Consider the following 111401-nt stretch of genomic DNA (forward strand, 5'->3'; position numbering starts at 1 on the left):
GGTTGGGGTCGCGCCGGTTGAAGTAGCCGCTCAACAGGCAGCGCCCGGAGTAGGCGATGCACAGGGCGCCGTGCACAAAAACTTCGAGTTCGATCTCGGGGCATTCGTTGCGGATGGCCTCCACTTCGTCGAGACTGAGCTCGCGCGACAAGATGATGCGCCGCACCCCGACGCGGTGCCAGAACTTGACCGCCGCCCAGTTGGTGGTGTTGGCCTGCACCGAGAGGTGGATCGGCACCTCGGGCCACTTCTCGCGCACCTGCATGATCAGGCCGGCGTCGGCCATGATGAGCGCATCCGGCTTGAGCTCGATGATCGGCTCGATGTCGCGCAGGTAGGTGCGCACCTTGTCGTTGTGGGCGATCAGGTTGCTGGTGACGAACAATTTTTTGCCGCGCGCACGCGCCTCGGCCATGCCCTGGGCGAGTTGTTCGAGGCGGAATTCGTTGTTGCGCGCGCGCAGCGAGTAGCGCGGCTGGCCGGCATAGACGGCGTCGGCGCCGAAGTCGTAGGCGGCGCGCAGCTTGTCGAGCGAGCCAGCCGGCAGCAGCAGTTCAGGGGCTTTGAGGGTCATGGGGCGTATTTTCGGCGTTTTTGCTATTCCCTGGTGCGCGCCCGGCCCCGGCCCCTGCCCCGCCCTACCCGGCCCCCTCAAGCTGCAAGGCCGCCAGTTCCTCGTCCGTGAACACGCGCGAGCGGGTGTGAAAGGCGCGCCCCAGCGGCCCTTCGAGCGAGAAGGTGCCGCCAGTGCCCTCGATCACGTCAATGATCAGTTGCGTGTGCTTCCAAGTCTGGTACTGTGCCGTGCCGATGTAGAACGGGCAGCCGCCGATCTGACCCAGATAGACGTCGCCGCCGCCGATCGTCAGCTCGCCCAGCAGGTAGCAGTTGGCGGCGCTGTTGTCGCAGCAGCCGCCAGACTGGTGAAACATCAGCCCCGGCCCGTGCAGGCCTTTTAGCTGCTCGATCAGTTCCAGCGCCGCCGGGGTGGCGACGACTTTCTCGACCGTGGCGGCTTGGCGCATCAGAAAAACCCCAGCTTGTTTTCGCTGTAGCTCACCAGCAGGTTCTTGGTCTGCTGGTAGTGGCCCAGCATGGCTTTGTGGTTTTCGCGCCCGATACCGGACTCTTTGTAGCCGCCAAAGGCTGCGTGCGCCGGGTAGGCGTGGTAGCAGTTGGTCCAGACCCGGCCGGCCTTGATGGCGCGGCCCATGCGGTAGGCCACGTTGCCGTTGCGGCTCCAGACCCCGGCCCCAAGGCCGTACAGGGTGTCGTTGGCAATGGCCAGCGCCTCGGCTTCGTCTTTGAAGGTGGTCACGGCCAGCACCGGGCCAAAAATTTCTTCCTGGAAAATGCGCATCTTGTTGTGGCCCTTGAACAGCGTGGGCTGCACGTAGTAGCCGCCGGCCAGATCGCCGCTCATTTGCGCCTGCGCGCCGCCGATCAGCACCTGCGCGCCCTCTTGCCGCCCCAGATCGAGGTAGCTGGTGATCTTGGTCAGTTGCTCTTTGGAGGCTTGCGCGCCCAGCATGGTCTCGGTATCGAGCGGGTTGCCCTGCTTGATCGCCGCCACACGCGCCAGGCAGCGCGCCATAAAGGCGTCGTAGATCGATTCGTGGATCAGCGCGCGCGAGGGGCAGGTGCAAACCTCGCCCTGGTTGAAGGCAAACAGCACCAGCCCTTCGATCGCCTTGTCGAGAAACGCATCGTCCTTGTCCATCACGTCGGCAAAGAAGATGTTGGGCGATTTGCCCCCGAGTTCGAGCGTGGCCGGAATCAGGTTGTTGGCCGCCGCCTGCGCGATCACGCGCCCGGTGCTGGTCGATCCGGTGAAGGCGATTTTGGCGATGCGCTTGCTCTGCGCCAGCGGCAGGCCGGCCTCGCGCCCATAGCCGTTGACGATGTTGAGCACGCCCGGCGGCAGCAGGTCGGCGATCAGCTCGATCAAAATCAGCAGGCTGATGGGGGTGGACTCGGCCGGCTTCAAGACGATGCAGTTGCCAGCGCCCAAGGCCGGCGGAATTTTCCAAGCGGCCATGAGGATGGGGAAGTTCCAGGGAATGATCTGCCCCACCACGCCCAGCGGCTCGTGGATGTGGTAGGCGACCGTGTTCTCGTCAATCTCGCTGATGCCGCCTTCTTGCGCCCGGATGCAGCCGGCGAAATAGCGAAAGTGGTCGATCGCCAGCGGGATGTCGGCGTTGAGCGTTTCGCGGATCGGCTTGCCGTTATCCACCGTTTCGGCGTAGGCCAACAGCTCCAGGTTTTGCTCGATGCGGTCGGCGATTTTGAGCAACACGTTGGAGCGCTCCGTTGCCGACGTGCGGCCCCAGGCGTCGGCGGCGGCGTGGGCGGCGTCTAGTGCCAATTCCACGTCTTCGGCGGTGGAGCGGGCGGCTCGTGTATAGACCTTGCCATTGATGGGCGAAATCACGTCGAAGTACTGGCCCTTGACCGGGGCGACCCATTGGCCGCCGATGAAGTTGTGGTACTGCGGCTTGTAAACAATCTTGGCACCTGCGGTGCCGGGGGCTGTGTAGATCATGCTGTCTTCCTCTGATTGGTGGTTGCAAACAATGCCGATGCGGCACCTATCTCTTAACAAGTTCCGTGCCAACCCAGTTGATAATCTCAAGCCATTGATTAAATTGCATATCAACGCCTACACCCAAGTCCAGAATGCGTCCGACAGCAGTTGAAAAACGCGACACTTGTCACAAAATTGGACAGTTGCAAGGGGGCAGTTGGATAAGCCTTGCGCCCACATGGGCTTGTGCCTATACTGGCTCCAGAGCCCGCTCAAGGGCCTAGGAGACAGACCCCATGCCCGCATCCCAGCCCGACTGGCCCCTGCGCAAAATCCGGCAACATTTGCTCGATCACGGTTGCTGCCCTCCCGGCGCCCTGAAAGAGGGCTTGGCGCGCTCGTGGCAACGCAGTCTGGCCGCAGGTCTCACGCCGCTGGCTTCATGCAAGCGCACCGATCATTTGGGCGAGGTGCAGTTGCGCCACCTGCGCGCCAGCCAGCACGCGCTGCTGGCGCACTCGCTGCCGGTGATGGAATACCTGTTCGAGCAAGTGCGCCCCGTGCCCAGCATGGTGATCTTGGCCGACTCGGGCGGCACCTTGCTGCACACCTTGGGCGAGGGGCAGTTTTTGGGCAAGGCCGAGCGCGTGGCGCTCTCAGCCGGGGCCACCTGGCACGAAGCACAGCGCGGCACCAACGCCATCGGCACCGCCTTGGCCGAAGCGGCCGCGGTCGAAATCAACGGCGCCGAACACTACCTGGATCGCAACAGCTTTTTGACCTGCGCGGCGGCGCCGATTTTTTCTGGCACCGGGCAGTTGCTGGGGGTGCTCGACATGTCGGCCGAGCGCGGGCATTGGAACCCCTACAGCCTGGGGCTGGTCAACACCGCCGCCCGCAGCATAGAAAACCGCCTGCTCTGCGCCCAGCACAAGGAGCGGACGCGGCTGCACCTGCACCCACGCGCCGAGGGCATCGGCTCCTTGGGCGAGGGCATCGTGATCGTCTCCGACGACGGCTGGCTGATCGCCGCCAACCGCAGCGCCCGCGAGTGGCTGCGTCAAGGCAACGCACCCTTGGGCGCCCTGCGGCTGGAGCAGTTTGTGCCCCACAGCCTAGAGCAACTGCACGCCCTGCAACGCCGCCACCCGCAGCAGCCGCTGGCGCTCACTTTGCACGATGGCCGCAGCCTGTTTGCCCAATTGCACTCCGAGCCGGCCGTTGTGCACCTGTTGCCTGCGTCTGCGCAGCCTGCCCCAAGCGCAGCGCCTGGCCCTGCCACGGCCCTGCCCGCAGCGCCCCTGCCCGCCACCGCCCACGACGCGCTGGCCCGGCTCGACAGCGGCGATGCGCGCTGGCGCTTGGCTTGCGCCAAGGTGCGCCGCATCCTCGACAAACCGATCGCCCTGCTCATCCAAGGCGAATCCGGCGTCGGCAAAGAGTGGCTGGCGCGCGCCGCCCACGCCAGCGGGCCCCGGCGCACGCAGCCGTTCGTGGCCCTCAACTGCGCCGCCCTGCCCGAAGGCTTGATTGAAGCCGAACTGTTTGGCCACGCCCCCGGCGCTTTCACTGGTGCCAAGCGCGAGGGACGCACCGGCCTGCTGCGCCAAGCCCACGGCGGCACCCTGCTGCTGGATGAAATCGGCGACATGCCGCTTGCCGCCCAAACCCGGCTGCTGCGCGTGCTGCAAGAGCGCGAAGTCACGCCACTGGGCACTCACAAGGCCGAGCCGCTGGATTTTTTCCTGATCTGCGCCAGCCACCGCCCGCTGCGCCAGGAGGTTGAGGCCGGGCGCTTTCGCGCCGATCTGTACTGGCGCATCAATGGCCTCACGGTCGAGCTGCCGCCACTGCGCCAGCGCAGCGATTTCGAGGCCCTCACCGCCAGCCTGCTGCAAAGCATCGAGCCCGGGCGCGGCTTGGCGATTAGCCCCGACCTGCTGCACAGCCTCAAGCGCTACCACTGGCCCGGCAACCTGCGCCAGTGCGCCAGCGTGCTGCGCACCGCCTGCGCCATGCTGGAGCCGCACGAGCGCGTGCTCGACTGGCCGCACTTGGCCGATGACATCCGCGCCGAACTGCAAGCAACCAGCCCCGGCAGTGCCGCAACCGGAACCACCGCCCCTGCGGCAGCTTCGACCCAAGCCACCCCATCTGCCCCGCAGCCCCCGGCTTCACTGGCCACGGCCATGCCCCACAGCCTGATCCAGATCGAACAAGCTGCCGTGCAACAAGCCCTGCTCGGCAGCCGGGGCAACGTCTCGCAAGCGGCGCGCACCCTGGGCATCAGCCGCCAGACCTTGTATCGCAAGTTGCAGGGGCTGGGGGGCTAGGCGGTCACCCGGCGCTGGGCTGGGCCTCAAGCCGTTGGGCCTGCTGGCGAACGCCCTCGAAGATGGCCTCGGCCACGTCTGGCGGGAAGTTGACGGGCAGCTGTTGCATCACGGCGGCCAGGGCCGGCTCCACCTTGGCGAGCAGCTCGCCAATGATGTCCTCGGCGTTCTGTCCCCAGCCGCACTTGGCCGCCGTGGCGTTGAAGTGGCGCCGCATGATGGTCGCCAGCTCGTAGTGCCGGTTCTTGCCAATCACCGCCATGGCCATCTTGGCGCTGCGCCACGCCAGCCGGTTCTTTCCGGTGCCGATGATGGGCCAAGCCGAGAGCACGTCGTACAGAGGAGTCAAGGCATAGGTGCCGCCCGCCAGCAGCCGGATACTGAAATTTTTGGCGTGGCCGTCCGTGGCGGCCAGCAAGCAGAAGGCCACTTGGCTGGCCAAGAGCGTGCGCAGATCGGCGCGCGCGTTTTGGGAGCCGGCCAGCACCCGGGCCAATGGCTCGATGCCCGGGCCACCGTCGGCCTCGTATTTTTTGGCTGGGCTCACGCCCAGGGCCTGGCAGAAGTCCTCTTGGGGCAGGCGAAGAATCCACGTGCCCGAGGGGTGCCGTCGGCGGTCGAAGCGTTCGACCACCAGCACCGGCGTGTGGTCGGCGAAAGTCACGATGTCGGCCTGCGCCACCTCCAAGCCCAATTCGCCCATGAACTTCAGACACAGCCACTCGTTGTAAACAGAGGTGCGCATATCTGCCTGCATATTGCCCACAAGGCCCAAAGGCAGCTTGATGATGTGCGTGGTAGGCGTGGCACCCAGCGGCCGCAGCCACTTGCCGTCGTGGTGCAGCAAGGCGGTTTTTTCCTGGGCACCGGCAATCGAGATGCGAAAATCCTGCTCCTTGCCCGAACCGGCAAACGGGCCGCTGGCAACGGCGCTGCGCAGCAAGGCGGCCACGGCCTCATCGTCCAAGGCTTCGCCTTCGATGCGGTCGAAGCCGACCGGTGCCTCATCGAGAGGCAGGAGCTGAACTGCCCCCACGCAATCGCGGCCTATGGCAGCCAGCAGGTCAAAGGTGTTTTCAGATCCCGCTGCATAGCGTTGCGCCAAGCGCCTGCGGATGGTGCCACTGTCGGGCAGCAGGTTGGCAAAGTAGTGCTCGACCCGGTCACCCCGCAGGGGCTCCTTGCCCACCAAGGGCAGCGGCAAGGACAAGGACAGTGGCCGCGCAGAGCGCGAGGCCAGCCAGCGGGGCTCGTAGCTCAACTCCATCGGGCGTCGAGTGGCCGGTGTCCAGCGGCCCACCAACTCCCCGTTAGCCCAGATAGACAGCGGCCGGGCGCTCAAGCGGCGACCCATGGCTCACCACTCCCCGGCCTGAACCTCAGGGGCCTCGCACGCCCTCGCGTGCGGCTGCACGCTCAGCTGCAGGCCCAACTGGGCGCACAGCGCCATGAGCTGGTCCACGCTCAATGTGCCTGGAGCCCGCTCCAGCTCAGACACGCGCCTTTGGCTCAACCCAAGGCGCTCGCCGAGCTGGGCCTGTGTGAGCTTGAGGCTTTTGCGCGCGCCTTGCAAGACCGCACCCAACTGAGTGGGCGTGACCAGCGGCTGGATTCGATGGGACATGGTTTACTGCCTATTTCAGTAAACGCATTTTAGCTGCGTGACAGCTAAAAGTCAAATGGCGGCGGCATGATTCACGCGACAACTATCTTGACATGCGCCGGACAGCTACCAAGCAAGCCTGTGTTTTTTGTAGCGGGCTCATTGCTGACGCGGTTTTCTATAGAGATGCGTGATTTTCTATAGATTGGGGCCTTGACGCAACTTTTTTTATAGCGCAGCAGCCGCCAAGGTTAGCCCATCCCTAGCCAAACCAAAAAAAACGGCCCCGCAGGGCCGTCGCAAACATTTTTACCTCTGCGCCGCAGCGCAGCAGGCGCGGGCCAGGCGCGCCTCCAAGCGCGCCGCTGGCCTCTAGTCTCGCCTCAGGCCGCCACCTCCTTGGCGGTTTCGGCGTATTCGGCGATCTGGTCGAAGTTGAGGTATTTGTAGATCGCCGCGCCGTCTTGGTTCACCACGCCCATGGCTGCGTGGTATTCGGCCACGGTGGGGATGCGGCCCAGCTTGGAGGCGATGGCCGCCAGCTCGGCCGAGGCCAGGAACACGTTGGTGTTCTTGCCGAGGCGGTTCGGGAAGTTGCGCGTGCTGGTCGAGATCACGGTCGCGCCTTCGCGCACCTGCGCCTGGTTGCCCATGCACAGGCTGCAACCGGGCATTTCGGTGCGGGCACCGGCGGCGCCGAAGTTGGCGTAGTGGCCCTCTTTCATCAGCTCGCTGGCGTCCATCTTGGTCGGCGGCGCCACCCAGAGCTTGACCGGGATGTCGCGCTGGCCACCGAGCAGCTTGGCGGCGGCGCGGAAGTGCCCGATGTTGGTCATGCACGAGCCGATGAAGGCTTCGTCGATGTGGGTGCCGGCCACGTCGGAGAGCACTTTGGCGTCGTCCGGGTCGTTCGGGCAGCACAGGATGGGCTCTTTGATTTCGGCCAGGTCGATCTCGATCACGGCGGCGTATTCGGCGTTGGCGTCGGCCTGCAGCAGCTTGGGCTGCTCCAGCCACTGCTGCACTTTCTCGATGCGGCGCGCCAGCGTTTTCGCGTCTTGGTAGCCGTCGGCGATCATGTTCTTCATCAGCACGACGTTGCTGTTGAGGTATTCGATCACCGGCTCGGGGTTGAGCTGGATGGTGCAGCCCGCCGCCGAGCGCTCGGCCGAGGCGTCGGAGAGCTCAAAGGCTTGCTCCACTTTGAGGTCGGGCAAGCCTTCGATCTCCAAAATGCGGCCCGAGAAGATGTTTTTCTTGCCCGACTTGGCCACCGTGAGCAGGCCGGCCTTGATGGCGTACAGCGGAATGGCGTGCACCAAGTCGCGCAGCGTCACGCCCGGTTGCATCTGGCCTTTGAAGCGCACCAGCACCGATTCGGGCATGTCCAGCGGCATCACGCCGGTGGCGGCCCCGAAGGCCACCAAGCCGGAGCCGGCCGGAAAGCTGATGCCGATCGGAAAGCGCGTGTGCGAGTCGCCGCCGGTGCCCACGGTGTCGGGCAGCAGCAGGCGGTTCAGCCACGAGTGGATCACGCCGTCGCCGGGGCGCAGCGCCACGCCGCCGCGGCTGCTGATGAAGGGCGGCAGCTCGCGGTGCATCTTGGCATCGACCGGTTTCGGGTAGGCCGCGGTGTGGCAAAAGCTCTGCATCACCAAGTCGGCCGAGAAGCCCAGGCAGGCCAGGTCTTTGAGCTCGTCGCGCGTCATGGGGCCGGTGGTGTCTTGGCTGCCGACGGTCGTCATGCGCGGCTCGCAGTAGGTGCCGGGGCGCACGCCTTGTCCTTCGGGCAGGCCCACGGCACGGCCCACCATTTTTTGCGCCAGCGTAAAGCCCGCTTGGGTGGCCCTGGGGGCGGCGGGCAGGCGGAACTGCGTGGAGGCCGGCAGGCCTAGGAAGTCGCGCGCCTTGGCGGTGAGCGAGCGCCCGATGATCAGGTTGATGCGCCCGCCGGCGCGCACTTCGTCGAGCAGCACCTCGCTCTTGAGCTCAAAGGTGGTGACGGTGGCGCCGCCCTTGAGGATCTTGCCCTCGTAGGGCAGGATGTCGATCACGTCGCCCATTTCGAGCGCGTTCACATCGACTTCGATCGGCAGCGAGCCCGAATCTTCTTGGGTGTTGAAGAAGATCGGGGCGATCTTGCCACCCAGCGTCACGCCGCCAAAGCGCTTGTTGGGCACGAAGGGAATGTCTTGCCCGGTGGCCCAGACCACCGAGTTGGTGGCCGATTTGCGGCTGGAGCCGGTGCCCACCACATCGCCCACGTAGGCCACCAAGTGGCCCTTCTTCTTCAGGTCTTCGATGAACTGCATCGGGCCGCGCTTGCCGTCTTCCTCGGGCCTGAAGGCCGCATCGGGGCGGGTGTTTTTGAGCATCGCCAGGTAGTGCAGCGGGATGTCGGGGCGGCTCCAGGCGTCGGGCGCGGGCGAGAGGTCGTCGGTGTTGGTCTCGCCGGGCACCTTGAACACGGTCACGGTGATCTGCTGCGGCACTTCGGGGCGGCTGGTGAACCACTCGGCTGCGGCCCAGCTTTGCATCACCTCTTGCGCCTGGGGGTTGCCGGCCTTGGCCTTGGTGGCGACGTCGTTGAAGAAGTCGAACATCAGCAGGGTTTTCTTCAGCGCGGCGGCGGCCACGCCCGCCACTTCGGGGTCGTCGAGCAGGTCGATCAGGGGGTGCACGTTGTAGCCGCCGACCATGGTGCCCAGCAGCTCGGTGGCGCGGGCCTTGGAGAGCAGCCCGACGGCGATGTCGCCATGCGCCACGGCAGCCAGGAAGCTGGCCTTGACCTTGGCCGCGTCGTCAACACCGGGGGGCACGCGGTGCGTGAGCAGGTCGAGCAAAAAATCGGCTTCGCCGGCGGGCGGGTTTTTGATGAGCTCGATCAGCTCGGACACCTGCTTGGCATCCAGCGGCAGCGGCGGAATGCCGAGTGCGGCGCGCTCGGCGGCGTGTTGGCGGTAGGCTTGCAACATGATTATCACTCCAGAAAAAAAGGTTTAGTTAGCGGGTGGCCGCTGGGCCACATCGAACAGGCTGGGGCCGGGGTTGCGCTGCATGGCGGCGGCCACGGCCTGCTGCACCGCGTTGGCGCAGTCGTCGAGCAGGCGCCGGCCTTGGCGCTGATTCAGCAAAATGGATTTGTTGGCGAGCTGCAGCCAAACCACGCCCTGGGCCCGGTCTTCGAGCCGGATGGCACCGGTGCTGGTTTCCACCGGGCGCAGGCGGTAGCGCTGCCGCTCGGTGCTGAGGTGGAAAAACCCCGGCTCTTGCGCGTCGGCCTCGATGCGCACGCTGCGCCCCATGGCGCAGGTCTTGCTGCCCACGTGCACCAGCGCGGCGGTGGCCTGCTCGCGCTCGCTCATGGGCGTGTCGGCAGGGGTGCCGGCCTGCACCGTGGGCACCTGGCGGTTGCTGGCTGGTGTTTGTGCGGCTGCCTGGGCCAAAGCCGGGCTGGCGAACAAAGCCGCAGCCAGCCCCAGCCCGAGCACAGACCCGTGCCACGCAAGCCAGCAGGCGCGTTGGCGGCTGCGCACAGCCAGAGGGGGGATTTGAAAGGCGTTTGTGGGCATGGCGGGCTCCTGCTGAACAAGGGTGGGCGGTAGGCGGTGCGGACGGCTCATGGGCGCGAGCCCCCAGGCGCAGGAACAAAAAAACGCGCCAGCGCCGCATCGAGCGCGGCCCCGGTTTGCTGCGCGCGCTCCAGCACCTGCCAATGGTAGCGGTAGCTGGCGCGGTCGTGCAGATGCCCATGATGCGAAATGGGTGCCCAATCGGCTTGCACCGCGGCCAGAATGATCGCGGTGGCGAGCTCGACCTCGTCGGCGGGCGGAGCAAAGGCTTGCAAGATGGGCTCGATCTGCTGCGGGTGGATGCTCCACATGCGGCGGTAGCCAAACTCGTGCGCCGCCTTGTGCGCCGCTTGGCGCAGTGCGGGCAGGTCGTGGATTTCGGTGACCACACAGTGCGCGGGCACCTTGCCGTGGGCATGGCAGGCGCTGGCGATTTCGAGCTTGGCGCGCCGCACCAGCGGGTGGCTGAACTGGCCCTGCACCCCCATGGCCGAGACCGGAATGGCCCCGCCGTGCGCCGACACAAAGTCCATCAGGCCAAAGCTGATCGACTCCACGCGCCCATGCGCCGCCAGCTCAAAAGCCTGGTGCAGCGCCTGCGGCGATTCGATCAGCACATGCAAGGGCAGTGCTGCGCCCCCTACGGCATCGACTGCTTGCACGGCGCGCTGCAAATCGGCCAAGCCCTCGACCTTGGGCAGCATCAGATACGCCAGCCGCGCCCCGGCCTGCCCGACGATGGTCTGCACATCAGCCTCGAATGCCGGATGATCAACGGCGTGCACCCTCACCCCGACGCGTGGCGGCACCGCAGCGGCCCAGTCCAGCCCCTGCAGCAGCTCATTCACCAGCGCCGCGTGTTCGGCCTCGCCGCCCACGGGGGCGCCGTCTTCGCAGTCGAGCGTGACATCGAACACGCAGCGGCCGTGGCGCTGGCTGTACTCGGCTTGCAGCGCCAGGCTTTTGCGCATGCGCGCCGGCACGCCGCTGTAATGGTCGCACAGCGGCAGCAAGCGCTGGCCGGACTGGGGGCCCAACAACAGGTCGCGCGGGTGCATGGTGCAGCTGCCTTGATGCAATTACAGCAGGTGCCGCACCCCGTCTTGCTCGCCCTGCAACTCGGCCAGGGTTTTGTTGATGCACTCTTGGCTGAAGGCGTCAATCGGCAGCCCTTCGACGATCTGGTAGTCGCCGCCCGAGCAGGTCACGGGGTAGCCAAACATCACCTCTTTGGGGATGCCGTATGCGCCGTTCGAGGGCACGCCCATCGTCACCCACGCGCCGCCGGTACCCAAGGCCCAGTCGCGCATGTGGTCGATGGCGGCGTTGGCCGCCGACGCCGCCGACGACAGGCCGCGTGCTTCGATGATGGCCGCGCCGCGCTTGCCCACGGTGGGCAGGAACACGTCTTTGTTCCATGCGTGGTCGTTGAACATGTCTTTGACCGAGGCGCCGTCTATGGTGGCAAAGCGGTAGTCGGCGTACATGGTCGGGCTGTGGTTGCCCCAGACCGCCAGGTTTTTGATCGAAGCCACCGGCTGGCCGGTTTTGGCCGCCAGCTGGCTCAGCGCGCGGTTGTGGTCCAGCCGCAGCATGGCGGTGAAGTTGCGCGCCGGCAGGTCGGGGGCAGATTTCATGGCGATGTAGGCGTTGGTGTTGGCCGGGTTGCCCACCACCAGCACCTTCACGTTGCGGCTGGCGACGGCGTTGAGTGCCTTGCCCTGGGCGGTGAAGATCGCGCCGTTGATGGCCAGCAACTCGGCCCGCTCCATGCCGGGGCCGCGCGGACGCGAGCCGACCAACAAGGCGTAGTCGGTGTCTTTGAAGGCGGTCATCGGGTCGCTGTGGGCTTCCATGCCAGCCAGCAGCGGGAAGGCGCAGTCGTCGAGCTCCATCATCACGCCCTTGAGCGCTTTCTGGGCTTTTTCGTCGGGGATTTCGAGCAGTTGCAGGATCACGGGCTGATCCTTGCCCAGCATTTCACCGGAAGCGATGCGAAACAGCAGGGCATAACCAATCTGGCCAGCGGCACCGGTGACGGCCACGCGAACGGGCTTCTTGCTCATGAATACACTCCAAATAAACAGCGGTTGAAGAAAAACGGGTCTACTTGGAACGCGAGTGTAACCCGAGCCGACGCTTTGGTCAATTTGTCTTATGTCTTATATAAGATATGATCGGGGCTCGAGACCATGAGCACCTCCTTGCCCGCCCCCGCCCCCGCCAACAGCCCCGAACCAGGCACCGGGCTGCCGCTCGCGCCCGCCTTCAGCCCCTTGTACCAGCAAATCAAGGCGCTGTTGTTGCACAGCCTGCAAAACGGAGAATGGAAACCGGGCGAACCGATTCCGAGCGAGGTCGAACTGGCGGCGCGCTTTCGTGTCAGCCAGGGCACGGTGCGCAAAGCCATCGACGAACTGGCTGCCGACAACCTGCTGCTGCGCCGCCAAGGCAAGGGCACCTTCGTGGCCACGCACGCCGAGCAGCACGTCTCGTACCGCTTTCTGCGCCTGCACCCCGACCACGGCAACCCGGACGCCGACGGCCCGGCCGAGCGCCAGATCCTGTCGTGCCAGCGCCTGCGCGCCCCGGCCGACGTCGCCACGGCGCTGGGCTTGCGCTCGGGCGACACAGCGGTGCAGGTGCTGCGCGTGCTGGCCTTTCAGGGCCGGCCCACCATACTGGAGCAAATCTGGCTGCCCGGCACCCCTTTCAAGGGGCTCACGCTGGAGCTGTTGACGCAAGACCAAGGCCCGATGTACGCGCTGTTCGAGCGCCAGTTTGGCCTGAGCATGGTGCGCGCCGAAGAAAAGATCAAGGCCGTGGCCGCCGACCCCGATGCCGCCGAGCGCCTGGCCGTGGCAACCGGCACGCCGCTGCTCAGCGTGGAGCGCCTGGCCTACACCTACCAAGACACCCCCATGGAGCTGCGCCGCGGCCTGTACCGCACCGAGCACCACCACTACCGCAACCAGCTCAGCTAAAGCCAAACATAACCATAGAGTGACGTTGCACATGTTGCCTTGCAATAGAATCCGACAGGTAAGCGTCAGGGTTTTCATACATATTCAGAAACTGCCCCGAGCACCCTTACCGCTTCGCCCGCTTCGCCCGCTCCCTCCGCACCACACCCGAACCACAGGTCCATACCATGGCTGAATCGCGCACCACACCGCGGCCCGAGTTTCGCAACATCAACGCCCTCCGTGATCTGCCCAGCTACCGCCTACCGGCTGCGGGCTGGGTTTCGATCCTGCACCGCATCAGCGGCCTGCTGCTGTTTTTGCTGCTGCCCTTCATCGTCTGGATGTTCGACGCCTCGCTCTCGTCCGAGCTCTCTTTTGGCGTCTTTGCCTCGGCCTTCACGGCCGGCATTGGCTTCGTGCCGGCTTGGTTCGTCAAGCTGGTCGTGCTGGCCCTAATCTGGGCCTTTTTGCACCACCTGATCGCTGGCTTGCGCCATGTGTACATGGACGCCACCCACAGCGTAGGCAAAGCCTTTGGCAAATCTTCCGCCGTCGTCACCCTGGTGCTCAGCTTGGGGCTCACGGCTGCGCTGGGTGCCAAGCTATTTGGCTTGTATTAAAAACCACTCCACATCCTAGGAGCACCTCACCATGGCAGTCAACTACGGTTCCCGGCGCGTCGTCAGCGGCGCCCACTACGGCTTGCGCGACTGGCTGATGCAGCGCATCAGCGCCGCGCTCATGGCTTTGTTCACCCTGCTGCTGCTGGCGCAACTGCTGCTGGTCAGCGGCCCCATCGACTACGAAGTCTGGTCCGGCATCTTTGCCCAAACGTGGATGAAGTTCCTGACCTACGCCCTGATCGTCGCCCTCATCTGGCACGCCTGGGTGGGCATGCGCGACATCTGGATGGATTACGTCAAACCGGCTGGCTTGCGGCTGGCCCTGCATGTGTTCACACTCGTCTGGCTGGTAGGCTGCGCCGGCTGGGCCTTCCAAGTGCTCTGGAGACTTTGATTCATGACTGCCCTCACATCCTCTTTGCCCAAGCGCCGCTTTGACGTCATCATCATCGGCGCCGGCGGCTCGGGCATGCGCGCCTCGCTCCAACTGGCGCGCGCCGGCTTCAACGTGGCGGTGCTGAGCAAGGTGTTCCCCACGCGCTCGCACACCGTGGCCGCACAAGGCGGCATCGGCGCCTCGCTGGGCAATATGAGCGAAGACAACTGGCACTACCACTTCTACGACACCGTCAAGGGTTCCGACTGGCTGGGCGACCAAGACGCGATCGAGTTCATGTGCCGCGAAGCGCCCAAAGTGGTCTATGAGCTCGAGCACTTCGGCATGCCCTTCGACCGCAACCCCGACGGCACCATCTACCAGCGCCCCTTTGGCGGCCACACCGCCAACTACGGCGAAAAACCGGTGCAGCGCGCCTGCGCCGCCGCCGACCGCACCGGCCACGCCATGCTGCACACCCTGTACCAGCAAAACGTGGCCGCGCGCACCACCTTCTTCGTCGAGTGGATGGCGCTCGACTTGGTGCGCAACGCCGACGGCGACGTGCTGGGCGTGACCGCGCTCGAGATGGAAACCGGCGACACCTACCTGCTGCAAGCCAAGACCACGCTGCTGGCCACCGGCGGCGCCGGCCGCATTTTTGCCGCCTCCACCAACGCCTTCATCAACACCGGCGACGGGTTGGGCATGGCGGCGCGCGCCGGCATCCCGCTGCAAGACATGGAGTTCTGGCAGTTCCACCCCACCGGCGTGGCCGGCGCCGGCGTGCTGCTCACCGAAGGCTGCCGTGGCGAAGGCGCGATTTTGCGCAATGCCCAAGGCGAGCGCTTCATGGAGCGCTACGCGCCCACGCTCAAAGACTTGGCCCCGCGCGACTTCGTCAGCCGTTGCATGGACCAAGAAATCAAAGAAGGCCGGGGCTGCGGCCCGAACAAAGACTACATCAACCTCGACATGACGCACTTGGGTGGCGACACCATCCTCAAGCGCCTGCCCTCGGTGTTCGAGATCGGCCACAACTTTGCCAACGTGGACATCACCAAAGAGCCCATTCCCGTGGTGCCCACGATCCACTACCAGATGGGCGGCATCCCGACCAACATCCACGGCCAAGTGGTGGTGCCCGACGCCGCTGCCGGCGGCCAAAAAGTGGTGCAAGGGCTGTACGCCGTGGGCGAATGCGCCTGCGTCTCGGTGCACGGCGCCAACCGGCTGGGCACCAACTCGCTGCTGGACCTGCTGGTGTTTGGCCGCGCCGCTGGCAACCACATCGTTGACACCCTCGCCCGCAAAGCCGAATTCCCGGATCTGCCGCGCGACGCCGCCGACCGGTCGCTGGCCCGCTTGGCCCGGCTCGACGCCTGCACCGAGGGCGAATACGCCCAAGTGGTGGCCGACGACCTGCGCGCCACCATGCAACAGCACGCCGGGGTGTTCCGCACCCAAGCCAGCATGAACGAGGGCGTGGGCAAAGTCGCCGCCTTGCGCCAGCGCGTGCAAGCCATCGGCCTCAAAGACCAGTCCAAGGTCTTCAACACCGCGCGCATCGAGGCGCTGGAAGTCGAAAACCTGATCGAAGCCGCGCAAGCCACCATGACTTCGGCCGCCGCGCGCACCGAGTGCCGTGGCGCCCACACCGTGAACGACTACGAGCGCGCCGCCGACGACGCCGAGCACCCGCTGGGCCGCAACGACCGCGACTGGATGAAGCACACCCTGTGGCACAGCGCCGACAACTCGCTCAGCTACAAGCCGGTCAACCTCAAGCCACTCACGGTGGCTTCGGTTCCGCCCAAAGTCCGCACCTTCTAAAGCCGACGACGCACGCCCCACCCGGAGCACCTGAACATGGCCCTACGCACCTTCAAAATCTACCGCTACGACCCCGAGCGCGATGCCAAGCCCTACATGCAGACCCTGCAAGTGGAACTGACCGGGCACGAGCGCATGCTGCTCGACGCGCTAATGAAGCTCAAGGTGGTCGATCCCACGCTCTCGTTTCGGCGCTCCTGCCGCGAGGGCGTGTGCGGCTCCGACGGCATGAACATCAACGGCAAGAACGGCCTGGCCTGCCTGACCAACATGAACACGCTCAAGGGCGAGATCGTGCTCAAGCCGCTGCCCGGACTGCCGGTGGTGCGCGACCTGATCGTCGATATGACGCAGTTTTTCCAGCAGTACCACAGCATCAAGCCGTATCTGATCAACACCAGCCAGCCGCCGGAAACCGAGCGCCTGCAGTCGCCCGAGGAGCGCGAAGAGCTCAACGGCCTGTACGAGTGCATTTTGTGTGCGAGCTGCTCCACGGCCTGCCCGAGCTTTTGGTGGAACCCGGACAAATTCGTCGGCCCGGCCGGGCTGCTGCAAGCCTACCGCTTCTTGGCCGATAGCCGCGACCAGGCCACCGCCGAGCGGCTCGACAACCTCGAAGACCCGTACCGGCTGTTTCGCTGCCATACCATCATGAACTGCGTCGATGTCTGCCCCAAGAGCCTGAACCCGACCCAAGCCATCGGCAAGATCAAGGAGATGATGGTGCGGCGCGCCATCTGAAAACCATGCCAGCCCCCACGCTTGCCGACGCCAACCCGATAGACGAGCGTGCGCTCAGCAAGCTGCGCTGGCGTTGCAGGCGCGGCTTGCTGGAAAACGATCTGCTGCTGGAGCGTTTTTTTCTGCGCATGGGCATCTCCATCAGCGAGCGCCAAGCGCGCGCCATGCACACCCTGATGGACTTGTCCGACCCCGACCTGCTCGATTTGCTGCTTTCGCGCAAAGCTCCCGGCCCCGAGCAAAGCAGCGCCGAGGTGCTCGAACTGCTGCAGCAGTTGCGCCCCGTGGTGCAGCAGCCCACCCCAGCCGATCTGCCCAAGTTTTAGCCCCCTTAGCCCCTTTTTCCCCTCACCCCCTCAAGGATGTCGCATGAAACTCGCTGACCACAAAGCCACCCTGTCCTTCAGCAACGGGGCTCCGAGCATGGAGCTGCCGGTCTATGCCGGCACCATCGGCCCAGACGTGATCGACATCCGCAAGCTCTATGGCCAGACCGGGATGTTCACCTACGACCCCGGCTTTCTCTCGACCGCCTCGTGCCAGTCGGCCATCACCTACATCGACGGCGACAAGGGCGAGCTGCTCTACCGCGGCTACCCGATCGAGCAAATCGCCACCCAGTGCGACTACCTCGACACCTGCTACCTGCTGCTCAACGGCGATCTGCCCAACGAAGGCGAGCGCAACGACTTTCACAAGCTCATCCTGAACCACACCATGGTCAATGAGCAGATGCAGTTCTTCCTGCGCGGCTTTAGGCGCGACGCGCACCCGATGGCCGTGCTCACCGGCCTGATCGGCGCCCTGTCGGCCTTCTACCACGACAGCACCGACATCAACAACCCCGAACACCGCCGCATCGCCGCCATCCGCCTGATCGCCAAAATGCCGACGCTGGTCTCCATGGCCTACAAATACGGCGTCGGGCAGCCCTATATGTACCCGCGCAACGAGCTCTCCTACGCCGGCAACTTCCTGCGCATGATGTTTGGCACCCCGTGCGAAGACTACGTGGTCAACCCGGTGCTCGAGCGCGCCCTAGATCGCATCTTCATCCTGCACGCCGACCACGAGCAAAACGCCTCCACCTCCACCGTGCGCCTGTGCGGCAGCTCGGGCACCAACCCCTTTGCCGCCATCGCCGCCGGTGTGGCCTGTTTGTGGGGCCCGGCCCACGGCGGTGCCAACGAGGCCTGCCTGAACATGCTCGAAGACATCCAAGCCAGCGGCGGCATTGCCAAAGTGGGCGAGTTCATGAACCAGGTCAAGGACAAAAACTCGGGCGTCAAGCTGATGGGTTTTGGCCACCGCGTTTACAAAAACTACGACCCGCGCGCCAAAATGATGCAAGAAACCTGCAACGAGGTGCTCAGCGAGCTCGGGCTGGAAAACGACCCACTGTTCAAGCTGGCCAAAGAGCTGGAAAAAATCGCCCTCGAAGACGACTACTTCGTGCAGCGCAAGCTCTACCCCAACGTTGATTTCTACTCCGGCATCGTGCAGCGCGCCATCGGCATTCCGGTCAATCTGTTCACCGGCATCTTCGCGCTGGCGCGCACCGTGGGCTGGATTGCCCAGCTCAACGAGATGATCGGCGACCCGGAGTATAAAATCGGCCGTCCGCGTCAGTTGTTCACCGGTTCACCCCGGCGCGACGTGCCGACGCTGATCAAGCGCTGATCAAGCGCTGATTCTCGCCCTAGGCAACCCCGGCCCCCACCCGGCCCCGCCCCCCTTGGTGTGGGTGGGGCTTTGTCACCACCTGAAGGCACCGCCCACACATGGGACGCACGCTCTACGACAAAATCTGGGACGAGCACGTCGTCCACACCGAGCCCGACGGCACCGCCGTGCTCTACATCGACCGGCACCTGGTGCACGAAGTCACCAGCCCGCAGGCCTACGAGGGGCTGCGCGTGGCCGGGCGCAAGGTCTGGCGCGTGAGCTCAGTCGTGGCCACCGCCGACCACAACACCCCCACCACCGGCTGGGAACTGGGCTACGAGGGCATTGCCGACCCGATCAGCAAAGAGCAGATCACCACGCTCAACACCAACATCGCCGAATTCGGCGCGGCGGCGTTCTTCCCCTTCATGCACCCACGCCAGGGCATCGTGCACGTGGTGGGGCCAGAAAACGGCGCCACCCTGCCCGGCATGACCGTGGTCTGTGGCGACTCGCACACCTCCACCCACGGTGCCTTTGGCGCGCTGGCGCACGGCATCGGCACCAGCGAAGTCGAGCACGTGCTGGCCACGCAGACGCTGCTGGCCAAAAAGGCCAAGAACCTGCTCATCCGCGTCGAGGGCCAACTGCCCCGGGGCTGCGGCGCCAAAGACATCGTGCTGGCCATCATCGGCCGCATCGGCACTGCGGGTGGCACCGGCTGCACGATCGAGTTTGGCGGCAGCGCCATCCGCGCCCTGTCGATCGAAGGGCGCATGACGGTCTGCAACATGGCGATCGAGGCCGGGGCGCGCGCCGGCCTGGTGGCGGTGGATGAGAAAACCCTCGCCTACCTAAAAGGGCGCCCGCTGGCCCCCAGCGGCTTGGAGTGGGAGCAGGCCGCGGCCTACTGGCGCACCCTGCAGTCCGACCCGGACGCCGTTTTCGACTCCGTGGTCGAGCTCGACGCGGCCCAGATCGCGCCCCAAGTCACCTGGGGCACCTCGCCCGAAATGGTGCTGCCCATCACCGGCAGCGTGCCCGACCCAGACCAGATCAAAGACCCCGGCCAGCGCGACGCCGTGGAACGCGCGCTCAGCTACATGGGCTTGCAACCAGGCCAGCGCTTGGTCGACCTGAGTGTGGACAAGGTGTTCATCGGCTCATGCACCAACAGCCGCATCGAAGACCTGCGCGAAGCCGCCGCACTGGTGCAAAAGCTCGGCCAGAAGGTGGCGCGCAACGTGCGCCTGGCGCTGGTGGTGCCCGGCTCCGGCCAAGTCAAGGCGCAAGCCGAGCGCGAGGGGCTGCACGAGATTTTTCGCGCGGCGGGCTTCGAGTGGCGCGAGCCCGGCTGCAGCATGTGCCTGGCCATGAACGCCGACCGCCTAGAGCCCGGCGAGCGCTGCGCCAGCACCAGCAACCGCAACTTTGAAGGCCGCCAAGGGGCCGGAGGCCGCACCCACCTGCTCAGCCCGGCCATGGCGGCGGCGGCGGCCATCGCTGGGCACTTCGTCGATGTGCGCCCCTACGCCTAACTTTCCAAGGAGTCTCATCATGAAACCCATTCTCACTTTGTTGCTGCTGGCCGCCGGCCTGGCCTTGAGCGGCTGCGGGACCATCGCCGGCATCGGCCAAGACGTGCAACGCGGCGGCCAGATCATCCAAGACGCCGCCCGCTGAGCGGCGCCCACACCCCTTACGCCCCCGATGCAAGCCCTCACCATACACCAGGGCCTGGTGGCCCCGATCGACCGCGAAAACGTCGATACCGACGCCATCATCCCCAAGCAGTTCCTCAAATCCATCCGCAAGACCGGCTTTGGCCCGAATCTGTTCGACGAGTGGCGCTACCTCGACGTCGGCCAGCCGGGGCAAGACCCGGCCAGCCGGCGCCCCAACCCCGACTTCGTGCTGAACCAGCCGCGCTACGCCGGGGCGTCGATTTTGCTGGCGCGCAAAAACTTTGGCTGTGGCTCCAGCCGCGAGCACGCGCCCTGGGCGATCGAGCAGTACGGTTTTCGGGCCCTGATCGCGCCCAGCTTTGCCGACATCTTCTTCAACAACTGCTTCAAAAACGGTCTGCTGCCGATCGTGCTGCCCGAAGCCACCGTGGCCAGTTTGTTCGACGCCGTGCACGCCTTTGCCGGCTACCGCCTGACCATCGACCTGCCGCGCCAGTGCATCGTGCTGCCGCAAGGCGAAGAGATCGCCTTCGAGGTCAACCCCTTTCGCAAGCACTGTCTGCTCAACGGCCTAGACGACATCGGCCTGACGCTGCGCCACGCCGACACCATCCGCACCTTCGAGGTCCAGCGCTTGGCGGCCAAACCGTGGCTGGCGCGCACTTGGCTGGGCTGAGGCCAGCACCTGCAACCCGATCGGCTGACCCGCGCCGCCGCCCTTTGGCCCCGACCGCCTTACTCGACCCACCCAGCGCCCACGCCCGGGCCTCACGCCTTCCAGCTCACACCCCATGAAAATCGCAGTCCTCCCCGGTGACGGCATCGGCACCGAAATCGTCGCCCAAGCGCTCAGCGTGTTGCAGGCTCTGGGTTTGCCGTTCGAGTTCGAGCACGCCGCGGTGGGCGGTGCCGCCTACGAGGCGCACGGCCACCCGCTGCCCGAGGCCACGCTCAAGCTGGCGCAGCAGGCCGACGCGGTGCTGTTCGGCGCCGTGGGCGACTGGAAATACGACCGGCTCGAGCGCCACCTGCGGCCCGAGCAAGCCATTTTGGGGCTGCGCAAGCACCTGGGGCTGTTTGCCAACTTCCGCCCCGCCATCTGCTACCCGCAGCTGGTCGACTCCTCCAGCCTCAAACCCGAGCTGGTGGCCGGGCTCGACATCCTGATCATCCGCGAGCTCACCGGCGACATCTACTTCGGCCAACCGCGCGGCCGCCGCAGCGCCCCAGACGGCCCCTTTGCCGGCAGCGAAGAAGCCTTCGACACCATGCGCTACAGCCGGCCCGAGATCGAGCGCATTGCCCACGTGGCCTTCAAGGCCGCGCGCCAGCGCAACAACAAGGTCACCAGCGTGGACAAGGCCAACGTGCTCGAGACCTTCCAGTTCTGGAAAGACGTGGTGAGCGCAGTGCACGCCCAGTACCCCGACGTGGCGCTGGAGCACATGTATGTCGATAACGCCGCGATGCAGTTGGTCAAGCGCCCCAAGGCTTTTGACGTGATCGTCACCGGAAATATGTTTGGCGACATTTTGTCCGACGAGGCCTCGATGCTCACCGGCTCGATCGGCATGCTGCCCTCGGCAAGCCTGAACGAGCACGGCCAGGGCCTGTACGAGCCCAGCCACGGCAGCGCGCCCGACATCGCCGGGCAAGGCGTGGCCAACCCGCTGGCCACGATTTTGAGCGCGGCCATGATGCTGCGCTTCTCGCTCGGCCAGCCCGAGGCGGCGGCGCGCATCGAGGCCGCAGTGAAAACCGTGCTCGAGCAAGGCCTGCGCACGCCCGACATCATGGCCCCCGGCTGCACCCGCGTCGGTACGGCGCAGATGGGCGCGGCGGTGCGGGCGGCGCTGGGCTGATCCAAGCTCCCTAATTCCAGCCAGCTCCACCGGTGTTAGTCTCTATGCAAATGCTGCCGCAGTGGCTGTACCCTTGGGTGTCCAGCATCGTGCTCGGTGCGCAGATCACCCTGCTCATCTTGGGTGCGTGGCTGCTGCGCGCCCTGTTTGGGCGCTTGGTGCGGCGTACCAGCACGCGCCATGGGCTGCCACCCGAGTTTACGTTTGTCGTCTTGCTCGCGGGCAAGATCGTGATCTACGGTGCCGCCATGTTGCTGGTGCTCGACCGCCTGGGGGTTTCGGCCACCGTGCTCTGGACCGCGTTCACCGGCTTTGCGGCCGTGGCGGCGGTGGCCTTTTTTGCCGCCTGGAGCGTGCTGTCCAACATTTTTTGCAGTTTTTTGATCTTTGTTACCGGCATCGTGCGCTTGCACGACCACATCGAAGTCGTGGAAAACGGCCAAACCGCTGGGCTCAGGGGCCAAGTGATCGACATCAATCTGATCTACACCACGGTGCAGGAACACAGCGCCGACGGCTCGGGCTCGACCCTGAAGTTTCCCAACAGCATGTTTTTTCAACGCATCACGCGCACTTGGCCGGGCGAGCCGCCCGCGCCAGTGGTCGCGCCCACGGGCGCCGGTGCCGCCTCCCAGCCGCCCAGCGGCGGCGCTACGCCCTAATTGCACCCCCCGGGGGACGGCGGCGCCAGCGCCTCCAGACCCACGCATAAATCACGCCGTTGAACCCCAGCACCAGCGCCCCGAGCAGGTATTGCAGCTCGCGCGTCAGGCCTGCGGGGTAGATCACGGCCAGCAAGTAGTGCTCGATGAAGCCGCCCGGCGCCATGCCGGCCTGGCCAGCCTGGAGCCGAAAATGGTTTTCGATGTCGGTGAGCGGGCACGGCGCCCCGGCGATCATGACAAAAAAGGCCCAAGCCGCGCACGGCAGTTGCAGCCACGGCACCCAGCGCCACCACAGCGCCAGCACGGCCCCGAACACCGAAAAAACAATGTAGAGCAGGTGGACGCTCATGACCGCTTCGGCCGCGATTTGGTACCACATGGCAGTTTTGCTCCAGACGAAAGAGGCCATCAAAACCCGCGGGCGCTGTGGCGCAGCGCAAACTGCGCTGTCAAGGCCGCAGAGCACCGCAGCGGTCGCCATCGGCTAGAATGTACGACCATGTTTGCCGCCCAATCGTTCACCTCGAACCACACCACCGCCACTCCGGCACGGGTGTGGGGGCGCGCAATCGTTAAAGCCACGACCGGCTAAACCCCAGCCCGGTTCGTCGCGCGCCCCCACCCGGCCAGACGAGCCGGGCAGGACGGTACCCGGGGTCTGGATCCGTATTTCTGCAACCTGAAAGGGCGTTCGTCATGAGCAAGTTGGTAGGTCTGGTGGGCTGGCGCGGCATGGTCGGCTCGGTGTTGATGGATCGCATGACGGCCGAGGGCGACTTCGCGCACATCGACCCGGTGTTCTTTTCCACCTCCAACGCCGGCGGCGCTGCCCCGGCACAAGCCCAAAGCCAGCGCACGCTGCAAGACGCCAACGACGTGGCGGCCTTGGCGCGCTGCGACATCATCATCACCTGCCAGGGCGGCGACTACACCAAAGCCGTATACCCACAGCTGCGCGCCAGCGGCTGGCGCGGGCACTGGATCGACGCCGCCTCGGCGCTGCGCATGGAACCCGAGGCCGTGATCGTGCTCGACCCGGTCAACGAGGGCCTGATCCGCCAGCGCTTGGCTGCCGGCGGGCGCGACTGGATCGGCGGCAACTGCACCAACTCGATTTTGCTCATGGGCCTGTGCGGCTTGTTCCGCGCCGATCTGGTGGAGTGGGTCAGCTCGATGACCTACCAAGCGGCCTCGGGCGGCGGCGCCAACCACATGCGCGAACTGCTGCAAGGCATGGGCGTGTGCCACGCCGCCGTGGCCGCCGACTTGGCCAACCCAGCCAGCGCCATCCTGGACATCGACCGCAAAGTGGCGCAGGCCATCCGAGATGATGTGCCGCGCGAATACTTCGGCGCCCCGCTGGCCGGCGGCCTGATCCCGTGGATCGACGCGCAGCTCGACAACGGCCAGTCCAAAGAAGAATGGAAAGGCCAGGCTGAGGTCAACAAAATCCTGGGCACGGCCCAGACCATCCCGGTCGATGGCCTGTGCGTGCGCATCGGCGCCATGCGCTGCCACAGCCTGGCCCTCACGCTCAAACTCAAGCATGACCTGCCGCTGGCCGAAATCGAAGCCCTGATTCGGGGCGGCAACCCCTGGGTCAAATGGGTTCCCAACGAGCGCCCGGCCAGCGTGGCCGAGCTCACGCCAGCGGCCATCACCGGCGGCTTGCAGGTGGGCGTGGGCCGGGTGCGCAAGCTCAACATGGGGCCACAGTATTTGTCGGCGTTTGTGATCGGCGACCAACTGCTGTGGGGCGCGGCCGAGCCGCTGCGGCGCATGTTGCGCATTCTGCTGGCGGCTTGAGGGTATAGTGGCGGACGAATGACAGGGTATTTGTTGCACCCCTGCAACGATGATCCCGTCTTTTGACCGCAACTGGGCATCCGTTTTGATTCAGGCTGAATCTGAACTTGTCAATGCAAGCAGTTGATGTTATGGTCAAATAGCTTTGCAAATATCAGAGGTGTTTGTGCCCTATTACTCTTCAAAATTGCACCCCATGGGACCTGTAGCCGCAGCCGCCAACAGGCCATCCCACGCCAACCCCCGGCTGCGCTGGGGTTCGGTGGCGAGCGCGGTGGCGATAGCGGCCGCCCTCTCGGTGTCAGCGAGTCAGGCGTGGGCCGTGGCGCTGGGGCGGGTGACGGTGCAGTCGCAACTGGGTCAACCACTGCGCGCTGAAATCGACTTACCCCAACTCTCGGCACAAGATGCCGCCACCTTGCAGGCCAGTGTGGCGGCGCCAGAGCGGTTTCAGGCGCTCAACATGAGCTTCAACCCGGCCCTCAACGACGTGCAGTTTCGACTGGTCGTGCTGCCCGACGGACGCAGTGTGTTGCGCCTGAGCAGCAACGCCGCCATCACCGAACCCTTCCTCGACTTGCTGGTGCAAGCCAATTGGGCCAACGGGCAGTTGCTGCGTGGCTACACGCTGTTGTTCGACCCACCCAACTTGCGTCCTGCCGCCGAACCGCTGCCGCCCGTTGCTGCCGTTGCTGCCGTGGTTGCGCCTCCGACTCCTGCGCCCACTGTGACGCTGGTGCGCCCGGCGGTGCCACTGCCTCCAACTCCTCCCGCCGCCACAGCGCCACGCGTGGCCGCCGCACCCACACCCCCACCCGCTCAAGAGCCACCAGCCGCCGCGCCTGTGCCAGCACCCGCCGCACCCGCACCCGCCTCTGTCACGGTGCGTCGCGGCGATACCGCAGGCCGCATCGCGCAGGCCCACCTGCCGGCTGGGGTCTCACTCGACCAGATGCTGGTGGCGCTGCTGCAAGCCAACCCCGACGCCTTCATGGGCGCCAACGTCAACCGGCTGCGTGCCGGAGTCGTGCTGGAGTTGCCCGACATCCAAGCCGCCGGCGCCACCCCGGCCCCCGAGGCACGGCGCATCGTGCAAGCCCACAGCCGCGACTTCAACGAATTCCGGCGTCGCTTGGCGGCATTGGCCCCGGCCCAAGTGGCGCCCGAAGCCACCCGTGCCGCAGCCGGTGCGGTGCAAGCCGAAGTCACCGACCCCCGCCCAGCCGCCACGGCGCAAGACCGCTTGACGCTGGAGCGCGGCGCCCTGCCCGGCACCGCGGCCGACCAATTGGCCCAAGCGCGGCAACAGCAGGCCGAGCAGCAGCAAGCCGCCGAGCTGGAGCGCAACCTGCAAGAGCTCGAGCGCCTGCGCCAAGCTGCGCTGGCCGCTGCCACCGCACCCGCTCCAGCCGCTGCCACCACGGCCCCGGCAGCCACCGAAGCTCCGCTTGCAGCTGCACCTGAAACCACCGCCCCGCCCACTGCGCCGACCGTCGAAGTGGCGGCCGCAGTCGCACCGCCGCCCCCCCCTGCACCGGCAGCCGGGCCGCCTGCCCCGCCAACGCCCCCAATGACAGAAGCCGCTGCACCCGGTTTGGTGCAGACCCTCACCACCCACCCACTGGCGCTGCCCGCAGCCGGTGGGGCGGCTGCCCTGCTGCTGCTGGGCTTGCTGGCCGCACGCATGCGCAGCCGGCGCCAACAAGAACGGGGCACCTTGGACGACCGGGACGATCCGCAAGCTCTGGGCGCAGAGCACCACCCCTCGAGCTACCCCAACACCGAGGCCCCGGCCTCTTCGATGATGTATTCGCCCAGCCAGCTCGACGCCGGCGGAGACGTCGATCCGGTGGCCGAAGCCGAGGTGTACCTGGCCTACGGCCGCGACAAGCAAGCCGAAGACATCTTGCTCGAAGCCATCCGCCTGCACCCCGAGCGCCAACCCGTGCACCTCAAGCTGCTGGAAATCTACGGTCAGCGGCGTGACGTGGCAGCCTTCAACGACGCTGCCAAGGTGCTGCATCTGGTCAGTGGCGGCACGGGCGACGCCTGGGATCAGGCACGCGAAGCGGGTCAGTTGCTCGACCCCGACAACCCCCTGTACCAGTGGATTCCCTCCGTCGCCGCGGCGGACTCGGTCAGCTCGGTGTCACCCGACATCAATCTGGATTTCGATCAACCGGCATCCACACCCACACCGGCGGCCGACCAGAGCGCCGATCCTGCTCCCGCAGCGCCGCCAGCGGCCTCTGCCGCGGACGACGAGTTGGATGCCCTGCTGATGGGCCAGCGCAAACCCACCACCCAACCCGAGCAAACCATCGATTTCGATTTCGACCTCGAACCCGCCCCCGCATCTGCGTCCACCCCAACGGCGGCAACCAGCGGGACAGCGCTTCAGCGTCCCGCTGATTCCCCGGCGTCCCATGAGCTTGACTTCGATCTCGACCTGAGCGAGTTCGATGCCCCCGCGCCCAAGCAGCCAACCGCACCCCCTGCACCCGCTCCCGAGCATGCAGCGGCTGCCGATCAACTCCCTGCCAGCCTGAAAGATTTGTCACTCGACCTCGATCTCGACCTCGATACACAAGGGGCCGACCCGCTGGAGACCAAGCTGTCGCTGGCCCAGGAGTTCGACGCCATCGGTGACACCGACGGGGCGCGCTCGCTGGCGCAAGAAGTCGAGCAAGAAGCCACCGGGGCGCTGCAAGAGCAGGCGCGGGCTTTCTTGGCGCGCTTGGGCTGAATTCAACCCCCGCAGAAGGCCCACGCACTTTGCGCCTCGCGCTCGGCATCAGCTACTGCGGCAGCGCCTACCAAGGCTGGCAAAGCCAAACCGGCGGCCAGACGGTGCAAGACCGCCTGCAGGCGGCGCTGGCCGCCTTCACCGCCACCCCGGCGGTGAGCACCCTGTGCGCGGGCCGCACCGACGCCGGAGTCCACGCCCTGATGCAGGTGGTGCATTTCGACACCCCGATCGAGCGCCCGCTGCACGCTTGGGTGCGCGGCTGCAACCGCTACCTGCCGCCCGACATCGCCATCCAGTGGGCGCAGCCGGTGCCCGATGCCTTCCACGCCCGCGCCAGCGCGCTGGCGCGCCGCTACGTCTACGTGCTGCTCGAATCCGCCGTGCGCCCCAGCCTAGAACACGGCCGCGTCGGCTGGGTCTTCAGGCCGCTGGCGCTGCCCGCCTTGCAAGCGGCGGCGGCGCAGCTGCTGGGCCGGCACGACTTCACGAGCTTTAGAGCCTCCAGTTGCCAGGCGCTCAGCCCGGTCAAACACCTGCGCCGGCTCGATATTTCCCGCCACGGGGCCTACTGGTGCTTCGAGTTCGAGGCCGACGCCTTTTTGCACCACATGGTGCGCAACCTCATGGGCTGCCTGCTGGCCGTTGGCCAAGGCCTGCACCCGCCGGATTGGATCGCCGCCGTGCTGGCGGCGCGCAGCCGCGCCGTCGCCGCCCCCACCTTCGCCCCCGATGGGCTGTACTTCATCGGCCCGGTCTATGCCCCACACTGGGGCCTGCCGAGCCAGGTGCCGGGGCTGGACTGGCTGCCCTAGATCACCTCAAATCACTCCCCCGCCATGCCCCACCGCACCCGCATCAAAATCTGTGGCCTGACGCGCCCTGCCGACCTGCACTGCGCCGTGGCCGCCGGGGCCGACGCCGTGGGCTTTGTGCTCTACCCGCCCAGCGCGCGCGCCCTCAGCGCTGCGCAGACGGGCGAGCTGGCGCGCTTGTTGCCGCCCTTCGTTACCCCGGTGCTGCTATTCGTGAACCCGAGCGCGGCCGAGGTGCAGGCGGGGCTGGACGCGGTGCCGCAGGCGCTGTTGCAGTTTCATGGCGACGAGTCGCCCGCCCAGTGCCAGGCGCTGGCCCAAGGCCGGCCCTATCTGCGCGCTGCGCGCATTCCGCTGGGCCCCGACGCGGCGCGCTTCGATCTCCTAGAATACGCGCAGCAACACGCCGGCGCGCAAGCGCTGCTGCTCGATGCCCAGGTACCGGGCTACGGCGGCGCCGGCCACGCCTTCGACTGGACAGCCTTCAATTGGTCACACCCCGCACTAAACGCCAGCTCTCGCCTCGTTTTGTCTGGTGGGCTCACACCTGCAAACGTGGCCGATGGCGTGCGCCTGCTGCGGCCGTGGGCGGTTGATGTGAGTTCGGGCGTGGAAGCCGCCCGCGGCATCAAATGTCCCGAACGGATCGAGCGCTTCATCGCCGCCGTGCGCCTGGCCGATGCGGCCCCAACCTGACCCCGACCTGCCTGATCCCGCCCCGGCCGGCCCACTCCGAGGCCGACCCGCCCCTACACACCGAAGCACCATGTCCACCGCCCCACCCCTGTACCAGCAGCCCGACCCCAGCGGCCACTTCGGCCCCTACGGCGGCAGCTTTGTCAGCGAAACGCTCACGCACGCCTTGGCCGAACTGCGCGCCGCCTACGCCCGCTATCAGAACGACCCCGAATTCCTGCGCGAATTCCACTACGAGCTGGCGCACTTCGTCGGCCGCCCCTCGCCCATCTACCACGCCGCGCGCAGCAGCCGCGAACTGGGCGGGGCGCAGATCTTCCTCAAGCGCGAAGACCTCAACCACACCGGCGCGCACAAGATCAACAACGTGATCGGCCAGGCCATGCTGGCGCGGCGCATGGGCAAGCCGCGCATCATCGCCGAAACCGGGGCCGGCCAGCACGGTGTGGCCACCGCCACCATCTGCGCCCGCTACGGGCTCGAATGCGTGATTTACATGGGTGCCGAAGACCTCAAGCGCCAGTTGCCCAACGTCTATCGCATGAAGCTGCTCGGTGCCACCGTGGTGCCGGTGACTTCGGGCAGCCAGACCCTCAAAGACGCGCTCAACGAAGCCATGCGCGACTGGGTCACGAACGTCGAGCACACCTTCTACATCATCGGCACCGTCGCCGGGCCGCACCCCTACCCGATGATGGTGCGCGATTTCCAGCGCGTCATCGGCGAGGAATGCCTGCAACAAATGCCCGCCCTGCTGGCCGAACTCGGCCTGCCCGGCAACGGGGCCGAATTGCAGCCCGATGTGGTGCTGGCCTGCGTCGGCGGCGGCAGCAATGCGATGGGGATTTTTCACCCCTACCTAGACCACCCGCGCACGCGCCTGATCGGTGTCGAGGCCGCCGGGGCCGGGCTGGAAAGCGGCCGCCACGCCGCCTCGCTGCAAAAGGGGCTGCCCGGCGTGCTGCACGGCAACCGCACCTACGTGCTGCAAGACAATGACGGCCAGATCGTCGAAACCCACAGCGTCAGCGCCGGGCTGGACTACCCCGGCGTCGGGCCCGAGCACGCCTGGCTCAAAGACAGCGGCCGCGCCGAATACGTGGGCATCACCGACGAGCAGGCGCTGGCCGCCTTTCACCGCCTGTGCCGCCGCGAGGGCATCATCCCGGCGCTCGAATCCAGCCACGCGCTGGCCTACGCCTTCGAGCTCGCCCCCACCCTGCGCCCGGATCAATCGATTTTGGTCAACCTCTCGGGCCGGGGCGACAAAGACCTCGGCACCGTGGCCGAACTGGCGGGAGTGACCGTATGAGCCGCACCTCAATGAGCCGCATCCCAATGAGCCGCATCCCGGCCACTTTCCAGCGCCTGCAAGCGCAGCGCCGCAAAGCGCTCATCCCCTACCTGACGGCGGGTTTTCCGCAGGCCGACTGCACCCCGGCGCTGATGCACGCGCTGGTGCAGGGCGGCGCCGACATCATCGAACTCGGGGTGCCCTTTTCCGACCCCATGGCCGACGGCCCGGTGATCCAGCAAGCCGGTGAACGCGCGCTGCGCGCCGGCGTCGGGCTGGCGCAGGTGCTGGCCATGGTGCGCGCCTTTCGCGCCCACGACCCCCACACCCCCGTGGTGCTGATGGGCTACGCGAACCCGGTCGAGCGCTACCAGATCAAGCACGGCGCCGGGGCCTTCGCGCGCGACGCCGCTGCCGCCGGGGTCGATGGGGTGCTGATCGTGGATTACCCGCCCGAGGAATGCCAGGATTTTGCCGCCGCCCTCAAAGCCCAGGGGCTGGACCTGATCTTTTTGCTGGCCCCCACCAGCAGCGAGGCGCGCATGGCCGAAGTCGGGCGCGTGGCCAGCGGCTACGTGTATTACGTCTCGCTCAAGGGCGTGACCGGGGCCGGGCACCTCGACACCGCCGCCGTAGAGGCCATGCTGCCGCGCATCCGGCGCCACGTGCACATCCCCGTGGGCGTGGGCTTTGGCATCCGCGACGCCGCCAGCGCCTGCGCCGTGGGCCGCAGCGCCGACGCCGTGGTGATCGGCACCCGCCTGATCCAGTTGCTCGACGCCGCCGCACCCGGGCAGGCCGAGGCCGTGGCGCGCGCCTTCATGGCCGAGCTGCGGCTGGCGCTGGATGGCATGGAGGGCAATCGGGGATAATCAGCGCCGTTGTTTGCCTCCACCCAGCAAGGAAAGTCCGCATGTCCTGGCTAGAAAAACTGCTCCCGCCCAAAATCAAACGCGCCGACCCGGCCGAGCGCCGCAGCATGCCCGAGGGGCTGTGGCTCAAGTGCCCCAGTTGCGAGGCCGTGCTCTACAAGAGCGACCTGGAAAAAAACCTAAACGTCTGCCCGCACTGCGCGCACCACCACCGCATCGGCGCCCGGGCGCGCCTGAACGCCTTTCTGGACGCCGAAGGGCGCTACGAAATCGGCCAGGAGGTGCTGCCGGTCGATGCGCTCAAGTTCAAGGACAGCCGCAAATACCCCGATCGGCTCAAGGAGGCGCTAGAGAACACCGACGAGACCGATGCCCTGATCGTGATCGGCGGCTCGGTGCAGGGCATCGATCTGGTCGCGGCCTGCTTCGAGTTCGAATTCATGGGCGGCTCGATGGGCTCGGTCGTGGGCGAGCGCTTCGTGCGCGGCGTGGAGGCGGCGATCGAGCAAAAAGTCCCCTTCCTCTGCTTCACCGCCACCGGCGGGGCGCGCATGCAAGAGGGGCTGCTGAGCCTGATGCAGATGGCCAAGACCAACGCCGCCCTGACGCGGCTGGCCAAAAAGGGCCTGCCCTATATCAGCGTGCTGACCGACCCGACCATGGGCGGGGTGAGCGCCGGTTTTGCCTTCGTCGGCGATGTGGTGATCGCCGAACCCAAGGCGCTGATCGGCTTTGCCGGGCCGCGCGTGATCGAAAGCACGGTGCGCGTCAAGCTGCCGGAGGGCTTTCAGCGCGCCGAATTTTTGCTCGGCAAGGGCGCGCTGGACATGATCTGCGACCGGCGCGAGCTGCGCCCCACCGTGGCCAACGTGCTGGCCATGCTGCAGCGCCAGAGCGCGGACGCGGTGCTGAGCAGCTAGGGCAGCAAGGCCAGCGCCTGCATATAGCGCGGGCTGCGCATCAGATCGTCCCAATCGGGCGCGGCGGCAGCAGGCAGCAGATCGAGGCGGCGCTGCTCGCTCAGTTCGCTCGGTTGCCAGCGGCCTTCGAGCTGGGCTTGGCTCAGGCCGTCGATCAAGGCGTCGATGGGCTCGCCGCCTTCGACCGCGCTCTGGTTGCACAGCAGCACCAGGTCGCAACCGGCTTGCAGCGCCGCCAGCGCGGCTTCGGTGTAGCCCAGCTCGCGGCCATCGAGGCGGCGCGCCCCGGCCATGCTCAGGTCGTCGCTGAACACGGCACCGCCAAAACCCAAATGCTGGCGCAAAATGCCCTCGATCCAGCGCGCCGAAAAGCCAGCCGGGCGGCTGTCGATCTGTGCATAGACCACGTGCGCGGGCATGACGGCGTCTAGGCTGGCTTGCAGCCAGCCGTAGGGCGCGGCGTCGGCGGCCAAAATATCGGCCAGGCTGCGCTCATCGAGCGGGATTTCGAGGTGCGAATCGGCCGCCACAAAGCCGTGCCCAGGGAAGTGTTTGCCGCAGTTGCGCATCCCCGCTTGCAGCAGGCCGTGCATGAGCGCCTGCGCCAGCACGCTCACGATGCGCGCATCGCCCGCAAAAGCGCGGTCGCCGATCACGGCGCTGCCGCCGTAATCGAGGTCCAGCACCGGGGCAAAGCTCAAGTCCACCCCGCAGGCGCGCAACTCGGCCGCCAGCACGTAGCCGCAGGCGGTGGCGGCGCGGCAGGCGGCCAGCGCGGCGGCACCCGGCAGATCGGCTGCTGTGCCGGCCCCTGCTGGCCCTGGCGCAGCTTGATCCTGCTGCGCTTGATCTGGCGCACCCGGCCCCGGCGCTGGCCCGTCTAGCCACATCTGGCCTAGGGCACGCATGGGCGGCAGGTGCGTGAAGCCATCGGTGCGAAAACGCTGCACCCGCCCGCCTTCGTGATCGACGCAGATCAGCAGATCGGGGCGCACTTTTTTGATCTGGCGGCACAGCTTGCTGAGCTGGGCGCGGTTTTCCCAGTTGCGGCCAAACAAGATGACGCCGCCCACCAGCGGGTGCGCCAAGCGGAGTTTGTCGGTTTTGCACAGGCCGGTGCCGGCCACGTCGATGATCAAAGGGGCGTGTTGCATGGGTTTTGTTCCACCACCACAAAGCTGGCGGCATAGTCGCTCTCATCGCTGAGGCTGATGTGGGCGCGCAGCCCGCGGGTCTCGAACCACAGCAGCAGGCTGCCGTGCAGGTGCAGCGTGGGTGCGCCGCTGGGTAGGTTGAGGATTTCGCAAGCGCGCCATCTCATGGGCTGGCGCAAGCCCAGCCCGATGGCTTTGCTGAAGGCTTCCTTGGCGCTAAAGCGCGTGGCTAGGTAGCGCAGGCCGCGCTCGGGGCTGCGTGCGCTGCGCTGCTGCCAGATGGGCAGCTCCTGCGCGCCCAGGACGCGCTGGGGCAGGCGCTCGCCGTGGCGCTGCAGCGCGGCGCGCATGCGCCGGATGTCGCACACATCGGTGCCGATGCCAAAGATCATGGGGCGGGGTTGTCTTGGCTGCCGCTGGCAATGGCCGCCAGATAGGCCTGCACCGTGGCGCTGTAGCCAAGTTCGAGCGCATCGGCGATCAGGGCGTGGCCGATCGAGACTTCGGCCACCGGCGGCAAGGCGCGCAAAAAAGGCCCGAGGTTGGCGCGGTTTAGGTCGTGCCCGGCATTCACTGCCAGCCCGGCGGCGTGCGCGGCCTGCGCGGCGGCGGCGTAGCGCTGCAACTGTGCCTCCAGGGTGGCCCCGGCCGCTGCGTCGGATACGCAAGCAGCGGCATGCGCCGCCGCATAAGGCTCGGTGTAGAGCTCGACCCGCTGCGCCCCCACGGCCCGCGCCGCCGCCATCTGCTCCGGGTCGGGGTCCATGAACAGGCTCACGCGCACACCCAGCGCCCGCGCCTGCTCGATCAGCGGGCGCAGCCGCTCGGCGTCGGCGGGGAAGCTCCAACCGTGGTCGCTGGTGAACTGGCCCACGCTGTCGGGCACGAAGGTGAGCTGGTGCAGCGGCAGGCCGCGCGCGCGCACCTGGCGCGCCACCTCGAGCAGGTTGTGAAAGGGGTTGCCCTCGATGTTGTATTCGCGCTGCGGCCAGTGTTGCAGCAGCTCGGCCAGCTCGAACACATCGTGGGGGCGGATGTGGCGCTCGTCAGGCCGTGGGTGCACGGTGATGCCGTGCGCCCCGGCTTCTAGGCAGGCTTGCGCGGCGCGGCACACGCTGGGGATACCCAGATGGCGGCTGTTGCGCAGCAGCGCCACCTTGTTGAGATTGACCGACAGGGCGCAACGGGGGGCAAAATCGACAGCGAGGGGCATGGGCTAGGGGCCGGCAAGGGGATGGGGTTAAGGGTTGTCGAGCACAGATTCGAATTCGGATTCGGCTTGAGGCGTGGACAGCAGCGGCCGATTCAGACCGGCACCGCCACCGCCCGGCTGCCCACGAAGCGCTGCACCTGCTGCGCCCAGCGCCGGGTCTGGAACTCGCGCACCCCGCTATGGTAGTGCAAGGCGGCGCGCAACTGGCGCCGCAAGGCCCCGCTGCGGTCTTGCTGGCACAGCGGCAGCAAGCTGGGCCAGACCGACACCTGCTGCAAGGCCGCGTGCAGCGCCAGCCAGTAAGGCGCGCTGCAGGCCGCCGTGCTGGCCGCATCGCCATCAGCCGCCGTGGGGGGCAGCTCGCACAAGCCGCCCTGCGTTTGCAACTGGTAGCGCGCCTCGGCGCGCAACGGCTGCAAGCTGGCGGCTTCGTGATCCAGCGGTGGCAACCAGCCCAGTTCGCGCAGCAGCAGCAACTCGAAGGCGCGCAACACCCCCGCCTGCGGTGCCCCGGCAGCGAGCAAGGCCAGCGCTTGCGCGTAGTGGTCGTACAGAGTCGGGTGCGGGTCTTCGCGCGCCAGCAGCTTGAGCAGCAATTCGTTCAGGTAGTAGCCCGCCAACAAGGCCTCGCCCGGTGGCAGCAACTGCCCGCCCTGCCATTGCGCCGCCTTGAGCGTGCGCACCTCGGTGGCTCCGCCCCAGCTCAGGTGCAGCGGCAACAGCGCCAGCAGCACCGAGCGAAATTGCGAAGTCGGGCGCTTCACCCCCTTGGCCACCAGCGCCACGCGCCCGTGGTGGCGGCTAAACACCTCCAGGATCAGGCTGGCCTCGCTCCAGTCGTGGCGGTGCAGCACGAAGGACGGCTCCTCATGCACCCGCTTGTTCATGGACGGAATTCAGCGCCGGGCTGTCCCAAGCTGAATTCACTCCCCCTCGGGGGGCAGCAAGCCGCTAAGCGGCGCAGCGTGAGGGCTGGCTCCACTACTCGTACCCAAAGGAGCGCACGCGGGCCTCGTTGTCGGCCCAGCCCGAGCGCACCTTGACCCACAGTTGCAAAAACACCTTGCCGCCCCAAAGTTTTTCCAAATCTTGGCGCGCTTCGCTGCCAATGCGCTTGAGCTTCTCGCCGCCCTCGCCGATCACCATGCCTTTGTGCCCTTCACGCTCGACCACGATGGTCGCGGCGATGCGGCGCAATTCGCCCTCTTGCGTGAACTGGTCGATTTGCACCGTGCTGGTGTAGGGCAGCTCGTCGCCGGTGAGCCGAAACAGCTTTTCGCGCACCATTTCGGCCGCCATGAAGCGCTCGCTGCGGTCGGTCAGGGCGTCGGCGTCGTGCAGCCAGTCCTGCTGCGGCAGGTATCTTTCCACGATCCCCAGCAGGCGCTGCACATCGCGCGGGCTCTTGGCCGACATCGGCACGTATTCGGCGTAAGCGTGGCGCTGCTGCATCTGCAACAGCCACGGCGCCAGCTCGGCGCGACTCTGCACGGCATCGAGCTTGTTGGCCAGCAGCAGCGTGGGTACTTTGGGCGGCAGCAGCGCCAGCACCTGCGCATCGGCCGGGCCAAAGCGCCCGGCTTCGACCACGAATACGATCAGATCGACCTCGGGCAAGGTGCCGAGCACGGTTTTATTCAGACTGCGGTTGAGCGCGTTGCCGTGCCGGGTCTGGAAACCGGGGGTATCCACGAACACAAACTGGCTTGCCCCTTGCGTGAGCATGCCGGTGATGCGGTGCCGCGTGGTCTGCGCCTTGGCCGAGGTGATGCTCACTTTTTGCCCCACCAGCGCATTGAGCAGGGTCGATTTGCCGACGTTGGGCCGCCCGACGATGGCCACCAACCCGCAGCGGCGCGACCCTGTGGGAGCGCTTATAGAGGTGCTGGCGTGGGGGCGGCCAGTCGGCGCACGGTCTGCCACACCACCCTGCGCCTCGACTGTTGCAGCGCCCTCGGGCGCACCCTCGGCCACACCCTCTTCGGCGGCACCACGCTCCTGCGCGCCCGGTTGTGGCTCAGGGGCTGGTGCGGCCGCCCCGGTGGGCAGCTTGCCCAAGGCCTGCGCCAGCATGGCCTCGAGTTCATCGGGGCTCTGGGGCGCGGGTGCGGCGCCAGTGGGGGGCTTGCGAGCGGTCATGGTGTATGGTTTTGGAGTTGTTGCAGCATCTGCGCCGCGGCGGCTTGTTCGGCGGCGCGGCGCGAACTGCCTGTGCCGCGCGCGCTCTGGCCGGTTTCGTGGATCTGGCACTGCACCTCGAAAGTCTGCACATGCGCTTGGCCCATTGTGGCCACCACGGTGTAGAGCGGCAGCTTCATTTTGCGCCCTTGCAACCACTCCTGCAAGGCGGTTTTGGCGTCTTTGCCGTGTGCACTCTGGCCCGGGCGCAGGTCGGTGCCCGCGTACAGGCGGCGCACCAGCGCCTCGGCGGGGGAAAAACCGGCGTCCAGATAGACCGCCCCGAGCAGCGCCTCCAGCGCATCGGCCAAAATCGAGGGCCGCTGGCGTCCGCCAGAGCGCGCCTCGCCCTCGCCCAAGCGCAGCAGCTCGGGCAAGCCCAGCTCCAGCGCCAGCCGGTGCAGCGTGTCTTGCTTGACCAAGTTGGCGCGCGTGCGCGACAGTTCGCCCTCGTTGTGGCCATCCAGGCGCTGGTACAGCAGGGCGGTCACGGCCAAATTGAGCACCGAGTCGCCCAGCAACTCCAGCCGCTCGTTGTGCTCGGTGGCAAAGCTGCGGTGCGTGAGGGCGCGCAGCAGCAAGCCGGAGTCGGCAAAACGATGCCCAATGCGAGCCTGCAAAGCCAGCAGCGGCTCCAGCGCCGCCCCACCCACGTCGGCAGGTCGCATCAGTGGCTGCGGCCCTGGTATCTGAGCAGCAAATAAGCCGGCCCAAACAGATGAATTTCTTCCTCGTACGCGAACGACACCAACAAGCGGTCGTTGTCGCGCGTGATGATCAGATCGGCACCCGTCACGGCATCGAAATAGCCCACCGTGCGCGTGCGCTCAAAGGCCGTACGCACCTCGGCTGGGGTCTGGCCAGTTTCAGCGGCATGCCGCATGGCGCGCAAAACCGACTGGTATTCGATCACCGTGGGCGCCACCCGCGCCGCCAGCACGCCCAGCGCGGCCACCACAATGCCAATCAAAATGATGCCAAAAAAACTGATCCCACGCTGCTGACGCTTCATATTCGAGCTCCGACTGATGTGAATCCGGGCATCTTAATCAATCGCAGCCGCATTGCGTCACTCGAAAGCCCCAATGCGGCCCAGATCGCCAAAATTCATCCAGACAAAGAAGGCCTTGCCGACGATATTGGCCTCGGGCACGAAGCCCCAGAAGCGCGAGTCGAGGGAATTGTCGCGGTTGTCGCCCAGCACAAAAAAGTAGCCCTCGGGCACAGTGCAGACCACGCCTTCGATGGTGTAGCGGCAGCGATCGCGGTGCGGAAAATCGGCCACGCCGGGGATGAAGGCCGGCAGGTTGGGGTCGATCAGGGTGCGCACCGTGCGCCCACCCAGGGTCTCGGCGTATTGCAGCGAGTAGCGCATCGAGTCCGGGTCGTAAAACTCCGGCAGCGGCTGGCGCGGCACCTCGACCCCGTTGATCGAGAGGCGTTTGTCGAGGTAAGCCACCTCGTCGCCGGGCACGGCCACCACGCGCTTGATGTAGTCCAAGTTGGGCTGTGGCGGGAAGCGAAACACCATCACGTCGCCGCGCTCGGGGGCGTTGTTGGGAAAAATTTTGGTGTGGATCACCGGCAGGCGCACGCCGTAGTGAAATTTGTTCACCAAAATCAAATCGCCCACGAACAGCGTCGGCAGCATCGAACCAGACGGGATTTTGAAGGGCTCAAACAAAAAGGAGCGCAGCAAAAAGACGATCAAAATCACTGGGAACAGCCCAGCGGTCCAATCCAGCCACCACGGTTGCAGCAGCAGCTTGTGCTGCGCCGACTCGATATCCACCGCGTCGCCCTTGATGCCCAGCCGCGCCCACTCGGCCTCGCGCTGGCGCTGTTGCTCGACCAGTTGCTGTGCCGCCGCACGCCGCTGCGGCAAAAAATGCCAGCGCTCGGCCACCCAGTAGGCCCCGGTCACCAGCGTAGCGAGAAACAACAGCAGCGAAAAATTGCCCTGCACCAGCCCCAAATACCAAGCCAGACCGTAGCTGCCAAAGGCCGCCAGCACCACCCCGGTGAGGGCGGCCATGCTCGATTCGCGGCTCATTCGTCCACCTGCAAAATGGCCAGAAATGCCTCTTGCGGAACCTCAACCGAGCCAATCTGTTTCATGCGTTTTTTGCCCGCTTTTTGTTTGTCCAGCAGCTTGCGCTTGCGCGAGATGTCGCCGCCGTAGCACTTGGCGATCACGTTTTTGCGCAAGGCCTTGACGGTTTCGCGGGCGATGATGTTGGCCCCGATGGCGGCCTGGATGGCCACATCGAACTGCTGGCGGCTGATGATCTCGCGCATCTTGGCGACCACCGCGCGCGCCCGAAACTGCGACTGGCTGCGGTGTACGATGATCGACAGCGCATCGACCTTTTCGCCGTTGAGCATGATGTCCACCTTGACCACGTCCGAGGGGCGGTACTCTTTGAACTCGTAGTCCATGGACGCATAGCCGCGGCTCACAGACTTGAGCTTGTCAAAGAAGTCGAGCACGATCTCGCCCAGCGGCAGCTCGTAGGTGAGCATGACCTGCTTGCCGTGGTAGGCCATGTTCTGTTGCACGCCGCGCTTTTGATTCGCCAGCGTCATCACCGCGCCCACGTATTCCTGCGGCATGTACAAATGCACCGTGACGATGGGTTCGCGGATTTCTTGGATGCGCCCGACCTCGGGCATTTTGGCCGGGTTTTCCACCTCCAGCAGCTCGCCGTCGCCGCGCAGCACCTGATAGACCACGCTGGGCGCGGTGGTGATGAGGTCCTGGTCGAACTCGCGCTCCAGCCGCTCTTGCACGATTTCCATGTGCAGCAGCCCCAAAAAGCCGCAACGAAAACCAAAGCCCAGCGCCTGCGAGACTTCGGGCTCATAGCGCAGCGCAGCGTCGTTGAGTTGCAGTTTTTCGAGCGCGTCGCGCAGCTCCTCGTACTCGCTGGCTTCGCTCGGGTACAGGCCGGCAAACACCTGCGGCTGCACTTCTTTGAAGCCCGGCAGCGCCTCGGTGGCCAGTTGCAGATTGGCCCCGCTGCTGCTCTTGATGGCGGTGAGGGTGTCGCCCACCTTGGCCGCCTTGAGCTCGCGGATGCCGGCGATCACGTAGCCCACCTCACCGGCGCGCAGCGCCTCGCGCGGCAGGTTGCTGGGGGTAAAAACGCCCAGCTTTTCGCAGCTATAGACGGCCTCGGTGGCCATGAGCTTGATGCGGTCACCGCGGTTGAGGCGCCCATCGACCACGCGCACCAGCATCACCACGCCGACGTAGTTGTCGAACCACGAGTCGATGATCATGGCGCGCAGCGCCGCATCGGGCTGGCCGCGCGGCGGCGGCACCTTGGCCACCACCAGCTCCAGGATGTCGTCGATGCCCATGCCGGTCTTGGCCGAGCAGGGTATGGCCTCGGTGGCGTCGATGCCGATTACGTCTTCGATCTCTTGCCGCGCCGAATCCGGGTCGGCCTGCGGCAAGTCCATTTTGTTGAGCACCGGCAGCACTTCCACGCCGAGTTCGAGCGCGGTGTAGCAGTTGGCCACCGTTTGCGCCTCCACCCCCTGGCTGGCATCGACCACCAGCAAGGCCCCTTCGCAGGCGCTCAGGGAGCGGCTCACTTCGTAGGAGAAATCGACATGGCCCGGGGTGTCGATCAGGTTCAGGTTGTAGATCTGGCCGTCGCGGGCGGTGTATTGCAGCGCCGCCGTCTGCGCCTTGATGGTGATGCCGCGCTCTTTCTCCAGGTCCATCGAGTCGAGCACCTGCGCGCTCATTTCGCGGTCGCTCAAGCCGCCGCAGCGCGAGATCAAGCGATCGGCCAGCGTGCTTTTGCCGTGGTCGATGTGGGCGATGATGGAGAAGTTGCGGATGTGCTTCATGTAGGGGGGCAAACAAAACGGGCGCGCACTGGCAGACGCGCCCGAGGCCTGCGCCAAAGGGGCAGGTCAACCCGCCATTGTACGGGCACGGCCACGGCGGGGAAGTGGGTGTAAGAGGGATAAGCGATGGCTGCGCTGGCTGGCGATCAATCGATTTCAGGGGCGGATGATGGCGTGCAAGGTCCAGTCACCGCGGCGCACCAGCACGTTCACGGAACGGTTGGGAGGCACGGCAGTGGCCGCAACCTCAAACTCGCGCACGTTGGCCACCGGGCGGTTGCCTACCGCCACGATCACGTCGTCTGGGCGCAAGCCGGCACGCGCCGCCGCAGCGCTGGCGGCCGTCACCCAAACCCCGCCTTCGATGCGCAAGCTGCGCCGCTCGGCCGCCGTGGGCTCACGCACGCTCAGGCCCAGACGCTGCGCCGCCGGGGTGGCGGCGGGGTCGGCTTCGCGCTCACCTGCCCTTGCCACGCGCTCATCCTCGAAGGCCGCCACGGTCACGGTTAAAGTGCGCTCGGCCCCTTGGCGCCAGACCCGCACCGGTACCCGGGAACCGGGCGCGGTGCCGGCCACGATGCGCGGCAAATCGGTCGAGCGCTCGACCGGTTTGCCATCGAAGCTCAACACCACGTCGCCCGGTTCGATGCCGCCACGCGCCGCTGGCGACTGATTTTCCACCCCTTGGATCAGTGCCCCGGTGGCGCGCGGCAGCCCCAATGAAGTGGCCAACTCGCGGTCCACCGCACCGATCGCCACCCCGATGCGGCCGCGCGTGACGCGACCGGTGGCGCGCAACTGGTCGGCTACCAGCATTGCCTCATCGATCGGAATGGCAAACGAAATGCCCTGAAAGCCGCCCGACCGGGTGTAGATCATGTTGTTGATGCCCACCACCTCGCCGCGCATATTGATCAGCGGACCGCCCGAGTTGCCGGGGTTGATGGCCACATCGGTCTGGATGAATGGCAGGAACTCACCGGTTTCGCGCTGGCGCGCACTGACAATGCCGGCGGTAACGGTGCTCTCGAGCCCGAAGGGGGAGCCGATGGCCATCACCCACTCGCCCACGCGCAAGCGCGACACGTCGCCGATGCGCACCGTGGGCAAGCGGGTGGCCTCGATTTTGACCACCGCGATGTCGGTGCGCCGATCGGCCCCCACCACCCGGGCCGAGAACTCGCGCCCGTCGGTGAGCGTGACGACGACCTCGTCGGCTCCTTCGACCACGTGCGCGTTGGTCATGATGAAGCCGTCGGCACTCAGGATGAAGCCCGAACCCACGCCACGCGGCCGCTCGACCCCAGGCCCGCCTTGCGGGCCTTGCGGGCCACGCGGTCCGACACCCGGCGGCATCGGGACGCCAAAGCGGCGGAAAAACTCTTCCATCAAATCGTTCGGCGCCGCAGGGCCAGCGCCTTGGCGCACGCGCTCGATGGTGCGGATATTGACCACCGCCGGCCCGACCTGATCGACCAGCACCGTGAAGTCGGGCAGGCCGCGCACCTCCACCGGGGCGCTGACTGGGACGCTGCGTGCCGGTGCGGCTTGCGCCAGCGTGTTAGAGCCGACGGCACTGGTGGCGAGCGTGCCAGACTGCGCCTCGACCGCCTGCGGCTGCGCCAGCCAAAGCACGCCAACCAATCCCAGTGCGGCCGCGCTGGCGGCGAGGTAGCGCCGGGTAGATTGCTTAATAGGGGTCATGGTGCTGGAACTCCGGGTGGCGATAAGCAAATGTGCGCTGTGTACATTGGGCCACAGCAAGACCTTTTCAAGCCTTAACGCATGCGCTCCAGCGCCTGAATGTGCAGCAACAGGGTCTCGGGTGGCACCTCCCCCATCGCCGTCACCCAGTGCTCGGCCACGCGACGCGAGACCGAATGGGTGGCGCCTTCGGCCAACACCGCTTCTCGAGTGTGGCGCTGCGGGTTGAAAGTTTCAATGAAAAGCGACACCGAGGCCAGCCCGTCAGAGAAAATCCATTGCGCCATTGGGGCCGCTTGGGTATCTTGGCGCAGGTGCAAGCCCATAGCCTGAAAGCCGGGCACCTCGCTGCGCAGCCGCCACCCTTGCTCTTGGGCCGTGCTCGGGCGCTGCACCGGGTGCACGACTCGGTAACCGCTGGTCTGTTCGAACTGGCGCGCCAGTTGCTCCATGCGCACCGGCGCATCGAGCAGCAGTTCGGTAAACGCCACTTGCTCGAGCACGCGCCCTTGAGGGTTGCGGGTTTGCATCTTGAGCATCAAACCGGTGCGTTGCTCGGACCAAATCCGGTAGCCAAAGCGCAGCCCGTCGCCCGCCACAAAGTCCACCACCGTGGCTTCGAGTCCGGCCACCCGTTCGGTGCCTACCACGCGCGCGGTGTAAAACGCCTCGATGCGCCGATTGGGCGCACGCAGCAAGTCGGGGAACTGGCGCAAGGCTTCGCGCCGGTCTTTGTGCACCAGCTTTTGCGCGGGCAAAAAGATGGCCACTTCGTCGTTGCGGCGCATGGTGATGCGTGGCGCCCCCGTGAGCGCTTCGATGCGCTCGAACTGCTGCCGACCGTCGCACACATGCCAAATTTTGGAGGACGCGATTTCGGTTCCGTTGGAGAACACAAAGGTGCCTACGTAGGCGCGGTTGCGTGACGCCTGGTGCAAGCGATCCAACCAATACCCGATCGACTGCTGCGTGACCCCGGATTGGCTCGCGCCTGCGCTGCCGGCTGAAGCAGGTGCGACTGCAGCCGCACTTTGTGCGTGCACCACCGACCCACCCAAGGCGAAGGTGAGCAGCGCCATCCCGGCAGCAACCCCCCCGACCCGGCGGCTGAGTAAACTGAGCGTATTCATCAGGGTGCCGAGTGATCGTAGGTGGCGTTGCGCAAGAAACCGACCGGCACGTGCAAGGCGTTCATGCCCCCGTGCTGCCGGTGTGCAGCCAACAGGGTATCGAGTTGTGGGTCGCGCCACATCAGCCCCTTGGCCGTCACCACGCCTTGCAAGCCAGCGGGCTCGGAGGACTGATCCGACACCGCCACCGCTTGCGGCGCCGGGGCTTGCGCCCATTGCTGCCCTTGGTCGGTGGCGACGCCACCCAACAAAAAAGACCACGACAGGGCCGCCATGGTGGCCACCGAAGCCAATCCAGCCACCATTTTCCAACGAAACACGGCGTCGTTGGCGGCGGCTTGCGGGGGTGTCACGGTGGGCGCGGGCGCTGCCTCAACCGGACTCCGCGCCGGTGCGGGCTCTTGTGCCAAGCGGGCCAATACCGCGTCGGCAAATGCCGGGCTGGCCAGCGGCACCGGGCGCGCAGCCGAACCGCGCAGCGCCTCACCGATCCAGTGGTAGCGCGACCAGTCGGCGTACAGGTCGGTGGCGGCACCGGTGCCACTGCCCGCGTGGGCGGCTGTGGCCTGCGCCACGCGCTCGGGGGGGCACTCGCCATCGAGCAAGGCCGACAACCACTCAAGCGGGGGCGCCGACGCCTCGTCGAATACGGGAGCGGCGTCGGTTGGGCCTGAATCGGCAGCCAGGGTGGAGGGCTTAGTTTGCATGGTCGTGCGTTTTCTCAATCAGGTTGGGCCGCGTCACCAGCGCTTGCCCGTCTGGCGTTCCAGCATGGGCTTGATGCGTGCCGAAATGGCTTCACGGGCACGGAAAATGCGCGAGCGCACGGTCCCAATGGGGCAGTCCAGCGCCTGGGCAATTTCCTCGTAGCTGAGTCCTTCGATCTCGCGCAAAGCAATGGCTTGGCCCAATTCCTTGGGCAAGGCCTCCATGGCGGCGTTGACGGCCAAGGCAATCTCCTTGCTTGCCAGCAACGATTCGGGCGTTTCGGCATCGGCTACTTGCCCATTTAGTTCGAGTTCTGGCGCGGAAGTTTCATCGTCTTCGGCACGCATCAGAGAACTCATCAAAATCACCGGGTCGCGCTTGAGCTCCATCAGCTGTTTTTTGGCGGTGTTGACCGCGATCCGATACAGCCAGGTGTAGAACTGCGACTCGCCCCGAAACTGGGCCAGCGCCCGGTAGGCGCGGATGAAGGTCTCTTGGGCGATGTCTTCGACCAAGTTGGAGTCGCGCACCATGCGCCCGATCAGGCGCTCGACGCGGCGCTGGTACTTAACCACCAGCAAGCCAAAGGCGCGCTGATCCCCGGCCAGCGTGCGCTGCACCAATAGCAAATCGGCATCGGGAGGGGTAGCGGGGGCAGTTTCGGTCATGTTGAGCGCTTAGGGCGGGTCAATATACCCGATTGCAGGGGCTGCACCTGCCCGTTCGCGCGGTCGGAGTGCCGCCAGTTGCAAGTTTGTGTAAGCCCCAAGGCGGAACTTGGTGCGCGCCAAAGGCACCTTGCTGACGCCTCTACTGCAGCGGCTGAGCCAGCACGGCCGCTCGCAGCGCCCGCCATTGCCTTGGGTTTTGGGCGCGCTCCAGCCAGAGCCAACCGCGCAAACCGCTGCTGCTGCGCCAACGCAACAGCAACAGGCCCTGCAAATCAAGCACGCAGCGCAGCTCGCTCAGCTCTAGGCCGCGCCGCCACGCCGGGCTGAACCAGCGCCACTGCCCGCGCGCGGCCGCGCTGCGCCGGCGTGCCCCCGCTGGCAGGGGCTCCCAGACCAGCTCGCCCATCACTGGTGTGCGCAAGCGCCACAGGCCCCAACACAGCAGCCCCAAGCCAGCGGCCAAGCTGGCCCACCAAGCGGCCGGGGCCACGTGATCGGGGGCCAAGGCCAACCAAAGCGCCAAGCCCAGCGCCCACGCCACGGCCAGCAAAGCCAGCGCGGCGTACTCGGCCTGCTGCGCCCCGGCGGGGTAGGTGACAGGGGGCGGGCCTTGCACGGCAGGGGCTTTCAGGTGGCAAGCGCAGCAGCCGCCACGGGCGGCCCCGCCTCAAACCCGCTTGAACACCAGCGAACCGTTGGTGCCGCCGAAACCGAAGTTGTTTTTAAGTGCGACTTCGATCTTGCGCTGGCGTGCGGTGTGGGCGCAATAGTCCAGATCGCACTCTGGGTCGGGCTCGAACAGGTTGATGGTCGGCGGCGCCACCTGGTGGTGCAGCGCCAGCACGGTGAACACACTCTCGACCCCACCGGCCCCGCCGAGCAGGTGCCCGGTCATGGACTTGGTGGAGCTGATCAGCACCCGGCGCGCGTGCTCACCCAGCGCGGCCTTGATGGCGTTGCTCTCGTTGATGTCGCCCAGCGGGGTGGAGGTGCCGTGGGCATTGAGGTAGTCCACCTGGTCGGGGTTGAGGCCGGCGTTGCGCAAGGCCGACTGCATAGCGCGGCGCGGGCCGTCCATGCTGGGCGCGGTCATGTGGCCGGCGTCGGCGCTCATGCCGTAGCCCGCCACTTCGGCGTAGATGCGGGCTCCGCGGGCGCGGGCGTGCTCGTACTCTTCCAGCACCAGCACCCCGGCCCCTTCGCCCAGCACAAAGCCGTCGCGGCCTTTGTCCCAAGGGCGGGAGGCGGCTTGCGGGTCGTCGTTGCGGGTCGAGAGCGCGCGCATGGCGGCAAAGCCGCCGATCCCCAGCGGCGAAACGGTGGCCTCGGAGCCACCCGCCACCACCACGTCGGCGTCGTTGTACTCGATTTTGCGCGCCGCTTCCCCGATGCAGTGCAGGCCTGTGGTGCAGGCTGTGACGACCGCCAAATTGGGGCCCTTGAAGCCAAAGCGCATCGACACATGGCCCGAGATCATGTTGATGATCGAGGCCGGGACGAAAAAGGGCGAGATGCGGCGCGGCCCGCGCTGCGTCAGCTCGGCGTGGGTGGCTTCGATCAGGGGCAAGCCACCGATGCCCGAGCCAATGATGCAGCCGATGCGGCAGGCTTCTTCCTCATCCAACTCGGCCCCGGTGCGCAAGCCGGCGTCGGCCACGGCCTGCGCCGCAGCGGCGATGCCGTAGTGGATGAATGTGTCCATGGTGCGCGCTTCTTTGGCACCGATGTAGGATTCGAGGTCGAAGCCCCGCACCTCGCCCGCAATTTTGCAGGCAAAGGCGGAGGCATCGAACTTGCTGATGGGTCCGATGCCAGAGCGGCCCGCGAGCACGCTGGCCCACGCCTCTGGCACCGTGTTGCCCACGGGGCTGATGCAGCCCAGACCGGTTACGACAACACGGCGGCGGCTCATAGGCGACTCAGCCTTTCTGGTGTGCCAGCGCGTAGTCGATCGCGTGCTGCACGGTGGTGATTTTCTCGGCGTCTTCGTCCGGGATTTCGATGCCGAATTCGTCTTCTAGGGCCATGACCAGTTCCACGGTGTCGAGCGAGTCGGCACCCAGATCGGCCACGAAGGCTTTTTCGTTGGTGACCTGGGACTCTTCCACGCCGAGTTGTTCGGCGATGATTTTCTTCACACGTGCTTCGATGTCGCTCATAGTTCCCTCTGTGGGTGGTTGAAATGCAAGACCGGCATTCTAGCCGGGTCGGTTTGGGTGCTTAAAAAACAGCCCGGCCAGACGCCAGTGGTCGGTCTAGTGGCCGATGTTAGCTCAAGTGCGCCGGAGGGATCCAAATCAGGGCATCAGCATGCCGCCGTTGACGTGCAGCTCCTGCCCGGTGATGTAGCCCGCCTGCGCGCTGGCCAGGAAGGCCACGGCCTGCGCCACGTCGGCCGGTTTGCCCAGGTGCCCGAGCGGAATCTGGCCCAGCAGCGCCTGCTGTTGCGCCTCACTCAGGGCGGCGGTCATGTCGGTTTCGATGAAGCCCGGTGCCACGCAGTTGACCGTGATCTGGCGGCTGCCGAGCTCGCGCGCCAGCGCGCGCGTCAGGCCCGCCACACCGGCCTTGGCGGCGGCGTAGTTGGCCTGCCCGGCGTTGCCGCTGGCCCCCACCACGCTGGTGATGTTGACGATGCGGCCCCAGCGCTGCTTCATCATGGGGCGGATGACGGCGCGGCTCAAGCGAAACACCGCTTTGAGGTTGGTGTCGAGCACCGCGTCCCAGTCCTCGTCCTTGAGGCGCATGGCGAGCATGTCGCGCGTGATGCCGGCGTTGTTGACCAGCACGTGCAGCGCCCCGTGTTCTTTGACGATGGCTTCGATCAGGGCTTCGGCGGCGGCGGCGTCGTTGACATCGAGCCGCACGCCTCGGCAACCGGGGTGCGCGGCCAGCGCCTGGCTGATTTTGGCGGCGCCGTCGTCGCTGGTGGCGCTGCCGATGACCTGGTAGCCCCGGCGCGCCAGTTCCTGCGCGATGGCGGCCCCGATGCCGCGCGTGGCGCCGGTAACCAAGGCCACTTGGGCGGCGGGGGCGGAGGCTGGGTTGCTCTGTGTGGCTTCGCTCATGGAGTGTGTTCCTGCGGTTGCGGCTGGCGCGCTCAACCCAGTTGGGCGCGCAGTGCCACCAGTGTAGCCGGGTCGTAGAGGGCGGCGCTGCCCAATTCGGGGTCGATGCGCTTGACCAGCCCGGCCAGCACCTTGCCGGGGCCGCACTCGACCACCGTGCGCACCCCACGCGCCTTGAGCGCCTGCATGCACTCGACCCAACGCACCGGCCCAAAGGCCTGGCGGTACAGCGCGTCGCGGATGCGCTCGGGTGCGCTCTCGAAGGCCACGTCGATGTTGTTGAGCACCGGGATTTGTGGCGCAGCCAGCTCGGTTTGCTCCAGCGCCACGCGCAGCCGTTCGGCCGCGGGCCGCATCAGGCTGGAGTGGAAGGGGGCCGAGACCGGCAACGCCAGTGCGCGCTTGGCCCCGCTGGCCTTGAGTTGCTCGCAGGCGCGCTCCACCGCCGCCTTGCTGCCAGCGATGACGGTTTGCGCCGGGTCGTTGAAGTTGACCGCCTGCACCACCTCGGCGCTGCCGGGGTCAAAGCTGGCTTGCACCTGGTCGCAGCCGGCGCGCACCTGCTCGGCGCTCAAGCCCAGAATGGCGGCCATGGCCCCGGTTCCCACCGGCACCGCGTCTTGCATGGCTTGGGCGCGCAGGCGCACCAGCGGCGCGGCTTGCGCCAGTGTCAGCACCCCGGCCGCCACCAGCGCCGCGTACTCGCCCAGCGAATGCCCGGCCAGTGCCGCCGGCAGCGCACCGCCTTCGGCGCGCCAGATGCGCCACGCCGCCACCCCGGCGACCAGCATCACCGGCTGGGTGTTGGTGGTGAGCGCGAGTTCTTCTTTGGGGCCTTGGTGGATCAAGCGCCCCACGTCCTGGCCCAAGGCCGCACTGGCCTCTTGCAGGGTTTCGGCCAGCACCGGGTGCGCGCCCCAGGCGTCCAGCATGCCCACCGACTGCGACCCTTGACCGGGAAAAACGAAAGCAAAATCAGACATTTCTGCAAACTCCTTACAGGCTCACGGGGGCTGGGTTGTGTCTTAGAAGCGCAGCAGCACCGCACCCCAGGTAAAGCCACCGCCCACGCCTTCGAGCAGCAGCAACTGGCCCGGCCGCACCTGGCCCGAGCGCACCCCGTGATCGAGCGCCAGCGGGATGGAGGCCGCCGAGGTGTTGCCGTGCTCGTGCACGGTGACGATGACCTTGTCCATGCCCAATTTGAGCTTGCGCGCCGTGCCCTGCATGATGCGGATATTGGCCTGATGCGGAATCAACCAATCAACGGCTGCGGCTTCGATTCCGGCCTTGGCCAGCACCGCGCGGGCGGCCTCTTCGAGCACCCCGACGGCGAGCTTGAACACCGCCTGCCCATCCATCCTGAGCAGCGGCGCGCCGCGCACCAAGCCGCCGCTGAGGCTGCCTGGAACGCACAAAATGCCGGTGTGGCGGCCGTCGGCGTGCAGATCGCTGGCCAGCAGCGCCGGCCCGCTGCCGTCGTGTTCGCAGGCTTCGAGCAGCACCGCCCCGGCGCCGTCGCCAAACAGCACGCAGGTGCCGCGGTCGTTGAAATCGAGCAGGCGCGAAAACACCTCGGCCCCCAGCACCAGCGCACAGCGCGCGCTGCCGGTGCGGATCAGGGCATCGGCCACCGTGAGCGCGTAAATGAAGCCGCTGCACACCGCCTGCACATCGAAAGCCGCCCCGCCCGCCGCGCCCGGCAAGCCTTGGGCTTGCGCGTGCTCGCTGAGCTTGCGCTGCAAGATGGTGGCGGTGGAAGGAAACACCATGTCGGGCGTGGAGGTGGCGACCACGATCAAGTCCACATCGGCCACCTGGCGGCCGGCCGCTTGCAGCGCTTGCAGGCTGGCTTGCAGCGCCAGATCGCTGGCCTCGCTGCCTTCATCAATAAAGTGCCGGGCCCGGATGCCGGTGCGCTCGACGATCCACTCGTCGCTGCTCTCGATGCCGCGCGTGGCCAAGTCGGCCACCAGGTCGGCATTGCTGACGCGCCGCGGTGGCAAGTAGCTGCCGGTGCCGGTGATGCGGGTGTAGCGGGTCATGGGCGGTTTATGGATTATTCAGGCACAGACAGGGCCAAGGGTGCGGCGGCGGCGATGCGCTCTTGCACCCGCTGCAGCAGTTGTTTGTCAGCGGCCTCGAAGGCGCGCTGCAAGGCCTGCTCGAAGGCAAAGGCATCAGCCGAACCGTGGCTTTTGAACACCAGCCCGCGCAAGCCCAGCAGCGCCGCACCGTTGTAACGCCGGTGGTCCACGCGGTTTTTGAAGCTGGAGAGCACCGGCCACGCCACGGCGGCGGCCAACTGGCTGTACCAGGTGCGGGAGAATTCTTCGCGTACAAAGCCGCCGATCATGCTCGCCAAGCCTTCGCTGGCTTTCAGCACCACGTTGCCCACGAAGCCGTCGCAGACCACGATATCGACCGTGCCCTTGAACAGGTCGTTGCCTTCTACGTTGCCGTAAAAATTGAGGTCGCCGTGTTCGGCGGCGCGGCGCAGCAACACACCGGCCTGTTTGATGACCTCGTTGCCCTTGATCACCTCTTCGCCGATGTTGAGCAGCCCCACCGTGGGCGCCACCTTGCCGCTGGCGGCCACCAGCGAGGTGCCCATGAGGGCAAACTGCAGCAGGTGTTCGGCGCTGCAATCGACATTGGCCCCCAGGTCGAGCACGGTGGTGGCCGTGCCCTTGGCGTTGGGCATTTGGGAGGCAATCGCCGGGCGGTCGATGCCGTCCAGCGTTTTGAGCAGGTAGCGCGCAATCGCCATCAGGGCGCCGGTGTTGCCGGCCGAGACCGCCACCTGCGCCGCCCCGCTCTTGACCTGCGCGATCGCCACGCGCATGGAAGAGTCGCGCTTGCGCCGCAGCGCGACCTCGACCGGGTCGTCCATCGCCACCACCTCGGTGGCGGGCACCACGGTGCAGCGGCTGGCATCCAGTGCCGCTGGCAGCCGCGCCAGCGCCTGCGGCTGGCCGACCAGCAGCAAACGGGCTTGGGGGTTGCGCGTTAAAAAAGCCGCACACGCCGCCAAGGTAACGGCAGGGCCGTGGTCGCCCCCCATGCAATCGACCGCCAGCGTGATCAAGACCCTCTACTCCAAGAACGGCCTTTGCACACCAGCGACGCCCCTGGCACCAGTACCTGAAATGGAGCTTGCGCGAACACAGGCACGGATGTGGACGCAGGCGCTGACGCGGGCCGGATCAAGCCTCGGACTTGCTCTTTAGCACCTGCCGGCCCCGGTAAAAACCGTTCGGGCTGACGTGGTGGCGCAGATGCACTTCGCCGGTGCTGGGCTCGACCGCCATGCCCGGCACCGTCAGGGCGTTGTGCGAGCGGTGCATGCCGCGTTTGGACGGCGATTTTTTGTTTTGCTGAACGGCCATTGCAGGCTCCTTGATGAAAATGGGCGGCCCAAGGAGCCATCCCGAATATGCGACAGCGCACTGCCACGGCAGCACCCACGAAGAGTCACCCGAGTGCGAAACCTTGCATTATAACGCCCCATTTGCCGCCCAGCAATACCCAAGCCAGGCATGGATTCCAGCGCCCGCCGGTCGGACCCCGCACCCCCGATCAATCGGGTTTGCGCTGCGCCAACACCCCGAACGGGTTGGGGCGCTGCGGCACCTCCACCCCGGCTGCCGCTGCTTCGGCATAGCCTGGCAACGCCTTGGGGCAGGCCTCGTGCATGGGCACCAAGGGCAGCGCCAGCAGCAACTCGTCCTCGATCAGCTCCTGCAAGTTAAAACGCGGCGCCCAGACCAGCAGGTCTTCGTCGCTGCCCTCGTCTTCAGCTTGGGCGCGCGCTTCATCAGCCACGAAGCGAAACCAGCGCTCGTCTTGCATGGGCTCCAAAAAGGGTTCGAGGCAGCGCTGGCACCGCAGCGGCACCTGGGCGCTCCAGCGCAGATGCAGCCACAACTGGCGCCCTTCGCTGCGGCCCGCACCCGGGACGGGCGCCGGGTCGGCGCGCCACTGGGCCTCGGCCTGCCAGCACAACGGCTCCAAGGCAGTGGGCCAAGGTGGCGCATCGGCGCCCCAGCGTGGCAGATCGGACAGCGCCAGCTCGCCTTGCAGCGCCTGCGCGCTGTCGGCCAAGGCACGCAGGTCGAGGGCGCTGGGCCGGGGCTGGGACGCGGGGATGGGAGGGAGTGAGTTGGGCATCGGGCTGGGGCTGACCGAGTTGGGCCAAGTGGGGGGGTGAGCGGACAGATTTTAAGCCGCCAGCGTAGCGCAAGACCACCGCACCAGACCCGGCGAACCGTGGCAGCAGCCGGTTTCAGACTGCCTGCGTTTCTTCTAGGCGCAGCAGCACCAAAATACCCAAAAAGTAGATGGCCGCCACCACCCAAGCCACCGTCATAAAGCTCACTTGAACGCCCACCAAGCCAGCCGCAATCATGGCCACACCAAAGATGATGCCTCCTGCCCCCCAGTAATTTCCCATGCCACGGCCCCTGGTGGCTTTGCGGGTCACATCACCCAAGTAAACGGCTTCGATGGTGTCCCAGGATCCATCGGTCAATCCGTCCAGCACCAGCACCAGCAGCAGCGCGCCATAGGCCCAAGGCTGCTCCAAATACGGGATGAGCGGATAAGCCAAGTAAACGCACACGCTCAGGCACGCAGTCGCCACCAGAAAGGGCTTGCGCCCATAGCGATCCACCCAGCCGCCCACGAAGTAGGTGCCCACCGAGTCCATGATGGCGATGATGCCCAGCCCCACCCCCGCCGCCACGATACCGTCCATCTCGTACAAGAAGGCAATGAGGAACGGATAGTACAAACCGTCGGCCAACGAAAGCAGCGCGTTGGCGAAGTAGATCGTCTGGTAGCCTCGGGCGCTCATTGCTCATCCTGATTGCCGCAAGTGTACGGCGGCACGCGCTTGAACACCCCGCCCAGCGTGCCATACTTGCACCCCATGAACATCGCCGACTTGCGCAAAAGCTACGAACGCGCCGCCCTGAGCGAGGACGACTCGCACCCCGACCCGCTGCTGCAGTTTGGCCGCTGGTTCGAGGAAGCGCTCAAAAGCGAGCTGCCCGAACCCAACGCCATGACGCTGGCCAGCGTGGGCAGCGACTTGCGCCCGAGCACGCGCGTGGTGCTGATCAAAAGCTACGACGCCCAAGGCTTGGTGTGGTTCACCAACTACGACAGCCGCAAAGGCCAGGAGCTGGCTGGCAACCCGTGGGCGGCGCTGCAGTTTCACTGGGTCGAGCTGGAGCGCGTGGTGCGCATCGAGGGGCAAGTCGAGCGCGTCAGCGATGCCGAGAGCGACGCCTACTTCCAGAGCCGGCCGCTGGAGCACCGCATCGGGGCCTGGGCCAGCGCGCAGAGCCGCGTGCTCTCCAGCCGCGCCGCGCTGGTGGCGCAGGCGCTCAAGTTTGGGGCCCAGTTCATGCTGCAACCGCCGCGCCCCCCGCACTGGGGCGGCTACCGGCTGCGGCCAGACCGCTGGGAATTTTGGCAAGGCCGCCCGAGCCGATTGCACGACCGGCTGCGCTACCGCCTCGAAGGCTGTGCTTGGGTGCGCGAACGGCTCTACCCCTGAACCTCTGTTCGTGCGTTAGGCCAGTTTTTCGATGCGCTGCCCCGCCACCCGCGCCAGCGCGGCGGCGCTGACGCGCTCGGGCGCAATCTCGGCCAACGGCAGCAGCACGAAAGCGCGCTCGTGCAGGCGCGGGTGCGGCAGCGTGAGCCAGTCGGACTCGATTCGCGCCGCGCCGTATTCGAGCAAATCGAGGTCCAGCGTGCGCGGTGCGTTGCGCCAGGGGCGCTCGCGCCCGGCGGCCTGCTCCAGCGCTTGCAGGGCGCGCAGCAGGTCGGGGGCGCTTAAGCCAGTCTGCAATTCGGCCACGGCGTTGATGAAATCGGCCCCTTCGGCCTGCCACGGCGCGCTGCGGTACAGGCTGGAGGCGCGCAGCAGCCGGGTGTACGGCAAGCAGCCCAGCGCCTCGAGGGCGGCGCGCACGCTGGCGCAGGCATCGCCCAAGTTGGCCCCCAAAGCCACCCAAGCCTGCACCGGGGGGCGTGGCGGCACGGCACTCAGCGGCACAGCACGGCAGCCGGCGCGGCTTTAGTCGGCCAGCGGGGCGTTGCGGCCCGGGCTGCTAGGCGGGCCCGCATCGTTGGCCTCGGCCGGGCCACCCTCGCGCTGGCTGGCCGGTTTGCGGCGGCGGCGGCGTTTTTTGGCTGCGGGTGCGGCCTCGTCGGTGGGGTGCTGCGGGTGTTCGGCAGCGGCATCGTCGCCGCGCTCGAAACGCACATCGTGCGCTCCTCCATCCTGCCCCTCGTTGCGAACCTGATCCTGCCCCTCATGCTGCGCGTCTGCAGCGCCTAGCCGGGCCTTGCCGGACCCCGGCTCCGCCCTCCCAGCGCGCCCCCCCACCGCACCCGCGCGCGCCCCGCCCTTGCCCGCCGCCGGGCGCTTGCGCTGCTGCTCCAGCCGCACGGTTTCGAGCATGTCGCGCCGCACCGCCTCGTTGGCCAGGCTGAAGGTTTCCCACCAGTGCGAGAGCTCCTCGTCGAGCTCGCCGACCTGGGCGCGCAGGCGCAAAAAGTCGAAGCCGGCACGAAAACGCGGCTGCTCGATCAGTGAAAACGGCGTTTGGCCGCTGCGCTTGTCAAAACGCGGCTGCATCAACCAGATTTCGCGCATATCGGCCGCCAGCTTGCCGCGCCCCGACACATCGCCGATGCGCGCATCGAAGGCCTCATCCACCGCCTCTTGCAGGGCGGCAAAGGCGCTGGCCCCGGCTTGCTGGCGCCGCTCCCAGCCGGCGCGCACATCGCTCCAGAGCACGCAAGCGAGCAAAAAGCTAGGCACCACCGATTTTTCTTCGGCCACGCGCCGGTCGGTGTCTTGCAGCGCGGCGCGCACGAAGGGATCGTGGGCGCGCTGCACCACCACGTCGAGCAGCGGGTAAATGCCTTGCGCCAGCCCGAGCCCCTGCAACTGCTCGATGCTGGCCAAGGCGTGGCCGGTTTGCAGCAATTTGAGCATTTCATCGAACAGGCGGCTCGGCGGCACTTCGGCCAGCAGCGGCAGGCTGGCCAGCAGCGGGGCGCGGGTTTTGCTGTCGAAGTGAAAACCCAGGCCGCTCAATTTGGCCGCAAAACGCACTGCGCGGATGATGCGCACCGGGTCTTCGCGGTAGCGCGTGGCCGGGTCGCCGATCAGGCGCAGCACGCGCTTTTTGGCGTCGCGGATGCCGTGGTGAAAATCGACCACCACCTCGCTCTCGGGGTCGTAGTAGAGCGCGTTGACGCTGAAGTCGCGCCGTGCCGCGTCCTGCTCCAGCGTGCCCCAGACGTTGTCGCGCAGCACCCGGCCGCTGGCATCGACGGCGTGCCCAACCCCGGCCAGCGCCGCCCGGTGGCTGCGCTCGTTGCCACTCACCTGCTCGGCATCGGCGCTGTCGAGGTAGGCGCGCAGGGTCGAGACTTCGATCACCTCGTGCTCGCGCCCGCGCCCAAACACCACGTGCACGATGCGAAAGCGCCGCCCGATGATGAAGGCGCGCCGAAACAGTGCCTTGACTTGCTCCGGGGTGGCGTTGGTGGCGACGTCGAAATCTTTGGGGCGCAACCCCAGCAGCAAATCGCGCACCGCACCGCCCACGATATAGGCCTCGTAGCCGCCGCGCTTGAGGCTGTGCAGCACGTCGAGGGCGCGTCCATCGACCAGCGAGGGATCGATGCCGTGTACCGCCACCGGCACGTCTTCGCGCTTGCCCAAGGGGGAGGCCTTGGCTTTGGGCGTTTTGCCCAGCAGCCGGTTGATGAAGGATGTGATCATGCCAGTGTTTCAAACAGGTCGAGAATGCGCCAGCCGCGTTGTTGCGCCAGCGCACGCAGGCCGGGCGAGGGGTTGGTGGCCACCGGCACGTTGGCTTTTTCGAGCAGCGGCAGGTCGTTCAGGGAATCGGAATAAAACGTGGTGTGCACCGTGTCCCAGCCCAAGCCGCGCGCCGCCAGCCACTGCTCCAAGCGCTGCACCTTGCCTTCGCGAAACGAGGGCGTGCCCGCGATCTCGCCGCTGTACCAGCCATCGGGGCCGCGCGCCAGCTCCACCGCCAGCAGCTCTGCCACGCCCAAGGCGTGCGCGATCGGGCGCGTGACGAACTCGTTGGTGGCGGTGATGATGAGCAGCAGATCGCCAGCGCGCCGGTGCTGCTCGACCAGCTCCAGCGCGGCAGGCAGTATGTGCGGCTCGATGACTTCGCGCATGTACTGCTGGTGCGCGGCGGCGGCGGCCTGCGCACCGCGCTCGCGCACGGCGGCGGTGCTAAAGCGCACGTAGTCGTGGATGTCAAGCGCGCCGGCCTGGTACTGGGCAAAAAATTCGTCGTTGCGGCGCGTGAAGGTTGCGGCGTCGGTCCAGCCGAGGCGGGTGGTGAACTGGCCCCAGGCGTGGTCGGAATCCAGCGGCAGCAAGGTGTGGTCGAGGTCGAACAGGGCCAGTTTCATGGATTGATGCAATGGGTTGGTGGTTGGGTTTTCAGGTTTCACAGCTTTCTTCGAGCATGGCTTTGAGCAGGGGCACGGTGAGCGGGCGCTGGGTGCGCAGCGCGTAGCCGTCGAGCCGCTCCAGCAGCGCCATCAGGCTGCCGAGCTCGCGCGCAAAGCGGCCGAGCATGAAGTCGAGCAGCTCGTCGGGCAGGTTCAGCCCGCGCGCGCTGGCGGCCAGTCGCAGCACGCGGCGGCGCTCGGCGTCATTCAAAATCGGCAATTGGAACACATGGCCCCAACCCAGCCGGGTGCGCAAGTCGGCTCGCAGATCGAGGTCGGTCGGTGGCCGGTCGGCCGCGGCCAGCACCCAGCGTGGCCGGCCGTCGGTGGGGGTGAGCGCGTTGATGCTCCAGTTAAAGGCCAGTGCCTGCTGCGCGCTGTTGTAATGCTGGCAGTCGTCGAGCAGCACGGCGGCCCAGTGGTCTTCAAAATCGGGCAAGACCTGGCTGCCGGGGTCGAGCCAGCCCACCGTTTGGCCCTGCTGCTGCAGCGCCAGCCGCACCGCGTGCAGCAAATGCGTTTTGCCGCTGCCGGACGCGCCCCAGATGAAACTGGGCACGCTGGGGCATTGCGGCTGCGCCAGCACCTGGCGCAGGTGCGCCACGGCCGGTTGCGCGGCGTCGGCAAAAAAATTGTCCAGTGTGGGCGGCGCGGCCAGCCCGAGGTCAAGCACCAGTTGCTGCATCGGCTTAGAGGCTGAGGGTTTTTCGGCCGTGCCCGAAAGGCGCGTCAAAACACCCACGATCTAGGCGCAAAGCACAGTCATAGCTCGGGCTATGGCGAGCATTTGCAACGACGAGCGTGGGTGTTTTGGCGTGCAAGGCGGGCATGGGTGAAAGACTCTCAGCCTCTTAAGCGGGCGGGTTCCCGGCGGGGCGCTCGGCGGGCGCAAGCGGCGGCGGGGCGCTGACCGGAGCCGAACCCGCTGTGGGCGGCGGCACCATGCCGTCGGTGAAAAGCGCGCTGCTTTGGTAGAGCCCCTGCAAGCGGCCCAGCGCCACCACCAGCACCGCGCTCACTGGCAGCGCAATCAGCACACCCACGAAGCCAAACAGGTGCCCAAAGGCCATCAGGGCAAAAATCACGGCGATCGGGTGCATGCCGATGCGCCCGCCCAGTACGCGCGGCGTCAGGTACAGGCTCTCGATGAGCTGCCCCAACATATAGACTGCACCCACCAGCAGCACCCCCCAAAGGGTGCCAAACTGCAGCAGCGCCGCCAGCAGCGCCAGCACCATCCCGACCCCAAAGCCCAGAAAGGGCACAAACATCGCCAGCCCGGTGAAGACACCGATCGGCAGCGCCAGATCGAGCCCGACCAGCATCAGCCCGGCGGTAAAAAACACCGCCATGCTGCTCATCACAATCAACTGGCCACGCAGGTACTGGCCCAGCACCTGGTCGGTATCGTCCAGAAAGCGCTGCGTCGGGGCGCGCCAGCGCGGCGGCACCAGCAGCTTGGTGTGTTCGATCAACCAATCCCAGTCCAGCAACAGGTAGTAAGCCGCAATCGGGGTGAGCACCAGAAAACCCAAGGCCGCCAGCAGGGCGCTGCCCCCAATGCGCAGCGACGACAGCGCGTACTCGACCCACTGCCCCTCCTCCCCGGTGATGAGCCGCTGCAACAGATCGCGCACCATTGCCACGTCGATCTGCGCGCTCACCCCTAGGCGCTCGCCCAAGGGCGCAACCCAAGCGTTGAAGCCCTCCAGCAGCAGCGGAATCTGGTCGCGCAGCAGCGGCACCTGGTGCGTGATGACGGGAATGATCAGCAACAGCACCGCCAACAGCACCAGCACCAGCAGCGTGAGCGCCAACCCCGCCCCCAGCCAACGCGGCACCCCACGCCCGTGCAGGCGCTCGACCGCCGGGTGCAGGGCGTAGGCCAGCACCGCCGCCACCAAGAAGGGCGTGAGCACCGGGGCCAGCAGGCCCAGCAGCAGCCAAGCCAGCACAGCCAAGCCGAGCCAAGCGAGCACGCGCAATTGCGAGGGGGAGAACAGCGTCGGTGGGGCCATCAAATTGAGGGTGTCGGATTGGGGAACAGAAAAGCGATGGGCATCGAGGCCGGGCAGGCCAGTAAAATCAGCCCATTCTATAGTGCCCACACCAAATGACCACGACCCCCCTTTCCTACAAAGACGCTGGCGTTGACATCGAGGCCGGCGACGCGCTGGTCGAGCGCATCAAGCCCTTGGCCAAAAAGACCATGCGCGAAGGGGTGCTGGCGGGCATCGGCGGCTTTGGCGCGCTGTTTGAAGTGCCCAAGCGCTACCGCGAGCCGGTGCTGGTTTCGGGCACCGACGGCGTGGGCACCAAGCTCAAACTGGCCTTCGAGTGGCAGCTGCACGACACGGTGGGCATCGACCTGGTGGCCATGAGCGTCAACGACGTGCTGGTGCAGGGTGCCGAACCGCTGTTTTTCCTCGACTACTTTGCCTGCGGCAAGCTCGATGTGGACACCGCTGCGGCGGTGGTGGGCGGCATTGCGCGCGGCTGCGAGCTGGCCGGCTGCGCCCTGATCGGCGGCGAAACCGCCGAAATGCCCGGCATGTACCCCCCGGGCGAGTACGACTTGGCCGGTTTTTGCGTCGGGGCGGTGGAAAAATCGCTCATCCTCACGGGCCAGACAGTGGCCAGCGGCGACGTGGTGCTGGGCCTGGCCTCCAGCGGTGTGCATTCCAACGGCTTTTCGCTGGTGCGCAAGTGCCTGGAGCGCGCCGGCCCCAACCTGCCCACCACACTCGACGGCCAGCCCTTGCGCCAGGCCCTGATGGCCCCGACGCGCATCTACGTCAAAAACGTGCTGCAGGCGCTGGCGCAGCACCCCTGTGGCGGCGCGGCCGGTGGCATCAAGGCGCTGGCGCACATCACCGGCGGCGGCCTGCTGGAAAACATCCCGCGCGTGCTGCCCGAGCAGCTGGCGGCCGAGCTGGTGCAAGGCAGTTGGCCACAAAGCGAGCTTTTTGCCTGGTTGCAGCGCAGCGCCGGCATCGACGATTTCGAAATGAACCGCACCTTCAACAACGGCATCGGCATGGTGCTGGTAGTCGATGCCGCTGCCGCAGCCGCCGTGGCCGCCACCTTGCGCACGCAGGGCGAAACGGTGTATGAAATCGGGCGCATCGCACAGCGCGGTGCCGGGGCGGCGGTGCGGGTGGGGTAGCGTGGGTGGGGTCGTGCGCCCCAAGAACTATCATCTACTGATATAGTTCGAGCATGCACCGAGACACCGCGATCGACGCCTTGCTGGATCTAGACGGCTCGATCCTGGATCAAGGTGGCGGCTACTGGATCAAGTTGCAAGCGTGGCGGGTTGAGACGACCCTCGCGATTCCGCACGGGATACGCTATTGCCTCACGCTGCACGAACCCCACGGCAAACGGGTCTTGGGCTATGACAATGCCCACGCCGTCAAGCCGCCCAAAAAGTTCAAGTACGCCGGGCGCATCTTGGCCTACGACCACCGGCACCGCCATGCGACAGACCAAGGCGTGCCGTACGCATTTCTGGATGCGCAGCAACTCATGAATGATTTTTTCGCAGACGTTGATCGCGTTTTGCAGGAGGTTAAGCAAAGATGAAAACGATTGTGATCGGCATCATGCCGCAAGAGCAAATCCGCCAACGGGTGCTGGCGATTGCCCAAGGTGCGTACAAGCCCAAGGCCAGCGAGCCAAAAATCTGGTTCACCTCCATGAAGTCGCTGGCCGAGGTGTTGAGCGACGACAACCGTGCCTTGCTCAGGGTGATCACCGAAACCCAGCCGGCCTCTATTTCGGCCCTAGCGCTGGCCACGGGTCGCAAGGCCAGCAACCTGTCGCGCACGCTCAGGACCCTGTCCAATTACGGCATCGTCGATCTCAAGCGCGAAAGCAAGCACGTGCGCCCGGTCGCGATGGGCACAGAGTTTAGAATTTTGGCTGCTGCGTAATCGTCCCCACCCTACATCCGCACCAGCCGCCGCAGCTTCACCCCGGCCAGCAGCAGGGTGCCGAAATAGACCAGCGCCGCACCCACCAGCAGCCCGAGCATGGCCAGCAGGCGCTGCCACACCACCACCTCCTCATGCACCCAGTTGAACTGGCTGCTGGCCCAGAGCAAAAACAGCGCCAGCAGCGCGCTGGCGGCCAGCACCTGCAGCGTCAACACCAGCCAGCCCGGCTGCGGCTGGTAGGAGCCGCGCTGCAGCAGCCCGATCAGCAACCAGCCGGCGTTGATCAAGGCCCCCAGCCCAATCGCCAGCGCCAGCCCGGCGTGGGCCATGGTGGGCACCAGCAACAGGTTGAACACCTGCGTCAGCACCAGCACCACGATGGCGATGCGCACCGGGGTTTTGATGTCTTGTTTGGCGTAGAAAGCCGGGGCCAAAATCTTGATTGCGATCAGCCCCACCAGCCCCACGCCATAGCCCATCAGCGCCAGCGCGGTCTGGCGCACATCAAAGGCCGTGAACGCGCCGTAGTGAAACAGCACCGCCACCAGCGGCTCGGCAATCGTCAGCAGCGCCACCGCACTGGGCACGGCCAGCAGCAGCACCAGGCGCAGACCCCAGTCGAGCATCTGGCTGTAGCGCGCCGGGTCGGCGGCGGCGCTGGCGGCCGCCAGTTGCGGCAGCAGCACCACGCCTAGCGCCACCCCCAGCAGCGCGGTCGGGAACTCCATCAGCCGGTCGGCAAAGGTGAGCCAGCTCACGCTGCCGGTGGCCAGGTGCGAAGCAATCTGGGTGTTGATGAGCAGCGAGATTTGCGCCACGCTCACCCCCAGCAGCGCCGGCAGCATGAGCGTGAGGATGCGCTGCGTGCCCGGGTTCTTCCAGGCCGAGCGCAGCGCCGAGAGGCGCACGCTCACACGCGGCAGCAGCCCGAGCCGCTTGAGCGCCGCCAGTTGCACCGCCAGTTGCAGCACGCCGCCAATCAGCACCCCACCCGCCAGGGCAAAAATCGGCTCGATGCCGATGGACTCGAACCACGGCGCGCCCCAGGCCGCAGCCACGATCAGCCCCACATTGAGCAGCACCGGGGTGGCGGCGGGAACGGCAAAGCGCTTCCAGGTGTTGAGCACCCCAGCCGCCAGCGCCACCAGCGACATGAAGCCGATGTAGGGGAACATCCAGCGCGTCAGCGCCACGGTCACGTCGAAGGTGTAGGGGTCGCGCGCCAGCCCGGCGGCCATGCCCCACACCAGCAGCGGTGCCGCCAGCACGCCCACGATGCAGGTGAAGGTGAGCGCCCAGGCCAGCACCGTGGCCACGCGGTTGATCAAATCTTTGGTGGCTTCGTCGCCCTCTTGCTCGCGGGTGGCGGCCAGCACCGGCACAAAAGCCTGGCTGAAGGCCCCTTCGGCAAACAGGCGCCGCAGCAGGTTGGGGATGCGAAAGGCGACGTTGAAGGCGTCCGTCATGGCGCTCACGCCAAAGGTGGCGGCGATCAGCAGGTCGCGCACCAAGCCGCTGATGCGCGAGAGCAGGGTCAACAACGAGACGACGGAGGCGGATTTGAATAGCGACACAGCGCGAGTGTAGCCGTGGGCCTAGAATGCTAGTCCCATGCCCACCCTCAACGCCGACCTGCACTGCCACTCCACCGTCTCCGATGGCACGCTCACGCCCGAGGCGCTGGCGGCGCGCGCCAAGGCCAACGGGGTCGAGCTGTGGGCGCTCACCGACCACGACGAAATCAGCGGCCAGCAGCGCGCCCTCGATGCCGCGCGCGCGCTGGCGCTGCCCTACCTCACCGGCACCGAAATCTCGGTCAGCTTTTGCGAGCTCACGGTGCACATCGTCGGGCTGGGTTTTGACCACCACAACGCCGCGCTGCTGCAAGGCTTGCAGCGCACCCGCTGCGGCCGCAGCGAACGCGCCCAGGAAATGGCCGAGCAGTTGCGCCGCGTCGGCATTCCCGGTGCTTTTGAGGGCGCGCTCAAATACGTGAGCAACCCGGAGCTGATCTCACGCGCCCACTTTGCCCGCCACCTGGTCGAAGCCGGGGTGTGCAAAGACATGCAAGAGGTGTTTCGAAAATACCTCACCGATGGCAAACCCGGCTTCGTGCCGCACCGCTGGGCCAGTCTGCGCGACGCGGTGCGCTGGATCGTCGAGGCTGGCGGGGTGGCGGTGATCGCGCACCCGGCGCGCTACAACCACGGCCCCACCCAAGAATACGCCCTGTTCAGCGAGTTCAAGGCCCACGGCGGGCAGGCGGTGGAAGTGCTCACCGGCTGCCACAGCAGCGCCGAAGCGGCCCAGTATGCCGAGATGGCGCTCGAATTTGGCCTGGCGGCCTCGCGCGGCTCCGACTTTCACGGCCCCGGCGAGAGCCACTGCGACCTCGGTGCCCTGCCCCCCCTCGACGCCCGCCTGCGGCCGGTGTGGGAACTGCTAGTCGAGCGCGTGCACTGATGCCGAGTCTGCAAACGGCCAGCGCCCGAACGCTGCTGGGGATCGCTTTTCTGGTGCTGGCGGTGGCCTGTTTTGCGCTGCTCGACGCCACCGTCAAGGTGCTCAGCGCCACCATCTCGGTGCTGATGGTGGTCTGGTTTCGCTACGCCTTTCAGGCCGTGGTCATGGCCGCCGTGGTGCTGCCCACCCGCGGCTGGCGCTCGCTGGCCACGCGCCAGCCGCTGCGCCACGCCCTGCGCGGGGTGCTGCTGCTGGCGGTGAGCATTTTGAGCTTTATCAGCGTGAGTTATATGCCGCTGGGCGAGTTCACCGCCATCATCATGCTCACGCCGCTGGTGGTCACGCTGCTGGCCGCCGTTTTTCTGCGCGAAGCGGTGAGCCGCCTGCGCTGGCTGCTGGTGCTGGGCGGCTTTTGCGGCGCGCTGCTGGTGATCCAGCCCACCGGCTACACCCTGGGCTGGTTTGTGCTGGTGCCGCTGCTGATGGTGTTGCTCTACGCCGTGTTCCAGATTCTGACCAGCCGCATGGCGCGCAGCGAAGACCCGCTCACGCTGCACTTCTACACCGGCTGGACCGGCGCGCTGCTGATGACGCTGGCGCTGCCTTGGGTCTGGCAGACCATCCCCGACCTGCGCACGCTGGCGCTGCTGTGTCTGGCCGGGCTGTGCGGCACCGTGGGGCATTTTTTGTTCATTCAGGCTTTTGCGCGTGCGCCGGCCTCTACCTTGGCCCCCTATATGTATTTGCAAGTCGGCTTTGCGCTGCTGCTGGGTTGGTTGCTGTTTGCGCACATGCCGGGCCTGTGGGCCTTTGTCGGCATCGGGCTGATCGTGCTGTGCGGGGCCACGCTGGCCTGGCTGACGGCGCGCACCCCCAAAGTGGATTAATAATCCGAGACTGTCCATTAGGCGCACCTACCGGTGCTGTTTGGGTGCAAGCGGCGCATGGGCGGCCAGTTTCGCCCTTCTTCGTTGTCCATAGCACCGGCTATGGACGCCTCTGTCAGGTCAAAACTACCTCGCCCTTGCATCCACCTGCCCGCCAAACCCTAATGGACAATCTCGGATAATCCCTCGCCCCGATGTCGCAATTTTTCCAGCTCCACCCCGACAACCCGCAGCCGCGTCTGCTCAAGCAAGCGGTGCAGGCGCTGCAACAAGGCGGCGTGCTGGCGCTGCCGACCGACTCCAGCTACGCGCTGGCCTGCCACCTCGACGACAAAGACGCAGTCGAGCGGCTGCGCCGCATCCGCGGCGTCGATGCCAAGCACCCGCTCACCCTGCTGTGCCGCGACCTGAGCGAGCTGTCCAGCTACGCACGCGTCAACAACGCCCAGTTTCGCCTGCTTAAACTCGGCACCCCCGGCCCTTACACCTTCGTGCTCGAAGCCAGCAAAGAGGTGCCGCGGCGCCTGAGCCACCCGTCGCGCAAGACCATCGGGCTGCGCGTGCCCGCACACCACGCGCTGCAGCGGCTGCTGGAGCTGCACGGCGCGCCGCTGCTGGCCACCACCCTGATCGAGCCCGGTGCGACCGAGCCCTTGAACGACGCGCACGAAATCCGCCAGCGCCTTGAGCACCAGTTGGCCGCCGTGATCGACGCCGGGGCCTGCGCCATGCAACCCACCACGGTGCTCGACCTCAGCCCCATGACCAGCGGCGACGCGCCGGTGCTGCTGCGCCAAGGCCAAGGCAGCCTGGCCGCGCTGGGGCTGTGAGGCGCTAACGGACAATACGCCCATGGACATCGCCGCCATCCTTCAAACCATCGCCGTCTTTGCGCTGCCGGTGCTGTTTGCCATCACCATCCACGAAGCCGCACACGGCTACGCGGCGCGCCACTTTGGCGACCCGACCGCCTGGATGCTCGGGCGCATCACGCTCAACCCAGCCAAACACATCGATCCGCTGGGCACCATCGCGCTGCCGCTGCTGCTGCTGTTTGCCACCAGCGGCGCCTTTCTGTTTGGCTACGCCAAGCCAGTTCCGGTGAACGCGGCGCGGCTGCGCCGGCCCAAGACCGATATGGTCTGGGTGGCGCTGGCCGGCCCGGCCTCCAACGTGGTGCAGGCGCTGCTGTGGGTGATTTTTGGCTACTTGCTGCTGGCGCTGGGCCTGCACGAGCCGTTCCTGCTCGAAATGGCGCAGGCCGGGCTGCTGGTCAACCTGGTGCTGTTCGTGCTCAACATGCTGCCGCTGCCGCCGCTCGACGGCGGGCGCATCCTGGTCGGGCTGCTGCCGCCGCAGCCCTCGCAAGCCGTGGCGCGCATTGAACCCTTTGGCTTCATCATCGTGCTGGTGCTGCTGTTCACTGGCCTGCTCGGCACCTACTGGCTGCGCCCGCTCATGGCGCTCTCGGACCAGCTCATCCAAACCCTGCTCACACCGCTGCGCTGGCTGCTGCTGTGAGCCTCAAACGCACTTACTCCCCCACACCATGCGCGTCCTCACCGGCATCACCACCACGGGCACCCCGCACCTGGGCAACTACGTCGGCGCCATTCGGCCTGCGCTGCGCTCCAGCCAGCGCAGCGATGTCGATGCCTACTTCTTCTTGGCCGACTACCACGCCCTGATCAAAACCGACGACCCGGCGCGCATCCATCGCTCCACGCTGGAACTGGCCGCCACCTGGCTGGCCTGCGGCCTAGACCCCGAGCGCGTGACCTTCTACCGCCAGTCCGACATCGCCGAAATCCCCGAGCTCACCTGGCTGCTCACCTGCGTCTGCGGCAAAGGGCTGCTCAACCGCGCCCACGCCTACAAGGCGGCGCTGGATAAAAACGCCGCCAGCGGCTCCGACCCCGACGAGGGCGTGACGGCCGGCCTGTTCATGTACCCGGTGCTGATGGCGGCCGACATCCTGCTCTTTAACGCGCACCAGGTGCCGGTCGGGCGCGATCAGGTGCAGCACATCGAAATGGCGCGCGACATCGCCGCCAGCTTCAACCACCACTACGGCGCGCACTTCACCCTGCCCGAAGCCGTGGTGGACGCCCAAGTGGCCACCCTGCCCGGCCTAGACGGGCGCAAGATGAGCAAGAGCTACGACAACACCATCCCGCTCTTTGCACCGCCCGAGCAGTTGAAAAAGCTGATTTTCGGCATCGTCACCGACTCGCTGGCACCGGGACAGCCGAAGCAGACCGAGGGCTCGGCGCTGTTCCAGATCTACCAGGCCTTTGCCAGCGCGGACGAGAGCGCCGCACTGGCATGCGCCTACGCCCAAGGCATAGGCTGGGCCGAGGCCAAGCAGATGCTGCTTGAGCGCATCGAGCGTGAACTCGCCCCGCTGCGCGCGCGCTACCTAGAGCTGATGGCGCAGCCGCACGAGGTGCAAGCGCAACTGCAAGCCGGTGCCGCCAAGGCGCGCCGCAGCGCCACCCCCTTTGCCCAGCGCCTGCGCCAAGCCGTGGGGCTGCGGCCGCTGGCGGGTGCGGAGGCTGGGGCTGGTTCGGTGCCTGCGGATGCTGCGCCCGGCACCAAGGCTGCGGCCTTGGCGGGCAGCGCCCCTGCCCCCAAACCCGCCTTGCCCACGTTCAAGCAATACCGCGAGCCCGACGGCCAGTTTGCCTTCAAGCTCACCGACGCGCGCGGCCACCTGCTGCTGCAAAGCCAGGGCTTTGCCACCCCGCAACAGGCGGCACTAGCCATTGCCCGCCTCAAGGCCGCTGGCTACGCCGCCAGCCCCGAGCTGCATCCGCTGCTGCGCTTGGGCGAAGGCGCAACAGGCGCTGAAGCTGCCGAAGCCGCCTTGGAGGCGCTGCGGGCGGCCAGTTAACGCGCGCCCCCCGATGACCGCCTCACACCGCGCATGACTCGCTTTAGAGCCTGCTAGAATCAGTGGCTCGACAGCCGGAGAGATGGCAGAGTGGTCGAATGCGCCGGACTCGAAATCCGGTATACGGTTTCACCGTATCGAGGGTTCGAATCCCTCTCTCTCCGCCAGCGCTTGCAACCCACCCAAGACCCGTCTTGCGTGGGTTTTTTGTTTTGCCAATGCGCGCTGCACATTCCGGGTCGAATCTAATTGACGTTTACGTAAACGTCAATTAAAGTGCGAGACTTCACAATCGAGGCCGCCACGCCACGCCTGCGCGGCCACACCGGAGACCGCCGACCATGACCGACCTGCACGCCGACTTCAAGGCCCTGGCCGAATACCGACCGCGCCACAAGGTGCGTTTCGTCACCGCCGCCAGCCTGTTCGACGGCCACGACGCCGCCATCCACATCATGCGCCGGCTGCTGCAAAGCATGGGGGCCGAGGTGATCCACCTTGGGCACAACCGCTCGGTCGATGAGGTGGTCACGGCCGCCTTGCAAGAGGATGTGCAGGGCATCGCCATCAGCTCCTACCAGGGCGGGCATGTGGAGTATTTTCAGTACATGGTCGATCTGCTGCGCCAGCGCGGCGGCTCCCAGGTGCAGGTGTTTGGCGGCGGCGGCGGCGTGATCGTGCCGAGCGAAATCCGCACCCTGATGGACTATGGCGTGGCGCGCATCTACAGCCCCGAAGACGGGCAGCGCATGGGCCTGGCGGGCATGATCGGCGAGATGCTGATGCGCTGCGACCGCGACCTGAGCGCCGAGGCGCCGCAGACGCTGGCAGCGCTCGAGGGCCACGGCGACGCCGCCTGGCGGGCGCTGGCGCAGCTCATCACGGCGCTGGAGAACCGCTCGGCCCCAGCGGAACTGGTGCAGCAGTTGCACCACGCCGCAGCAGGCCGCCAGGTGCCGGTGCTGGGCATCACCGGCACCGGCGGGGCGGGCAAATCCTCGCTCACCGACGAGCTGATCCGGCGCCTGCGGCTGGACCAGGGCGACGCGCTGCGGGTGGCGCTGATCAGCATCGACCCCTCGCGGCGCAAAAGCGGCGGCGCGCTGCTGGGCGACCGCATCCGCATGAATGCCATAGGGCCGTGGCACACCACAACCCCCGTTCGCCCTGAGCCTGTCGAAGAGCCCACCGGGCGCGTGGGCGAGGCTTCGACCAGCTCCGCCCGAACGGAAGATTCTGGCCAGCGCGTCTTCATGCGCAGCCTGGCCACGCGCGACTTTGGCAGCGAAATCAGCGCCGCCCTGCCCGATGTGCTGGCGGCGTGCAAGGTGGCGGGCTTCGATCTGATCATCGTCGAGACCTCGGGCATCGGCCAGGGCGACGCCGCCATCGTGCCGCTGGTCGATCTGCCGCTGTACGTGATGACGCCCGAGTTCGGCGCCCCCAGCCAGCTCGAAAAAATCGACATGCTGGACTTTGCCGAGTTTGTGGCCATCAACAAATTCGACCGCAAGGGCGCGCTCGATGCGCTGCGCGATGTGAGCAAACAGGTGCAGCGCAACCGCCAGGCCTGGAGCCAGAGCCCGGAGCAGATGCCGGTTTTTGGCACCACCGCCAGCCGCTTCAACGACGACGGCGTGAGCGCCCTCTACCAAGCGCTCAAACCGCGCCTGGTCGCACTCGGCCTGCTGCTGCCGCTGGGCGCGGAGGGCGGCCGCCTGCCGCCCGTGAGCGTGCGCCACAGCTCCAACCAGTCGCCGGTGCTGCCGCCAGCGCGCACCCGCTACCTGGCTGAGATCGCCGAAACCGTGCGTGGCTACAAGCAGCAGGCGCGGGCGCAGGCGCGGCTGGCGCGCGAAATCCAGCAACTGCGCGCCGCTGCGGCCATGCTGGGTGCCGATAGCACGCACCGCCCCAATGCCGCCAATGCTGCGCTGAAACTGGCCGAACAGCGCGAGCAGCGGCTGGACCCGGCGGCGCGCAAGCTGCTGGCGCAGTGGCCGGCGATGCAGCAGGCCTACGCCGGCGACGAATACGTGGTGAAAATCCGCGACCGCGAAATCCGCACCGCGCTGGTTCACACCACGCTCTCGGGCAGCAAAATCCGCAAAGTGGTGCTGCCGCGTTACGAGTGCGAGGGCGAAATCCTCCAGTGGCTGCTGCTCGACAACGTGCCCGGCAGCTTCCCCTACAGCGCCGGCGTGTTTGCCTTCAAGCGCGAAAACGAAGACCCCACCCGCATGTTCGCCGGCGAGGGCGACGCCTTTCGCACCAACCGCCGCTTCAAGCTGCTGTCGCAGGGCATGGAGGCCAAGCGCCTGAGCACCGCCTTCGATTCGGTCACGCTCTACGGCGCCAACCCCGACCCAAGGCCCGACATTTACGGCAAGGTGGGCAACAGCGGCGTGAGCATCGCCACACTCGACGACCTCAAGGCGCTCTACGACGGGTTTGATCTGTGCAACCCGAGCACCAGCGTGTCGATGACCATCAACGGCCCGGCCCCGACCATACTGGCGATGTTCATGAACACCGCCATCGACCAGCAGCTCGATAAGTTCAAGGCCGACAACGGGCGCGAACCGACCGACACCGAAGCCGCCAAAATCCGCGCCTGGGTGCTGGCCAATGTGCGCGGCACGGTGCAGGCCGACATCCTCAAAGAGGACCAGGGCCAGAACACCTGCATCTTCAGCACCGAGTTCAGCCTGAAAGTGATGGGCGACATCGCCGAGTGGTTCGTGCACCACGATGTGCGCAATTTTTACTCGGTCAGCATCAGCGGCTACCACATCGCCGAGGCCGGGGCGAACCCGATCAGCCAGCTCGCCTTCACGCTCTCCAACGGCTTTACCTTCGTCGAGGCCTATTTGGCGCGCGGCATGCACATCGACGACTTTGCGCCCAACCTGAGCTTCTTTTTCAGCAACGGCATGGACCCGGAATACACCGTGCTGGGCCGGGTGGCGCGGCGCATCTGGGCCGTGGCCATGCGCGACAAATACGGCGCCAACGAGCGCAGCCAAAAGCTCAAGTACCACGTGCAGACCAGCGGCCGCTCGCTGCACGCGCAAGAGATCGCCTTCAACGACATCCGCACCACGCTGCAAGCGCTGATCGCCATTTACGACAACTGCAACAGCCTGCACACCAACGCCTACGACGAGGCCATCACCACGCCGACCGAAGAATCGGTGCGCCGCGCCATGGCGATCCAACTCGTCATCAACCGCGAATGGGGCCTGGCGAAAAACGAGAACCCGAACCAGGGCGCTTTCATCATCGACGAGCTCACTGAGCTGGTGGAAGAGGCGGTGCTGGCCGAGTTCGAGCGCATCAGCGAGCGCGGCGGCGTGCTGGGCGCGATGGAAACCGGCTACCAGCGCGGGCGCATCCAAGACGAATCGATGCACTACGAGCACCTCAAGCACAGCGGCGCCTACCCGATCATCGGCGTCAACACCTTTCGCAACCCGCACGGCGACGCGCTGCCGACGCAGATCGAGCTGGCGCGCTCGTCCGAGGCCGAAAAACAATCGCAACTGCAACGCCTAGAGGCGTTCCACGCCCGCCACGCCGAGCAGGCCCCGGCCCTGCTCCAGCGCCTGCAGCAGGCGGTGATCGACAACCACAACGTGTTCGAACTGCTGATGCAGGCGGTGCGCGTGGCCTCGTTGGGGCAGATCACGCAGGCGCTGTTCGAGGTGGGCGGGCAGTACCGGCGCAGCATGTGAGCGCGGCCGGGGCACGCCGCGGGTTTCAGTCCAGCGGCCAGACCGCGCCGTTGTCGTTCAAGATGGCGTCCAGCGGCCAGTCGTGCGGCTCGGGCTCGAGTTCGGGCAAGAAGCCCAGCGTGTAGGCCAGCCCCACGGTGTAGGGGCGCGGCTGCAACTGCGCCAGCGTGCGGTCGTAAAAGCCGCCGCCGTAGCCCAGCCGGTAGCCGCCCGGCCCGTAGCCCACGCAGGGCACGAACAGCAGCGTGGGCGCGATGCGCTCGGTGCCCTTGGGCTTGGGGATGTCGTAGGCGTCTTCTTCCATCGGACAGCCCGGGTACCAGCGGTGAAAGCTCAGGGTTTTGCTGGCCTTGTCGATCACCGGCAGCCCTATTTTGCGCTCGCGGCTGGCCCCCAGCGCGTCGGCCTCGCGCCCGGCTTCCTGCCAGCGAAACAGCGCCGGCAGCGGGTCGAACTCGCCTTTGATCGGCCAGTAGGCGCCTATGGCGGTGTCGGGCCGATCGACCAGCCACACACGCATGACGCGCTGTAGCGCCTCGTTGCGCGCCAGCCGGTCGCCCAAGCGCAGACGCTGTTCGATCAGGTGCTGGCGCCACTGGGTTTTGCGCGCCGGCTGGTCAAGAGGGCTTTTGTTGTCCATAATCGGCGAATGCAAAAATTGTGCGTGGATCGGAGCGCTGCGGCGCGGCGGCTGCTGCCTTGGGCAGCGTTCATCTTACTGCCTCTGGCGGCGGGGGCCACTGCGTTTCCTGCAACACCGCCGCCACCCGCTGCCACTTCTGCGACCGCTGCGGCCCCTGCACTCAACGCCGCCGACCGGGTGCTGCTCGACATGGGCCGCGCCTTCGAGCGCAACGACACCCAGCGCCTAGCGGCCCTGCTGCCGCAAGTGGCCGGACACCCGCTGGAGCCGCTGGCCGGCTACTGGGAGCTGTCGGCGCGGTTGCAAAGCGCCAGCCACGAGGAAATCCGCACCTTCTTGCGGCGCTGGAGTGGCACTTTTTATGAAAACCGGCTGCGCACCGATTGGCTGATCGAACTCGGCCGCAACCGCAACTGGGGCACTTTCAACGAAGAGCTGCCGCTGTGGCGCCCGAACAGCGAGCGCGAGCTGCGCTGCCTCATTCTGGCCGCGCCCGGGCCGCGCACAGCGGCCGAGCGCGCCGCCCAACTGGCCCCGCTGTGGCTGGGCCAAACCCGCGCCGACGAAGGCTGCGCATTGGCCGCCCAGCAGTTGCTGGCCAGCCGCGCGCTCGCGCCCGAGGTGGCGTGGCAGCGCGCCCGGCTGGCCGCGGAAGGCAACCAGCGCGCCATCGCCACCCAGGCGGTGCGCTTGGTCGCCCCCGACCGCGCCGCCGATGTGGCGGGTATTTTGGAAAACCCGGCGCGCTTTCTGGCGGCACCCGCCTCTGCGGCGCACACGCGCGAACTGGCCACGCTGGCCCTGATCCGGCTGGCCATGAACGACCCGGCGGCAGCGGCCGAGCAACTGGGCAGCGTGCGCTGGCGCACCCAGCTCGGCCCCGAGGAGCAAAGCTGGGTGCGCGGCGTGATTGGCCGGCGCCTCACGCAGCGCCTCGATGCCGACGCGCTGGAGCACTTTGGCCGCGCCCAAGTCGAGCACCTGCACGACGAGCACCTGATCTGGAAAACCCGCGCCGCCCTGCGCGGCGGCAACTGGGGCATGGTGCGCGAGGCCATCATGGCCATGAGCCCGGCGCAGCGCGAGCAGCCCGCCTGGAGCTACTGGCTGGCGCGCGCGCTGATCGAGCGCGCCCGCAGCGCCCCGGCGGCGCAGGCGGTACAGATGCGCCAGCAAGCCCAAGACCTGTATCAGCGCATCGCCGGCGTGGGCAGCTTTTACGAGCAACTCGCCCTGGAGGCTCTGGGTCAATCCATCACCACGCCGCCCGCCCCCGCCCCCCTGACGCTGGCCGAAGTCGCCGCCGCGCGCAGCAACCCCGGCTTGCAGCGCGCCCTGCACGCCATCGCCATCGGCTTGCGCACAGAGGGCGTGCGCGAGTGGAACTACCAGACCATCACGCACCCGCCCGGCGGCCTGAGCGACCGTGAGCTGCTGGCCGCGGCCGATTTCGCCTGCAGCCGCCAAGTCTGGGACCGCTGCATCAGCACCAGCCTGCGCACCCGGCAGGAAGTCGATCAGCGCCAGCGCTTCCCCATGCCCTTTCGCGAGCAAGTGGTGCAGCGCAGCCGCGAGATTGGGCTCGACCCGGCCTATGTGTTTGGCCTGATCCACCAAGAAAGCCGCTTCGTTATGGATGCGCGCTCGCACGTGGGCGCCTCTGGCCTGATGCAGGTCATGCCTGCCACGGCGCGCTGGACCGCGCGCCAGATCGGGCTGCGCGACTTTCAGCCCGAGCAGATCAACGACCGCGATACCAACATCGTGATTGGCACCGCCTACCTCAAGCTGGCGCTGGAGAACTTCGACGGCGTGCGCGTGCTGGCCGCAGCCGCCTACAACGCCGGTGCCGGGCGGCCGCGCCTGTGGCGCAACGGCCCGGTGCTGGAGGCCGCGATCTGGATCGAGAACATCCCCTTTGCCGAAACGCGCGATTATGTGCAGCGCGTGCTGGCCAATTCCACCAACTACGCCGCCCTCATCAGCGGGCAGCCGCAGCGCTTGAGCGACCATCTGCCGCCCATTGGCCCGCGTGCAGCCAATGCCGGCAATGCGGCCAGCGCCCCCAGCGCAACCACCACAGCGGCCCGGCCCTGATGCGCGCACCGGCCCCTGCAACCCCACTCTGATCGACCCCATGAACAACGTCCTGATCCTAGGCGGCACCGGCTTCGTTGGCCGCCACCTGTGCGAGCGGCTCAACCGGGCCGGCATTCGCGCCACCGTGCCGACCCGACGCCTGCGCAACGCCCAGGCGGTGCAGACGCTGCCGCTGGTGCAACCCCTCGAAGCCGATGTGCACGATGCGCAAGCGCTGGCGCGGCTGCTGCCCGGCCACGACGCCGTGGTCAACCTGATCGCGGTGCTGCACGGCAGCCGCCAGCGCTTCGAGCAGGTGCACGTGGAGCTGCCGCGCAAGCTGGCGCAAGCCATGCAAGCCAGCGGCGTGCGCCGCCTGGTGCACGTGAGCGCGCTTGGGGCCAGCGCCAACGGCCCGTCCGACTACCAAGCCACCAAAGCCGCGGGCGAGGCGCTGCTGCAAAGCGCCGGGCTGGACCTCACCATCTTGCGCCCGAGCGTGATCTTTGGCGCCGAAGACCGCTTCCTCAATCTCTTTGCCACGCTGCAAAAGCTGTTCCCGATCATGCCGCTGGCGGGTGCACAGGCGCGGCTGCAACCGGTCTGGGTCGGCGATGTGGCGCAGGCGCTGCTTTACTGCCTGCAACACCCGGCCACCAGCGGCCAGATTGTCGAGTGCGCTGGCCCCGAAGTCTTTACCTTGGCCGACTTGGTGCGGCTGGCCGGCAGGCTAAGCGGCCATGTGCGCCCGGTGCTGCCCTTGCCCATGGCGCTGGGCCACTTGCAGGCGGCGCTGTTGCAGTGCCTGCCCGGCGAGCCGCTGCTGAGCCGCGACAACCTGCGCTCGCTGCAAGTGGACAACGTGGCCAGCGGCAAACTGCCGGGCCTGCAAGCGCTGGGCATCACACCCCAAGCGCTGGAGCCGCTGGCGGCGCGCTACCTGGAACAAGCCGGCCGCGCCGACCCGCTGCTGGCGCTGCGGCAAAATGCGGCCAAGCGCAAATAAAACCTACGCTCCACCCTATACCCTACCGCCCTACCCCAGCCCACCATGAGCAAAAGCACCACCAAGTCGGCCAGCAAAGCCGCCCTGCCAGCGCCCGCCACCCTGCCCACAGCGCCGCCAGCGGACTTGATCCCAGCCCCCACCGAACCGATCTCGGCGCACCGCGCCCAGCACCAGCGCGTCATAAGCAACCGCTTGCGCCGCATCGAAGGCCAGGTGCGCGCCTTGGTGCATATGATCGACGAAGGCCGCCCCTGCGAAGACATCGCGCAGCAAATGGCCGCTGCCCGCAAGGCACTCGACAAAGCCTTTTACCGCATGATGGCCTGCTCCATGATGGAGGCCGTCGGCGGCTCGGACGCCGAAAACGACCTCGAACGCTCCACCCGCATCCTGGAAAAATACGCCTGAGCGGCTATCGGCCAGCCCGTGCACGCTGATGCGGCCCGATTGCGCTCCTAGCACCCACCCGATGCAAATCTACCTCGTCGGCGGGGCCGTGCGCGACGGCCTCTTGGGCCACTACCACCTGGCGCACCGCCGCCCCGACGGCAGCGTGCACGCCGACCGCGACTGGGTGGTGGTGGGGGCCACGCCCGAGCAGATGCGGGCGCAGGGCTACTTGCCCGTGGGGCGCGACTTCCCGGTGTTCCTGCACCCGCATACGCACGAGGAATACGCGCTGGCGCGCACCGAGCGCAAGACCGCGCGCGGCTACCACGGCTTCGATTTTTACGCCGACCCGACGGTGTCTATCGAGCAAGACCTGGGACGGCGCGACCTGAGCATCAACGCCATGGCGCTGCCCGCCGCTGCGCTCGACGCCGAGGGGCGCTTCGACCCGCACAGCCCGGCGTTGATCGACCCCTACGGCGGCCGCGCCGATTTGCAAGCCAAGGTGCTGCGCCACGTCACGCTGGCTTTTGCCGAAGACCCGGTGCGCATCTTGCGCATGGCGCGTTTTGCCGCCCGCTGGAGCGATTTTCAGATCGCGCCCGCAACCTTGGCCCTGATGCAGCAGATGGTGGCGCACGGCGAAGCCGACCACTTGGTGCCGGAGCGGGTCTGGCAGGAGCTGTCGCGCGGCCTGCTGGAGCCGCGCCCCTCGCGCCTGCTGACCGTGCTGCGCCAGTGCGGTGCGCTGCGCGTGCTGCTGCCCGAAGTCGATGCGCTCTGGGGCGTGCCACAGCGCCCCGAACACCACCCGGAAGTCGATACCGGGGTGCACCTGGAACTGGTGCTCGACATGGCGGCGCGACTCGGGGCGGGGCTGGAAGTGCGCTACGCCTGCCTCTGCCACGACCTCGGCAAGGGCAGCACCCCGGCCGAGCTGCTGCCGCGCCACCACGGGCACGAGCAGCGCAGCGCCAAGTTGGCGCAGGCCATCGGGCAGCGCTGGCGCGTGCCGCGCGACTGCCGCGAACTGGCCGACGTGGTGGCGCGCGAGCACGGCCATATCCACGCCAGCTTGGGGCTGGGCGCGGCGGCCACGCTGCGCCTGTTGCAGCGCTGCGATGCGCTGCGCCGCCCCGAGCGCTTCGAGCAAGTGCTGCTGGCCTGCGAGGCCGACGCGCGCGGCCGGCTCGGCCACGAGTCCAACGCCTACCCGCAGGCGCAGCGGCTGCGGCTGGCCTTGCAGGCGGCGCTGGCGGCCGACACCGCCACGGTGGCAACGGCGCTGCAGGCGCAGCCCGGGCTGAACCCGCGCACCAGCGGCCCGCAGATCGGGCGCGCTATCGAAGCGGTGCGCGAGGCCGCCATCGAGGCGGCCTTGCTGGTGGCAACCCCCTAAGCCGCCCACCAAGCCACCCGCAGCGCCTCAGAGCGTGTGCGTCCGATCCCCCACCCGCAGCCCCGAGGGCAGCCAACCCTGCTGCAACGCCGCCGGGGCCAGCGCCAACACCTTGAACAGCTCGCCCATCTCGTGTTCGTTCACCAGCCGGGCGGCGGCGGCGCGTTCGGCCAAGCCCCAGTCTGCCGCACCCTCGAACAGCCCGGCATTGATTAAAAAGCGCCCCTGGCTGGTGTAGCCCAGCACCTCCAAACCGCCCTGCTGCGCCGCCAGCGCAATGCCTGTGAAGTTCACATGCGCCGTGATGTCTTTCAGCCCCACCTCGGCCAGCGGGTCGGCGTCGGCGCGGTGGGCGCGGTGGCACATCAGGGTGCCGCCGCTGCGCTGCGGGTGGTAGTACTCGGCCTCGGGGAAGCCGTAGTCGATGAAAAACGCCACCCCGCGCTGCCAGCGCTCGGCCAAGGTGGCGATGAAAGCCTCGGCCTGCGGGTGGATTTCGCACAGGTAGTCGTGCTCGCCAGGGATTTGCAGCGGCGGGCGCAAGTCCGTGGGGCGATCCGCCCAATCAAAGGTCTGCGCACCATGTGCCGAAGGCGGCCCCCCAGCCAACCCCACCCCGCGCTCATGCCAGACCCCGCTGCGGCGGCACAGCAACTGCACCGGCATCGCATCGAGCACCTCGTTGCCCAAGATCACCCCCTGCATCTGCGGCGGCAAGGCATCGGCCCAGGCCACGTGCGGGGCAAAGGCCGCCAGCCGCTGCTGCTGGCGCCCGCGCAGCTCGGCGGATAGCTCGACCAAGGTGTAGCGCGCCAGCGCCACCCCGTCGGCCTGCAATTGCTGCAGCACCTGCTGCGCCAGCGCCCCGCTGCCGCCGCCAAACTCCCACACCTCATCGGTGCCGCTGGCCTGCAGCGCCTGCGCCACCTGGCGCGCCAGCGTGCGGCCAAAGGCCGGTGTAAGCTCCGGCGCGGTGACGAAATCGCTGCCGCTGGCCGGCATGGCCCCAAACTTGCGCCCCGCGTGCGCGTAGTAACCCAGCCCGGGCTGGTACAGCGCCAGCGCCATGAAACGGTCAAAGGGCAGCCAACCACCAGCCGCCTGAACTTGCTGGCGGATAATGCCGGCCAGTTGTACCGCCGAGGGCTCTGTAAAGGAATCGTTAGTCATGAGATGCAGAAAAGCGCTGTTTGGCCGCCTGGGAAGGGGTTCTGGCGGATGTGCTGGCGGCCGCCCACCCCAACCGCCCACATCGGCCTTGGCCGATTTTCCCGCTTTTTTCGCCGACCCAAGCGGCGCCGTCGCCGGGGGCCAGCCATGAGCCGGCGCGTGCTCATCACCGGCGGCGCGCAACGCCTGGGCGCCGAACTGGTGCAGTGCTTTGCGCGCGCGGGCTGGCAGGTCTGGTGCCATTACCACCGCTCGGCTGCGCAAGCACAGGCTTTGCAAGCACGCTTGCAGGCCGAGGGCTTGCGCATCGAGCTGATTGCGGCCGAACTGGGCGACGAAAGCGCCTTGCGCGCCATGATGGATCACATCGCCGCCCACGGCGGGGCGCTGCAGGCGCTGGTCAACAACGCGGCCCTGTTCGAGCCCGACACCGGGCTGGACTTCAAACCCGATCAGGCCTTGCGGCAACTGCAGGTCAACCTGCTGGCGCCGTTGCTGCTGGGTCAACTGCTGGCGCAGCAGCAAGCCGTCACCGCGCCACAGCCGCTGCAGGCCCGCGCCCAAGCCCAACCACAGACCGGGTCTGCCCCCAGCCCCTGCCTGATCCACATCCTGGATCAAAAAGTCTACAACCTCAACCCCGACTATTTCTCCTACACCCTGTCCAAACAGGCGCTGGAGCGCGCCGTCGCCCTGCAAGCCCAAGCACTGGCGCCCACGGTGCGCGTGTGCGGCGTCGCACCCGGCCTGTTGTACCTAAGCGGGCCGCAGAGCCCGGAAAATTTTCACTTGGCCAGCCGCATCAACCTGCGCCGCCAACCCATAGCCCCGCAAGACGTGGCCAAAACCTGCCTCTTCATGGCCGAAACCCCTTCCATCTGCGGCACCACGCTGTGCGTGGACAACGGCCAACACCTCGTGCCCCTGAACCAGGACGTGATGTTCGCCGTCGATCAATGGCTTGCTGCACACCCATGAATACCCGCACCGCCCCCGCTGCACGCCCCGACGCGCCCCCGCCCAGCCTGCACCACTGCCGCAAGCTGTTTTTGCGCCGCCTCGAGGTGCAGGCCCAGATCGGCATCCACGACTTCGAGCAAGTGGCCCCGCAGCGGCTCTGGATCGACGTCGATCTGTACGTGCCCTACGCCCAAACCACCCCGGCGCGCGATCAGATCGACGAAGTGGTGGACTACGACTACGTGCGCGCCGTGGTGGCAGAGCGCCTGGCCCAAGGCCCGATCGGCCTGCAAGAAACCCTGTGCGACGACTTGGCCCAGCGCCTGCTGGCGCACCCGGGCGTGCAGGCGGTGCGCCTGTCAACCTGCAAGCCCGACGTTTACCCCGATTGCGACGGCGTGGGCGTCGAGGTTTTTCATGCCAAAGCCGAGCACCCAGGGGCCGCATCAGCATGAGCCAGCCACACCGCCCCCTTTGCCCCACCCACGCCGGCACCCAGATCCTCACCCTCACCGGCCTGCGCTTCGACGCCAACTTGGGGATTCTCGATCACGAGCGCAGCGGCCCGCAGCCGATCCGCGTCGATGCCGAACTCAACCAGGGCACGCAGCCGCTGCAGCCGCACGACGACGACATCAGCCACGTGCTCGACTACCGCAAGGTGCGCCAGATCATCATCGACGAGTGCACCGCCGAGCACATGAATCTGCTCGAGAGCCTGATCGGCAAACTGGCGCAGCGCCTGCTGCGGCTGCCGGGCGTGATCGGGGTGCGGGTGCGCATCGCCAAGCTCGAAATCTTTGACGATTGCGAAGTCGCCATTCGGATCGAGAGCGGGCAGTGGTGAGGGCCTTGTGACGCTCTCATCAAGATGAATTTGGTAAATTATGTTAATTTGATAACTTGCCGAACTTATCTATAATCCCTGCCATGAATCCGGTGCGCCGTCCCTTTGCGCCCAGTGCACAGAGCGGGTCGGCGGCATTTGGCAAAACGAGGGTGTTTCGGGTGCGCCCTGACCGCCACCGAGCCTCCGGGAAATAACTCCACCCATGGACCTCGAACGCGAAAACCACAAACTCGAAAAACGCCTGTGCCGCCTGACCGGCCAGGCGATCGCCGACTACCGCATGATCGAGGCCGGCGACCGCGTCATGGTCTGCCTCAGCGGCGGCAAAGACAGCTACGCGCTGCTCGACATTTTGCTCAAACTGCGCCAGCGCGCCCCAATCGACTTCGAGCTCATCGCCGTCAACCTAGACCAAAAGCAGCCCGGCTTTCCGGCCGAGGTGCTGCCCACTTACCTGGCGCAGCTCGGGGTGCCGTTTCACATTGAAACGCAGGACACCTACCGAGTGGTCAAAAAGGTGATCCCGGAGGGCAAAACCCTGTGCAGCCTGTGCAGCCGCCTGCGCCGGGGCATTTTGTACCGCGTGGCGCGTGAACTGGGCTGCAACAAGATCGCGCTCGGGCACCACCGCGACGACATTTTGCAAACGCTGTTGCTCAATATGTTTTTTGGCGCCAAGCTCAAAGGCATGCCGGCCAAACTGGTGAGCGACAACGGCGAGTTCATGGTGATTCGGCCGCTGGCCTACGTGGCCGAGCCGGACCTGATCCGCTGGGCCGAAGTGCGCCAGTTCCCGCTCATCCCCTGCACCCTGTGCGGCAGCCAAGACAATCTGCAGCGCCAGCAAGTGGGCCAGATGCTGCGCGAGTGGGAAAAAAAGCACCCCGGGCGGCTCGACAACATGCTCAAGGCGCTGCAAAGCGTGGTGCCCAGCCACCTGATGGACCGCGAATTGTTCCCCTTCGAGACGCTGCAAACCACGGGCCAGCCCACGGACGATGGCGACACGGTGTTCGATGGCGAGAAGGCGCCCGCAAACGCGGCCAGTCCCGCACAGGGGGTGCCGGTCTCGGTTCGGGTGCATGCGCTGCGCCAGCCGCGCCCCGCCACGGGCAGCGCGTGTGCCGCGCCACCCGATCCAACGCAAGCGCAGACTCAGGCCAGCACCGCCTCGTAGCCTGCCAGCGCCTGACGCAGCGCCACATCGAGCTCGCGTGCGGCAAACTTGGCCACGTAGGCGTCGGCCCCGGCGCTGCGCACGTGTTGCTCGTTGGTGTCGCCGGTGAGCGAGGAGTGGATCACCACCGGCACGCCGCGCATGGCTGGGTCTTTTTTGATGTTGCGCGTGAGCGTGAAGCCGTCCATCTCGGGCATTTCGAGATCGGTCAAGACCAGTGCCACGCGCTCGTTCAACTCCAGCCCTTGGGCCTTGCATTCGGCAGCGATGGCCTGCAAGCGGTCCCAAGCTTCTTGGCCGGTCTTGGTCATCTCGTAGGGCAGCTTGAGCGCCTTCAACTCCTGCTCGATCATGGTGCGCGCCACGAACGAGTCGTCGGCGGCCAGGATGATCGCGCCGGGACGCAATTTAAGCTCAGGGCCGCTGGAGTTGGCCTTCAAATTCACTTCCTCAGTCGGCAAAATGCGCTGCAAAATCGATTCCACATCCAAAATCTGCGCCAGCCGGGTGCTGTTTTTGTCGCCATCGAGGCGCGCGATGCTGGTCACGTAGCCGCGCGCCATGGCTTCGTCGGCCGACAAAATCTGCTTCCAGTCCAGCCGCACGATGTCTTCCACCGACTCGGCCGCAAAGGCCTGCGTGGTGCGTGCGTACTCGGTCACCAGCATGATGTTGAGGCCGGTCTTGGGCACGCAGCCCACCACGGCCGGCAGGTCGATCACCGGGATCACCTGGCCGCGCAGGTTCACCACCCCGAGCACGTGCTGCGGCGCACCGGCCATGGCTGTGACCGCGGGCATGGCCACGATCTCGCGGATTTTGAACACATTGATGCCAAACAGCTCGGAGCGCTCGCTGCCCTTGGCGTCGCCAAGCCTGAACAACAGCATCTCGAACTTGTTGGAACCGGTCAGGTTGGTGCGTTCGTCGATCTCTTTTTGGGCAGCAGTGGGCATAAAAACTCCTCGTGGCGACAGCACCGCGCCATCCCCGTTACCATTCTAGGGCTTGCCGATCTGCTGTCGGCTTTTTTTAGGGGACACAAGCGTGCACTGCACCCGCATTTTGGCGATCCGGCACGGCGAAACCGCCTGGAACCGCGACAACCGCATCCAAGGCCAGCTCGACATCGAGCTCAACATGACCGGCCGCTGGCAGGCCGAACGCACCGCCGAGGCGCTGCGTGGTGAGCCGCTGGGGGCCATTTACAGCAGCGATTTGTTGCGCGCCGCCGACACCGCCGCTGCCATCGCCCGCGCCCAGGGCCTGAGCACGCAACTGCACCTGGGCTTGCGTGAGCGCCACTTTGGCGTCTGCCAAGGCAGCCGCTGGAGCGAACTGGAAACCACACAGCCCGAGCTCACCGAGCTTTGGCGCCGCCGCGTGCCCGACTTCGCCCCGCCGGGCGGCGAGTCGCTGCTGGCGCTGCGCCAGCGCGTGCTGCAGGCGCTGGAAGAAGTGGCGGCGGCGCACCTGGGGCAGCAGATCGTGATCGTCACCCACGGCGGCGTGCTCGATACCCTGTACCGGCTGGCCACTGGGGTGGAGCTGCAAGCGCCACGCACCTGGCAGTTGGGCAACGCCGCCATCAACCGCCTGCTCTGGAGCCCGCAGGGGCTGCGGCTGGTGGGCTGGTCCGACACCCTGCACCTCGACGCCGCTCCGGTCGATGAGCCGCTGAGCTAAACAGCGCCGACGGCCGCCTCCAAAACCCAGCTCATTCGGCCGCAAACAGGTCGTGGGCGGCGCTCGGCGCTGCCAGCCCCAAGTGCCGGTACGCGGCTTGGGTGGCGATGCGCCCGCGCGGGGTGCGCTGCAGGTAGCCTTGCTGGATCAAATAGGGCTCGATCACGTCCTCGATGGTGCCGGGCTCCTCGCCGATGCTGGCGGCGATGTTGTCCAGCCCCACCGGCCCGCCGTCGAATTTGTGGATCAGCGCCTCCAGCAGCTTGCGGTCCATCAAGTCAAAGCCGAGCGCATCGACGTCGAGCATGGCCAGCGCGCGCTGCGCCGTGTCTTCGGTGATGCGGCCATTGCCCTTGACCTCGGCGTAGTCGCGCACCCGGCGCAGCAGCCGGTTGGCAATGCGCGGCGTGCCGCGCGAGCGGCGCGCGATCTCGAAACCGCCCGCAGCGTCGAGCGGCACCTGGAGCAAGGAGGCGCTGCGGCGCACGATCAGCTCCAGCTCCTCGGGGCTGTAGAACTCCAGCCGCGCCACGATGCCAAAGCGATCGCGCAGCGGATTCGTGAGCATGCCCGCGCGCGTGGTTGCCCCCACCAGCGTGAAGGGCTGCAAATCGAGCTTGATCGAGCGCGCCGACGGCCCTTCGCCGATCATGATGTCGATCTGGTAGTCCTCCAGCGCCGGGTACAAAATTTCTTCCACCACCGGCGAGAGGCGGTGAATTTCGTCGATGAACAGCACATCGTTGGGCTCCAGGTTGGTCAGCAGCGCCGCCAGGTCTTTGGGCTTTTCCAGCACCGGGCCGCTGGTTTGGCGCAGGTTCACGCCCAGCTCATAGGCGATGATGTGGCTGAGCGTGGTTTTGCCTAAGCCCGGCGGGCCAAACAGCAGCACGTGGTCGAGCGCCTCGCGCCGCTTCTTGGCCGCACCAATGAAAATCTCCAACTGCTCGCGCGCTTTCGCCTGCCCCACGTACTCGGCCAGCCCCTTGGGGCGCAGGGCGCGCTCCAGCGCCTCCTCGCGCGGGCTCTCGGGCTGCGCCGACACGGCGCGCCGGGGGGCGGGGGCGAAGTCGTCGGTTTCTATGCTCATGCGTGGCCCCTTAGCGCGCCAGCGCTTTCAGCGCCAGCTTGATGCCCTCACTCACCCCCAGCTCGGGCGGCAGCGCTTTGAGCGCAGCGGCGGCCTCGCGCTCGTTGTAGCCCAGCGCCAGCAGCGCTTGTTCGATGTCGGCCTGCGCCGCGCTGGCGGGCAGCGTGCGCCCAGCGGACAGCGGCCCCAGATCGGCCCCGAGCTTGCCCTTGAGTTCGAGCAGCAGCCGGTCGGCGGTTTTTTTGCCTACGCCGGGCACCTTGATCAGGCGCGCACCGTCTTGCGCCGTGACCGCCTGCGCCAGCTCGGCCACGCTCAAGCCCGACAAAATCGACAGCGCGAGCCGCGGCCCGATGCCCGCGATCTTGATCAACTGGCGAAAAGCCAAGCGCTCTGGCGCCGTGGCAAAGCCGTACAGCAGGTGCGCGTCTTCGCGCACCACCTGGTGCGCCAGCAGCGCCACCGGCGCGCCCAAGGCGGGCAGGCCGTAGAAGGTGCTCATCGGCACCTCGAGCTCGTAGCCCACGCCGTGGCAGTCGATCACGATCTGCGGCGGCGATTTTTCCAACAGGGTGCCGCTTAATTTGCCTATCATTGGGGGATTCCTTTGTCACAGATTATCGTTTTGATTCTGCGCCACACCTTCACCCCGCCCGACAACCTGCGCATGGCGCACTTGTGCGGGCCGCTGGACTGCCATTTGCGCAGCATCGAGGCCGCCTTGCAAGTCAAAGTGGCGCACCGCTTCGAGCAGTTTCGCATCGAAGGCCCCAAGGCGCGCGCCGAGCAGGCCATGCAGGTGCTGCAAGCGCTGCACGAAATGGCGCGCACCCCCATCCCGGCCGAGCAGCTGCAGCTCATGCTCAGCGGCGACACCGCCCTGCCCAGCGCCGGCCCCGAGGCGCTGCTGCTGCAAACCCGGCGCGGCACGGTGCAGGGCCGCAGCCCGAATCAGCAGCGCTACCTGGCGCACATGGCCACGCACGACATCACCTTTGGCATCGGGCCGGCGGGCACCGGCAAGACCTTTCTGGCCGTGGCCTGCGCCGTCGATGCGCTGGAGCGCAGCGCGGTGCAGCGCATCGTGCTCACGCGCCCGGCCGTGGAAGCCGGTGAGCGGCTGGGCTTTTTGCCCGGCGACCTGGCGCAAAAGGTCGATCCCTACCTGCGCCCGCTGTTCGATGCGCTCTACGACCTGATGGGCTTCGAGAAAGTGCAAAAGGCCTTCGAACGCCAGCAGATCGAGGTCGCGCCGCTGGCCTTCATGCGCGGGCGCACACTGAATCACGCCTTCGTCATCCTGGACGAAGCGCAAAACACCACCCCGGAGCAGATGAAGATGTTCCTGACCCGGCTCGGCTTTGGCAGCAAGGCCGTGATCACGGGCGATGTGAGCCAAATCGACCTGCCGCGCACCCAGCTCAGCGGCCTGATCGACGCCGAGCGGGTGTTGAAGCGCGTGCAGGGCATCGCCTTCAACCGCTTCAGCAGCACCGACGTGGTGCGGCACCCGCTGGTCGCGCGCATCGTCGATGCCTACGACAGCGGCGGCGGCCGGGTTGGCGCAAGCCCTTACAGCGCCCACAGCACCGCCAGCCACGCCGTCGCCGGTGCAAGCCCCGACGCCGACCCAGCTCCCGCGCCCGCCCGAGCGCGCCGCCGCCGCCCGCCGCCAACTGGCCCTGCTGCGCCCCCTGCCTCAGCGCCCACCCCATGAAACTGCCCCCCCTCACGCTCTCGCTGCAATTCGCCCCCCCAGAGGGCGCACCAGCCAAAGCGGCCCTGGCCGCCCACCGGGCCGCCCTGCCCCGGCACCTGGTGCAACGCTGGCTGCGCCATGCGCTGACGGCACCGGGCGAGATCACGGTGCGCATCGTCGGCAGCGAAGAAGGCCGGGCGCTGAACCGCGACTACCGCCAGCGCGACTGCGCCACCAACGTGCTCACCTTCGACTACGCGCAGGCGCCGGTGGTGATGGCGGATCTGGTGTTGTGCGCGCCGGTGCTGGAGCAAGAAGCCACTGCCCAAGGCAAAAGCCTGCAGGCCCACTATGCGCACCTGATCGTGCACGGCGCGCTGCACGCCCAGGGCTGGGAACACGAAACCAGCGCAGCCGACGCCGAGGCGATGGAGGCACGCGAGCGCGAAATACTCACCCAGCTCGGGTTTGCCGATCCCTATGCCGCGCACCCACCCGGCTAGGGAGGCTGTGCCGCCTCAGGGCCGCCCTTGCCACACCACCTCGCGCGCCTGGCGCTGCACGCCAATGGGTGGGCCCGATTGGCCTTGTTGCGTGGCGGCGATGTCTTGCTCGCTCGGGTACAGACCCAATAACAGGTAATCAAAGACCCGGCGCGCGATCGGTGCCGCCGCCACCGAGCCAAAGCCGGCGTTTTCTACGATCACCGCCAGCGCCACCGTGGGCGCTTCCAGTGGCGCAAAGCCGATGTAGAGCGAGTGGCTGCGCTGGTATTCCTCCAGTTGTGCGGCGTCGTAGCGCTGACCCTGGGCAATGCGCACCGCCTGCGCGGTGCCGGTCTTGCCGCCACTGCGGTAGGGCGCGCCTGCAAAGACGCGCGCAGCCGTGCCGCCTTCCACGTTGACCGCCTCCATGGAATCGAGCACCGCCTGCAGGTGCGCAGGATTCAGATTCAATGCATGACCCTCCGGCTCAAACAAGGCGCGCCCACGCGGTGCCCTGGGGTCGTAGACGCGCAGCCCCAAATGCGGGCGCTGGCGCACGCCGCCGCTGGCCAGCGTGGCGGTGGCCGATGCCAGTTGCAACATGGTCGCGCTTTTGTAACCTTGGCCAATGCCAACCGCCACCGTGTCACCCACAAACCAGCGTTGCTGGGCCGGGTTGCGGTACGCGCTGCGCTTCCAGGCCTGATTGGGCAACAAGCCGCGCGATTCACCCACCAGGTCGATGCCGCTGGGTTGCCCAAAACCCAGTGGGCGCATGAAATCGTGCATGGCCTCGATGCCCATCTCGTGCGCCAAGGTATAAAAATACACATTGCTCGAAACCGCCATGGCGCGCCGCAGGTCCACTTGCCCGAGGTGGCGCTCACCCACGCTGCGAAAGCGCTGATTGCCCAGCACCCAAAAGCCGGGGTCGTAGACCACCGAGTCGGGCCGGCGCAAGCCCAGTTCCAGACCAGCCAGCGCCATGAACGGTTTGAAAGTCGAGCCCGGTGGGTAAGTCCCGCGCAAGGCGCGGTTGTGCATGGGCCGCTCGATCGATTCGTTGAGCGCGCGCCAGTCCTCGGTGCCGATGCCATCGACGAACAGGTTGGGGTCGAAGGTCGGCAGGCTGACAAAGGCCAGGATTTCGCCGTTGCGCGGGTCGATCGCCACCAAGGCGCCCCGGCGCTGGCCAAACAGCTGCTCGACCAGGTGTTGCAGGCGCGCGTCGATGGTCAACCGCAGGGTGTGCCCGGGTTGTGCCGCCACCGTTTCGAGGGTGCGCACCGCCTGGCCGTGGGAGTTGATTTCGACCCGTTTGAAACCCGTCGTTCCGTGCAGGCTTTGCTCGTGGCTTTGCTCCACCCCCAGCTTGCCCAAGTGGTCGGTGCCACGGTAATTGGCGCGCCGCTCGGGCGGCCACTCGGCCATGCGCTCTTGGTCGCGCTGGTTGATGCGCCCCACATGCCCCACCACATGCACCGCCGTCGCACCCAAGGGGTAGTGGCGCAAGTGCCGCGCTTGGATCGAGACGCCGGGCAGCCGGAACAACTGCGCGGCAATGAGCGGCATCTCTTCGGCGGTCAGGCGCGTGCGCAGTGGCAGCGAATCGAAGCGGTGCGACTCGGCGCGCAAGCGCTGGAAGCGGCGCAGCTCGCGCGGCGTGATCGGGATCAATTCGGCCACGGCAGCCAGCGTCTGCTCCAGGTCACCGGCCAGCGCCGGAGTGATTTCAAGCGTGAAAACGGCCTGGTTGTCGGCCAGCACCACGCCGTGGCGATCCACGATATTCCCGCGCAAAGGCGGCAGGGGCAGCACGGCGGTGCGGTTGCTCTCGGCCCGTCCCTGCAAATCGGCGTGGCGCTGGATTTGCAGCACATACATGCGCAAGCCCAGCAAGCCCAAGGCCAGCAGCACCACCACCAGCGCCACCTGCACCCGGTGCCGAAAGCGCAGCAGCTGAAGTTCAACGTCGTGCATGGCAGGCTGGCATGGTTTGTTGGCGCTCAGAGAGGCCGGTCGTCATCGGGGTCGTGTGCGCGCCGCTGGGGCGCCAACAACAACACGGTAGCCAGCGGCCACAAAGCGGCCTGCCACAGGGGTGCCAAAGCCATCCAGAGATCGGGCCCGCCGTCGCCTGCCAAGGCCCGCACCAGCCACTGCAGCGCGTGCGCCAGCACAAACAGCAACAGCACATGCGCGGTTTGACGCAACCAATCGAACCACAGCAAGCGACGGTGAATCAGGACCGCCAAAAAGCACATCACGCTGTAGGCCAAGGCGTGCTGACCCAGCAGCGCCCCTTGGTGCACATCGATCAGCAAACCCAGCCCGAACGCCACCCCCACCCCGATCCGGCGCGGCTGATGCACCGTCCAAAACACCAGTGTCAGCGCCAGCAAGTCGGGCGCCCAAGCGGCTTGCCCCAGCCAGGCCATCTGCAGCGCCATTTCGAACAGCAGCACACCCATCAGGGTGCCCCAGATGAATACGGGATTGGCAGGCAACAGCAGGGCTTGCCCAGCACGCATGATCATGGCGCAGGCCTCTCGGGGCTGGTCTGTGCAGCGCTCGGGGCAGTCGCTGCAGCCGGCGGGGACGCAGGGGGCAGCCCCACCGGATCGATCACCAGCACATGCAAGACGTGCTGGACGCGGGCCAGCGGGCGGGCTTGCACCCGGGCAAAACCGTCGGCACCCGAGGCCGTCACCGAGTCGATTTCGGCCACCGGCAAACCGGCTGGATAGACCCCGTCGATGCCGCTGGTGGTGAGCACATCGCCCACCATGGCTTGGGTGTCGGCGGGCTCGAAGCGCAACTCGATGCGCGCGTCTGCGTGGCGTGCCACGGGCACACCAAAGGCTAGGCTGCGCTGCCCGGTGCGGGTATTGACGACGGCCATGGCTTGCTGCGGATCACCCAACAGCCGCACCTCCGAAGTGGCCCAACGCACGCGGGTCACTTGCCCCAGCACCCCAAAGCCGTCCACCACCGCCGATCCGGGACGCACGCCGTCTTGCTGCCCGAGGTCGATCACCACGCCTTGGGTGTACGGATCGGCCAGCTCATGCAAGATCTGAGCCCCCCGCGCAACCGTCGGCAGCCGGTCGCGCATGCCCAGCAAAGCGCGCAATTCACGGTTCTCATGGGCCAGGTGCTCGACAATGGCGGCGCGCTCGGCTTGGCGCACCAGTTCGGCGCGCGCCAGTGCCGCCTCGGCTTGCGCGGCCTGCAAGCTGCCCAGGTATTGGCCCGACCAGCGCGCCGCATGCAGCGGCTGCAAGGCCAGCCATTGCAGCGGACTGAGGGTCACCGCCAGCGTCTGGCGCACCGGTGTGGCCCACTGCAGCCGGGCATCGAGCACCATCAGCAGCAGCGCCAGCGCACCCAGCACCAGCAGCTTGGACAAGGCCGACGGGCCCTGCTTGAAAAACGGGGGCGGTGCTTGGTCGAGGGTACCCAGCGGCATGGCCGGATGCAGCCTAGAGTTACTCGGTGGCGAAAATGCTGCCGCCCAAGCGGTCCATCTGGTCCAGCGCCATGCCACAGCCCAGCACCACGCACAGCAGCGGCTGCTCGGCCACCAGCACCGGCAGCCCGGTTTCTTCGGCCAGCAAGCGGTCCAGGTCGCGCAGCAAGGCGCCACCGCCGGTGAGCATCATGCCGCGGTCAGAGATGTCGGCCCCGAGTTCGGGCGGGGTGTGCTCCAGCGCCGTCTTGACCGCCTGCACGATCTGGTTGATCGGGTCGGTCAGGGCTTCGAGCACCTCGTTGCTGGAGATGGTGAAGCTGCGCGGCACCCCTTCGGCCAGGTTGCGGCCCTTGACTTCCATCTCTTTGACTTCGGAGCCGGGAAAGGCCGAGCCGATGGTTTTTTTGATCATTTCGGCGGTCGGCTCGCCGATCAACATGCCGTAGTTGCGTCGGATGTAGCCGATGATGGCCTCGTCGAACTTGTCGCCGCCCACGCGCACGCTGCCCTTGTAGACCATGCCGCCCAGGCTGATGACGCCGACCTCGGTGGTGCCGCCGCCGATATCGACCACCATCGAGCCGCGCGCGTCCGACACCGGCAGACCGGCCCCGATCGCCGCCGCCATCGGCTCCTCGATCAAGTAGACCTGCGAGGCGCCGGCCCCCAAGGCCGATTCACGAATGGCGCGCCGCTCGACTTGGGTGGAGCCGCAAGGCACGCAGATGATGATGCGCGGGCTGGGCCGGAACATCGAGCGCGGATGCACCATCTTGATGAACTGCTTGAGCATCTGCTCGGTGACGGTGAAATCGGCGATGACGCCGTCTTTCATGGGGCGGATGGCTTCGATGTTGCCGGGCACCTTGCCCAGCATCGCCTTGGCTTCCTTGCCCACGGCCTGGATGGTCTTTTTGCCTTGCGGACCGCCCTCGTGGCGGATCGAGACCACCGAGGGCTCGTCGAGCACGATGCCCTTGCCGCGCACGTAGATGAGGGTGTTGGCGGTGCCGAGGTCGATGGCCAGATCGGTGGAGAAATGCTGACGAATGGATTCAAACATGATGAGGATTGCCCTGTACCACCGGACACGGTGGCCGGCTGGTTTCCTGCGCGGGCGCAAACTGGAGATAATACCCGATCAACGCCGCTCCGGGAGGCGCTTACACCTCCTTACTCATTGCCCCATGTCATTGTCATTGCAAGAAATCGAACGCTTGGCACGCCTTGCGCGCCTGCGCCTCACGCCCGAGCAAGCGCTGGACGCACAACAGCGCCTGAACGGTTTTTTTACCTTGGTCGAGCAGATGCAGGCGGTTGACACCACCGGCGTCGAGCCCTTGGCGCACCCGGCGGCCGTGCTGCAGCTGGTGGCGCTGCGCCTGCGCCCCGATGTGGCCAGCGAGCCCAACCAGCGCGAGGCCAACCAGCGCAGCGCCCCGGCCGTGCAAGACGGCCTCTACCTCGTGCCGCGGGTGATCGAATGAGCGCTGCCACCTTCAACCCTACCCCCACCCCCGACCTGCACCAGATGGGCGTGGCCGAACTCGGCGCCGCCCTGAGCGCGCGCCAGACCTCGGCCACCGAAGTGGCGCAGCACCTGCTGGCCCGCGCGCACGCCCACAGCGGCCTGGGGGCCTACTTGGCGCTGAACGAAGAAGCCACGCTGGCGCAGGCCGCCGCCGCCGATGCGCGCCTGGCCGCTGGCGAGCGCGGCCCCTTGCTGGGGGTGCCGCTGGCGCACAAAGACGTGCTGGTGACGCGCGACTTTCCCACCAGCGCCGGCTCCAAAATGCTGCAAGGCTACCGCAGCCCCTTCGATGCCACCGTGGTGGCGCGGCTGGCCGCAGAAGGCGCGGTGACGCTGGGCAAGCTCAACTGCGACGAATTCGCCATGGGTTCGGGCAACGACCAATCCGCCTACGGCCCCGCGCACAACCCCTGGGATGTGGCGCGCGTGCCCGGCGGCTCCTCCGGCGGCTCGGCGGTGGCGGTGGCGGCGCGGCTGGCCCCGGCGGCCACCGGCACCGACACCGGCGGCTCGATCCGCCAGCCCGCCAGCTTTTGCGGCATCACCGGCATCAAGCCCAGCTACGGGCGCTGCTCGCGCTACGGGCTGGTGGCCTACGCCTCCAGCCTCGACCAAGCCGGCCCGATGGCGCGCAGCGCCCTCGACTGCGCGCTGCTGCTCACGGCCATGGCCGGGCCCGACCTAGACCGCGACTCCACCAGCCTGGAGCACCCGCCCGAAGACTACACCCGGCTGCTCGGCCAGCCCTGGCCCGGTGCCAGCGCCGCCCGGCCGCTGCAAGGGTTGCGCATCGGCCTGCCGCGCGAGTTCTTTGGCCCCGGTTGCGACGCCGACGTGCTGGCCGCCGTGCGCGCCGCCCTGAGCGAATACGAGCGCCTGGGTGCTACCTTGCTCGACATCGATTTGCCGCGCACCGAACTGGCCATTCCGGCCTACTACATCATCGCCCCGGCCGAGGCCAGCTCCAACCTGAGCCGCTACGACGGCGTGCGCTACGGCCATCGCGCCGCCGAGCACGGCGATTTGCTCGACCTGTACCAGCGCTCGCGCAGCGAGGCCTTTGGGCCCGAGGTGCAGCGCCGCATCCTGCTGGGCACCTACGTGCTCAGCCACGGCTACTACGACGCCTACTACCTCAAGGCGCAGCAGATCCGGCGCCTGATCGCGCAAGATTTTCAGTCCGCCTTCAGCCACTGCGACCTCATCGCCGGCCCGGTGGCCCCCAGCGTGGCCTGGGCCATCGGCGCCAAAACCGCCGACCCGCTTTCTGCCTACCTGGCCGACATCTACACCCTGCCGGCCTCGCTGGCCGGTCTGCCGGGCCTAAGCCTGCCCGCGGGTTTTGGCGCAGGCCGCATGCCCGTCGGTCTGCAGCTGATCGGCAACTACCTGAGCGAAGCCCGGCTGCTGCAGGTGGCGCACCAGTTGCAGTTGGTGAGCGACTGGCACACCCGCACGCCGCCGCCCTTGACCCCGCCCTGCCCCGGAACCCGCCCATGAGCGCCCCTTTGATTCAAGGCTACGAAGTCGTGATCGGCTTCGAGACCCACGCCCAGCTCGCCACGCGCAGCAAAATTTTCAGCCGCGCTCCGGTGGCGTTTGGGGCCGAGCCCAATACCCAGGCTTGCGCCGTCGATCTGGCGCTGCCGGGCACGCTGCCGGTGATGAACCGCGAGGCGGTGGCCTGCGCCATCCGCTTTGGGCTGGCGGTGGGGGCGCACATTGCCGAGCGCAGCGTGTTTGCGCGCAAAAATTACTTCTACCCCGATTTGCCCAAGGGCTATCAGATCAGCCAGTACGAAATTCCGGTGGTGCAAGGTGGCAGCGTGGGCTTTGAGCTGGCCGGGCAGGCGCGCACGGTGCGGCTGGTGCGCGCGCACCTGGAAGAAGACGCGGGCAAGAGCCTGCACGAAGATTTTCACGGCATGAGCGGCATCGACCTGAACCGCGCCGGCACGCCGCTGCTCGAAATCGTCACCGAGCCCGACCTGCGCAGCAGCGCCGAGGCGGTGGCCTATGCCAAGGCGCTGCACCAGATCGTGACCTGGATCGGCATTTGCGACGGCAATATGCAAGAGGGCTCGTTTCGCTGCGACGCCAACGTCAGCGTGCGCAAACCGGGGCAGCCGCTGGGCACCCGGCGCGAGATCAAAAACCTCAACAGCTTCAAGTTCATGCAGCAGGCGATCGACTACGAGCTGCGCTGGCAGATCGAGCAGCTCGAAGACGGCCACGCCATCCAACAAGCCACGGTGCTGTTCGACCCCGACAGCGGCCAGACCCGGGCCATGCGCAGCAAGGAAGACGCGGCCGACTACCGCTATTTCCCCGACCCGGACCTGCCGCCGCTGTGCATCGCGCCGCAGTGGATCGAGCAACTGCGCGCCGAACTGCCCGAGCTGCCGCGCCCCATGGCCGAGCGCTTCGTGGCCCAGTACGGCCTGCCCGCCTACGACGCCGCCACGCTCACCCAAAGCCCGGCCATGGCGGCGTATTTCGAGCGCGCCGCCGCCGCCAGCGGGCAGCCCAAGCTGGCCAGCAACTGGATCATGGGCGAGCTTTCGCGCCGCCTCAACGAGGCGCAGCAGGGCATGGAGGCGGCCGCGCTGGGGCCGCTGCAACTGGCGGCGCTGCTGGTGCGCATTGCCGACGGCAGCTTAAGCCACAACGCCGCCAAACAGGTGTTCGAGGCACTGTGGAGCCAGCCCGTCGGCGCAGCGGTCGAATCCCTGCCGGATGCGCTGGCGCAAGTCGATGCGCTGATCGCCGCCAAGGGCTTGCAGAGCCTGAGCGACAGCGGCGCGCTGCAAGCCATCGCCGAGCAGGTGCTGGCGGCCAATGCCAAAAACGTGGCCGAATACCGCGCCGGCAAAGAAAAAGCCTTCAACGCCTTGGTTGGGCAAGTGATGAAAGCCAGCCAAGGCAAGGCCGACCCGGCGCGCGTGAACGCGCTGCTCAAGCAGCTCTTGGGTGCCTGAATCAGCGGGCGGGGCCCGGCGCATCCCGCTCCGCCCACAGGCGCTGCAGCAGTTGCAACTCGGTGTTGAAGCGCTCCTCGATGCGCTCGATTTCGCGTTGATGGCCCCGCACCAACCCCTCTTGCGACACCCGTTGCTGCTCAATATCGGCCTTGCGCTGCACCAAACGCGCGGGCGCGGCTGCTGCAGGATCGGCGCGCTGCAGGTGGGCCAGTTCGTCGGCCACCGCTTGGTGCTGCTGCCCCAGCTCTTGCTGGCGCCGCTCAGCTGCCTCCAACATGGCTTGCACCGGCCGTAAGGCCTGCGTGCGTTCGCGCTGGTGCGTGGCTGGGTCGGCGTAGCGCATCAGCAGCGCCTGTTGCTGGCGCCGCTCATCGGTGGCGCGGGCGCGCGTTTGCGCATCGGTGCGGGCGCGCTCTTGGGCACGCAGGCGCTCCTCGGTGCTGAGGGACGGCGCGATCACGCGGCGCACCACCCCGCTGGGGCTGAGTTCGCGCTGCTCGCGGTCCAGGCAGTCCATGATGAGCCGGTCCGAGGTCAGCTTGCGCCCCTGCGCGTCGGTGCAGGTGAAGATGCTGCCGGTCTGCGCCAGCGCAGCACCACCCAGCAGCGTCGCCGCCAGCGCCAGCGTCAGCCCCGCCCGCACCCTTTGCGCGTTCTGTGCGCTCCGCATCGACACCCCTAAAATTGAACCGATACTATCAGTTTACACCATAACGCTGGCGGTAGGCCTGCACGCGCTCGCGGTGCCCAGCCATCTCGGGGCTGTGTTGTTGTTGCAGAAAATCGAGCAAATCGCTCAGGCGCGCAATCGCGCACACCTGCAAGCCGAGCTGCTCGCGCACGTACTGCACCGCACTGTGCGGCAGGTCGCGCAGCGTGCCGTCGGGGCCGGTTTCGGTGGCGCGCTCTTGCCGATCGAGCGCAATCGCCACTGCGTGCGGCGTGGCCCCGGCGGCCCGAATCAGCTCGATCGACTCGCGCACCGCCGTGCCCGCGCTCATCACGTCGTCCACGATCAGCACCCGCCCGCGCAGCGGCGCACCCACCAGCGTGCCGCCTTCGCCGTGCGCCTTGGCCTCTTTGCGGTTGTAGGCAAAGGGCCGGTTGTGGCCCAGCCGCGCCAGCTCCACCGCCAGCGCCGCCACCAGCGGAATGCCCTTGTAGGCCGGGCCAAACAGCAGGTCGAACTCGATGCCGCTGGCGATAATGCGCTGCGCGTAGCACTGCGCCAGCCGGCCCAGCTTGGCGCCGTCGTCAAAGCCGCCGGCGTTGAAAAAATACGGGCTCAAGCGCCCGGCCTTGGTCTGGAACTCGCCCCAGCGCAGCACGCCCGATTCAACCGAAAATCGCACAAAGTCCTGCGCCAGCCCATCCAGCCCGGAGCCGGCTTGGGCCTGGGCCACCTGGGCCACCTGTTGCACATCTGCCATGGAGAAAAATCCTTGTTACGCTTGACCAGTCTGAACCTCAACGGCATCCGCTCTGCCGCCCGCAAGGGCCTGCAGGCATGGGTACAAGAAGCCGCGCCCGATTGTATTTGCGTGCAGGAGCTGCGCGCCCAAGCGGCCGAACTGGCCGACGGCCTAGAGGCGCTGGCGGGCTTGCGCGGCCACTTTTATTGCGCCGAAAAAAAGGGCTACGCGGGCGTGGGCATCTACAGCCGCCACGAACCGAGCGAGGTGCGCAGCGGCATCGGGGTGCCTGAGTTCGACGCCGAGGGGCGCTGGATCGAGCTGCGCTTTGACCGCCCGGGGCGGCGTTTTTCGGTGATCAGTGGCTACTTTCCGAGCGGCTCCAGCGGCCCCGAGCGCCAACTGGCCAAGTTTCGCTTTCTGGAGGCGATCGGGCCGCACCTGCAGGCGCTGCGCGCCGAACGCGAGTTCGTGCTGTGCTCCGACGTGAACATCGCGCACCAAGAAATCGACCTCAAAAACTGGAAGGGCAACCTCAAAAACAGCGGTTTTTTGCCCGAAGAACGCGCTTGGATGACGCAACTGCTGGGCCGCGAGCTAGGCCAAGGCGGCCTGGTGGACGTGTATCGCCACTTGCACCCCAGCGAGGGCCCCGCCGCCTACACTTGGTGGAGCAACCGGGGCCAGGCTTGGGCCAACAACGTGGGCTGGCGCATCGACTACCACCTCGCCACCCCGGCGCTGGCCGCGCTGGCGCGCGAGGCCAGTGTGTACAAGGCGCAGCGTTTTTCCGACCACGCGCCGCTGAGCATAGCCTACGATTTTGGGCTGTGAGGGCCGGGGCCTGGCACCGCATTCGAAATGCCGCTCGCCACATGCCCTGAGGGCACATGGCGGGCGGCGTGTTCGATGTGGCCGGTCTGGTCGTCGAAAAAGAAATCGGGCTCGAACTCGCGCAAAAATTCGCCCTTGGGCAGGCCGCCCAGAAACAGCGCTTCATCGACCTCGATATTCCAGTTCATCAGGGTGCGGATGGCGCGTTCGTGCGCCGGGGCGCTGCGCGCCGTCACCAGCGCGGTGCGGATGCGCATCTGCGCCGTGCCGGCACTTTGCAGCCGGTGCAGCGCCTCCAGCAGCGGCTTGAACGGCCCGCCCGGCAGCGGCAGGCCGGCCTTGCTGGCTTCGTGCTGCTGAAAAGCGCTCAAGCCCTGGGCCTGATAGACGCGCTCGGCCTCGTCGGAAAACAGCACCGCGTCGCCGTCAAAGGCAATGCGCACCTGGTTCGGGTGCGCGTCGCTGGCGTGCACCGACTGCGGATAGACCTGCGCCGCCGGCACCCCGGCCTCCAGCGCCGCACGCACATCGCTCAGGTGCGTGGACAAAAACAGATTGGCGCGCAGCGGCCGCAGGTAGCGCCACGGCGGCTCGCCGCGCGTGAAAACGCCGCGCTCGATCGGCAAACCGTAGTGCTGCGCCGAGCGAAACACGCGCATGCCCGAGACCGGGTCGTTGCGCGACAAAATCACCACCTCGACCCGGGGCTGGCCGGAGTGGTTGAAGCGCATCAGCTTTTGCACCAGCGAAAAAGCCACGCCGGGTCGGGCCGGCTGCTGCAAGCGCTCGAGCTGCAACTGCATGTAGGCGCGGTCGTCGCCTTGCTCGAAAACCTGGTTTTCGGCCTCGAAGTCGAACAGCGCGCGCGATGAAATGGCGACCACGAGCTGGCCGTCGAGGGTGGTGGGCATGGTGGGTTCATTGTCGCACGGCCTTGGCACGCCGCCCTGGCCCGCCCTGGCCCGCCCTGCCCCGCCTTGGCCTTGGCCTGGCCCGCCTATCGCCGATAATCCTAGGCTATGCCCGATCTAGCCTCCGAAGTGCGCCGCCGCCGCACCTTTGCCATCATCTCGCACCCCGACGCCGGCAAAACCACCCTGACCGAAAAGCTGCTGCTGTTTTCCGGGGCCATCAACATCGCGGGCTCGGTCAAGGCGCGCAAGGCCGCGCGCCACGCCACCTCCGACTGGATGGAGATCGAAAAGCAGCGCGGCATCTCGGTTGCCTCCAGCGTGATGCAGATGGAGTACCGCGACTGCGTCATCAACCTGCTCGACACCCCTGGGCACCAGGATTTCTCTGAAGACACCTACCGCGTGCTCACCGCCGTCGATGCGGCGCTGATGGTGATCGACGCCGCCAACGGGGTCGAGCCGCAGACGCGCCGCCTGCTGCAAGTCTGCCGCGCCCGCAACACGCCCATCCTCACCTTCGTCAACAAGATGGACCGCGAGGTGCAGGCACCGCTGGACCTGATGGACGAGATCGAGCGCGAGCTGGGCATGACGGTGGTGCCCTTTACCTGGCCGGTCGGGATGGGCAAGCTGTTTCACGGCGTCTATGACCGGCGCAGCGAGCAGATGCGCGTGTTTGCCGCCGGGGCCGACAAGCGCGGCGCCGACGAGGAGGTGCTGGCCGGGCTGGCGCACCCGGAGTCGGCGCGCCGCTTTGGCCGCGAGTGGCAGCAGGCGCGCGAGGAGCTGGAGCTGGTCTCTGGCGCTTCGCCGGCCTTCGACGAAGCGGCTTTTTTGGCCGGGCAGCAAACGCCGATGCTGTTTGGCTCGGCGATCAACAACTTTGGCGTGCGCGAGGTGCTGGATGCGCTGGTCGATCTGGCGCCGCCGCCCGGCCCCAAACCGGCCATGCAGCGCACGGTGCAGCCGACCGAGCCCAAGTTCAGCGGCGTGGTGTTCAAAATCCAGGCCAATATGGACCCGGCGCACCGCGACCGCATCGCCTTCGTGCGCTGCGCCAGCGGGCACTTCGAGCGCGGCATGAAGCTCAAGGTGGTGCGCTCGGGCAAGGAACTGCGCCCGAACACGGTGGTGAGCTTTTTGTCGCAGCGGCGCGAGCTGCTCGACGAGGCCTATGCGGGCGACATCATCGGCATCCCCAACCACGGCGTGTTGCAGCTCGGCGACACCCTGACCGAGGGCGAGGCGCTGCAATTCACCGGGCTGCCGTTTTTTGCGCCCGAGATCATCCGCAGCGTCGAAGTGGCGGACCCGCTGCGCGGCAAGCAGCTCAAGGCCGGTCTGACGCAGCTCGGCGAAGAGGGCGCAATCCAAGTCTTTAGGCCGATGGCGGGCACGGTGCTGATGCTCGGTGCCGTGGGGCAGTTGCAGTTCGAGGTGGTGCAGCACCGGCTGGAGAGCGAATACGGCGTCAAGGCGCGCATCAGCCCCAGCCCCTACCAGGTGGCGCGCTGGGTCACGTGCACGCCCGAAAACGGTGGCGAGACCGAGCTCAAGCGCTTCATGCAGGCCAATTTGCACCGCATGGCCTGGGATGCGGTGGATGCGCCCACGCTGCTGGTCGATCACCAGGCCACGCTGCGCGCAGTGGAGGCGAATTGGCCCAAAATCCAGTTCCACGCCATGCGCGAGCACGCCGGGCTGGTGTTTCACAAGGCGGTTTGAGGGGCGGCACGCTTGCGCCACGGGCCCTGCCGCCAAGGCGAGCACCGCAGGATGCCGCTGCCACGTGGCCTTTCAGGGCTGCGCCGCCAGCCAGCGCTCGACCGCGCGCGGGTAGATCAGGTGCTCTTGCGTGAGCACGCGCGCCGCCAGCGACTCGGGCGTGTCGCCGGGCAGCACCGGCAGCACGGCCTGCTCCAGAATCTGGCCGCAATCGACTTCGGCCGTGACGTGGTGCACCGTGGCCCCGACGAAGCGGCAACCCATTTCGAGCGCGCGCTGGTGCGTGTGCAGGCCCGGAAAAGCCGGCAGCAGCGAGGGGTGGATGTTGAGCAGGCGCCCGGCGTGGTGCTGCACGAAATCCGGCCCCAGAATGCGCATGAAGCCCGCCAGCAGCACCAGATCCGGGCGGCCGTGGGGGTCGAAGCGGGCGATGGCCTGCGTCAGCTCGGCCTCGAAGGCGGCGCGATTCGGGTAGGCGCTGTGCTCGACCAGCGCGGTGGGCAGCCCCTGCGCCTGCGCCCACGCCAGCCCGCCCGCCTGCGCCTTGTTGCTCAACACCCCGGCGATGCGTGCGCCAAAGCGCTGCTGCCAGTGCTGCTGCTGGGATGCCCGCACCAGGGCCTGCATATTTGAGCCGGTGCCCGAAATCAGCACGACAATGTTCTTTGTTTCAACCATATGGATGCGAGTGTAATGAGTCTGCCCGAACCCGATCCCAGCAACGCCCCCGGCACCCCAGCCCATCCCGCCTTCGAGCCCCTGAGCGTGGCGCAAGCGCGTGTGCTCGCCACGCTGATGGAAAAGGCGCGCACCGTGCCCGATAGCTACCCGCTCACCCTCAACAGCTTGCTGCTGGGCTGCAACCAGAAGTCGGCGCGCGAGCCGGTGTTGAATTTGAGCGAGGCCGATGTCGCCGAGGCGCTCGACGGCCTGCGCCAGCGCACGCTGGTGTTCGAGAGCAGTGGCGGGCGCGTGCCGCGCTTCGAGCACAACTTTCAGCGCGCCGTGGGCGTGCCCGAGCAGTCCGCCGTGCTGCTGGGGCTGCTGATGCTGCGCGGGCCGCAGACCGCGGGCGAACTGCGCCTGAACGCCGAGCGCTGGTACCGCTTCTTGGACATCGCGTCGGTGGAGGCCTTTTTGGAGGAGCTGCAGCAGCGCGCGGCGCACAAGGGCGGGCCGCTGGTGACCTTGCTGCCGCGCCAGCCGGGTGCGCGCGAGCCGCGCTGGGCCCATCTGCTGTGCGGCGCCCCGGCGCTGGAGCCAGTCGCAGAGCTTGGCGGCGCGGGGCCGGGTGCGGAGCTGGCGGCCCAATTTTCCGCCCAGTTCGCCGCCTTGGCCGAGCGCGTGCAGGCGCTGGAGCAGCAGGTGCAGCAGCTGGAGCAGCGGCTGGAGCAGGCCGGAGGCTGAACGGGTTGCGGGCGGTGCGGCCCGCCCTGTCACCGCCCGGACAGCGCCGCCACGCTGAGCGTGCTACAACCTTGGCTCTAGCAACGCAGCACAGGAGACCGGCCCCATGGACTTGGCATTCACGCCCGAAGAGCAGGCTTTTAGAGCCGAAATCCGCGCCTGGGTGCGCGATCACTTGCCGCCCGAGCTGGCGCACAAGGTGCACCACGCCCTGCGCCTGAGCCGCGACGATCTGCAAGGCTGGGCCAAGGTGCTGGGGCGCAAAGGCTGGCTGGGCCATGGCTGGCCCAAAGCCTTCGGTGGCCCGGGCTGGAACGCGGTGCAAAAGCATTTGTTCGAAGAAGAATGCGCCCTCGCCGGGGCCCCGCGCGTGATCCCCTTCGGGCCGGTGATGGTCGCACCCGTCATCATGGCCTACGGCAGCCCGGAGCAGCAGCAGCGCTTCTTGCCCGGCATCGCCAGCGGCGAAGTCTGGTGGTGCCAAGGCTACAGCGAGCCCGGTTCCGGCTCCGATCTGGCCAGCCTCAAGACCCGCGCCGAACACCGGGGCGACCACTACCTCGTCAACGGCCAAAAAGCCTGGACCACACTCGGCCAGCACGCCGACTGGATTTTTTGTCTGGTGCGCACCAGCAGCGAAGGCAAACCGCAGACCGGCATCAGCTTTTTGCTGATCGACATGAAGTCGCCCGGCGTCACGGTGCGCCCGGTGCGGCTGCTGGATGGCGAGTACGAAGTCAACGAAGTGTTTTTCGACGACGTGCAGGTGCCGCTAAACAACCTCATCGGCCAGGAAAACAAGGGCTGGAGCTACGCCAAGCACCTGCTCAGCCACGAGCGCACCAACATCGCCGAAGTCAACCGCGCCAAGCGCGAGCTCGAGCGCCTCAAGCGCATCGCCCAAGCCGAAGGGGTGTGGGACGATGCCCGCTTTCGGGACCAGATCGCGCTGCTGGAAGTGGATGTGGTGGCGCTCGAAATGCTGGTGCTGCGCGTGCTGGCGGCCGAAAAATCGGGCAAAAACCCGCTCGACATCGCCGGCTTGCTCAAAATCCGCGGCAGCGAAATCCAGCAGCGCTACGCCGAGCTGATGATGCTCGCCGCCGGCCCCTTTGCCTTGCCCTTCATCTTTGAGGCCATGGAGGCCGGCTGGCAGGGCGACTTCCCTGGCGGCGTGCCCGGCAACGCCCCGCTGGCAGCGAATTATTTCAACTTGCGCAAAACCACGATTTACGGCGGCAGCAACGAGGTGCAGCGCAACATCGTGGCCCAAACCCTGCTCGGCTAAACCCACCCGGAGACACGCAATGGATTTCGACTTTTCCGACGACCAACTGCAACTGCGCGAAGCGGTGCGGCGCTGGGTACACAAAGCCTACCCCTTCGAGCGCCGCCGCACCGCCGCCGCCGCCGGGGGGTTCGAGCGCGCCACTTGGGCCGAACTGGCCGAACTCGGCTTGTGCGGCCTCACGGTGGCCGAAGCCCACGGCGGCCTCGGCCTGGGGGCGGTGGAGGCGATGGTGGTGCAAGAAGAACTCGGCCGCGGCCTGGTGCTGGAGCCGCTGGCGCAGGCCTACATTGCCGCCGCCGTGTTGCAAGCGCACGCCCCCGCGGCCCTGCAGCAGCAGTGGTTGCCGCGCCTGGCCAGTGGCGAGGCGCTGCTGGTGCTGGCGCACGTGGAACGCGGGCTGCGGCACCGGCTCGGGGCCGTGGCGACGCAGGCGGTGCCAAATGGCGCGGGCTGGTTGCTGAGTGGCGGCAAAAGCCTGGTGCCCGCTGGCGACTGCGCCGACGCGTTTCTGGTGCCAGCCCAGACCCCGCAAGGGCTGGCGCTGTTTCTGGTGCCCCGCGACGCCGCCGGGGTGCAGACCCGCGCCTACCCGACCCAAGACGGCAGCCGCGCCGCCGAAGTGGGCTTTGCGCAAACGCCCGCGCAACTGCTCAGCCCCGATGGCCAGGCGGCGCTGGAGTGGGCCGCCGATGTGGGCATCGCCGCCGCCTGCGCCGAAGGCGTGGGGGTGATGGAGCAGACGCTGGCCTACACGCTGGACTACCTCAACACGCGCCAGCAGTTTGGGGTGCCGATTTCCAGCTTCCAGGCGCTGCGGCACCGCGTGGCCGACATGAAAATGCAGCTCGAACTGGCGCGCAGCATGAGCTACTACGCCAGCCTCAAGCTCGGTGCGCCAGCCGATGAGCGCCGCCAGGCGCTGGCGCGCGCCAAGGTGCAGCTGGGGCAGTCGATGCGCTTCGTGGGCCAGCAGGCGGTGCAGTTGCACGGCGGCATCGGCGTCACCGACGAATACCTCATCAGCCACTGCTTCAAGAAACTCACGCAGCTCGAGCTCAGCCTGGGCGACACGCTGCACCATCTGGGCGAGGTGTCGGCGCGTATGCGCGAGAGCGCCGGGGTGTTTGCCTGACACCCCTGACGCTGGGCCCGAATCAGCGCAGCAGCAGCAACCAAGTCAGCGCCAGCCCCAACCCCAGCCCCAGCACGGCATACCAGCCCCAAGGCCGCGCGGGCTCGGCGTAGGGATCGACCAGGCTGCGCTCGGCCCCAGCGGGCAGTTGCGCCACGCCGGTGAGCGAGGCGCCAAAGGGGATGTTGATGCGGGCCCGGATATTGACCGCCCAGCCGTTGGCGTCCAGCAAGGGCCCCAAGTTGCGCTGGCGCAGCTTTAACCAGGCCAGCAGCATCGCGGGGACCGAAATGAGCAGCAGCAACCCGAGCAGCAGTCCGAGCAAGACCAGCGGCATCAGCCACAGCGGCAGGCGAAAAAAGCCGCTCAGAATCGCGGCCAGCGCGGTGCCCAGCGCCCCCAGCGCCAAGCCGATGGCGGCAAAAATGCCGGCAAAGCGCGCAATGTCGAAAGCCGCGGCGGCGGCCGGGGCCGCTGCGTGCGCACCCGCCGCACCGGGTAGTGCGCCAGCCCCGGCGGCCGACTGCGCCTCGACCCGCTGCTCGCGCGCCGCCGCCAAGCGCCGGAACTGCTCGCCTACGAAGCGGGCCATACGCCGATAGGGCATCCAAAAGGCCTGGCGCACGCTGATCGGGGCTTCTTCGACGCGCAGCACGCGCGCCTTCCAGTCGCGCCCCTGGCGGTCGTAGAACAGGGCGTTGCGCCCGGCCACCAGCATCTCGTCGGCGTCGCCGCCGGTCAGGGCCGCAACAATGGTGATCGGGGCCTCGTCGGGGCGCTCGCATTCGCAGTAGAGCAGGTAGACACCCGAGAGCGGGGCCAGCGCGCTGTGGCGCTCCAGATCGGCCACGCGCAGGCACAGGGTGCAACTGCGTTGGTCAATGTAGAGCGTGCCGGCCTGAAAGATGGCGGGCTGCTGCTGGCTGTAAAAATCGCTCAGGTTGACGAAGTTGCGCAGCAAGGGCACGAGGTCGCGCCGCAGTCGCAGCAACAGCTTCAGCGCCTCGATGCCGGCGGCGTTGGCGTCGGCTTGGCGGTCGAGCTCGATCAGTGCGGCCAACTGCGCCGGGGCCGGGCCGTCGAGCAAGCCGCGCAGCGCCTCGGGGCTCCAGTCGGCCAGCGCGGTGGCGGGGCGTTGCGCCAGCCAGGCGCGGCGGGCGGCCAGCCGCGCACGCAGGCTTTCCCACTGGGCTGCTGTGAGCGCCGAACACGGGCCCAGCAGCGGCCACACCGCCTCCCGTTGCAGCGCGCTAATGCGCGCCTGCCAAGCGGGGTTGAGCCCCTCGCACAGCGGCAATTCGGCCCCCGGGCGCACCCGGGCCAGCGGCAAGGCGGCCAGCGCTTCGCTGCCTTCATGCAGGGTCTGCGCGGCCAGTTCGGTGTAGCGCGCTTGCTCCGGGTTGAGCGCCATTTCGGCTTGGGGGTCGAAATGGGCCAGTCGGCAGCGGGTAAAAAAATCGTCCACCTTGGCCTGCACGGCGTCGAAGGCTTGCAAGGCGCAGGTCTCTTGCAGGCCCGAAACCGGCAGGGCAGCGGGCGCGGGAACGGGAACGGGGGCCGCACCAGGCGCTGCATCTGGAGCGGCATCGGGCACCGGGCCGGGCTGGGCTGGAGCCTGCTGGTGCCAGTCGAGCGCCTGTTGCGCCTGCTCCAGCAAGGCCTCTAGGCCCGCTTGCGTGGCCCCCGGCTGGCCGCTGCGGTCGGTCTGCGCGCCCTGGGTGGCAACGACGTGCCCGATCAGTTCGGCGCACGCCGCATCCGGGGCCAGTTCGGCTGGTACCACTCCGTCGCCATTGGGCAGCGTGGGCGGAAACAGGCGCGCAGGCTCGCTCAGGTCATCGAGGCTCAGGTGCGGGGTACCCGCTTTGCCTAGGCGCAGCAGCACCTGGTGCGCGGCGGCGAATAGGGGCGCTGCCGCCGCCGTATCGGCGCGCAGCGCATCCAGCGGCAGCTCGGCGCCGGGCTGAAACAGCAGCTGCGGGTTGTGCAGCACCTCGCACACCCAGCGCACCGCCGCACGGATTTCGGGCACCTGGATGCTGCCATCGCCGTCGGTGTCGATGCGTTGCAGGGTGCGGCTGTCGAACTCCAGCCCGGAGGTCGGGCAGGCCAGCACGGCCCAGAGTTTTTGGTCGAGTTGGTCGAGGCAGCGCAAATCCTGCGCGGTTTCGATGCGCACCTGGTCAAAGCCGCCGCTGCGAAAAAAACGCCAGCGGTGCGGGCCGCTCATCTCCAGGGGTTCGCTCGGGGTGGAATGGCTCATGGCTGCCCTCGCCTATAAAAAAACCGCCGCCAGCGGCCAAAGGGCTGGCGGCGATTGCGCATAGTAGCAGTTCGGCCGGGTTCAGCGCAGATCGAAGCGGTCCAGCTCCATCACCTTGACCCAGGCGGCGACGAAGTCCTCGACGAACTTGCGCTCGTTGCCGCTTTCGGCATAGACCTCGGCCAGCGCCCGCAGTTGCGAGTTGGAGCCAAACACCAAGTCGGCCACGGTGGCGGTCCACTTCACGGCCCCGCTGTTGCGGCAGCGGCCTTCGAGCACGTTCGGGTTGGCGGCCGAGCGCGCCCACGTCGTGCCCATGTCGAGCAGGTGGGTGTAGAAGTCGGTCGAGAGCGTGCCGGGGCGCTGCGTGAACACGCCGTGGCGGCTGCCCGCGCTGTTGGCGCCCAGCACGCGCAGGCCACCGACCAGCACCGTCAGCTCGGGCGCGGTGAGGGTGAGCAGTTGGGCGCGGTCGATCAGCAACTCGGCTGCATGGGCTTCGCAGCCGGGGGCGGCGTAGTTGCGCAGGCCGTCGGCGCGTGGCTCCAGCACGGCAAAGGAGGCCACATCGGTCTGTTCGGCGCTGGCATCGGTGCGCCCAGGGCGGAACGGCACCGTCGCTTCATGCCCAGCGGCCTTGGCTGCGGCCTCGACGGCGGCGCCACCGGCGAGCACGATCAAATCGGCCAGCGAGACTTTTTTGCCGCCGCCAGCGCTGGCATTGAAGCCTTGCTGGATGGCTTCGAGTTTGGCCAGCACGGAAGCGAGCTGCGCCGGGTCGTTGGCGGCCCAGTCTTTTTGCGGCGCCAGACGGATGCGCGCGCCGTTGGCCCCGCCGCGCTTGTCGGAGCCGCGGAAGGTCGAGGCCGAGGCCCAGGCGGTAGCCACCAGTTGCGACACGCTCAGGCCCGAGGCCAGCACCTTGGCCTTGAGCGCGGCCACGTCGGCGGCGTCGATTAGAGCGTGGTCAACTGCGGGCACCGGGTCTTGCCAGACCAGCACCTCTTGGGGCACCAGCTTGCCTTGGTAGCGGGCGCGCGGGCCCATGTCGCGGTGCGTGAGCTTGAACCAAGCGCGCGCGAAGGCATCGGCGAATTCCTGCGGGTTTTGCTGGAAGCGGCGGGCGATCTTGTTGTAGGCCGGGTCGAAGCGCAGCGCCAAGTCGGCGGTGGTCATCATGGTTTTGACGCGCTTGGCCGGGTCGTGCGCGGCCGGGGCCAGGTCTTTGTCGGCCACGTTGACCGGCTCCCACTGCCAGGCGCCGGCCGGGCTCTTGGTCAGGTTCCAGTCGTAGCCAAACAGCATCTCGAAGTAGCTGTGGTCCCACTGGGTAGGGTTCGGGCTCCAGGCACCCTCGATGCCGCTGGTGATGGTGTCACCGCCCTTGCCAGCACCGAAGCTGTTGGCCCAGCCAAAACCCTGCTGCTCGATCGGAGCGCCCTCGGGTTCGCGCCCGACGTGCGATTCCGGCCCGGCCCCGTGCGCCTTGCCAAAGGTGTGTCCGCCGGCGACCAGGGCCACGGTTTCCTCGTCGTTCATGGCCATGCGGGCGAAGGTTTCGCGGATGTCGCGCGCCGAAGCCAGCGCGTCGGGCACGCCGTTGGGGCCTTGCGGGTTGACGTAGATCAGGCCCATCTGCACCGCGCCTAGGGGCTTGGCCAAGTCGCGCTCACCGCTGTAGCGTTTGTCGCCCAGCCACTCGGTTTCGGGGCCCCACCAGATGTCGTCTTGCGGCTCCCAGATGTCGGGGCGGCCACCGGCAAAGCCGAAGGTCTTGAAGCCCATCGATTCCAGCGCCACGTTGCCGGTGAGGATGAGCAAATCGGCCCAAGACAGGTTCTTGCCGTATTTTTGCTTGATCGGCCACAGCAGGCGGCGCGCCTTGTCGAGGTTGCCGTTGTCGGGCCAACTGTTTTCTGGGGCGAAGCGCTGCGCGCCGTGGCCGGCACCGCCGCGGCCGTCGTGGATGCGGTAGGTGCCCGCAGCGTGCCAGGCCATGCGAATGAAGAAGGGGCCGTAGTGGCCGTAGTCGGCCGGCCACCAGTCCTGCGAGTCGGTCATCAGCGCCTTCAGGTCTTGCACCACGGCGTCGAGGTCGAGTGCGGCGAAGGCTTTTTTGTAGTCAAAGTCCTTGCCCATCGGGTTCGACTTGCAGCCGTGCTGGTGCAGGATGCGCAGGTTGAGCTGCTCGGGCCACCAGTCGCGGTTGGAGCGCACACCCGCCACTGCCGGGGCAGTGGGCGCGCCGTGAAAGGGGCATTTGGATTCGGTCGTCATGGTCTCATCTCCTGGTTGAAAAAGGGGCGGGGGAAGATGCGCTCAGTGTAGGCTTTGGCTATCGGTTTGTGGGATTGGTTTTACCTAATCGATCAATAGAATCCATGCTCCGCTGCGATCCGGCCAGGGGCCTCAGGCGTGCAGCCGGGAGTGGCGCGGCAGGCGCGCGGCCAGAAACTCCATCTGGTCGGCCAGGATGCGGCGGTTGCGCAAGATGAAATCCTCCCACAGGCTGGGCACGTAGGGGGTGTAGAGCAGCGGCATGCGCGCCTGCTCCGGGGTGCGGTTGCCCTTGCGGTGGTTGCAACTGCGGCAGGCCGTGACCACGTTCATCCAGTGGTCGCCGCCTTTTTGCGCCAGCGGGCGGATGTGCTCGCGCGTCAGGAACGACTCGGCAAAGGTGTCGGCGCAGTAGGCGCAGACGCAGCGGTCGCGGGCAAAGAGTTTTTCGTTGCTCAGGCTCGGCTTGAGCTCGAAGGGGTTGATGCCCGGCACACCCGCGGTGCCGATGATGGAGTTGATTTCGATCACCGACTGGCGGCCGCTGACGGCATTGAAGCCGCCGCGAAAACGCGCCACGCGCAGGCCCGCCTCCCAGCGCACTTCGTCGGCGGCGTAGTGCAACACCGCCTGCTCCAGGCTGATCCACGACTGCGGCACGCCCTGTGCCGACAATTTCAACACCTTCAAAGCCAAGCCCTCGCGTCAGGCCCCACAGAGGGGGCTAAGATGCACAAAACCCGGCCTACCAGCCACCGTGCCAAGGCAGCGGCAGGCAAAAAGCGCTTGCCCGATGGGGCAGCGCCCACACCGGTTTGTGTCAATATAGCGCGCTTTGGTTTCGATTTGACGACACCAGCTTGAAAACTCCCCTTTTTGTCGCATGAAAATCATCCAAGGCATGGCCAACCTGCTGCGCCAGACCCGCTCCCACGGCGGCTGCGCGCTCACGATTGGCAATTTCGACGGCGTGCACCGCGGCCACCAGGCCATGCTGGCGCTGCTGGGCAACGAGGCGCGCCACCGTGGCCTGCCCACTTGCGCGCTCACGTTTGAGCCGCACCCGCGCGACTACTTTGCCAAAAAATACCGCCAGCCCGATCTGGCCCCGGCGCGCATCGCCACCTTGCGCGACAAGCTGCACGAGCTGCGCCGCTGCGGCGTCGATCAATGCGTGATCCTGCCCTTTGACGAGCGGCTGGCGGCCTTGGCGGCGCAGGACTTCATCGACCAGGTGTTGCTCGGCGCGCTCGGGGCGCGCTACGTGCTGGTGGGCGACGATTTCCGCTTCGGGGCCCAGCGCCGGGGCGACTACGCGCTGCTCGACGCCGCCGGCAGCGCGCAGGGCTTCGACGTGGCGCGCATGCTGAGCTACGAGGTGCATGGCGTGCGCGTCTCCAGCTCCGAGGTGCGCGACGCTCTGGCCGCTGGCCACATGGACGCCGCCGCCGCCCTGCTCGGGCGGCCCTACGCCATCAGCGGCCATGTGGTGCACGGGCGCAAGCTTGGGCGCGCGCTGGGGGAGTCGGCCAGCGGGGCCGAGGACGGGTTTCGCACCCTGAATTTGCGTTTTGACCACTGGAAACCGGCCGCCAGCGGCATTTTCGTGGTGCAGGTGCATGGGCTGGAGCCAGACCCCAGCGCGCCGCCGCTGCCCGGAGTCGCCAACCTCGGGGTGCGGCCCTCGCTCGACCCCGACGACGCCAACGGCGGCCGGGTGCTGCTCGAAACCCACTGCCTGGAGTGGCCCGAGCGGGTGCAGCGGGCCTTGCAAAACGCCACGACGCCGGGCGAGGCCTACGGTAAAATCATCCGCGTCGAGCTGCTGCACAAATTGCACGACGAACTCCGTTACGATGGCTTGGCCGCCCTCACCGCCGGCATCGCGCACGACTGCGCCGCCGCCCGGGCTTGGTTGGCCCAGCGCCGGCCACCGGCCTGAAGTCGTTTTACTCTAGGCCGCGCCCCACAAGCCCCACCCCATGCCAGACACCCCGCCCCAGCCCCAGCCCACCTTGCGCGACTACAGCGCCACGCTGAACCTGCCCGACACCCCGTTCCCCATGCGCGGCAACCTGCCGCAGCGCGAACCCGGCTGGGTGCAGGAGTGGAACGAAAAAGGGCTGTACCAGCGCCTGCGCGCCGCACGCCGTGGGGCACCCAAGTTCATTTTGCACGACGGCCCGCCCTACGCCAACGGCCAGATCCACATCGGGCACGCGGTCAACAAGGTGCTCAAAGACATGATCGTCAAGGCGCGCCAACTGGCCGGTTTCGACGCCCAATACATCCCAGGCTGGGACTGCCACGGCCTGCCGATCGAGAACGCGATCGAAAAACTGCACGGCCGGGGCCTGAGCCGCGACGCCATGCAAGCCAAGAGCCGCGCCTTTGCCAGCGAGCAGATCGCGCAGCAAATGGCCGACTTCCAGCGCCTCGGGGTGCTGGGCGAGTGGGAGCGGCCCTACCGCACCATGGATTTCGAGACCGAGGCCAACGAAATCCGCGCCTTCAAGCGCGTGCTCGAGCGCGGCTTCGTCTATCGCGGCCAAAAGCCGGTTTACTGGTGCTTCGACTGCGGCTCCTCGCTGGCCGAATTCGAGATCGAATACCAGGACAAACGCAGCCAGAGCCTGGATGTGGGCTTTTTGTGCGCCCAGCCGCAGCGCCTGCTGCAGGCTTTTTTCCGCGACCACGGGCTGCCGCACGGCAGCGCCGCCGGGCTCGACGCGCAGCCGATCTACGCCGTGATCTGGACCACCACCGCCTGGACCCTGCCCGCCAACCAGGCCCTCAACCTCAACCCCGAGCTGCCCTACGCGCTGGTGCAGACGCCGCGCGGCCTGCTGCTGCTGGCCGAGGCGCTGGTTGAGAGCTGCTTGCAGCGCTACCAGTTGAGCGGCCAGGTGCTGGCCACCTGCGCCGGGCGCGAACTCGAAGGGATCGAATTCGAGCACCCGCTGGCCACGGCGCACCCCGGCTACCAGCGCCACAGCCCGGTCTATCTGGCCGACTACGCCACCGCCGACGACGGCACCGGCATCGTCCACTCCGCGCCCGCCTACGGCGTGGAAGACTTCAACTCCTGCGTCGCGCACGGGCTGGCGCTCGACGCCATTTTGAACCCGGTGCAGGGCAACGGCCAGTACGCGCCCGAGCTGCCCTTGTTTGGCGGCCAGCCCATTTGGCAGGCCGGTGCCGCCATCATCGAAGCCCTGCGCGCCCAAGGCCGCCTGTTTGCCAGCCAGACCATCGAGCACAGCTACCCGCACTGCTGGCGCCACAAAAGCCCGGTGATCTACCGCGCCGCCGCGCAGTGGTTCGTGCGCATGGACGCGGGCGAAGGGGTTTTCACGCAAGACCCCGCCGACCAAACGCTGCGCCAGTTGGCGCTGCACGCCATCGAACAAACCCGCTTCTACCCCGAAAACGGCCGCGCCCGGCTGCGCGACATGATCGCCAACCGGCCCGACTGGTGCATCAGCCGCCAGCGCTCCTGGGGCGTGCCGCTGCCCTTTTTGCTGCACACCGACAGCGGCGAGCCGCACCCGCGCACGATGGAAATCATCGACCTCGCCGCCGACGTGGTGCAGCAAGGCGGCATCGAGGCCTGGAGCCAGCTCGGCGTGGCCGACATCCTGGCGCGCATCGGCGACGCCTCCGACCCGGCGCACTACAGCAAGAGCAGCGACATCCTGGAAGTCTGGTTCGACTCCGGCAGCACCCACACCACCGTGCTCAAGGGCAGCCACGCCGGCGCCGGGCACCCGCACGGCCCCGAGGCCGACCTCTACCTCGAAGGCCACGACCAGCACCGCGGCTGGTTCCACTCCTCCTTGCTCATCGCCAGCGCCCTGTACGGCCGCGCGCCCTACAAGGGGCTGCTCACGCACGGCTTCACCGTCGATGGCGCGGGCCGCAAGATGAGCAAGAGCGTGGGCAACGTGATCGCCCCGCAGCAGATCAGCTCCAAGCTCGGGGCCGAGATCATCCGCCTGTGGGTGGCCGCCACCGACTACTCGGGCGACCTGGCGATCGACGACAAAATTTTGGCGCGCGTGGTCGACGCCTACCGGCGCATGCGCAACACGCTGCGTTTCTTGCTCGCCAACATCAGCGACTTCGACCCCGCCACCGACGCCGTGGCCGAGGCCGATCTGCTGGAAATCGACCGCTACGCCTTGGCGCGTGCGGCGCAGTTGCAGGCCGAGGTGCTGGCGCACTACCAAGATTACGAGTTCCACCCGGTGGTCGCCAAGCTGCAGGTCTATTGCTCCGAAGACCTGGGCGCGTTTTACCTCGACGTGCTCAAAGACCGGCTCTACACCTGCGCCCCCAAGAGCCTGGCGCGGCGCAGCGCCCAGACCGCGCTGCACCAGATCACGCACGCCCTGCTGCGCTGGCTGGCCCCGTTTTTGAGCTTCACCGCCGAAGAGGCGTGGGCGCTGATCGGCCACAGCGAATCGATCTACACCGAAACCTATTTGCCGCTGGCCAGCCCGAACCAGGCCCTGCTGGCCAAATGGGGCCGCCTGCGCGAGTTGCGCACCCACGTCAACAAGGCCATCGAAGACGTGCGCGCCACGGGCAGCCTGGGTTCATCCCTGCAAGCCAACCTAGTGCTGACGCTGGACGCCGAAGACCTGGCGCTGCTGCGCAGCCTGGGCGATGAACTCAAATTTGTTTTCATCGTCTCGGCCGTCGAACTGCAGCCGGGCCCCGAGCTGGCGCTGCAGGTGCGGCCTTCGGGCGACACCAAATGCGCGCGCTGCTGGCACTGGCGCGCCGACGTGGGGCACGACCCGGCGCACCCCGATCTGTGCGGCCGCTGCACCAGCAACCTGTATGGCAGCGGCGAAGTGCGCCACGTAGCCTGAAACCCTTCGTAAAGCAACAAAGTTCCTCATGGCCAAATCCTCCCCCACCAGCCTCTGGCTCTGGCTCGCGCTGGCAGCCGCCATCGTGCTGGCCGACCAGTTCACCAAAACGCTGATCATCGGCGCCTTCGACCACGGCGAGGCGCTGCGCGTGACCTCGTTTTTCAACCTCACGCGGCACCACAACCCCGGCGCAGCCTTTTCTTTGCTGGCCGACGCCGGCGGCTGGCAGCGCTGGTTCTTGAGCGCGGTGGCGGTAGGGGCCAGCGCCTTCATCATCTGGCTGCTGCACAAGCATCACAGCCAGCGCCTGTTTGCCTTTGCCATCGCCTGCATCATGGGCGGGGCCATCGGCAACTTGGTGGACCGACTGCTGCACGGCTACGTGATCGACATGCTGGACTTTCACTTCCGCTGGTTGCAGCCGGTGTTTCACGGCGGCCACTTCCCCACCTTCAACCTCGCCGACACCGCCATCAGCATCGGCGTGATCGGCATCATCATCGACGAGATCTTGCGCGTGCGGCGTTCGCGCTGAGCGCAGCCCACGCGCGCCGCCGCGCCCTTCGCCCTCACTCGATCGACAGCCGCTGCCCGCTGCGGCCGCGCTTCTTGGGCAGCGTGAGCGTGAGCACGCCGTGGTCGTACTTGGCTTTGGCCTCGGCCTCGTCGATTTCGAGCGGCATCTGGAAGCTGCGCGCCACCGAGCCATAGTAGCGCTCGCTGCGCAGCAGCTTGTCGTCGGAGGTCTGGCGGTCTTGCTGCTTGATTTCGGCGCGCAGGCTCACGATGCTGCCGTCGATGTGGACGTGGATGTCCTCGCGCGCCACGCCGGGTATTTCGGCCTGCACCTGGTAGGCCTCGGGCGTTTCGCTCAGGTCGACCTTGATCGATTGCGGCAGCGCGTCGCCGTGCCTTGCGGC

Annotated in this window: 108 protein-coding genes and 1 tRNA gene (2 of these 109 cut by a window edge); 53 read left to right on the top strand and 56 right to left on the bottom strand. The window is 67.0% G+C overall.

Features of this window, described 5'->3' with window-relative positions; genetic code table 11:
* From trhP to exaC, 3 genes are all read right to left on the bottom strand, one after another.
* Positions 1-574 carry the 5' end (the start) of a prephenate-dependent tRNA uridine(34) hydroxylase TrhP gene (gene trhP / locus SRAA_RS08385; protein WP_045532071.1) on the bottom strand. It extends 806 nt beyond the left edge of the window, so the window shows 574 of its 1380 coding nt (coding positions 1-574); it begins with the start codon at positions 572-574; its stop codon lies beyond the left edge, outside the window.
* Positions 575-638: 64 nt separating this feature from the next.
* Positions 639-1025: a DUF779 domain-containing protein gene (locus SRAA_RS08390; protein ID WP_029462397.1), complete on the bottom strand. Its 387-nt coding sequence runs from the start codon at positions 1023-1025 to the stop codon at positions 639-641.
* Positions 1025-2545, bottom strand: coding sequence for an acetaldehyde dehydrogenase ExaC (exaC, locus tag SRAA_RS08395; protein ID WP_045532073.1), 1521 nt, complete (start codon positions 2543-2545; stop codon positions 1025-1027). Before exaC ends, SRAA_RS08390 begins: the two co-directional genes overlap by 1 nt.
* Before the next feature lie 278 nt (positions 2546-2823).
* Here exaC and SRAA_RS08400 point away from each other — a divergent pair, with 278 nt between their 5' ends.
* Positions 2824-4860, top strand: a complete 2037-nt coding sequence (locus tag SRAA_RS08400) for a sigma-54-dependent Fis family transcriptional regulator (protein ID WP_045532074.1) — start codon at positions 2824-2826, stop codon at positions 4858-4860.
* 4 nt (positions 4861-4864) lie between these two features.
* Here the strand turns inward: SRAA_RS08400 and SRAA_RS08405 are convergent, their stop codons facing one another.
* From SRAA_RS08405 to SRAA_RS08430, 6 genes are all read right to left on the bottom strand, one after another.
* Positions 4865-6214, bottom strand: coding sequence for a type II toxin-antitoxin system HipA family toxin (locus tag SRAA_RS08405; RefSeq protein WP_045532076.1), 1350 nt, complete (start codon positions 6212-6214; stop codon positions 4865-4867).
* A gap of 3 nt (positions 6215-6217) precedes the next feature.
* Complete coding sequence (locus SRAA_RS08410; protein ID WP_045532077.1) at positions 6218-6484, bottom strand: helix-turn-helix domain-containing protein; 267 nt, start codon at positions 6482-6484, stop codon at positions 6218-6220.
* Positions 6485-6846: 362 nt separating this feature from the next.
* A complete protein-coding gene (gene acnB, locus SRAA_RS08415; protein ID WP_045532079.1) occupies positions 6847-9438 on the bottom strand; it encodes a bifunctional aconitate hydratase 2/2-methylisocitrate dehydratase in 2592 nt (863 codons plus the stop codon).
* 24 nt (positions 9439-9462) lie between these two features.
* On the bottom strand, positions 9463-10035 hold the full coding sequence (locus SRAA_RS08420) for a hypothetical protein (RefSeq protein ID WP_052467530.1): 573 nt from the start codon (positions 10033-10035) through the stop codon (positions 9463-9465).
* 47 nt (positions 10036-10082) lie between these two features.
* Positions 10083-11093 (bottom strand): HpcH/HpaI aldolase/citrate lyase family protein, encoded by a 1011-nt coding sequence (locus tag SRAA_RS08425; protein ID WP_045533577.1) that lies wholly within the window; start codon positions 11091-11093, stop codon positions 10083-10085.
* 21 nt (positions 11094-11114) lie between these two features.
* Complete coding sequence (locus tag SRAA_RS08430; protein WP_045532081.1) at positions 11115-12101, bottom strand: malate dehydrogenase; 987 nt, start codon at positions 12099-12101, stop codon at positions 11115-11117.
* A 126-nt stretch (positions 12102-12227) separates the two neighbouring features.
* Between SRAA_RS08430 and SRAA_RS08435 the strand changes: the two genes are divergently transcribed.
* From SRAA_RS08435 to SRAA_RS08485, 12 genes are all read left to right on the top strand, one after another.
* A complete protein-coding gene (locus SRAA_RS08435; protein WP_082039989.1) occupies positions 12228-13019 on the top strand; it encodes a GntR family transcriptional regulator in 792 nt (263 codons plus the stop codon).
* Between the two features lie 167 nt (positions 13020-13186).
* Entirely contained in the window at positions 13187-13621 is a 435-nt protein-coding gene (sdhC, locus tag SRAA_RS08440) for a succinate dehydrogenase, cytochrome b556 subunit (protein ID WP_045532083.1), read from the top strand.
* A 31-nt stretch (positions 13622-13652) separates the two neighbouring features.
* Positions 13653-14018: a succinate dehydrogenase, hydrophobic membrane anchor protein gene (gene sdhD / locus SRAA_RS08445; protein WP_045532084.1), complete on the top strand. Its 366-nt coding sequence runs from the start codon at positions 13653-13655 to the stop codon at positions 14016-14018.
* 3 nt (positions 14019-14021) lie between these two features.
* Positions 14022-15833 (top strand): succinate dehydrogenase flavoprotein subunit, encoded by a 1812-nt coding sequence (gene sdhA, locus SRAA_RS08450; RefSeq protein ID WP_045532086.1) that lies wholly within the window; start codon positions 14022-14024, stop codon positions 15831-15833.
* A gap of 36 nt (positions 15834-15869) precedes the next feature.
* Positions 15870-16574 carry a succinate dehydrogenase iron-sulfur subunit gene (locus SRAA_RS08455; protein ID WP_045532088.1) on the top strand — a complete coding sequence of 235 codons (705 nt, stop codon included), beginning with the start codon at positions 15870-15872 and terminating at the stop codon, positions 16572-16574.
* Between the two features lie 5 nt (positions 16575-16579).
* Entirely contained in the window at positions 16580-16900 is a 321-nt protein-coding gene (locus SRAA_RS08460) for an FAD assembly factor SdhE (RefSeq protein ID WP_045532090.1), read from the top strand.
* Between the two features lie 43 nt (positions 16901-16943).
* Positions 16944-18254: a citrate synthase gene (locus SRAA_RS08465; RefSeq protein ID WP_045532092.1), complete on the top strand. Its 1311-nt coding sequence runs from the start codon at positions 16944-16946 to the stop codon at positions 18252-18254.
* Between the two features lie 101 nt (positions 18255-18355).
* Complete coding sequence (leuC, locus tag SRAA_RS08470; protein ID WP_045532094.1) at positions 18356-19777, top strand: 3-isopropylmalate dehydratase large subunit; 1422 nt, start codon at positions 18356-18358, stop codon at positions 19775-19777.
* Between the two features lie 19 nt (positions 19778-19796).
* Positions 19797-19922, top strand: coding sequence for an entericidin A/B family lipoprotein (locus tag SRAA_RS12315; RefSeq protein WP_082039990.1), 126 nt, complete (start codon positions 19797-19799; stop codon positions 19920-19922).
* 27 nt (positions 19923-19949) lie between these two features.
* The gene (gene leuD / locus SRAA_RS08475) at positions 19950-20600 is read left to right on the top strand and encodes a 3-isopropylmalate dehydratase small subunit (protein ID WP_045532096.1); all 651 of its coding nucleotides are present in this window, start codon (positions 19950-19952) and stop codon (positions 20598-20600) included.
* 115 nt (positions 20601-20715) lie between these two features.
* Entirely contained in the window at positions 20716-21786 is a 1071-nt protein-coding gene (gene leuB / locus SRAA_RS08480) for a 3-isopropylmalate dehydrogenase (RefSeq protein WP_045532098.1), read from the top strand.
* A 44-nt stretch (positions 21787-21830) separates the two neighbouring features.
* Positions 21831-22448 (top strand): mechanosensitive ion channel family protein, encoded by a 618-nt coding sequence (locus tag SRAA_RS08485; RefSeq protein ID WP_045532100.1) that lies wholly within the window; start codon positions 21831-21833, stop codon positions 22446-22448.
* Here the strand turns inward: SRAA_RS08485 and SRAA_RS08490 are convergent.
* Positions 22438-22830, bottom strand: a complete 393-nt coding sequence (locus SRAA_RS08490) for a DUF2784 domain-containing protein (RefSeq protein ID WP_045533579.1) — start codon at positions 22828-22830, stop codon at positions 22438-22440. The two genes, SRAA_RS08485 and SRAA_RS08490, sit on opposite strands and share 11 nt — an antisense overlap.
* A 317-nt stretch (positions 22831-23147) precedes the next feature.
* Here SRAA_RS08490 and asd point away from each other — a divergent pair, with 317 nt between their 5' ends.
* From asd to accD, 7 genes are all read left to right on the top strand, one after another.
* Complete coding sequence (gene asd / locus SRAA_RS08495) at positions 23148-24257, top strand: aspartate-semialdehyde dehydrogenase (protein ID WP_045532102.1); 1110 nt, start codon at positions 23148-23150, stop codon at positions 24255-24257.
* Between the two features lie 196 nt (positions 24258-24453).
* The gene (locus SRAA_RS08500; RefSeq protein WP_045532104.1) at positions 24454-27003 is read left to right on the top strand and encodes a FimV/HubP family polar landmark protein; all 2550 of its coding nucleotides are present in this window, start codon (positions 24454-24456) and stop codon (positions 27001-27003) included.
* A 29-nt stretch (positions 27004-27032) separates the two neighbouring features.
* The gene (truA, locus tag SRAA_RS08505) at positions 27033-27818 is read left to right on the top strand and encodes a tRNA pseudouridine(38-40) synthase TruA (protein WP_045532106.1); all 786 of its coding nucleotides are present in this window, start codon (positions 27033-27035) and stop codon (positions 27816-27818) included.
* 24 nt (positions 27819-27842) lie between these two features.
* Positions 27843-28514, top strand: coding sequence for a phosphoribosylanthranilate isomerase (locus SRAA_RS08510; RefSeq protein ID WP_045532108.1), 672 nt, complete (start codon positions 27843-27845; stop codon positions 28512-28514).
* A gap of 70 nt (positions 28515-28584) precedes the next feature.
* The gene (trpB, locus tag SRAA_RS08515) at positions 28585-29826 is read left to right on the top strand and encodes a tryptophan synthase subunit beta (protein WP_045532110.1); all 1242 of its coding nucleotides are present in this window, start codon (positions 28585-28587) and stop codon (positions 29824-29826) included.
* A 26-nt stretch (positions 29827-29852) separates the two neighbouring features.
* On the top strand, positions 29853-30680 hold the full coding sequence (gene trpA, locus SRAA_RS08520) for a tryptophan synthase subunit alpha (RefSeq protein ID WP_045532112.1): 828 nt from the start codon (positions 29853-29855) through the stop codon (positions 30678-30680).
* Positions 30681-30721: 41 nt separating this feature from the next.
* Positions 30722-31600: an acetyl-CoA carboxylase, carboxyltransferase subunit beta gene (gene accD, locus SRAA_RS08525; protein WP_045532114.1), complete on the top strand. Its 879-nt coding sequence runs from the start codon at positions 30722-30724 to the stop codon at positions 31598-31600.
* Here the strand turns inward: accD and nagZ are convergent.
* The 23 genes from nagZ to SRAA_RS08640 form a co-directional block, all read right to left on the bottom strand.
* Positions 31597-32754, bottom strand: coding sequence for a beta-N-acetylhexosaminidase (nagZ, locus tag SRAA_RS08530; protein ID WP_045532116.1), 1158 nt, complete (start codon positions 32752-32754; stop codon positions 31597-31599). The genes accD and nagZ overlap by 4 nt on opposite strands.
* A complete protein-coding gene (gene acpS / locus SRAA_RS08535) occupies positions 32736-33146 on the bottom strand; it encodes a holo-ACP synthase (RefSeq protein WP_045532118.1) in 411 nt (136 codons plus the stop codon). The genes nagZ and acpS overlap by 19 nt, the downstream gene beginning before the upstream one ends.
* On the bottom strand, positions 33143-33967 hold the full coding sequence (locus SRAA_RS08540; protein ID WP_045532119.1) for a pyridoxine 5'-phosphate synthase: 825 nt from the start codon (positions 33965-33967) through the stop codon (positions 33143-33145). Before SRAA_RS08540 ends, acpS begins: the two co-directional genes overlap by 4 nt.
* 92 nt (positions 33968-34059) lie before the next feature.
* A complete protein-coding gene (gene recO / locus SRAA_RS08545; RefSeq protein WP_045532120.1) occupies positions 34060-34854 on the bottom strand; it encodes a DNA repair protein RecO in 795 nt (264 codons plus the stop codon).
* Positions 34855-34948: 94 nt separating this feature from the next.
* Positions 34949-36106 carry a GTPase Era gene (era, locus tag SRAA_RS08550; RefSeq protein ID WP_231849277.1) on the bottom strand — a complete coding sequence of 386 codons (1158 nt, stop codon included), beginning with the start codon at positions 36104-36106 and terminating at the stop codon, positions 34949-34951.
* Positions 36103-36813: a ribonuclease III gene (gene rnc, locus SRAA_RS08555; protein WP_045532122.1), complete on the bottom strand. Its 711-nt coding sequence runs from the start codon at positions 36811-36813 to the stop codon at positions 36103-36105. The genes era and rnc overlap by 4 nt, the downstream gene beginning before the upstream one ends.
* Entirely contained in the window at positions 36813-37157 is a 345-nt protein-coding gene (locus SRAA_RS08560; RefSeq protein WP_045532124.1) for a DUF4845 domain-containing protein, read from the bottom strand. The genes rnc and SRAA_RS08560 overlap by 1 nt, the downstream gene beginning before the upstream one ends.
* 57 nt (positions 37158-37214) lie before the next feature.
* Positions 37215-38180, bottom strand: coding sequence for a signal peptidase I (gene lepB, locus SRAA_RS08565; protein ID WP_045533581.1), 966 nt, complete (start codon positions 38178-38180; stop codon positions 37215-37217).
* Positions 38181-38194: 14 nt separating this feature from the next.
* Positions 38195-40006, bottom strand: coding sequence for a translation elongation factor 4 (lepA, locus tag SRAA_RS08570; protein WP_045532126.1), 1812 nt, complete (start codon positions 40004-40006; stop codon positions 38195-38197).
* A 156-nt stretch (positions 40007-40162) separates the two neighbouring features.
* Entirely contained in the window at positions 40163-41710 is a 1548-nt protein-coding gene (locus tag SRAA_RS08575; RefSeq protein WP_082039991.1) for a Do family serine endopeptidase, read from the bottom strand.
* 74 nt (positions 41711-41784) lie between these two features.
* On the bottom strand, positions 41785-42840 hold the full coding sequence (locus SRAA_RS08580) for a MucB/RseB C-terminal domain-containing protein (RefSeq protein ID WP_171820234.1): 1056 nt from the start codon (positions 42838-42840) through the stop codon (positions 41785-41787).
* A complete protein-coding gene (locus SRAA_RS08585; protein WP_082039992.1) occupies positions 42840-43547 on the bottom strand; it encodes a sigma-E factor negative regulatory protein in 708 nt (235 codons plus the stop codon). The genes SRAA_RS08580 and SRAA_RS08585 overlap by 1 nt, the downstream gene beginning before the upstream one ends.
* 33 nt (positions 43548-43580) lie before the next feature.
* Positions 43581-44216, bottom strand: a complete 636-nt coding sequence (gene rpoE / locus SRAA_RS08590) for an RNA polymerase sigma factor RpoE (protein WP_045532132.1) — start codon at positions 44214-44216, stop codon at positions 43581-43583.
* Positions 44217-44358: 142 nt separating this feature from the next.
* Positions 44359-44835 carry a hypothetical protein gene (locus SRAA_RS08595; RefSeq protein ID WP_045532134.1) on the bottom strand — a complete coding sequence of 159 codons (477 nt, stop codon included), beginning with the start codon at positions 44833-44835 and terminating at the stop codon, positions 44359-44361.
* Positions 44836-44886: 51 nt separating this feature from the next.
* The gene (gene fabF, locus SRAA_RS08600) at positions 44887-46131 is read right to left on the bottom strand and encodes a beta-ketoacyl-ACP synthase II (protein WP_045532136.1); all 1245 of its coding nucleotides are present in this window, start codon (positions 46129-46131) and stop codon (positions 44887-44889) included.
* A gap of 7 nt (positions 46132-46138) precedes the next feature.
* The gene (acpP, locus tag SRAA_RS08605) at positions 46139-46378 is read right to left on the bottom strand and encodes an acyl carrier protein (RefSeq protein ID WP_029463374.1); all 240 of its coding nucleotides are present in this window, start codon (positions 46376-46378) and stop codon (positions 46139-46141) included.
* Between the two features lie 138 nt (positions 46379-46516).
* A complete protein-coding gene (gene fabG, locus SRAA_RS08610) occupies positions 46517-47287 on the bottom strand; it encodes a 3-oxoacyl-ACP reductase FabG (protein WP_045532137.1) in 771 nt (256 codons plus the stop codon).
* A gap of 32 nt (positions 47288-47319) precedes the next feature.
* Positions 47320-48270, bottom strand: a complete 951-nt coding sequence (gene fabD, locus SRAA_RS08615; RefSeq protein ID WP_045532139.1) for an ACP S-malonyltransferase — start codon at positions 48268-48270, stop codon at positions 47320-47322.
* Between the two features lie 42 nt (positions 48271-48312).
* Positions 48313-49332, bottom strand: a complete 1020-nt coding sequence (locus SRAA_RS08620) for a beta-ketoacyl-ACP synthase III (protein WP_045532141.1) — start codon at positions 49330-49332, stop codon at positions 48313-48315.
* Positions 49333-49346: 14 nt separating this feature from the next.
* On the bottom strand, positions 49347-50375 hold the full coding sequence (gene plsX / locus SRAA_RS08625; RefSeq protein ID WP_045532143.1) for a phosphate acyltransferase PlsX: 1029 nt from the start codon (positions 50373-50375) through the stop codon (positions 49347-49349).
* Between the two features lie 118 nt (positions 50376-50493).
* Positions 50494-50676 (bottom strand): 50S ribosomal protein L32, encoded by a 183-nt coding sequence (gene rpmF / locus SRAA_RS08630; protein WP_029463379.1) that lies wholly within the window; start codon positions 50674-50676, stop codon positions 50494-50496.
* Between the two features lie 190 nt (positions 50677-50866).
* Entirely contained in the window at positions 50867-51457 is a 591-nt protein-coding gene (locus SRAA_RS08635; RefSeq protein WP_045532146.1) for a YceD family protein, read from the bottom strand.
* 115 nt (positions 51458-51572) lie between these two features.
* Positions 51573-52142: an MFS transporter gene (locus tag SRAA_RS08640; protein ID WP_045532148.1), complete on the bottom strand. Its 570-nt coding sequence runs from the start codon at positions 52140-52142 to the stop codon at positions 51573-51575.
* Between the two features lie 75 nt (positions 52143-52217).
* Here SRAA_RS08640 and pdxH point away from each other — a divergent pair, with 75 nt between their 5' ends.
* Complete coding sequence (pdxH, locus tag SRAA_RS08645) at positions 52218-52850, top strand: pyridoxamine 5'-phosphate oxidase (protein ID WP_045533583.1); 633 nt, start codon at positions 52218-52220, stop codon at positions 52848-52850.
* 15 nt (positions 52851-52865) lie between these two features.
* Here pdxH and folK read toward each other — a convergent pair whose 3' ends face one another.
* The 5 genes from folK to SRAA_RS08670 form a co-directional block, all read right to left on the bottom strand.
* The gene (folK, locus tag SRAA_RS08650) at positions 52866-53339 is read right to left on the bottom strand and encodes a 2-amino-4-hydroxy-6-hydroxymethyldihydropteridine diphosphokinase (protein WP_231849278.1); all 474 of its coding nucleotides are present in this window, start codon (positions 53337-53339) and stop codon (positions 52866-52868) included.
* A gap of 36 nt (positions 53340-53375) precedes the next feature.
* Complete coding sequence (pcnB, locus tag SRAA_RS08655; RefSeq protein WP_045532152.1) at positions 53376-55097, bottom strand: polynucleotide adenylyltransferase PcnB; 1722 nt, start codon at positions 55095-55097, stop codon at positions 53376-53378.
* Positions 55094-55768: a histidinol-phosphatase gene (locus SRAA_RS08660; RefSeq protein ID WP_045532154.1), complete on the bottom strand. Its 675-nt coding sequence runs from the start codon at positions 55766-55768 to the stop codon at positions 55094-55096. The genes pcnB and SRAA_RS08660 overlap by 4 nt, the downstream gene beginning before the upstream one ends.
* A gap of 31 nt (positions 55769-55799) precedes the next feature.
* Complete coding sequence (gene hda, locus SRAA_RS08665) at positions 55800-56495, bottom strand: DnaA regulatory inactivator Hda (RefSeq protein ID WP_045532156.1); 696 nt, start codon at positions 56493-56495, stop codon at positions 55800-55802.
* Between the two features lie 166 nt (positions 56496-56661).
* Positions 56662-57828 (bottom strand): AI-2E family transporter, encoded by a 1167-nt coding sequence (locus SRAA_RS08670; RefSeq protein WP_082039993.1) that lies wholly within the window; start codon positions 57826-57828, stop codon positions 56662-56664.
* Positions 57829-57923: 95 nt separating this feature from the next.
* Here SRAA_RS08670 and purM point away from each other — a divergent pair, with 95 nt between their 5' ends.
* The 3 genes from purM to SRAA_RS08685 are packed head-to-tail and all read left to right on the top strand — an operon-like array spanning position 57924 to position 59745.
* Positions 57924-58976 carry a phosphoribosylformylglycinamidine cyclo-ligase gene (gene purM / locus SRAA_RS08675; protein ID WP_045532158.1) on the top strand — a complete coding sequence of 351 codons (1053 nt, stop codon included), beginning with the start codon at positions 57924-57926 and terminating at the stop codon, positions 58974-58976.
* A 53-nt stretch (positions 58977-59029) separates the two neighbouring features.
* The gene (locus SRAA_RS08680) at positions 59030-59395 is read left to right on the top strand and encodes a toxin-antitoxin system TumE family protein (RefSeq protein WP_045532159.1); all 366 of its coding nucleotides are present in this window, start codon (positions 59030-59032) and stop codon (positions 59393-59395) included.
* Positions 59392-59745, top strand: coding sequence for an HVO_A0114 family putative DNA-binding protein (locus SRAA_RS08685; protein ID WP_045532161.1), 354 nt, complete (start codon positions 59392-59394; stop codon positions 59743-59745). Before SRAA_RS08680 ends, SRAA_RS08685 begins: the two co-directional genes overlap by 4 nt.
* 11 nt (positions 59746-59756) lie before the next feature.
* Here the strand turns inward: SRAA_RS08685 and murJ are convergent, their stop codons facing one another.
* Complete coding sequence (murJ, locus tag SRAA_RS08690; protein ID WP_045532163.1) at positions 59757-61322, bottom strand: murein biosynthesis integral membrane protein MurJ; 1566 nt, start codon at positions 61320-61322, stop codon at positions 59757-59759.
* A 37-nt stretch (positions 61323-61359) separates the two neighbouring features.
* Between murJ and SRAA_RS08695 the strand changes: the two genes are divergently transcribed.
* The 7 genes from SRAA_RS08695 (at position 61360) to icmF (ending at position 69725) form a co-directional block, all read left to right on the top strand.
* Entirely contained in the window at positions 61360-62211 is an 852-nt protein-coding gene (locus tag SRAA_RS08695) for a 3',5'-nucleoside bisphosphate phosphatase (RefSeq protein WP_045533586.1), read from the top strand.
* Positions 62211-63098: a DMT family transporter gene (locus SRAA_RS08700; RefSeq protein ID WP_052467533.1), complete on the top strand. Its 888-nt coding sequence runs from the start codon at positions 62211-62213 to the stop codon at positions 63096-63098. The genes SRAA_RS08695 and SRAA_RS08700 overlap by 1 nt, the downstream gene beginning before the upstream one ends.
* A gap of 194 nt (positions 63099-63292) precedes the next feature.
* Complete coding sequence (locus SRAA_RS08705; RefSeq protein WP_045532167.1) at positions 63293-63928, top strand: L-threonylcarbamoyladenylate synthase; 636 nt, start codon at positions 63293-63295, stop codon at positions 63926-63928.
* Between the two features lie 22 nt (positions 63929-63950).
* Entirely contained in the window at positions 63951-64619 is a 669-nt protein-coding gene (locus SRAA_RS08710; protein ID WP_045532169.1) for a site-2 protease family protein, read from the top strand.
* Positions 64620-64647: 28 nt separating this feature from the next.
* Positions 64648-65991: a tryptophan--tRNA ligase gene (locus SRAA_RS08715; RefSeq protein WP_045532171.1), complete on the top strand. Its 1344-nt coding sequence runs from the start codon at positions 64648-64650 to the stop codon at positions 65989-65991.
* Between the two features lie 76 nt (positions 65992-66067).
* Positions 66068-66158: transfer RNA gene (locus SRAA_RS08720), tRNA-Ser, on the top strand.
* A gap of 174 nt (positions 66159-66332) precedes the next feature.
* Positions 66333-69725 carry a fused isobutyryl-CoA mutase/GTPase IcmF gene (gene icmF / locus SRAA_RS08725; protein ID WP_045532173.1) on the top strand — a complete coding sequence of 1131 codons (3393 nt, stop codon included), beginning with the start codon at positions 66333-66335 and terminating at the stop codon, positions 69723-69725.
* Positions 69726-69750: 25 nt separating this feature from the next.
* Here the strand turns inward: icmF and SRAA_RS08730 are convergent, their stop codons facing one another.
* Positions 69751-70365 carry a 5-formyltetrahydrofolate cyclo-ligase gene (locus SRAA_RS08730; protein WP_045532175.1) on the bottom strand — a complete coding sequence of 205 codons (615 nt, stop codon included), beginning with the start codon at positions 70363-70365 and terminating at the stop codon, positions 69751-69753.
* Positions 70366-70374: 9 nt separating this feature from the next.
* On the opposite strand from SRAA_RS08730, the gene SRAA_RS08735 reads away from it, so the two are divergent.
* The 4 genes from SRAA_RS08735 to SRAA_RS08750 all read left to right on the top strand — a co-directional run bounded on the left by SRAA_RS08735 (position 70375) and on the right by SRAA_RS08750 (position 75245).
* Entirely contained in the window at positions 70375-72465 is a 2091-nt protein-coding gene (locus tag SRAA_RS08735) for a lytic transglycosylase domain-containing protein (protein WP_082039994.1), read from the top strand.
* A gap of 40 nt (positions 72466-72505) precedes the next feature.
* Positions 72506-73453 carry a complex I NDUFA9 subunit family protein gene (locus SRAA_RS08740; RefSeq protein WP_029462872.1) on the top strand — a complete coding sequence of 316 codons (948 nt, stop codon included), beginning with the start codon at positions 72506-72508 and terminating at the stop codon, positions 73451-73453.
* A gap of 45 nt (positions 73454-73498) precedes the next feature.
* Positions 73499-73864 (top strand): metal-sensitive transcriptional regulator, encoded by a 366-nt coding sequence (locus SRAA_RS08745; RefSeq protein ID WP_082039995.1) that lies wholly within the window; start codon positions 73499-73501, stop codon positions 73862-73864.
* A gap of 61 nt (positions 73865-73925) precedes the next feature.
* Positions 73926-75245, top strand: coding sequence for a multifunctional CCA addition/repair protein (locus SRAA_RS08750; RefSeq protein ID WP_029462870.1), 1320 nt, complete (start codon positions 73926-73928; stop codon positions 75243-75245).
* A 27-nt stretch (positions 75246-75272) separates the two neighbouring features.
* On the opposite strand, the gene SRAA_RS08755 is transcribed toward SRAA_RS08750, so the two are convergent.
* On the bottom strand, positions 75273-76415 hold the full coding sequence (locus SRAA_RS08755; protein WP_029462869.1) for a class I SAM-dependent methyltransferase: 1143 nt from the start codon (positions 76413-76415) through the stop codon (positions 75273-75275).
* A 147-nt stretch (positions 76416-76562) separates the two neighbouring features.
* Here SRAA_RS08755 and SRAA_RS08760 point away from each other — a divergent pair, with 147 nt between their 5' ends.
* The 4 genes from SRAA_RS08760 (at position 76563) to ttcA (ending at position 79402) form a co-directional block, all read left to right on the top strand.
* Positions 76563-77393: an SDR family oxidoreductase gene (locus SRAA_RS08760; RefSeq protein ID WP_029462868.1), complete on the top strand. Its 831-nt coding sequence runs from the start codon at positions 76563-76565 to the stop codon at positions 77391-77393.
* Positions 77390-77830 carry a dihydroneopterin aldolase gene (locus SRAA_RS08765; protein ID WP_045532176.1) on the top strand — a complete coding sequence of 147 codons (441 nt, stop codon included), beginning with the start codon at positions 77390-77392 and terminating at the stop codon, positions 77828-77830. Before SRAA_RS08760 ends, SRAA_RS08765 begins: the two co-directional genes overlap by 4 nt.
* A complete protein-coding gene (locus tag SRAA_RS08770) occupies positions 77827-78222 on the top strand; it encodes a dihydroneopterin aldolase (protein WP_045532178.1) in 396 nt (131 codons plus the stop codon). The genes SRAA_RS08765 and SRAA_RS08770 overlap by 4 nt, the downstream gene beginning before the upstream one ends.
* A gap of 205 nt (positions 78223-78427) precedes the next feature.
* Positions 78428-79402: a tRNA 2-thiocytidine(32) synthetase TtcA gene (gene ttcA, locus SRAA_RS08775; RefSeq protein ID WP_082039996.1), complete on the top strand. Its 975-nt coding sequence runs from the start codon at positions 78428-78430 to the stop codon at positions 79400-79402.
* Here ttcA and SRAA_RS08780 read toward each other — a convergent pair.
* A complete protein-coding gene (locus SRAA_RS08780; protein ID WP_045532179.1) occupies positions 79381-80358 on the bottom strand; it encodes a chemotaxis protein in 978 nt (325 codons plus the stop codon). The two genes, ttcA and SRAA_RS08780, sit on opposite strands and share 22 nt — an antisense overlap.
* A 91-nt stretch (positions 80359-80449) precedes the next feature.
* Between SRAA_RS08780 and SRAA_RS08785 the strand changes: the two genes are divergently transcribed.
* A complete protein-coding gene (locus SRAA_RS08785; protein WP_045532180.1) occupies positions 80450-81088 on the top strand; it encodes a histidine phosphatase family protein in 639 nt (212 codons plus the stop codon).
* 31 nt (positions 81089-81119) lie between these two features.
* Here the strand turns inward: SRAA_RS08785 and ruvB are convergent, their stop codons facing one another.
* Both ruvB and ruvA read right to left on the bottom strand, forming a co-directional pair.
* The gene (gene ruvB / locus SRAA_RS08790; protein WP_045532182.1) at positions 81120-82178 is read right to left on the bottom strand and encodes a Holliday junction branch migration DNA helicase RuvB; all 1059 of its coding nucleotides are present in this window, start codon (positions 82176-82178) and stop codon (positions 81120-81122) included.
* 10 nt (positions 82179-82188) lie between these two features.
* Positions 82189-82773 (bottom strand): Holliday junction branch migration protein RuvA, encoded by a 585-nt coding sequence (gene ruvA / locus SRAA_RS08795; RefSeq protein ID WP_045532184.1) that lies wholly within the window; start codon positions 82771-82773, stop codon positions 82189-82191.
* 30 nt (positions 82774-82803) lie between these two features.
* On the opposite strand from ruvA, the gene SRAA_RS08800 reads away from it, so the two are divergent.
* Together SRAA_RS08800 and ybeY are read left to right on the top strand one after the other, a co-directional pair.
* A complete protein-coding gene (locus SRAA_RS08800; RefSeq protein WP_082039997.1) occupies positions 82804-83895 on the top strand; it encodes a PhoH family protein in 1092 nt (363 codons plus the stop codon).
* Complete coding sequence (gene ybeY / locus SRAA_RS08805; protein ID WP_045532185.1) at positions 83892-84380, top strand: rRNA maturation RNase YbeY; 489 nt, start codon at positions 83892-83894, stop codon at positions 84378-84380. The genes SRAA_RS08800 and ybeY overlap by 4 nt, the downstream gene beginning before the upstream one ends.
* Before the next feature lie 15 nt (positions 84381-84395).
* Here the strand turns inward: ybeY and mrdA are convergent, their stop codons facing one another.
* From mrdA to SRAA_RS08825, 4 genes are read right to left on the bottom strand one after another with little or no spacing between them, the layout of a single operon-like run.
* Complete coding sequence (mrdA, locus tag SRAA_RS08810; RefSeq protein ID WP_045532187.1) at positions 84396-86342, bottom strand: penicillin-binding protein 2; 1947 nt, start codon at positions 86340-86342, stop codon at positions 84396-84398.
* Between the two features lie 26 nt (positions 86343-86368).
* Positions 86369-86899, bottom strand: a complete 531-nt coding sequence (gene mreD, locus SRAA_RS08815; protein ID WP_045532188.1) for a rod shape-determining protein MreD — start codon at positions 86897-86899, stop codon at positions 86369-86371.
* Complete coding sequence (gene mreC, locus SRAA_RS08820) at positions 86896-87831, bottom strand: rod shape-determining protein MreC (RefSeq protein WP_045532190.1); 936 nt, start codon at positions 87829-87831, stop codon at positions 86896-86898. Before mreC ends, mreD begins: the two co-directional genes overlap by 4 nt.
* 19 nt (positions 87832-87850) lie before the next feature.
* The gene (locus SRAA_RS08825; RefSeq protein ID WP_045532192.1) at positions 87851-88897 is read right to left on the bottom strand and encodes a rod shape-determining protein; all 1047 of its coding nucleotides are present in this window, start codon (positions 88895-88897) and stop codon (positions 87851-87853) included.
* Between the two features lie 124 nt (positions 88898-89021).
* Here SRAA_RS08825 and gatC point away from each other — a divergent pair, with 124 nt between their 5' ends.
* The 3 genes from gatC to gatB are packed head-to-tail and all read left to right on the top strand — an operon-like array spanning position 89022 to position 92343.
* Complete coding sequence (gene gatC / locus SRAA_RS08830; protein WP_045532193.1) at positions 89022-89321, top strand: Asp-tRNA(Asn)/Glu-tRNA(Gln) amidotransferase subunit GatC; 300 nt, start codon at positions 89022-89024, stop codon at positions 89319-89321.
* On the top strand, positions 89318-90865 hold the full coding sequence (gene gatA, locus SRAA_RS08835) for an Asp-tRNA(Asn)/Glu-tRNA(Gln) amidotransferase subunit GatA (RefSeq protein ID WP_045532195.1): 1548 nt from the start codon (positions 89318-89320) through the stop codon (positions 90863-90865). Before gatC ends, gatA begins: the two co-directional genes overlap by 4 nt.
* On the top strand, positions 90862-92343 hold the full coding sequence (gene gatB, locus SRAA_RS08840; RefSeq protein ID WP_045532201.1) for an Asp-tRNA(Asn)/Glu-tRNA(Gln) amidotransferase subunit GatB: 1482 nt from the start codon (positions 90862-90864) through the stop codon (positions 92341-92343). The genes gatA and gatB overlap by 4 nt, the downstream gene beginning before the upstream one ends.
* 1 nt (position 92344) lies before the next feature.
* Here gatB and SRAA_RS08845 read toward each other — a convergent pair whose 3' ends face one another.
* Entirely contained in the window at positions 92345-93016 is a 672-nt protein-coding gene (locus tag SRAA_RS08845; protein WP_052467534.1) for a hypothetical protein, read from the bottom strand.
* Between the two features lie 28 nt (positions 93017-93044).
* On the bottom strand, positions 93045-93776 hold the full coding sequence (gene pyrE, locus SRAA_RS08850; protein WP_082039998.1) for an orotate phosphoribosyltransferase: 732 nt from the start codon (positions 93774-93776) through the stop codon (positions 93045-93047).
* 12 nt (positions 93777-93788) lie between these two features.
* Here pyrE and SRAA_RS08855 point away from each other — a divergent pair, with 12 nt between their 5' ends.
* Positions 93789-94592 carry an exodeoxyribonuclease III gene (locus SRAA_RS08855; protein WP_045532203.1) on the top strand — a complete coding sequence of 268 codons (804 nt, stop codon included), beginning with the start codon at positions 93789-93791 and terminating at the stop codon, positions 94590-94592.
* Here SRAA_RS08855 and SRAA_RS08860 read toward each other — a convergent pair.
* Positions 94574-95503 (bottom strand): 5'-nucleotidase, encoded by a 930-nt coding sequence (locus SRAA_RS08860; protein WP_045532205.1) that lies wholly within the window; start codon positions 95501-95503, stop codon positions 94574-94576. The genes SRAA_RS08855 and SRAA_RS08860 overlap by 19 nt on opposite strands.
* Positions 95504-95611: 108 nt before the next feature.
* Between SRAA_RS08860 and SRAA_RS08865 the strand changes: the two genes are divergently transcribed.
* The gene (locus SRAA_RS08865; RefSeq protein WP_045532207.1) at positions 95612-97231 is read left to right on the top strand and encodes a peptide chain release factor 3; all 1620 of its coding nucleotides are present in this window, start codon (positions 95612-95614) and stop codon (positions 97229-97231) included.
* Positions 97232-97303: 72 nt separating this feature from the next.
* Here SRAA_RS08865 and purN read toward each other — a convergent pair whose 3' ends face one another.
* The gene (purN, locus tag SRAA_RS08870) at positions 97304-97909 is read right to left on the bottom strand and encodes a phosphoribosylglycinamide formyltransferase (protein ID WP_045532209.1); all 606 of its coding nucleotides are present in this window, start codon (positions 97907-97909) and stop codon (positions 97304-97306) included.
* Positions 97910-97924: 15 nt separating this feature from the next.
* On the opposite strand from purN, the gene SRAA_RS08875 reads away from it, so the two are divergent.
* The 3 genes from SRAA_RS08875 (at position 97925) to SRAA_RS08885 (ending at position 101061) form a co-directional block, all read left to right on the top strand.
* On the top strand, positions 97925-98638 hold the full coding sequence (locus SRAA_RS08875) for a YceH family protein (protein WP_082039999.1): 714 nt from the start codon (positions 97925-97927) through the stop codon (positions 98636-98638).
* A 106-nt stretch (positions 98639-98744) separates the two neighbouring features.
* Positions 98745-99926: an acyl-CoA dehydrogenase family protein gene (locus SRAA_RS08880; RefSeq protein WP_045532211.1), complete on the top strand. Its 1182-nt coding sequence runs from the start codon at positions 98745-98747 to the stop codon at positions 99924-99926.
* 19 nt (positions 99927-99945) lie between these two features.
* A complete protein-coding gene (locus SRAA_RS08885; RefSeq protein ID WP_045532213.1) occupies positions 99946-101061 on the top strand; it encodes an acyl-CoA dehydrogenase family protein in 1116 nt (371 codons plus the stop codon).
* Positions 101062-101083: 22 nt separating this feature from the next.
* Here SRAA_RS08885 and SRAA_RS08890 read toward each other — a convergent pair whose 3' ends face one another.
* The 3 genes from SRAA_RS08890 to SRAA_RS08900 form a co-directional block, all read right to left on the bottom strand.
* Entirely contained in the window at positions 101084-103324 is a 2241-nt protein-coding gene (locus SRAA_RS08890; protein WP_197538504.1) for a hypothetical protein, read from the bottom strand.
* A gap of 81 nt (positions 103325-103405) precedes the next feature.
* The gene (gene katG, locus SRAA_RS08895; RefSeq protein WP_045532215.1) at positions 103406-105601 is read right to left on the bottom strand and encodes a catalase/peroxidase HPI; all 2196 of its coding nucleotides are present in this window, start codon (positions 105599-105601) and stop codon (positions 103406-103408) included.
* A gap of 132 nt (positions 105602-105733) precedes the next feature.
* Positions 105734-106291, bottom strand: a complete 558-nt coding sequence (locus SRAA_RS08900; protein WP_045533599.1) for an HNH endonuclease — start codon at positions 106289-106291, stop codon at positions 105734-105736.
* Between the two features lie 193 nt (positions 106292-106484).
* Here SRAA_RS08900 and SRAA_RS08905 point away from each other — a divergent pair, with 193 nt between their 5' ends.
* The 3 genes from SRAA_RS08905 to lspA are packed head-to-tail and all read left to right on the top strand — an operon-like array spanning position 106485 to position 111016.
* Positions 106485-107543: a bifunctional riboflavin kinase/FAD synthetase gene (locus SRAA_RS08905; RefSeq protein ID WP_045532217.1), complete on the top strand. Its 1059-nt coding sequence runs from the start codon at positions 106485-106487 to the stop codon at positions 107541-107543.
* A gap of 40 nt (positions 107544-107583) precedes the next feature.
* The gene (ileS, locus tag SRAA_RS08910; RefSeq protein ID WP_045532219.1) at positions 107584-110478 is read left to right on the top strand and encodes an isoleucine--tRNA ligase; all 2895 of its coding nucleotides are present in this window, start codon (positions 107584-107586) and stop codon (positions 110476-110478) included.
* 28 nt (positions 110479-110506) lie between these two features.
* Positions 110507-111016: a signal peptidase II gene (gene lspA / locus SRAA_RS08915; protein WP_045532220.1), complete on the top strand. Its 510-nt coding sequence runs from the start codon at positions 110507-110509 to the stop codon at positions 111014-111016.
* Positions 111017-111050: 34 nt separating this feature from the next.
* On the opposite strand, the gene SRAA_RS08920 is transcribed toward lspA, so the two are convergent.
* Positions 111051-111401, bottom strand: the 3' portion of a protein-coding gene (locus SRAA_RS08920; RefSeq protein WP_045532222.1) for an Hsp20/alpha crystallin family protein. It continues 21 nt past the right edge of the window; the window shows 351 of its 372 coding nt (coding positions 22-372); its start codon lies beyond the right edge, outside the window — the gene reads right to left on this strand; it ends in the stop codon at positions 111051-111053.

It is taken from the genome of Serpentinimonas raichei (genome assembly GCF_000828895.1).
Lineage (GTDB): Bacteria > Pseudomonadota > Gammaproteobacteria > Burkholderiales > Burkholderiaceae_C > Serpentinimonas > Serpentinimonas raichei.

Coding starts and splice junctions, on each gene's coding strand:
- SRAA_RS08390 (WP_029462397.1), bottom strand. CDS start 1,025: ATGCGCCAAGCCGCCACGGTCGAGAAAGTCGTCGCCACCCCGGCGGCG.
- fabF (WP_045532136.1), bottom strand. CDS start 46,131: ATGAGCCGCCGCCGTGTTGTCGTAACCGGTCTGGGCTGCATCAGCCCC.
- purM (WP_045532158.1), top strand. CDS start 57,924: ATGACCACGACCCCCCTTTCCTACAAAGACGCTGGCGTTGACATCGAG.
- SRAA_RS08845 (WP_052467534.1), bottom strand. CDS start 93,016: ATGCGGAGCGCACAGAACGCGCAAAGGGTGCGGGCGGGGCTGACGCTG.
- SRAA_RS08710 (WP_045532169.1), top strand. CDS start 63,951: ATGGACATCGCCGCCATCCTTCAAACCATCGCCGTCTTTGCGCTGCCG.
- SRAA_RS08755 (WP_029462869.1), bottom strand. CDS start 76,415: ATGACTAACGATTCCTTTACAGAGCCCTCGGCGGTACAACTGGCCGGC.
- recO (WP_045532120.1), bottom strand. CDS start 34,854: ATGAACAAGCGGGTGCATGAGGAGCCGTCCTTCGTGCTGCACCGCCAC.
- SRAA_RS08485 (WP_045532100.1), top strand. CDS start 21,831: ATGCAAATGCTGCCGCAGTGGCTGTACCCTTGGGTGTCCAGCATCGTG.
- SRAA_RS08685 (WP_045532161.1), top strand. CDS start 59,392: ATGAAAACGATTGTGATCGGCATCATGCCGCAAGAGCAAATCCGCCAA.
- SRAA_RS08890 (WP_197538504.1), bottom strand. CDS start 103,324: ATGAGCCATTCCACCCCGAGCGAACCCCTGGAGATGAGCGGCCCGCAC.
- SRAA_RS08745 (WP_082039995.1), top strand. CDS start 73,499: ATGAGCAAAAGCACCACCAAGTCGGCCAGCAAAGCCGCCCTGCCAGCG.
- leuD (WP_045532096.1), top strand. CDS start 19,950: ATGCAAGCCCTCACCATACACCAGGGCCTGGTGGCCCCGATCGACCGC.
- lepA (WP_045532126.1), bottom strand. CDS start 40,006: ATGAAGCACATCCGCAACTTCTCCATCATCGCCCACATCGACCACGGC.
- mrdA (WP_045532187.1), bottom strand. CDS start 86,342: ATGCACGACGTTGAACTTCAGCTGCTGCGCTTTCGGCACCGGGTGCAG.
- gatB (WP_045532201.1), top strand. CDS start 90,862: ATGAGCGCCCCTTTGATTCAAGGCTACGAAGTCGTGATCGGCTTCGAG.
- SRAA_RS08865 (WP_045532207.1), top strand. CDS start 95,612: ATGCCCGATCTAGCCTCCGAAGTGCGCCGCCGCCGCACCTTTGCCATC.
- SRAA_RS08430 (WP_045532081.1), bottom strand. CDS start 12,101: ATGAGCAAGAAGCCCGTTCGCGTGGCCGTCACCGGTGCCGCTGGCCAG.
- ttcA (WP_082039996.1), top strand. CDS start 78,428: ATGGACCTCGAACGCGAAAACCACAAACTCGAAAAACGCCTGTGCCGC.
- SRAA_RS12315 (WP_082039990.1), top strand. CDS start 19,797: ATGAAACCCATTCTCACTTTGTTGCTGCTGGCCGCCGGCCTGGCCTTG.
- SRAA_RS08405 (WP_045532076.1), bottom strand. CDS start 6,214: ATGGGTCGCCGCTTGAGCGCCCGGCCGCTGTCTATCTGGGCTAACGGG.
- gatC (WP_045532193.1), top strand. CDS start 89,022: ATGTCATTGTCATTGCAAGAAATCGAACGCTTGGCACGCCTTGCGCGC.
- acpS (WP_045532118.1), bottom strand. CDS start 33,146: ATGATCTTTGGCATCGGCACCGATGTGTGCGACATCCGGCGCATGCGC.
- katG (WP_045532215.1), bottom strand. CDS start 105,601: ATGACGACCGAATCCAAATGCCCCTTTCACGGCGCGCCCACTGCCCCG.
- ybeY (WP_045532185.1), top strand. CDS start 83,892: ATGAAACTGCCCCCCCTCACGCTCTCGCTGCAATTCGCCCCCCCAGAG.
- trpA (WP_045532112.1), top strand. CDS start 29,853: ATGAGCCGCATCCCGGCCACTTTCCAGCGCCTGCAAGCGCAGCGCCGC.
- nagZ (WP_045532116.1), bottom strand. CDS start 32,754: ATGCAACACGCCCCTTTGATCATCGACGTGGCCGGCACCGGCCTGTGC.
- SRAA_RS08770 (WP_045532178.1), top strand. CDS start 77,827: ATGAGCCAGCCACACCGCCCCCTTTGCCCCACCCACGCCGGCACCCAG.
- SRAA_RS08700 (WP_052467533.1), top strand. CDS start 62,211: ATGCCGAGTCTGCAAACGGCCAGCGCCCGAACGCTGCTGGGGATCGCT.
- SRAA_RS08695 (WP_045533586.1), top strand. CDS start 61,360: ATGCCCACCCTCAACGCCGACCTGCACTGCCACTCCACCGTCTCCGAT.
- purN (WP_045532209.1), bottom strand. CDS start 97,909: ATGGTTGAAACAAAGAACATTGTCGTGCTGATTTCGGGCACCGGCTCA.
- rpoE (WP_045532132.1), bottom strand. CDS start 44,216: ATGACCGAAACTGCCCCCGCTACCCCTCCCGATGCCGATTTGCTATTG.
- lepB (WP_045533581.1), bottom strand. CDS start 38,180: ATGGCCGCCCTCACCGGGGTGGTGCTGGCGGCCTTTGGCAGCTACGGT.
- SRAA_RS08640 (WP_045532148.1), bottom strand. CDS start 52,142: ATGAGCGCCCGAGGCTACCAGACGATCTACTTCGCCAACGCGCTGCTT.
- SRAA_RS08680 (WP_045532159.1), top strand. CDS start 59,030: ATGCACCGAGACACCGCGATCGACGCCTTGCTGGATCTAGACGGCTCG.
- SRAA_RS08420 (WP_052467530.1), bottom strand. CDS start 10,035: ATGCCCACAAACGCCTTTCAAATCCCCCCTCTGGCTGTGCGCAGCCGC.
- trpB (WP_045532110.1), top strand. CDS start 28,585: ATGTCCACCGCCCCACCCCTGTACCAGCAGCCCGACCCCAGCGGCCAC.
- mreC (WP_045532190.1), bottom strand. CDS start 87,831: ATGCCGCTGGGTACCCTCGACCAAGCACCGCCCCCGTTTTTCAAGCAG.
- mreD (WP_045532188.1), bottom strand. CDS start 86,899: ATGATCATGCGTGCTGGGCAAGCCCTGCTGTTGCCTGCCAATCCCGTA.
- SRAA_RS08575 (WP_082039991.1), bottom strand. CDS start 41,710: ATGACCCCTATTAAGCAATCTACCCGGCGCTACCTCGCCGCCAGCGCG.
- pyrE (WP_082039998.1), bottom strand. CDS start 93,776: ATGGCAGATGTGCAACAGGTGGCCCAGGTGGCCCAGGCCCAAGCCGGC.
- accD (WP_045532114.1), top strand. CDS start 30,722: ATGTCCTGGCTAGAAAAACTGCTCCCGCCCAAAATCAAACGCGCCGAC.
- SRAA_RS08425 (WP_045533577.1), bottom strand. CDS start 11,093: ATGCACCCGCGCGACCTGTTGTTGGGCCCCCAGTCCGGCCAGCGCTTG.
- SRAA_RS08540 (WP_045532119.1), bottom strand. CDS start 33,967: ATGCCCCTCGCTGTCGATTTTGCCCCCCGTTGCGCCCTGTCGGTCAAT.
- rpmF (WP_029463379.1), bottom strand. CDS start 50,676: ATGGCCGTTCAGCAAAACAAAAAATCGCCGTCCAAACGCGGCATGCAC.
- SRAA_RS08860 (WP_045532205.1), bottom strand. CDS start 95,503: ATGCCCACCACCCTCGACGGCCAGCTCGTGGTCGCCATTTCATCGCGC.
- gatA (WP_045532195.1), top strand. CDS start 89,318: ATGAGCGCTGCCACCTTCAACCCTACCCCCACCCCCGACCTGCACCAG.
- SRAA_RS08585 (WP_082039992.1), bottom strand. CDS start 43,547: ATGCAAACTAAGCCCTCCACCCTGGCTGCCGATTCAGGCCCAACCGAC.
- asd (WP_045532102.1), top strand. CDS start 23,148: ATGAGCAAGTTGGTAGGTCTGGTGGGCTGGCGCGGCATGGTCGGCTCG.
- SRAA_RS08735 (WP_082039994.1), top strand. CDS start 70,375: ATGCAAAAATTGTGCGTGGATCGGAGCGCTGCGGCGCGGCGGCTGCTG.
- SRAA_RS08885 (WP_045532213.1), top strand. CDS start 99,946: ATGGATTTCGACTTTTCCGACGACCAACTGCAACTGCGCGAAGCGGTG.
- sdhA (WP_045532086.1), top strand. CDS start 14,022: ATGACTGCCCTCACATCCTCTTTGCCCAAGCGCCGCTTTGACGTCATC.
- ruvA (WP_045532184.1), bottom strand. CDS start 82,773: ATGATAGGCAAATTAAGCGGCACCCTGTTGGAAAAATCGCCGCCGCAG.
- SRAA_RS08580 (WP_171820234.1), bottom strand. CDS start 42,840: ATGAATACGCTCAGTTTACTCAGCCGCCGGGTCGGGGGGGTTGCTGCC.
- SRAA_RS08905 (WP_045532217.1), top strand. CDS start 106,485: ATGAAAATCATCCAAGGCATGGCCAACCTGCTGCGCCAGACCCGCTCC.
- SRAA_RS08635 (WP_045532146.1), bottom strand. CDS start 51,457: ATGCCCAACTCACTCCCTCCCATCCCCGCGTCCCAGCCCCGGCCCAGC.
- SRAA_RS08730 (WP_045532175.1), bottom strand. CDS start 70,365: ATGGACAACAAAAGCCCTCTTGACCAGCCGGCGCGCAAAACCCAGTGG.
- era (WP_231849277.1), bottom strand. CDS start 36,106: ATGACCGCTCGCAAGCCCCCCACTGGCGCCGCACCCGCGCCCCAGAGC.
- SRAA_RS08660 (WP_045532154.1), bottom strand. CDS start 55,768: ATGAAACTGGCCCTGTTCGACCTCGACCACACCTTGCTGCCGCTGGAT.
- SRAA_RS08560 (WP_045532124.1), bottom strand. CDS start 37,157: ATGAAGCGTCAGCAGCGTGGGATCAGTTTTTTTGGCATCATTTTGATT.
- SRAA_RS08760 (WP_029462868.1), top strand. CDS start 76,563: ATGAGCCGGCGCGTGCTCATCACCGGCGGCGCGCAACGCCTGGGCGCC.
- ruvB (WP_045532182.1), bottom strand. CDS start 82,178: ATGAGCATAGAAACCGACGACTTCGCCCCCGCCCCCCGGCGCGCCGTG.
- SRAA_RS08705 (WP_045532167.1), top strand. CDS start 63,293: ATGTCGCAATTTTTCCAGCTCCACCCCGACAACCCGCAGCCGCGTCTG.
- SRAA_RS08780 (WP_045532179.1), bottom strand. CDS start 80,358: ATGCCCACTGCTGCCCAAAAAGAGATCGACGAACGCACCAACCTGACC.
- SRAA_RS08875 (WP_082039999.1), top strand. CDS start 97,925: ATGAGTCTGCCCGAACCCGATCCCAGCAACGCCCCCGGCACCCCAGCC.
- leuC (WP_045532094.1), top strand. CDS start 18,356: ATGGGACGCACGCTCTACGACAAAATCTGGGACGAGCACGTCGTCCAC.
- sdhD (WP_045532084.1), top strand. CDS start 13,653: ATGGCAGTCAACTACGGTTCCCGGCGCGTCGTCAGCGGCGCCCACTAC.
- SRAA_RS08435 (WP_082039989.1), top strand. CDS start 12,228: ATGAGCACCTCCTTGCCCGCCCCCGCCCCCGCCAACAGCCCCGAACCA.
- exaC (WP_045532073.1), bottom strand. CDS start 2,545: ATGATCTACACAGCCCCCGGCACCGCAGGTGCCAAGATTGTTTACAAG.
- SRAA_RS08620 (WP_045532141.1), bottom strand. CDS start 49,332: ATGACCCGCTACACCCGCATCACCGGCACCGGCAGCTACTTGCCACCG.
- SRAA_RS08715 (WP_045532171.1), top strand. CDS start 64,648: ATGCGCGTCCTCACCGGCATCACCACCACGGGCACCCCGCACCTGGGC.
- SRAA_RS08465 (WP_045532092.1), top strand. CDS start 16,944: ATGAAACTCGCTGACCACAAAGCCACCCTGTCCTTCAGCAACGGGGCT.
- SRAA_RS08455 (WP_045532088.1), top strand. CDS start 15,870: ATGGCCCTACGCACCTTCAAAATCTACCGCTACGACCCCGAGCGCGAT.
- hda (WP_045532156.1), bottom strand. CDS start 56,495: ATGCAGCAACTGGTGCTTGACCTCGGGCTGGCCGCGCCGCCCACACTG.
- SRAA_RS08765 (WP_045532176.1), top strand. CDS start 77,390: ATGAATACCCGCACCGCCCCCGCTGCACGCCCCGACGCGCCCCCGCCC.
- SRAA_RS08490 (WP_045533579.1), bottom strand. CDS start 22,830: ATGTGGTACCAAATCGCGGCCGAAGCGGTCATGAGCGTCCACCTGCTC.
- leuB (WP_045532098.1), top strand. CDS start 20,716: ATGAAAATCGCAGTCCTCCCCGGTGACGGCATCGGCACCGAAATCGTC.
- fabG (WP_045532137.1), bottom strand. CDS start 47,287: ATGAGCGAAGCCACACAGAGCAACCCAGCCTCCGCCCCCGCCGCCCAA.
- SRAA_RS08750 (WP_029462870.1), top strand. CDS start 73,926: ATGCAAATCTACCTCGTCGGCGGGGCCGTGCGCGACGGCCTCTTGGGC.
- ileS (WP_045532219.1), top strand. CDS start 107,584: ATGCCAGACACCCCGCCCCAGCCCCAGCCCACCTTGCGCGACTACAGC.
- acpP (WP_029463374.1), bottom strand. CDS start 46,378: ATGAGCGACATCGAAGCACGTGTGAAGAAAATCATCGCCGAACAACTC.
- pdxH (WP_045533583.1), top strand. CDS start 52,218: ATGAACATCGCCGACTTGCGCAAAAGCTACGAACGCGCCGCCCTGAGC.
- sdhC (WP_045532083.1), top strand. CDS start 13,187: ATGGCTGAATCGCGCACCACACCGCGGCCCGAGTTTCGCAACATCAAC.
- SRAA_RS08825 (WP_045532192.1), bottom strand. CDS start 88,897: ATGTTTGAATCCATTCGTCAGCATTTCTCCACCGATCTGGCCATCGAC.
- SRAA_RS08740 (WP_029462872.1), top strand. CDS start 72,506: ATGAACAACGTCCTGATCCTAGGCGGCACCGGCTTCGTTGGCCGCCAC.
- SRAA_RS08880 (WP_045532211.1), top strand. CDS start 98,745: ATGGACTTGGCATTCACGCCCGAAGAGCAGGCTTTTAGAGCCGAAATC.
- SRAA_RS08410 (WP_045532077.1), bottom strand. CDS start 6,484: ATGTCCCATCGAATCCAGCCGCTGGTCACGCCCACTCAGTTGGGTGCG.
- fabD (WP_045532139.1), bottom strand. CDS start 48,270: ATGTCTGATTTTGCTTTCGTTTTTCCCGGTCAAGGGTCGCAGTCGGTG.
- pcnB (WP_045532152.1), bottom strand. CDS start 55,097: ATGATCACATCCTTCATCAACCGGCTGCTGGGCAAAACGCCCAAAGCC.
- acnB (WP_045532079.1), bottom strand. CDS start 9,438: ATGTTGCAAGCCTACCGCCAACACGCCGCCGAGCGCGCCGCACTCGGC.
- SRAA_RS08670 (WP_082039993.1), bottom strand. CDS start 57,828: ATGGCCCCACCGACGCTGTTCTCCCCCTCGCAATTGCGCGTGCTCGCT.
- SRAA_RS08500 (WP_045532104.1), top strand. CDS start 24,454: ATGGGACCTGTAGCCGCAGCCGCCAACAGGCCATCCCACGCCAACCCC.
- lspA (WP_045532220.1), top strand. CDS start 110,507: ATGGCCAAATCCTCCCCCACCAGCCTCTGGCTCTGGCTCGCGCTGGCA.
- icmF (WP_045532173.1), top strand. CDS start 66,333: ATGACCGACCTGCACGCCGACTTCAAGGCCCTGGCCGAATACCGACCG.
- SRAA_RS08460 (WP_045532090.1), top strand. CDS start 16,580: ATGCCAGCCCCCACGCTTGCCGACGCCAACCCGATAGACGAGCGTGCG.
- rnc (WP_045532122.1), bottom strand. CDS start 36,813: ATGCGACCTGCCGACGTGGGTGGGGCGGCGCTGGAGCCGCTGCTGGCT.
- SRAA_RS08400 (WP_045532074.1), top strand. CDS start 2,824: ATGCCCGCATCCCAGCCCGACTGGCCCCTGCGCAAAATCCGGCAACAT.
- SRAA_RS08510 (WP_045532108.1), top strand. CDS start 27,843: ATGCCCCACCGCACCCGCATCAAAATCTGTGGCCTGACGCGCCCTGCC.